Annotated in this window: 119 protein-coding genes and 4 tRNA genes (1 of these 123 only partly in view); 37 read left to right on the top strand and 86 right to left on the bottom strand. The window is 63.4% G+C overall.

Annotated features, from left to right (window positions below; all coding sequences use genetic code 11):
• The 10 genes from rplK to PCS43_RS21800 form a co-directional block, all read right to left on the bottom strand.
• On the bottom strand, window positions 1-348 hold the 5' portion of the coding sequence (rplK, locus tag PCS43_RS21845) for a 50S ribosomal protein L11 (RefSeq protein ID WP_003941896.1). 87 nt of this gene lie to the left of the window's left edge; the window shows 348 of its 435 coding nt (coding positions 1-348); it begins with the start codon at window positions 346-348; its stop codon lies beyond the left edge, outside the window.
• Between the two features lie 66 nt (window positions 349-414).
• Window positions 415-1,251 carry a transcription termination/antitermination protein NusG gene (nusG, locus tag PCS43_RS21840; protein ID WP_003942049.1) on the bottom strand — a complete coding sequence of 279 codons (837 nt, stop codon included), beginning with the start codon at window positions 1,249-1,251 and terminating at the stop codon, window positions 415-417.
• Between the two features lie 84 nt (window positions 1,252-1,335).
• Window positions 1,336-1,839: a preprotein translocase subunit SecE gene (gene secE, locus PCS43_RS21835; RefSeq protein ID WP_007728455.1), complete on the bottom strand. Its 504-nt coding sequence runs from the start codon at window positions 1,837-1,839 to the stop codon at window positions 1,336-1,338.
• Window positions 1,840-1,870: 31 nt separating this feature from the next.
• Window positions 1,871-1,943 (bottom strand) — tRNA-Trp (locus tag PCS43_RS21830).
• Between the two features lie 173 nt (window positions 1,944-2,116).
• Window positions 2,117-2,542, bottom strand: coding sequence for a (3R)-hydroxyacyl-ACP dehydratase subunit HadB (gene hadB, locus PCS43_RS21825; protein WP_003941909.1), 426 nt, complete (start codon window positions 2,540-2,542; stop codon window positions 2,117-2,119).
• Window positions 2,529-3,083 carry a (3R)-hydroxyacyl-ACP dehydratase subunit HadA gene (gene hadA / locus PCS43_RS21820; RefSeq protein ID WP_209908024.1) on the bottom strand — a complete coding sequence of 185 codons (555 nt, stop codon included), beginning with the start codon at window positions 3,081-3,083 and terminating at the stop codon, window positions 2,529-2,531. Before hadA ends, hadB begins: the two co-directional genes overlap by 14 nt.
• An 86-nt stretch (window positions 3,084-3,169) precedes the next feature.
• Complete coding sequence (gene rpmG / locus PCS43_RS21815; RefSeq protein WP_003941903.1) at window positions 3,170-3,337, bottom strand: 50S ribosomal protein L33; 168 nt, start codon at window positions 3,335-3,337, stop codon at window positions 3,170-3,172.
• A 61-nt stretch (window positions 3,338-3,398) separates the two neighbouring features.
• Window positions 3,399-3,471, bottom strand: a tRNA-Met gene (locus PCS43_RS21810).
• 45 nt (window positions 3,472-3,516) lie between these two features.
• Window positions 3,517-3,589: transfer RNA gene (locus PCS43_RS21805), tRNA-Thr, on the bottom strand.
• Window positions 3,590-3,919: 330 nt separating this feature from the next.
• Window positions 3,920-4,002 (bottom strand) — tRNA-Tyr (locus PCS43_RS21800).
• Between the two features lie 224 nt (window positions 4,003-4,226).
• Between PCS43_RS21800 and PCS43_RS21795 the strand changes: the two genes are divergently transcribed.
• Complete coding sequence (locus PCS43_RS21795) at window positions 4,227-4,718, top strand: YajQ family cyclic di-GMP-binding protein (protein WP_003941854.1); 492 nt, start codon at window positions 4,227-4,229, stop codon at window positions 4,716-4,718.
• 71 nt (window positions 4,719-4,789) lie between these two features.
• Here PCS43_RS21795 and htpX read toward each other — a convergent pair whose 3' ends face one another.
• Together htpX and PCS43_RS21785 are read right to left on the bottom strand one after the other, a co-directional pair.
• Window positions 4,790-5,653 (bottom strand): zinc metalloprotease HtpX, encoded by an 864-nt coding sequence (gene htpX, locus PCS43_RS21790; RefSeq protein WP_209911530.1) that lies wholly within the window; start codon window positions 5,651-5,653, stop codon window positions 4,790-4,792.
• Between the two features lie 153 nt (window positions 5,654-5,806).
• Window positions 5,807-6,856, bottom strand: coding sequence for a polyprenyl synthetase family protein (locus PCS43_RS21785; RefSeq protein ID WP_037129929.1), 1,050 nt, complete (start codon window positions 6,854-6,856; stop codon window positions 5,807-5,809).
• Window positions 6,857-6,960: 104 nt separating this feature from the next.
• Between PCS43_RS21785 and PCS43_RS21780 the strand changes: the two genes are divergently transcribed.
• Entirely contained in the window at window positions 6,961-8,223 is a 1,263-nt protein-coding gene (locus PCS43_RS21780; protein ID WP_374192581.1) for a geranylgeranyl reductase family protein, read from the top strand.
• Window positions 8,224-8,278: 55 nt separating this feature from the next.
• Here PCS43_RS21780 and PCS43_RS21775 read toward each other — a convergent pair whose 3' ends face one another.
• The 4 genes from PCS43_RS21775 to menD all read right to left on the bottom strand — a co-directional run bounded on the left by PCS43_RS21775 (window position 8,279) and on the right by menD (window position 12,282).
• A complete protein-coding gene (locus PCS43_RS21775; RefSeq protein WP_003941879.1) occupies window positions 8,279-8,977 on the bottom strand; it encodes a demethylmenaquinone methyltransferase in 699 nt (232 codons plus the stop codon).
• Between the two features lie 37 nt (window positions 8,978-9,014).
• On the bottom strand, window positions 9,015-10,160 hold the full coding sequence (locus PCS43_RS21770; protein ID WP_209908022.1) for a glycosyltransferase family 4 protein: 1,146 nt from the start codon (window positions 10,158-10,160) through the stop codon (window positions 9,015-9,017).
• 68 nt (window positions 10,161-10,228) lie between these two features.
• A complete protein-coding gene (locus tag PCS43_RS21765; RefSeq protein ID WP_007728471.1) occupies window positions 10,229-10,672 on the bottom strand; it encodes a DUF3592 domain-containing protein in 444 nt (147 codons plus the stop codon).
• Complete coding sequence (menD, locus tag PCS43_RS21760; RefSeq protein ID WP_003942063.1) at window positions 10,669-12,282, bottom strand: 2-succinyl-5-enolpyruvyl-6-hydroxy-3-cyclohexene-1-carboxylic-acid synthase; 1,614 nt, start codon at window positions 12,280-12,282, stop codon at window positions 10,669-10,671. The genes PCS43_RS21765 and menD overlap by 4 nt, the downstream gene beginning before the upstream one ends.
• Window positions 12,283-12,350: 68 nt before the next feature.
• On the opposite strand from menD, the gene PCS43_RS21755 reads away from it, so the two are divergent.
• Together PCS43_RS21755 and PCS43_RS21750 are read left to right on the top strand one after the other, a co-directional pair.
• On the top strand, window positions 12,351-12,953 hold the full coding sequence (locus PCS43_RS21755) for a flavin reductase family protein (protein ID WP_209908020.1): 603 nt from the start codon (window positions 12,351-12,353) through the stop codon (window positions 12,951-12,953).
• A gap of 58 nt (window positions 12,954-13,011) precedes the next feature.
• A complete protein-coding gene (locus PCS43_RS21750; RefSeq protein WP_042453072.1) occupies window positions 13,012-13,839 on the top strand; it encodes a siderophore-interacting protein in 828 nt (275 codons plus the stop codon).
• Between the two features lie 66 nt (window positions 13,840-13,905).
• Here the strand turns inward: PCS43_RS21750 and PCS43_RS21745 are convergent, their stop codons facing one another.
• Genes PCS43_RS21745 through PCS43_RS21735 form a run of 3 tightly spaced genes read right to left on the bottom strand, consistent with a single transcriptional unit; the run spans window position 13,906 to window position 16,042 of the window.
• Window positions 13,906-14,352 (bottom strand): DUF6918 family protein, encoded by a 447-nt coding sequence (locus tag PCS43_RS21745; protein WP_003941973.1) that lies wholly within the window; start codon window positions 14,350-14,352, stop codon window positions 13,906-13,908.
• 48 nt (window positions 14,353-14,400) lie between these two features.
• On the bottom strand, window positions 14,401-15,396 hold the full coding sequence (locus PCS43_RS21740; RefSeq protein WP_209908018.1) for an o-succinylbenzoate synthase: 996 nt from the start codon (window positions 15,394-15,396) through the stop codon (window positions 14,401-14,403).
• Between the two features lies 1 nt (window position 15,397).
• Window positions 15,398-16,042 (bottom strand): PaaI family thioesterase, encoded by a 645-nt coding sequence (locus PCS43_RS21735; protein ID WP_209908016.1) that lies wholly within the window; start codon window positions 16,040-16,042, stop codon window positions 15,398-15,400.
• An 83-nt stretch (window positions 16,043-16,125) separates the two neighbouring features.
• Between PCS43_RS21735 and PCS43_RS21730 the strand changes: the two genes are divergently transcribed.
• Window positions 16,126-17,019: a 1,4-dihydroxy-2-naphthoyl-CoA synthase gene (locus tag PCS43_RS21730; protein WP_024487301.1), complete on the top strand. Its 894-nt coding sequence runs from the start codon at window positions 16,126-16,128 to the stop codon at window positions 17,017-17,019.
• A gap of 28 nt (window positions 17,020-17,047) precedes the next feature.
• Window positions 17,048-17,437, top strand: coding sequence for a VOC family protein (locus PCS43_RS21725; RefSeq protein ID WP_003941917.1), 390 nt, complete (start codon window positions 17,048-17,050; stop codon window positions 17,435-17,437).
• A gap of 97 nt (window positions 17,438-17,534) precedes the next feature.
• On the opposite strand, the gene PCS43_RS21720 is transcribed toward PCS43_RS21725, so the two are convergent.
• From PCS43_RS21720 to PCS43_RS21700, 5 genes are read right to left on the bottom strand one after another with little or no spacing between them, the layout of a single operon-like run.
• The gene (locus tag PCS43_RS21720) at window positions 17,535-17,894 is read right to left on the bottom strand and encodes a hypothetical protein (RefSeq protein ID WP_003942018.1); all 360 of its coding nucleotides are present in this window, start codon (window positions 17,892-17,894) and stop codon (window positions 17,535-17,537) included.
• 2 nt (window positions 17,895-17,896) lie between these two features.
• Entirely contained in the window at window positions 17,897-18,655 is a 759-nt protein-coding gene (locus PCS43_RS21715; RefSeq protein WP_245361417.1) for an ABC transporter ATP-binding protein, read from the bottom strand.
• Window positions 18,652-19,395 carry an ABC transporter ATP-binding protein gene (locus PCS43_RS21710; protein WP_007728482.1) on the bottom strand — a complete coding sequence of 248 codons (744 nt, stop codon included), beginning with the start codon at window positions 19,393-19,395 and terminating at the stop codon, window positions 18,652-18,654. The genes PCS43_RS21715 and PCS43_RS21710 overlap by 4 nt, the downstream gene beginning before the upstream one ends.
• Window positions 19,388-21,646, bottom strand: a complete 2,259-nt coding sequence (locus tag PCS43_RS21705) for an ABC transporter permease (protein ID WP_070162610.1) — start codon at window positions 21,644-21,646, stop codon at window positions 19,388-19,390. The genes PCS43_RS21710 and PCS43_RS21705 overlap by 8 nt, the downstream gene beginning before the upstream one ends.
• 60 nt (window positions 21,647-21,706) lie before the next feature.
• Window positions 21,707-23,131 carry an ABC transporter substrate-binding protein gene (locus PCS43_RS21700; RefSeq protein WP_064443322.1) on the bottom strand — a complete coding sequence of 475 codons (1,425 nt, stop codon included), beginning with the start codon at window positions 23,129-23,131 and terminating at the stop codon, window positions 21,707-21,709.
• A 284-nt stretch (window positions 23,132-23,415) separates the two neighbouring features.
• On the opposite strand from PCS43_RS21700, the gene PCS43_RS21695 reads away from it, so the two are divergent.
• The 7 genes from PCS43_RS21695 to PCS43_RS21665 all read left to right on the top strand — a co-directional run bounded on the left by PCS43_RS21695 (window position 23,416) and on the right by PCS43_RS21665 (window position 28,647).
• Entirely contained in the window at window positions 23,416-24,615 is a 1,200-nt protein-coding gene (locus PCS43_RS21695; protein ID WP_007728486.1) for an inorganic phosphate transporter, read from the top strand.
• A gap of 15 nt (window positions 24,616-24,630) precedes the next feature.
• Window positions 24,631-24,894 carry a hypothetical protein gene (locus PCS43_RS21690; protein WP_003942079.1) on the top strand — a complete coding sequence of 88 codons (264 nt, stop codon included), beginning with the start codon at window positions 24,631-24,633 and terminating at the stop codon, window positions 24,892-24,894.
• 54 nt (window positions 24,895-24,948) lie between these two features.
• Entirely contained in the window at window positions 24,949-25,284 is a 336-nt protein-coding gene (locus PCS43_RS21685; RefSeq protein ID WP_003941853.1) for a DUF3349 domain-containing protein, read from the top strand.
• Between the two features lie 4 nt (window positions 25,285-25,288).
• The gene (locus PCS43_RS21680; protein ID WP_003941976.1) at window positions 25,289-25,591 is read left to right on the top strand and encodes a DUF3349 domain-containing protein; all 303 of its coding nucleotides are present in this window, start codon (window positions 25,289-25,291) and stop codon (window positions 25,589-25,591) included.
• A complete protein-coding gene (menE, locus tag PCS43_RS21675) occupies window positions 25,588-26,727 on the top strand; it encodes an o-succinylbenzoate--CoA ligase (protein WP_209908014.1) in 1,140 nt (379 codons plus the stop codon). The genes PCS43_RS21680 and menE overlap by 4 nt, the downstream gene beginning before the upstream one ends.
• Before the next feature lie 88 nt (window positions 26,728-26,815).
• Window positions 26,816-27,823 carry a daunorubicin resistance protein DrrA family ABC transporter ATP-binding protein gene (locus PCS43_RS21670; protein WP_003941960.1) on the top strand — a complete coding sequence of 336 codons (1,008 nt, stop codon included), beginning with the start codon at window positions 26,816-26,818 and terminating at the stop codon, window positions 27,821-27,823.
• A complete protein-coding gene (locus PCS43_RS21665; protein WP_003941848.1) occupies window positions 27,820-28,647 on the top strand; it encodes an ABC transporter permease in 828 nt (275 codons plus the stop codon). Before PCS43_RS21670 ends, PCS43_RS21665 begins: the two co-directional genes overlap by 4 nt.
• 21 nt (window positions 28,648-28,668) lie before the next feature.
• Here the strand turns inward: PCS43_RS21665 and PCS43_RS21660 are convergent, their stop codons facing one another.
• Window positions 28,669-31,917, bottom strand: a complete 3,249-nt coding sequence (locus PCS43_RS21660) for a BTAD domain-containing putative transcriptional regulator (protein ID WP_054187823.1) — start codon at window positions 31,915-31,917, stop codon at window positions 28,669-28,671.
• A 49-nt stretch (window positions 31,918-31,966) separates the two neighbouring features.
• Between PCS43_RS21660 and PCS43_RS21655 the strand changes: the two genes are divergently transcribed.
• The gene (locus PCS43_RS21655; protein ID WP_007728497.1) at window positions 31,967-32,836 is read left to right on the top strand and encodes a 1,4-dihydroxy-2-naphthoate polyprenyltransferase; all 870 of its coding nucleotides are present in this window, start codon (window positions 31,967-31,969) and stop codon (window positions 32,834-32,836) included.
• Between the two features lie 12 nt (window positions 32,837-32,848).
• Here PCS43_RS21655 and PCS43_RS21650 read toward each other — a convergent pair whose 3' ends face one another.
• Genes PCS43_RS21650 through PCS43_RS21635 form a run of 4 tightly spaced genes read right to left on the bottom strand, consistent with a single transcriptional unit; the run spans window position 32,849 to window position 34,894 of the window.
• A complete protein-coding gene (locus PCS43_RS21650; RefSeq protein ID WP_003941998.1) occupies window positions 32,849-33,229 on the bottom strand; it encodes a phage holin family protein in 381 nt (126 codons plus the stop codon).
• A gap of 49 nt (window positions 33,230-33,278) precedes the next feature.
• Window positions 33,279-33,845 carry a Clp protease N-terminal domain-containing protein gene (locus tag PCS43_RS21645; protein WP_003941949.1) on the bottom strand — a complete coding sequence of 189 codons (567 nt, stop codon included), beginning with the start codon at window positions 33,843-33,845 and terminating at the stop codon, window positions 33,279-33,281.
• Between the two features lie 5 nt (window positions 33,846-33,850).
• Window positions 33,851-34,102, bottom strand: coding sequence for an HTH domain-containing protein (locus PCS43_RS21640; protein ID WP_003941869.1), 252 nt, complete (start codon window positions 34,100-34,102; stop codon window positions 33,851-33,853).
• Between the two features lie 54 nt (window positions 34,103-34,156).
• Complete coding sequence (locus PCS43_RS21635; RefSeq protein WP_054828445.1) at window positions 34,157-34,894, bottom strand: lysophospholipid acyltransferase family protein; 738 nt, start codon at window positions 34,892-34,894, stop codon at window positions 34,157-34,159.
• Window positions 34,895-35,016: 122 nt separating this feature from the next.
• Here PCS43_RS21635 and PCS43_RS21630 point away from each other — a divergent pair, with 122 nt between their 5' ends.
• Window positions 35,017-35,640, top strand: coding sequence for a GNAT family N-acetyltransferase (locus PCS43_RS21630; RefSeq protein ID WP_063314764.1), 624 nt, complete (start codon window positions 35,017-35,019; stop codon window positions 35,638-35,640).
• Here the strand turns inward: PCS43_RS21630 and PCS43_RS21625 are convergent.
• Both PCS43_RS21625 and PCS43_RS21620 read right to left on the bottom strand, forming a co-directional pair.
• Window positions 35,538-36,641 carry a PLP-dependent cysteine synthase family protein gene (locus PCS43_RS21625; RefSeq protein WP_063314765.1) on the bottom strand — a complete coding sequence of 368 codons (1,104 nt, stop codon included), beginning with the start codon at window positions 36,639-36,641 and terminating at the stop codon, window positions 35,538-35,540. The two genes, PCS43_RS21630 and PCS43_RS21625, sit on opposite strands and share 103 nt — an antisense overlap.
• Window positions 36,638-37,024, bottom strand: coding sequence for a DUF4229 domain-containing protein (locus tag PCS43_RS21620; RefSeq protein WP_030535490.1), 387 nt, complete (start codon window positions 37,022-37,024; stop codon window positions 36,638-36,640). The genes PCS43_RS21625 and PCS43_RS21620 overlap by 4 nt, the downstream gene beginning before the upstream one ends.
• 291 nt (window positions 37,025-37,315) lie before the next feature.
• Between PCS43_RS21620 and PCS43_RS21615 the strand changes: the two genes are divergently transcribed.
• Window positions 37,316-37,528, top strand: a complete 213-nt coding sequence (locus PCS43_RS21615) for a BldC family transcriptional regulator (RefSeq protein WP_003942029.1) — start codon at window positions 37,316-37,318, stop codon at window positions 37,526-37,528.
• A gap of 165 nt (window positions 37,529-37,693) precedes the next feature.
• Window positions 37,694-37,900, top strand: coding sequence for a hypothetical protein (locus PCS43_RS21610; RefSeq protein ID WP_003941996.1), 207 nt, complete (start codon window positions 37,694-37,696; stop codon window positions 37,898-37,900).
• A gap of 25 nt (window positions 37,901-37,925) precedes the next feature.
• Here PCS43_RS21610 and PCS43_RS21605 read toward each other — a convergent pair whose 3' ends face one another.
• From PCS43_RS21605 to hemL, 7 genes are all read right to left on the bottom strand, one after another.
• Entirely contained in the window at window positions 37,926-39,587 is a 1,662-nt protein-coding gene (locus PCS43_RS21605) for a MinD/ParA family ATP-binding protein (protein WP_209908011.1), read from the bottom strand.
• Window positions 39,588-39,730: 143 nt separating this feature from the next.
• Window positions 39,731-40,693 carry a c-type cytochrome biogenesis protein CcsB gene (gene ccsB / locus PCS43_RS21600; protein WP_047268895.1) on the bottom strand — a complete coding sequence of 321 codons (963 nt, stop codon included), beginning with the start codon at window positions 40,691-40,693 and terminating at the stop codon, window positions 39,731-39,733.
• The gene (gene resB / locus PCS43_RS21595; protein ID WP_042453041.1) at window positions 40,690-42,354 is read right to left on the bottom strand and encodes a cytochrome c biogenesis protein ResB; all 1,665 of its coding nucleotides are present in this window, start codon (window positions 42,352-42,354) and stop codon (window positions 40,690-40,692) included. Before resB ends, ccsB begins: the two co-directional genes overlap by 4 nt.
• Entirely contained in the window at window positions 42,351-43,199 is an 849-nt protein-coding gene (locus PCS43_RS21590; RefSeq protein ID WP_007735278.1) for a cytochrome c biogenesis CcdA family protein, read from the bottom strand. Before PCS43_RS21590 ends, resB begins: the two co-directional genes overlap by 4 nt.
• A gap of 2 nt (window positions 43,200-43,201) precedes the next feature.
• The gene (locus PCS43_RS21585; RefSeq protein ID WP_007735280.1) at window positions 43,202-43,807 is read right to left on the bottom strand and encodes a TlpA disulfide reductase family protein; all 606 of its coding nucleotides are present in this window, start codon (window positions 43,805-43,807) and stop codon (window positions 43,202-43,204) included.
• Window positions 43,804-44,463 (bottom strand): histidine phosphatase family protein, encoded by a 660-nt coding sequence (locus PCS43_RS21580; RefSeq protein ID WP_003941868.1) that lies wholly within the window; start codon window positions 44,461-44,463, stop codon window positions 43,804-43,806. Before PCS43_RS21580 ends, PCS43_RS21585 begins: the two co-directional genes overlap by 4 nt.
• 66 nt (window positions 44,464-44,529) lie before the next feature.
• A complete protein-coding gene (hemL, locus tag PCS43_RS21575) occupies window positions 44,530-45,855 on the bottom strand; it encodes a glutamate-1-semialdehyde 2,1-aminomutase (RefSeq protein ID WP_037129903.1) in 1,326 nt (441 codons plus the stop codon).
• A gap of 110 nt (window positions 45,856-45,965) precedes the next feature.
• On the opposite strand from hemL, the gene PCS43_RS21570 reads away from it, so the two are divergent.
• Window positions 45,966-46,313 (top strand): hypothetical protein, encoded by a 348-nt coding sequence (locus PCS43_RS21570; protein WP_007735283.1) that lies wholly within the window; start codon window positions 45,966-45,968, stop codon window positions 46,311-46,313.
• Between the two features lie 59 nt (window positions 46,314-46,372).
• Entirely contained in the window at window positions 46,373-48,304 is a 1,932-nt protein-coding gene (locus tag PCS43_RS21565; protein ID WP_209908007.1) for an acyl-CoA dehydrogenase family protein, read from the top strand.
• 40 nt (window positions 48,305-48,344) lie between these two features.
• Here PCS43_RS21565 and PCS43_RS21560 read toward each other — a convergent pair whose 3' ends face one another.
• Window positions 48,345-49,361 (bottom strand): ABC transporter permease, encoded by a 1,017-nt coding sequence (locus PCS43_RS21560; protein ID WP_064113985.1) that lies wholly within the window; start codon window positions 49,359-49,361, stop codon window positions 48,345-48,347.
• Window positions 49,362-49,492: 131 nt separating this feature from the next.
• Here PCS43_RS21560 and PCS43_RS21555 point away from each other — a divergent pair, with 131 nt between their 5' ends.
• Window positions 49,493-50,053: a TetR/AcrR family transcriptional regulator gene (locus tag PCS43_RS21555; RefSeq protein ID WP_003941925.1), complete on the top strand. Its 561-nt coding sequence runs from the start codon at window positions 49,493-49,495 to the stop codon at window positions 50,051-50,053.
• Here PCS43_RS21555 and PCS43_RS21550 read toward each other — a convergent pair.
• The 9 genes from PCS43_RS21550 to PCS43_RS21510 all read right to left on the bottom strand — a co-directional run bounded on the left by PCS43_RS21550 (window position 50,044) and on the right by PCS43_RS21510 (window position 59,635).
• Window positions 50,044-50,919, bottom strand: coding sequence for a TIGR03619 family F420-dependent LLM class oxidoreductase (locus PCS43_RS21550; protein WP_270923119.1), 876 nt, complete (start codon window positions 50,917-50,919; stop codon window positions 50,044-50,046). The two genes, PCS43_RS21555 and PCS43_RS21550, sit on opposite strands and share 10 nt — an antisense overlap.
• Window positions 50,916-52,574, bottom strand: coding sequence for an ABC transporter substrate-binding protein (locus PCS43_RS21545; RefSeq protein WP_064113987.1), 1,659 nt, complete (start codon window positions 52,572-52,574; stop codon window positions 50,916-50,918). The genes PCS43_RS21550 and PCS43_RS21545 overlap by 4 nt, the downstream gene beginning before the upstream one ends.
• Before the next feature lie 24 nt (window positions 52,575-52,598).
• Window positions 52,599-53,660 (bottom strand): DUF1214 domain-containing protein, encoded by a 1,062-nt coding sequence (locus tag PCS43_RS21540; protein WP_007735293.1) that lies wholly within the window; start codon window positions 53,658-53,660, stop codon window positions 52,599-52,601.
• A gap of 88 nt (window positions 53,661-53,748) precedes the next feature.
• Complete coding sequence (locus PCS43_RS21535) at window positions 53,749-54,894, bottom strand: sulfotransferase family protein (protein WP_064443319.1); 1,146 nt, start codon at window positions 54,892-54,894, stop codon at window positions 53,749-53,751.
• Between the two features lie 22 nt (window positions 54,895-54,916).
• Entirely contained in the window at window positions 54,917-55,708 is a 792-nt protein-coding gene (locus PCS43_RS21530; RefSeq protein WP_064113990.1) for an SDR family oxidoreductase, read from the bottom strand.
• Window positions 55,702-56,061, bottom strand: a complete 360-nt coding sequence (locus PCS43_RS21525; protein ID WP_003942015.1) for a nuclear transport factor 2 family protein — start codon at window positions 56,059-56,061, stop codon at window positions 55,702-55,704. Before PCS43_RS21525 ends, PCS43_RS21530 begins: the two co-directional genes overlap by 7 nt.
• 24 nt (window positions 56,062-56,085) lie before the next feature.
• Complete coding sequence (gene cysN, locus PCS43_RS21520; protein ID WP_007735300.1) at window positions 56,086-57,987, bottom strand: sulfate adenylyltransferase subunit CysN; 1,902 nt, start codon at window positions 57,985-57,987, stop codon at window positions 56,086-56,088.
• A complete protein-coding gene (gene cysD, locus PCS43_RS21515; protein WP_019744365.1) occupies window positions 57,987-58,892 on the bottom strand; it encodes a sulfate adenylyltransferase subunit CysD in 906 nt (301 codons plus the stop codon). The genes cysN and cysD overlap by 1 nt, the downstream gene beginning before the upstream one ends.
• Window positions 58,889-59,635 carry a 3'(2'),5'-bisphosphate nucleotidase CysQ gene (locus tag PCS43_RS21510; protein ID WP_209908005.1) on the bottom strand — a complete coding sequence of 249 codons (747 nt, stop codon included), beginning with the start codon at window positions 59,633-59,635 and terminating at the stop codon, window positions 58,889-58,891. Before PCS43_RS21510 ends, cysD begins: the two co-directional genes overlap by 4 nt.
• Window positions 59,636-59,889: 254 nt before the next feature.
• Here PCS43_RS21510 and PCS43_RS21505 point away from each other — a divergent pair, with 254 nt between their 5' ends.
• Window positions 59,890-60,501: a TetR/AcrR family transcriptional regulator gene (locus tag PCS43_RS21505; protein WP_003942004.1), complete on the top strand. Its 612-nt coding sequence runs from the start codon at window positions 59,890-59,892 to the stop codon at window positions 60,499-60,501.
• Between the two features lie 12 nt (window positions 60,502-60,513).
• Here PCS43_RS21505 and PCS43_RS21500 read toward each other — a convergent pair whose 3' ends face one another.
• The 12 genes from PCS43_RS21500 to PCS43_RS21445 all read right to left on the bottom strand — a co-directional run bounded on the left by PCS43_RS21500 (window position 60,514) and on the right by PCS43_RS21445 (window position 69,268).
• On the bottom strand, window positions 60,514-60,795 hold the full coding sequence (locus tag PCS43_RS21500) for a metal-sensitive transcriptional regulator (protein ID WP_003942012.1): 282 nt from the start codon (window positions 60,793-60,795) through the stop codon (window positions 60,514-60,516).
• Window positions 60,796-60,826: 31 nt separating this feature from the next.
• Entirely contained in the window at window positions 60,827-61,099 is a 273-nt protein-coding gene (locus PCS43_RS21495) for a hypothetical protein (RefSeq protein ID WP_007735305.1), read from the bottom strand.
• Window positions 61,092-61,607 carry a hypothetical protein gene (locus PCS43_RS21490; RefSeq protein ID WP_003941872.1) on the bottom strand — a complete coding sequence of 172 codons (516 nt, stop codon included), beginning with the start codon at window positions 61,605-61,607 and terminating at the stop codon, window positions 61,092-61,094. The genes PCS43_RS21495 and PCS43_RS21490 overlap by 8 nt, the downstream gene beginning before the upstream one ends.
• A complete protein-coding gene (locus PCS43_RS21485; protein ID WP_003942066.1) occupies window positions 61,600-62,037 on the bottom strand; it encodes a hypothetical protein in 438 nt (145 codons plus the stop codon). The genes PCS43_RS21490 and PCS43_RS21485 overlap by 8 nt, the downstream gene beginning before the upstream one ends.
• Before the next feature lie 15 nt (window positions 62,038-62,052).
• Window positions 62,053-62,208, bottom strand: coding sequence for a hypothetical protein (locus tag PCS43_RS21480; protein WP_003941930.1), 156 nt, complete (start codon window positions 62,206-62,208; stop codon window positions 62,053-62,055).
• Window positions 62,209-62,265: 57 nt separating this feature from the next.
• Window positions 62,266-62,928: a hypothetical protein gene (locus PCS43_RS21475; protein ID WP_003942024.1), complete on the bottom strand. Its 663-nt coding sequence runs from the start codon at window positions 62,926-62,928 to the stop codon at window positions 62,266-62,268.
• Between the two features lie 49 nt (window positions 62,929-62,977).
• Window positions 62,978-63,952: a porphobilinogen synthase gene (hemB, locus tag PCS43_RS21470; RefSeq protein ID WP_209908003.1), complete on the bottom strand. Its 975-nt coding sequence runs from the start codon at window positions 63,950-63,952 to the stop codon at window positions 62,978-62,980.
• 75 nt (window positions 63,953-64,027) lie between these two features.
• On the bottom strand, window positions 64,028-65,590 hold the full coding sequence (locus tag PCS43_RS21465; RefSeq protein ID WP_003941969.1) for a uroporphyrinogen-III synthase: 1,563 nt from the start codon (window positions 65,588-65,590) through the stop codon (window positions 64,028-64,030).
• Between the two features lie 60 nt (window positions 65,591-65,650).
• Window positions 65,651-66,625: a hydroxymethylbilane synthase gene (hemC, locus tag PCS43_RS21460; RefSeq protein ID WP_007735311.1), complete on the bottom strand. Its 975-nt coding sequence runs from the start codon at window positions 66,623-66,625 to the stop codon at window positions 65,651-65,653.
• Entirely contained in the window at window positions 66,622-67,983 is a 1,362-nt protein-coding gene (locus PCS43_RS21455) for a glutamyl-tRNA reductase (RefSeq protein ID WP_003941867.1), read from the bottom strand. Before PCS43_RS21455 ends, hemC begins: the two co-directional genes overlap by 4 nt.
• Window positions 67,980-68,867 (bottom strand): redox-sensing transcriptional repressor Rex, encoded by an 888-nt coding sequence (locus PCS43_RS21450; protein WP_007735314.1) that lies wholly within the window; start codon window positions 68,865-68,867, stop codon window positions 67,980-67,982. Before PCS43_RS21450 ends, PCS43_RS21455 begins: the two co-directional genes overlap by 4 nt.
• A 140-nt stretch (window positions 68,868-69,007) precedes the next feature.
• Window positions 69,008-69,268, bottom strand: a complete 261-nt coding sequence (locus tag PCS43_RS21445) for a glutaredoxin family protein (RefSeq protein WP_003941953.1) — start codon at window positions 69,266-69,268, stop codon at window positions 69,008-69,010.
• Window positions 69,269-69,468: 200 nt separating this feature from the next.
• On the opposite strand from PCS43_RS21445, the gene PCS43_RS21440 reads away from it, so the two are divergent.
• Window positions 69,469-70,464 (top strand): HAD family hydrolase, encoded by a 996-nt coding sequence (locus PCS43_RS21440; protein ID WP_209908001.1) that lies wholly within the window; start codon window positions 69,469-69,471, stop codon window positions 70,462-70,464.
• A 39-nt stretch (window positions 70,465-70,503) separates the two neighbouring features.
• Here the strand turns inward: PCS43_RS21440 and PCS43_RS21435 are convergent, their stop codons facing one another.
• The 7 genes from PCS43_RS21435 to PCS43_RS21405 all read right to left on the bottom strand — a co-directional run bounded on the left by PCS43_RS21435 (window position 70,504) and on the right by PCS43_RS21405 (window position 75,928).
• Window positions 70,504-71,541, bottom strand: a complete 1,038-nt coding sequence (locus PCS43_RS21435; protein WP_208689745.1) for a lysophospholipid acyltransferase family protein — start codon at window positions 71,539-71,541, stop codon at window positions 70,504-70,506.
• Window positions 71,538-72,671, bottom strand: coding sequence for an NAD-dependent epimerase/dehydratase family protein (locus PCS43_RS21430; RefSeq protein ID WP_003941967.1), 1,134 nt, complete (start codon window positions 72,669-72,671; stop codon window positions 71,538-71,540). The genes PCS43_RS21435 and PCS43_RS21430 overlap by 4 nt, the downstream gene beginning before the upstream one ends.
• Before the next feature lie 217 nt (window positions 72,672-72,888).
• Entirely contained in the window at window positions 72,889-72,990 is a 102-nt protein-coding gene (locus tag PCS43_RS21425; protein WP_003402602.1) for a 30S ribosomal protein bS22, read from the bottom strand.
• Window positions 72,991-73,234: 244 nt separating this feature from the next.
• On the bottom strand, window positions 73,235-73,471 hold the full coding sequence (locus PCS43_RS21420) for a helix-turn-helix domain-containing protein (RefSeq protein WP_003941845.1): 237 nt from the start codon (window positions 73,469-73,471) through the stop codon (window positions 73,235-73,237).
• A gap of 126 nt (window positions 73,472-73,597) precedes the next feature.
• Window positions 73,598-74,413, bottom strand: a complete 816-nt coding sequence (gene proC / locus PCS43_RS21415) for a pyrroline-5-carboxylate reductase (protein ID WP_003941923.1) — start codon at window positions 74,411-74,413, stop codon at window positions 73,598-73,600.
• Window positions 74,414-74,447: 34 nt separating this feature from the next.
• The gene (locus PCS43_RS21410; protein WP_007735317.1) at window positions 74,448-75,293 is read right to left on the bottom strand and encodes a thioesterase family protein; all 846 of its coding nucleotides are present in this window, start codon (window positions 75,291-75,293) and stop codon (window positions 74,448-74,450) included.
• The gene (locus PCS43_RS21405) at window positions 75,290-75,928 is read right to left on the bottom strand and encodes a MerR family transcriptional regulator (RefSeq protein WP_063314776.1); all 639 of its coding nucleotides are present in this window, start codon (window positions 75,926-75,928) and stop codon (window positions 75,290-75,292) included. Before PCS43_RS21405 ends, PCS43_RS21410 begins: the two co-directional genes overlap by 4 nt.
• Before the next feature lie 150 nt (window positions 75,929-76,078).
• Here PCS43_RS21405 and PCS43_RS21400 point away from each other — a divergent pair, with 150 nt between their 5' ends.
• The 4 genes from PCS43_RS21400 (at window position 76,079) to PCS43_RS21385 (ending at window position 82,094) form a co-directional block, all read left to right on the top strand.
• Window positions 76,079-76,702, top strand: a complete 624-nt coding sequence (locus tag PCS43_RS21400) for a TetR/AcrR family transcriptional regulator (RefSeq protein ID WP_003942051.1) — start codon at window positions 76,079-76,081, stop codon at window positions 76,700-76,702.
• Window positions 76,703-76,857: 155 nt separating this feature from the next.
• The gene (locus PCS43_RS21395) at window positions 76,858-78,324 is read left to right on the top strand and encodes a wax ester/triacylglycerol synthase domain-containing protein (protein ID WP_003941881.1); all 1,467 of its coding nucleotides are present in this window, start codon (window positions 76,858-76,860) and stop codon (window positions 78,322-78,324) included.
• Between the two features lie 3 nt (window positions 78,325-78,327).
• A complete protein-coding gene (locus tag PCS43_RS21390) occupies window positions 78,328-80,664 on the top strand; it encodes a glycerol-3-phosphate 1-O-acyltransferase (protein ID WP_007735324.1) in 2,337 nt (778 codons plus the stop codon).
• Window positions 80,661-82,094, top strand: coding sequence for an HAD-IB family hydrolase (locus tag PCS43_RS21385; RefSeq protein WP_209907999.1), 1,434 nt, complete (start codon window positions 80,661-80,663; stop codon window positions 82,092-82,094). Before PCS43_RS21390 ends, PCS43_RS21385 begins: the two co-directional genes overlap by 4 nt.
• Here PCS43_RS21385 and PCS43_RS21380 read toward each other — a convergent pair.
• Genes PCS43_RS21380 through PCS43_RS21370 form a run of 3 tightly spaced genes read right to left on the bottom strand, consistent with a single transcriptional unit; the run spans window position 82,074 to window position 85,034 of the window.
• Window positions 82,074-82,958: a sugar phosphate isomerase/epimerase family protein gene (locus PCS43_RS21380; RefSeq protein ID WP_208689747.1), complete on the bottom strand. Its 885-nt coding sequence runs from the start codon at window positions 82,956-82,958 to the stop codon at window positions 82,074-82,076. The genes PCS43_RS21385 and PCS43_RS21380 overlap by 21 nt on opposite strands.
• A 7-nt stretch (window positions 82,959-82,965) precedes the next feature.
• On the bottom strand, window positions 82,966-84,084 hold the full coding sequence (locus PCS43_RS21375) for a hypothetical protein (RefSeq protein ID WP_208689748.1): 1,119 nt from the start codon (window positions 84,082-84,084) through the stop codon (window positions 82,966-82,968).
• Window positions 84,084-85,034: a Ppx/GppA phosphatase family protein gene (locus PCS43_RS21370; protein ID WP_003941975.1), complete on the bottom strand. Its 951-nt coding sequence runs from the start codon at window positions 85,032-85,034 to the stop codon at window positions 84,084-84,086. The genes PCS43_RS21375 and PCS43_RS21370 overlap by 1 nt, the downstream gene beginning before the upstream one ends.
• Window positions 85,035-85,100: 66 nt before the next feature.
• Between PCS43_RS21370 and PCS43_RS21365 the strand changes: the two genes are divergently transcribed.
• Entirely contained in the window at window positions 85,101-85,886 is a 786-nt protein-coding gene (locus PCS43_RS21365) for a hypothetical protein (RefSeq protein ID WP_003941928.1), read from the top strand.
• Window positions 85,887-85,973: 87 nt separating this feature from the next.
• On the opposite strand, the gene PCS43_RS21360 is transcribed toward PCS43_RS21365, so the two are convergent.
• From PCS43_RS21360 to PCS43_RS21325, 8 genes are all read right to left on the bottom strand, one after another.
• On the bottom strand, window positions 85,974-86,663 hold the full coding sequence (locus tag PCS43_RS21360; RefSeq protein ID WP_003942020.1) for a response regulator transcription factor: 690 nt from the start codon (window positions 86,661-86,663) through the stop codon (window positions 85,974-85,976).
• Complete coding sequence (locus PCS43_RS21355) at window positions 86,660-87,895, bottom strand: sensor histidine kinase (protein WP_003941938.1); 1,236 nt, start codon at window positions 87,893-87,895, stop codon at window positions 86,660-86,662. The genes PCS43_RS21360 and PCS43_RS21355 overlap by 4 nt, the downstream gene beginning before the upstream one ends.
• Window positions 87,896-88,057: 162 nt before the next feature.
• Window positions 88,058-88,813 (bottom strand): phosphoglyceromutase, encoded by a 756-nt coding sequence (locus PCS43_RS21350; RefSeq protein ID WP_209907997.1) that lies wholly within the window; start codon window positions 88,811-88,813, stop codon window positions 88,058-88,060.
• 46 nt (window positions 88,814-88,859) lie between these two features.
• On the bottom strand, window positions 88,860-90,461 hold the full coding sequence (locus PCS43_RS21345; protein ID WP_003941887.1) for an AMP-binding protein: 1,602 nt from the start codon (window positions 90,459-90,461) through the stop codon (window positions 88,860-88,862).
• Window positions 90,462-90,600: 139 nt separating this feature from the next.
• Window positions 90,601-91,098, bottom strand: coding sequence for a YbjN domain-containing protein (locus PCS43_RS21340; protein ID WP_003941943.1), 498 nt, complete (start codon window positions 91,096-91,098; stop codon window positions 90,601-90,603).
• A complete protein-coding gene (mshA, locus tag PCS43_RS21335; RefSeq protein WP_003941843.1) occupies window positions 91,095-92,423 on the bottom strand; it encodes a D-inositol-3-phosphate glycosyltransferase in 1,329 nt (442 codons plus the stop codon). Before mshA ends, PCS43_RS21340 begins: the two co-directional genes overlap by 4 nt.
• A 42-nt stretch (window positions 92,424-92,465) precedes the next feature.
• A complete protein-coding gene (locus PCS43_RS21330; protein ID WP_042452989.1) occupies window positions 92,466-93,293 on the bottom strand; it encodes an alpha/beta fold hydrolase in 828 nt (275 codons plus the stop codon).
• Complete coding sequence (locus PCS43_RS21325) at window positions 93,239-94,465, bottom strand: MFS transporter (protein ID WP_003942019.1); 1,227 nt, start codon at window positions 94,463-94,465, stop codon at window positions 93,239-93,241. Before PCS43_RS21325 ends, PCS43_RS21330 begins: the two co-directional genes overlap by 55 nt.
• A gap of 111 nt (window positions 94,466-94,576) precedes the next feature.
• Between PCS43_RS21325 and PCS43_RS21320 the strand changes: the two genes are divergently transcribed.
• The 3 genes from PCS43_RS21320 (at window position 94,577) to PCS43_RS21310 (ending at window position 96,808) form a co-directional block, all read left to right on the top strand.
• Window positions 94,577-95,350, top strand: coding sequence for a PIG-L family deacetylase (locus tag PCS43_RS21320; RefSeq protein WP_003942001.1), 774 nt, complete (start codon window positions 94,577-94,579; stop codon window positions 95,348-95,350).
• Between the two features lie 64 nt (window positions 95,351-95,414).
• The gene (locus PCS43_RS21315) at window positions 95,415-95,807 is read left to right on the top strand and encodes a PaaI family thioesterase (RefSeq protein WP_058227471.1); all 393 of its coding nucleotides are present in this window, start codon (window positions 95,415-95,417) and stop codon (window positions 95,805-95,807) included.
• A complete protein-coding gene (locus PCS43_RS21310) occupies window positions 95,804-96,808 on the top strand; it encodes a tocopherol cyclase family protein (RefSeq protein WP_058227470.1) in 1,005 nt (334 codons plus the stop codon). The genes PCS43_RS21315 and PCS43_RS21310 overlap by 4 nt, the downstream gene beginning before the upstream one ends.
• Here PCS43_RS21310 and PCS43_RS21305 read toward each other — a convergent pair.
• A complete protein-coding gene (locus tag PCS43_RS21305; protein WP_058227469.1) occupies window positions 96,774-97,643 on the bottom strand; it encodes a LysR family transcriptional regulator in 870 nt (289 codons plus the stop codon). The genes PCS43_RS21310 and PCS43_RS21305 overlap by 35 nt on opposite strands.
• A 70-nt stretch (window positions 97,644-97,713) precedes the next feature.
• Here PCS43_RS21305 and PCS43_RS21300 point away from each other — a divergent pair, with 70 nt between their 5' ends.
• A complete protein-coding gene (locus PCS43_RS21300) occupies window positions 97,714-98,073 on the top strand; it encodes a YybH family protein (protein ID WP_054187841.1) in 360 nt (119 codons plus the stop codon).
• Between the two features lie 15 nt (window positions 98,074-98,088).
• On the opposite strand, the gene PCS43_RS21295 is transcribed toward PCS43_RS21300, so the two are convergent.
• The gene (locus PCS43_RS21295; RefSeq protein ID WP_074447122.1) at window positions 98,089-99,360 is read right to left on the bottom strand and encodes an ROK family transcriptional regulator; all 1,272 of its coding nucleotides are present in this window, start codon (window positions 99,358-99,360) and stop codon (window positions 98,089-98,091) included.
• Window positions 99,361-99,702: 342 nt separating this feature from the next.
• Here PCS43_RS21295 and PCS43_RS21290 point away from each other — a divergent pair, with 342 nt between their 5' ends.
• From PCS43_RS21290 to PCS43_RS21280, 3 genes are read left to right on the top strand one after another with little or no spacing between them, the layout of a single operon-like run.
• Window positions 99,703-100,680, top strand: coding sequence for a TauD/TfdA dioxygenase family protein (locus PCS43_RS21290; RefSeq protein ID WP_042452972.1), 978 nt, complete (start codon window positions 99,703-99,705; stop codon window positions 100,678-100,680).
• Window positions 100,677-102,998, top strand: coding sequence for an arylsulfatase (locus tag PCS43_RS21285; RefSeq protein ID WP_054187842.1), 2,322 nt, complete (start codon window positions 100,677-100,679; stop codon window positions 102,996-102,998). Before PCS43_RS21290 ends, PCS43_RS21285 begins: the two co-directional genes overlap by 4 nt.
• Window positions 102,999-103,013: 15 nt before the next feature.
• Window positions 103,014-103,763: an SDR family NAD(P)-dependent oxidoreductase gene (locus PCS43_RS21280; protein ID WP_003942076.1), complete on the top strand. Its 750-nt coding sequence runs from the start codon at window positions 103,014-103,016 to the stop codon at window positions 103,761-103,763.
• Window positions 103,764-103,778: 15 nt separating this feature from the next.
• Here the strand turns inward: PCS43_RS21280 and PCS43_RS21275 are convergent, their stop codons facing one another.
• From PCS43_RS21275 to PCS43_RS21260, 4 genes are all read right to left on the bottom strand, one after another.
• Entirely contained in the window at window positions 103,779-104,537 is a 759-nt protein-coding gene (locus PCS43_RS21275; RefSeq protein ID WP_042452965.1) for an ESX secretion-associated protein EspG, read from the bottom strand.
• On the bottom strand, window positions 104,534-106,072 hold the full coding sequence (locus PCS43_RS21270; protein ID WP_209907995.1) for a hypothetical protein: 1,539 nt from the start codon (window positions 106,070-106,072) through the stop codon (window positions 104,534-104,536). The genes PCS43_RS21275 and PCS43_RS21270 overlap by 4 nt, the downstream gene beginning before the upstream one ends.
• A gap of 120 nt (window positions 106,073-106,192) precedes the next feature.
• On the bottom strand, window positions 106,193-107,389 hold the full coding sequence (locus PCS43_RS21265; protein ID WP_042452959.1) for a L,D-transpeptidase: 1,197 nt from the start codon (window positions 107,387-107,389) through the stop codon (window positions 106,193-106,195).
• Between the two features lie 32 nt (window positions 107,390-107,421).
• Window positions 107,422-108,465 carry a UDP-N-acetylmuramate dehydrogenase gene (locus PCS43_RS21260; protein WP_064443506.1) on the bottom strand — a complete coding sequence of 348 codons (1,044 nt, stop codon included), beginning with the start codon at window positions 108,463-108,465 and terminating at the stop codon, window positions 107,422-107,424.
• Between the two features lie 74 nt (window positions 108,466-108,539).
• Between PCS43_RS21260 and PCS43_RS21255 the strand changes: the two genes are divergently transcribed.
• The 3 genes from PCS43_RS21255 to PCS43_RS21245 all read left to right on the top strand — a co-directional run bounded on the left by PCS43_RS21255 (window position 108,540) and on the right by PCS43_RS21245 (window position 110,410).
• Entirely contained in the window at window positions 108,540-109,037 is a 498-nt protein-coding gene (locus PCS43_RS21255; protein WP_042452956.1) for a DUF2505 domain-containing protein, read from the top strand.
• Window positions 109,038-109,113: 76 nt separating this feature from the next.
• Window positions 109,114-109,614, top strand: a complete 501-nt coding sequence (locus PCS43_RS21250; protein WP_007735352.1) for a DUF2505 domain-containing protein — start codon at window positions 109,114-109,116, stop codon at window positions 109,612-109,614.
• Window positions 109,615-109,621: 7 nt separating this feature from the next.
• Window positions 109,622-110,410 carry a hypothetical protein gene (locus PCS43_RS21245; RefSeq protein ID WP_007735354.1) on the top strand — a complete coding sequence of 263 codons (789 nt, stop codon included), beginning with the start codon at window positions 109,622-109,624 and terminating at the stop codon, window positions 110,408-110,410.
• A 70-nt stretch (window positions 110,411-110,480) separates the two neighbouring features.
• On the opposite strand, the gene PCS43_RS21240 is transcribed toward PCS43_RS21245, so the two are convergent.
• Window positions 110,481-112,514, bottom strand: a complete 2,034-nt coding sequence (locus tag PCS43_RS21240) for an Ig-like domain-containing protein (protein ID WP_209907992.1) — start codon at window positions 112,512-112,514, stop codon at window positions 110,481-110,483.
• An 81-nt stretch (window positions 112,515-112,595) separates the two neighbouring features.
• On the bottom strand, window positions 112,596-114,026 hold the full coding sequence (locus tag PCS43_RS21235) for an Ig-like domain-containing protein (RefSeq protein ID WP_064443309.1): 1,431 nt from the start codon (window positions 114,024-114,026) through the stop codon (window positions 112,596-112,598).
• Window positions 114,027-114,185 lie beyond the last annotated feature (159 nt).

The raw sequence follows: 114,185 nt of genomic DNA, 5'->3' as shown, positions 1-114,185 counted from the left end.
AGCCTTGGTCTTCGCGATTTCGCGCACCTGATCCATGGTCACCGAGGCAACCTTGGTCTTGTGCGGTTCGCCGGAGCCCTTGGCGACGCCGGCTGCCTTGAGGAGCAGCTTGGCGGCGGGAGGGGTCTTCAGCTTGAAATCGAAGGTCCGGTCTTCGTAGACCGAGATCTCGACCGGCACAACGTTGCCGCGCTGGGACTCAGTCGCCGCGTTGTAGGCCTTGCAGAACTCCATGATGTTCACGCCGTGCTGACCGAGCGCGGGACCCACGGGAGGTGCAGGGTTAGCCTGACCTGCCTGGATCTGCAGCTTGATGAGCCCGGCGAGCTTCTTCTTCTTTGGGGGCATCTCTAGTTCCTAGTTTCTAGCTTGGGTGTGTGTCTTGCGTCGAACAAATTGCAAGTTTTGGGGTGGTCAGATCTTCGCGACCTGGTTGAAGTTGAGCTCAACCGGGGTTTCACGACCGAAGATCGACACGAGAACCTTGAGCTTCTGCTGCTCGCCGTTGACCTCGCTGATGCTGGCCGGAAGGGTTGCGAACGGGCCGTCCATGACGGTGACCGACTCGCCGACCTCGAAGTCGACCTCGATGAGGGGCTTGCCGAAGGACTCGGACGGTGCCTCGCCTGCTGCGACGGCGGCCGCTGCAGCCTGCTGCTTCTTCTGCTCCTGCTGCGGGAGCAGAAACTTGACGACCTCGTTGAGGGTCAGCGGCGAGGGACGCGACGTAGCACCGACAAAACCGGTGACACCAGGCGTGTTGCGCACGGCGCCCCACGACTCGTCGTTGAGCTCCATGCGAACGAGGATGTATCCGGGCAGAACCTTGCGGTTGACCTGCTTGCGCTGGCCGTTCTTGATCTCGGTGACCTCTTCGGTGGGAACTTCCACCTGGAAGATGTAGTCGCCGACATCGAGGTTCTGAACGCGAGTCTCGAGGTTGGTCTTGACCTTGTTCTCGTAACCGGCGTACGAGTGGATGACGTACCAGTCACCCGGGGCGCGGCGCAGCGCAGCCTTGAGTTCGGCAACGGGATCCTCGACCTCGAGCTCGGCGGCGGGAGCGGCCTCGTCGGAGTTCTCGGCATCGTCGGAGATGACGTCCTCGGTCGCTGCAGCGTCTGCATCAGTGCCTTCGGCAACGTCTGCATCGGTGCCTTCGGCAACCACGACGTCTACTTCGGCTGCCGCCTCGGCAGAAACACGCTCTTCGGCCAAAGCCTCATTCGTGTCGTTCTCGGGGGTGCTCACTGGGGCACTCGCTTCCTCTCGTTACTCGGACCCGGGTCGGGTCTTGTCGCGCTCGCAGGCAAAGACGCCCGACTGCTACGGCGATCAGCCGAACAGCCAGGTGACACCCTTGATCACAGCGATATCGACGCCGCTGATGAAAGCGACCATGAAGACCACGAACGTCAGCACGACGCTGGTGTAGGTGATCATCTGCTTGCGGTTCGGCCAGATGACCTTACGGAGTTCTGCGATGACCTCGCGGAAGAATTTGCGCAGGCGCTTGAAGATGTTGTCCTTCTTCGCCTTGGGCTTCTTGCCGGGGTTCGTTGCAGTCGGCTTGGCCGAAGATGTCCGGGATGCCGTCCGGGCCGGAGTCTTCACGGTGGACGCGCTGACCGAGGCGCCGCGTGCAGCGCGCTTGCCGGTCGGCTTGTTGGAAACCCCAGTGGATGCGGAGGGAGCCTTCTCGGCACCGTCCTTGTCCAACGAAAGATCGGAACGCGTAGTCGCGTCAGCTGCAGTGTCGTCGACACCGGTCGAATCGGCAGACGGTGAAGTCTCCGCATCCGAAGTGTCGGCGTCGCGCTTGGCGCGCTCCTCGCTCACGTCGTTCCTCTCAGTCGCTGGCATCCGGGGGCAGGGGCGACAGGACTTGAACCTGCAACCTGCGGTTTTGGAGACCGCTGCTCTGCCAGTTGAGCTACGCCCCTTTGGTTGACCTCGACAGGTAGACCCTGCCTGAATCAACCGTTCTGCGATCACACAACATACGCGCTACCCGAGGTGAATGTCTTGCAACATTCAGGGCAGCGCGCAGCGCTGAGGAATCCCAGAAATCTCAGTGTACTTCAAAGCCCCGGAACAAACACAATCCGCCCTGCGATCAGGCTAGACGGACCGTGGCAGTGGCACGACCGAAGATCTTCTTACCTTCGGACTTGGCCACAATTGCCAGTACTGCGGTCTTGCTTTCTTCGTCGATCGACTTCACCTTGGCGGTGAACTCGATCTCGGCAGCCTTGTCGGCTGCCACGATAACCGGGCTCGTGAACCGTACGTTGTACTCGGTCACTGCGCCCGGATCTCCCAGCCATTCGGTGACGTAGCCGGCACCGATGCCCATGGAGAGCATGCCGTGCGCGACGACGTCCGGCAAGCCGGCAAGTCGTGCGACCTCGTCACTGAAGTGAATCGGATTGGGATCTCCCGAAACACCCGCGTAGTTGGCGAGGTTTCCACGCGTCAGGGTGACGGACTTCTCGGGGAGAAGTTCGCCGACACTCACGTCGGAAAATTTACGAAGCGACATGCATCATCACGTCCTTGACTGCGTGGGCGATGTTCTCGTCCACTTCCCCACCCGTTCGAGCAACAAGCGTCGTCCACGTGGTGACGACGGCTTCGTCGTTCTGATCGGTGATGATGTTCTTGGTCACGATGATGTCGCTACCTGCGGCCTGCCTGAACGAATCCAGGAAGACGTCGCAGAAGAGTCGGTCACCGACCTGCATGGGCTTGTGCAGCACCAAGCGCTGATCGGTCTGAAGAATCTGACTCAGGTCGTAGCCTGTGACGATCTCTTCGAACAGACGTCGCTGAGCAATGGCACCCACGATGGCGACGAACGTGATGGGAGCGATCAGGCCGTCATATCCGAGGCCCTTGGCTGCCATCTCGTCGTAGTGCGCGGGATGGGCGTCCTGGACGGCGCGAGCGAACTCGCGTACCTTCTCGCGTCCGACCTCGTAGAAGTCTTCGACACGATAGTGGTGACCGACCATCTGGACGGCATGAGCGGCCGGGTCCGTAGGGACCTCGGCCGCTGCCTGGTTCTCTTGCAAATCTGTCACGCGGTGAGACTCTCTTCTAGCTAGGACCCGAAGACGCAGGCCCAGAGAGGGTCTTCCGCGAAAATCGTCGTCCTGTTAAGGACTTACTACTTCGACTCGCGATGCGACTGGTGGGTTCCGCAGTTGGGGCAGAACTTCTTGAGCTCCAGGCGATCGGGGTCGTTGCGCCGATTCTTCTTGGTGATGTAGTTGCGGTGCTTGCATACCTCGCAGGCCAAGGTGATCTTGGGCCGAACGTCGGTCGAGGAGGCCACGGGATGCCTTCTTTCGGGTGTATCTGATTACGAGCAATCAGGGTGGATCATGCATATTGTGTAGCGGTGACCGGACTTGAACCGGCGACGCAACGATTATGAGTCGTTTGCTCTACCAACTGAGCTACACCGCCTCGGTGTCGAGTGTCGCGCGGAAAGCACGGCACCACAATCCAGCGAGCCCCCTAACGGAATCGAACCGTTGACCTTTTCCTTACCATGGAAACGCTCTACCGACTGAGCTAAGGGGGCGTGGCTCAGGAGTGCGTTGCCGCTCTCTTGAAGCCTCCGAAAGATTACACACGAACGAGCGCCAGCACCAAATCCGCTGGTCATCGGGGCAAAAATGGTGCCGGAGCCCATTGTTGCACCGATCGGGGCCGCTGGCGAGGGCTTTGCGGGAACCAGCTCGACCCTGCACTCCCCCTGAAACCATCCCCCGGTGCCCATCCCGAGGCCCCTGAGCCCCCGACACCCCTGAGCCGAAGCCGGCGCCTGCGTCGCCAACGCGCGCTCGACCTCGGTACACGCACAAAAAAGTCAGCCCCGACTCTCGCGAAGAGAATCGGGGCTGACTTGGTGTGGCAGATGTAGGATTCGAACCTACGTAGGCATAAGCCGACGGATTTACAGTCCGCTCCCATTGGCCGCTCGGGCAATCTGCCGTGCTTGCACCAGGCTTCGATCCGGCGCATTCGCAAGTATATCGCGACGTGCGGCGGCCGAAAACGGCTTCCTCGGTGCGGTGAGAAGAATACAACGAACACACCCCCATTTTGCAAACCGGGTGGTAACGGGCGGTGCCGACCCGATAACGTCGAGGTGTCCACCGGTATGGAAGGTGGGCGGAACTCGATGTTCGTGAACTACCGGAAAGCGGGAGTGTGAAGTGGCTGATTCGTCCTTCGACGTGGTGAGCAAGGTTGACCGTCAAGAGGTGGACAACGCCCTGCATCAGGCTGCCAAGGAGTTGACCACGCGTTTCGACTTCCGAAACACGGGAGCGTCGATCGAGTGGTCTGGTGAAGAGACGATCACGTTGAACGCCGACACCGAGGAGCGACTGCTGGCCGCCCTCGACGTGTTCAAGGAGAAGTTGATCCGTCGCGACATCTCGCTGAAGGCATTCGATGCCGGCGAGCCGGCGCAGTCCGGAAAGATCTACAAGCTGTCCGGAACCTTGGTCCAGGGCATCAGCAGCGAGAACGCGAAGAAGATCACCAAGAAGATTCGCGACGAGGGCCCCAAGGGCGTCAAGGCGCAGATCCAGGGTGAGGAACTTCGTGTGAGCAGCAAGAAGCGCGACGACCTCCAGGGCGTCATCTCCCTGCTCAAGGGTGAGGACTTCGGGATCGCCCTGCAGTTCGTGAACTACCGGTAGTAGGGGCTGCGCCCCTGTGCGCCTTTTTGGTAGTTCCGACGACCAGAAAGGCGCACAGGGGCCGAAGGCCCCTACATCCCCGCCATCTTCTCCAAACGCTCGATCCGGTCCGCCATGGGCGGATGCGTCGAGAACAGCTTGCTGACCTTGTGGCCCGCTCTGAAGGGGTTGGCGATCATCAGGTGGGACTGCGCCGCGAGCTTGGGCTCAGGCGGCAACGGCGCGGCTGCGACGCCCGACTCGAGCTTGCGCAGCGCCGACGCCAACGCCAGCGGGTCACCGGTGAGCTCGGCTCCCGATTGATCAGCCTGATACTCGCGAGAGCGCGAAACGGCCAGCTTGACCACGGTTGCCGCGATCGGTCCCAGTAGGGAGACGAGCAGCAGCGCGATCGGATTGCTTCCCTGCCCGTTCCCTCGGCCGCCGAAGATGCTCGCGTACATCGCGAAGTTGGCCAGGCCAGAGATAACGCTGGCCATCGCGCCGGCCACGGACGAGATCAAAATGTCCCGGTTGTAGACGTGAGAGAGTTCGTGCCCGAGTACGGCGCGCAGTTCGCGTTCGTTCAGGATCTGCATGATGCCGCTGGTCACGCACACCGCGGCGTGCCGAGGGCTACGACCGGTGGCAAACGCGTTCGGGGCGTTCGTGGGGCTGATGTACAGCCTGGGCATCGGTTGGTGCGCCGTCGTGGCGAGTTCGCGCACGATCCGGTAGATCGCCGGTGCCTCGACCTCGGTGATGGGCTGGGCGCGCATCGATCGAAGCGCCAGCTTGTCGCTGTTGAAGTACACGTAGGCATTCATGCCGACGGCAAACAGAACGGATCCCCACAGAAGGAACGGGCTGTTGAACAGCGAGCCGATGAAGACGATCAGCGCCGACATCCCCACCAACAAGCCGAATGTCTTCGCACCGTTCGCGTAGCCGTGCAAACCGCTCACCTCTTGCCTCGCTGGAGCCGAAGGCTCACCCGAACTCCCCGGTGTATGCACCGGTTCTGTTCAGTCAACGAAGGACAGGGTCATCAGGGTTCCCACCCAGTGACTGTCGGGGTTTCCACCCGGTAGCCCCGATTCGCCGAGGTGTCAGCCGACTCGTTCTATCGTGTAATCGACGAGACGCACGAGCGCTTCGTTGGCCGGTCCCTGCGGGAGCTCAGCCAACTGAGCTTTCGCCGCGACGGCATACTCGCCCAGCTTTGCCTTCGCCTTGACCATGCCCGGCGAACGCTCGAGCAGTTCGAGAGCTTCTTCTACCAGGGCATCTTCGGTAACCGGGCCCGCGAGCAGCTCCCGCAGGCGATCTGCGTCGGCCCCTTCTTCGCGGAACGCGTACAGGACGGGCAGGGTGTGGACACCCTCGCGCAGGTCGGTGCCCGGAGTCTTGCCGGACTGCGCCGAGACGGACGAGATGTCGATGATGTCGTCGGAGATCTGGAACGCGGTGCCGACGGCGTCACCCAGGCGCTCGAGGCGCTCGATGTGAGCTGCGTCGGCGCCGGAGAAGGTGCCGCCGAAGCGTCCGGATGCAGCGATCAGCGAACCGGTCTTCTCCCACACGACCTTGAGGTAGTGCTCGACCGGATCCTGCTCCTTCTTGACACCGATCGTCTCGCGCATCTGGCCGGTGACCAGTTCGGCGAATGTTTCGGCGATGATCCGAACGGCTTCAGGTCCGAGCGTCGATACCAGGCGTGATGCGTGCGCGAACAGATAGTCGCCGGCCAGGATCGCCACGCTGTTTCCCCAGCGGGCATTGGCGCTGGGTGCTCCGCGCCGCATGGACGCCTCGTCCATGACGTCGTCGTGATAGAGCGTCGCAAGGTGAACGAGTTCGGTGACGGTCGCTGCGGTGATGATCGACGGATCGTTCGGCACCGGTCCGAGTTGCGCTGTCAGGATCGTGAACAACGGACGGAAGCGCTTTCCACCAGCTCGCGCGAGATGCAGCGCGGCCTCGGTGAGGAAGTCTTCTCCGTCGGACAGCTCGCTGACCAACAACTCCTCGACATCGGAGAGTCCACCACGCACTACTGCGGCGAGCTGTTCGTCGCCCAGGTCGATGCCTGCAACGACGGTGCTCGATGCGGTTGCGTCGGCAGCAGTCTTTTCGGTGCTCACGATGTCAGTACCCATTCCTGTCGTCAGTGACGGCTCGGTTCCCACGGTAGTGAACCTAGCGGTTCGCACTCGGGACGGCCTCGCCACGGTGGCGATCGCGAGCCTGGGAAGATGTGAGTGTGTCCGTAGAAGAGCAGTCCCCCGTCGTCGATACGCTTCCGACCGAAACCGACATTGTGGTCATCGGCGCAGGTCCCGCGGGTTCTTCGGCCGCGGCGTGGGCCGCCCGCAGCGGCCGAGACGTCGTGCTGGTGGACGCTGCCGTCTTCCCGCGAGACAAGACTTGTGGTGATGGACTCACTCCGCGCGCCGTGGCCGAACTGGATCTCCTCGGCCTCGGCGAGTGGGTTCGGTCACACACGACGAACAAGGGACTACGGTTGTCCGGCTTCGGACAAGAACTCGAACTCGAGTGGCCGGGGACGTCGTTCCCGCCGATCGGCAGTGCAATCCCCCGGACCGAACTCGACGACGCCATTCGCCGGTGCGCCGTCGAATCGGGCGCGGTCATGGTCGAGGGCACCAAGGCCGTCGACGTCGAACTCGACGGTGATCGAGTAGCCGCCGTCGTACTCGCCGGCCCCTCGGGACGAAGCACCCTTCGTTGTCGGACGCTGATCATCGCCGACGGCGTTCGCTCGACGCTCGGCAAGAAGCTGGGACGGCAGTGGCACCGGGACACCGCGTACGGCGTCGCGGCACGCGCGTACGTCGCTACGCCGCGCAGCGCCGACCCGTGGATCACCTCGCATCTGGAACTGCGGGACGCGGAGGGCACGTTGCAGGCGGGGTACGGCTGGATCTTCCCGCTCGGCACCGGCGAGGTGAACATCGGCGTCGGGACACTGGCGACGTCCAAGCGCCCGGCTCCAGGTGCCCTGCGACCCTTGCTCGACCTCTACACCGATCAGCGCCGAAGCGAGTGGCAGTGGAGCAGCGAAATACATTCCGTCGCTTCGGCTTTGCTACCCATGGGTGGAGCAGTTTCCAACATCGCCGGACGCAACTGGGCCGTGATCGGCGACGCCGCAGCGTGTGTGAACCCGCTCAACGGTGAGGGCATCGACTACGGCCTCGAAGGCGGACGTCTGGTGGTCGAACAGCTCGGCGCCGACGATCTGACGGAGCTGTGGCCGACCGTGCTTCGGGAGCACTACGGGCAGGCGTTCTCGGTCGCGCGCCGGCTCGCAGGCCTGCTGACGGTTCCGCAGTTCCTGCCCGCGTCGGGTCCGATCGCGATGCGCTCACGGGCACTGATGACGGTCGCCGTTCGGGTGATGGGGAACCTCGTCACCGACGCCGACGTCGATCTGACGGCGAAGGCATGGCGTGCGTCGGGGGCCGCGTCGAGAAAGATCGACTCCCGACCGCTGTTCGGTTGAGCAAGTGCTGTGCGCCTTTATTAACCGCCGGGGGTTGATAAAGGCGCACAGCAGTTCAGGCAGTGGCGTAATGCAGCGCCACGATGCCGCCGGTGAGGTTGCGCCACTTGACGTTCTTCCACCCGGCAGCCTCGATCTTGCGGGCCAACTCTTCCTGGGTCGGCCAGGCACGGATCGATTCGGCGAGGTACACGTAGGCGTCGGGGTTGCTGCTGACGGTGCGTGCGACCTGCGGGAGCGCCTTCATCAGGTACTCCATGTAGACCGTGCGGAAGGGCCCGAAGACGGGCGTCGAGAACTCGCTGACGACGAGACGTCCGCCCGGCTTGGTGACGCGGGCAATCTCACGCAGTCCGGCTTCGAAGTCGGAGACGTTGCGCAGGCCGAAGGAAATCGTCGCGGCGTCGAACACGTTGTCGGCATAGGGCAGGTACATCGCGTCACCTGCGACCATCGGAACTTTGCGCGAGATTCCGGCCTTGAGCATTCCCTTGGAGAAATCGGTGGCGACGCACCAGGCACCGGAGCGCCCCAGTTCGACGGTCGAGACTCCGGTGCCGGCGGCGAGGTCGAGTACCTTCTCGCCCGGCTTGAGGTCGAGGGCTTCGCGGGTGGCCTTGCGCCAACCCTTGTCCTGGCCGAAGGACAGCACGGTGTTGGTGAGGTCGTATCGCTCCGCGACGTCGTCGAACATCGACGCGACTTCGTGCGGTTGCTTCTCGAGAGTTGCTCGGGTTCCGTGTGTAGTGGCCACACCCGAAACGCTACCAACCCTCGGGCAGCGAGGGCGTTCAGGCTGCTCTGGCACCCGTTCGCCGCCCGAGGCCCTGCACGTCCTCGTAGTGACGGAGCAACTCTTCGCAGATTGCCGGCCAGGTCCGGTGCAGCACCGAGCGCCTCGCCGCGGAGCCGAACTGCACCCGCAGATCACGCTGACGAAGTGCGTCCACGGCGCTTGGCAGGAGTTCGGTGAACCTGTGCGTCGGCAGGAGGTAGCCGTTGCGGCAATGCGAGATCAGGTCACGCGGTCCGCCGGCGTCCGGTCCGACGACAGGCACACCACTCGCGAGGGCTTCCTGAACCGCCTGGCAGAAGGTCTCGTGCTCGCCGGGGTGAACGAATACGTCCAGGCTCGCATAGGCGTCGGCCAGCGCGGTACCGCCCAGTTGTCCGGTGAAGATCGCGTCCGGCATCAGTCGTCGTAGGTTCTCGCGGTCCGGGCCGTCTCCGACGACGACGATCTGCACACTGGGATCGCCGGCCAGGGCCGCCAATCGTTCGACGTGCTTTTCGGGCGCGAGGCGACCGACGAAGCCGACCACCAACCGGTCGCTGTCGCCGATCCAGGACTGCCGCAACACCGAGCTACGACGCGAAGGCGCGAATCGTTGTGCGTCGACGCCGCGGGCCCATCGGTGCACGCGCGGAATGCCGTGCTCTTCGAGGGCGTCGACTGCCGACGTGGAGGGCGCGAGGGTCCTGTTGCAGCTCTTGTGGATTCGACGGGTCCACGCCCACGCGGCGCGGCTGGTGACGCCGAGCCCGTAGCTTTCGGCAAATCCGGCGACGTCGGTCTGGTAGACCGCGACGGTGGGGATTCCGAGGCGTTTGGCTACGGCCACTCCTCCGGCGCCGAGCAGGAACGGTGACGCCAGATGGACGACGTCGGGCGCGAAGGTCCGCACGGCCGTGGTCAATCGTGGTTGCGGCAGGCCGACGGGAAGTGAACTGACTTTGGGCACCATGACGGCTGGCGCCCGAACCACCTGAACGCCTTCGTGTTCGGTGGCGGCAGAGGTGTCGGATCCGACGGTGTCCGGCGCAATGACCATGGCGTCGTGGCCAGTGCGATCGAGGTGTTCGAGCACGCGTAGTACCGAGTTGGTGACGCCGTTCATGTTGGGCAGGAATGACTCCGCAACGATGGCTACTCTCACACCGAGAACGGTGACAGGGCCAGGAAAAGTCCACGTCATGTTCGTGTGAAGTTCGGGCGAAGCGCGAACTAACTCGAGGCGACCGGCGCCGAACTTGCCGCCTGCGCTTCCCGCTTGCGCAGGTACCAGATCGACGGTCCAGCCAGGAGCCACGTCACGACGATCACCGATCCTGCCGGGATCAGCGCCACCGTCGCGTTGCGTCCCGCTACCCGGACCAAATCAGGGTCGGCTTTGGAGTACTCCACCTCGATGCGTTGTCCCACAGTCAGATTGGTGGGGTAGAGCACGCCGAGTTCAGGGTTGTGGTTGGCGCCGTCCGGTGTCACGAAGCTGATCGCCGAACGTAGCGAGCCTGCCGAGAGCACCTCGGCAGTTGCGGTCCCCATGTTCGATTCGATGGTCCGATCGTTGCGCCAGGCACCGAGAACCAGAATCACCGCGAGCACGGAAATGCCGACCGCAACCACCAGCACACCGATGCGGAGGCGACGCAGAACCGTTTGCGTCACAGCTGTGCCCGCACGGAAGCGTGGAGTTCGCGCAGCCCACTGCGATCCGTCGCGACCTCGAGCACACGAATGCCGTTGGCCGGTTGCGCCAGCGTCGTTGCCAGGGCGTCGACGGTGACCGCTGCGTGCGGCACGCGGTAGGCCGCGCACAGCGCAGCGAGGTCCATGCCGTGTGGTGTTCCGAACACTCGCTCGAAGACGCCGGCGTACTGCGGGTCGCCTTGTTCGAGGAGTTCGAAGATACCGCCGCCGTCGTCGTTGGCGACGACGATGGTGAGGTCGCTCGGCCTCGGCTCACCGGTCCCGATCAGCAGCCCGGACGCGTCGTGCAGGAAGGTCAGGTCGCCCATGAGAGCGACGGTCCGGCCGCCCTCGTACGCCAACGCGGCGCCCACCGCCGCCGAGACGGTGCCGTCGATACCTGCGACGCCGCGATTCGACAGCACCCGCACGGCGGGCTTGGGATAGCTCACGAGTGCCGCGTCGCGAACAGGGTTGGATGCGCCGAGCAGAAGCTGGTCGCCGTCCGCGAGAGCATCCATCACAGCAGCTGCCACGTGCAGGCCGGTGGCCTTGGGGTGGGCGTCGAGTTGCTTGCGGACGGCAGTTTCGGCGTGTTCGGTCAGCGCGGCGCATCGAGCGATCCAGGCGGGATCGGGAGTCCCGGTGACCACTGCCCTGGTTCCGGTGGCGAGTACGTTGCCGGATACGTCCGGCCAGCGCGGCCCGGTAGTCAGCGCGTAGACGTCGACGCCCGGGTCGGCCAGCACCTTCGAGACCTGACGATGCAACGTCGGGCGGCCGGTGATGATCGCCTGCTTGGGCTTGAGTTGCGAGAGCGCGAGTGGATGCAGTGCGATCCCGTGCATCGGAGCCGTCGGCTCGGCCACGGTCGGCAGGCCCGCCAGCTCAGGCCGAAGCGCACTACCGTGTCCGGAAATGACCACCGTATCTGCGGTGAGATCCAGATCGACGGGAACGTCGAGCGTCGCATTCTGGGTGGTGGTCCAGGCCGCACCGCCGGGACGGCCCTCCGGGACCGGTCCCTGCACGTGCACGTCCGGCACCAGCGGCTCACGAAGTGGAATGTCGAAATGCACCGGACCCGCGTTTCCGGATCGGGTTCCGCGGGCAGCGGCGAGGACCCGGCAGACCGCCGAGCGCCACTGGCTGTTCTGCGTCGAATCGTCCTCCGCCAGGCCCAGGCTGATGGTTGCGCGGACTTGACTGCCGAAGAGCCCGAGTTGCTCGACGGTCTGGTTGGCGCCGGTGCCGAGCATCTCGTACGGCCGGTTGGCGCTCAGGACCACCAGCGGCACTCGCGCGTAGTTGGCCTCGAGGACAGCGGGTCCAAGATTCGCGACGGCGGTCCCGGAAGTCATCACGATGGGGACCGGTCGTTTCCCGGCGATTGCCAGTCCGAGTGCCAGAAAGCCTGCTGTCCGCTCGTCGATCCGCATGTGCAGACGCAACCGGCCGTCGAGATCGGCGGCCTGGAGGGCAAATGCGAGGGGCGCGTTGCGAGAGCCTGGACACAGCACGACTTCACGCACGCCACCACGAACCAGTTCGTCGACGACGGCTGTGGCTTGTGCAGTGGACGGATTCACGCCTTCAAGAGTGTCAGATGTTCGGGCGCAAGCATGCCCAGGGGCGGGGACAGCGGCATTATGTGTGGGTGCGCACACTCTTCGATCCAGCCGAGCTCGAACCCCGTCGGTTCTATCAGTTACTCACCGCTTCGGTGGTCCCCCGGCCGATTGCCTGGGTGTCCACCCTGTCGGCGGACGGCGTCGGCAATCTGGCTCCGTACAGCTTTTTCACCGTGGCAAGTTCGGCGCCGCCGATCGTGCAGTTCACGTCGGTCGGACGCAAGGACAGTCTGCGCAACATCGAAGCGACCGGCGAATTCGTGATCAACCTGGCGACTGCCAGGCTTGCCGACGTGGTGAACCAGAGTTCCGCCTTCTACGACGCCGAGGCCGACGAGTTTCTCGAGTTGAACATCCGTAGCGAGCCGAGCGAGCGGGTTCGCCCCGTCCGGGTCGCCGACTCCCCGATCGCCATCGAATGCACGCTCCACCAGGTCGTCGAGGTCGGTAATTCATTTGTCGTGATGGGAAATGTGGTCGCGGTCGCAGTACGTCCCGAGGCTGTCGCCGACGACGGCCTACCGGACTTCGCGTCAATCGCACCGATGAGCCGACTTGGCCGAGCGCAGTGGGGTCTTCCTCCCGAAGTCGTCGAAAAGGACAGACCCACCACTCCACAGCGACCATAAATCAGGTTAGGGTTACCTGATTAGGTACGAGTAACAGATAATCAGGGAGCAACCAGTCATGGCCAAGCGCGCCAAGTTCGTGAAACCGGCCTCACGCAGCATCGTGTCGGCGCAGGTCGTGGCGAACAAACGAATCAGCCCCAGCTTCATCCGGGTGACCATTGCCGGCGAAGAGCTGTCCACCATCGCTCCGATGGGTGCCGATCAGTGGTTCCGCATGTTCATCCCGCAGGTCGGCCAGAGTGAACTCCGGTTGCCGAGCGCGGCCAGCAATCTCTGGTATGCGCAGTACCTGTTGATGTCCAAGGACACGCGACCCGTCGTGCGCAACTACACGATTCGCGCCTACCGTGCTGCCGGATCCGGTCTCTTCGGCGAGACCACGGAGATCGACATCGACTTCGCTTATCACGGCGACATCGGCCCGGCATCCGCGTGGGCGGACACCGCGTCGGCCGGCGACGAGGTCGCCCTCTTGGACGAAGGCTGCATCTACAACCCCACACCCGAGGCCAAGTGGCAACTGCTCGTCGGCGACGAGAGTGCACTTCCCGCGATCATCGGCATTCTGGAATCCGCGCCCGCAGACCTGCGTGCCGAGGTCTTCGTCGAGATTCCGAACATCGAAGACAAGCAAGACATTCCGGAGTTGGCGAACGTCAACGTGCATTGGCTCGTTCGCGAGGACGAACACGCGACGCCGGGTGTTCTGACCCTCGAGACCGTCCGCGCCGCCGAACTGCCCGAGGGGCCGTCGTACACCTTTGTCGCCGGCGAACAGGCACTCACCACCGGGCTGCGTCGGCACCTCGTGAACGACCGGAAGTTCGCCAAAACCGACATCACCTTCACCGGCTTCTGGCGCCACGGACATTCGGCTCACTGACAAACGCACCGAAAACGACGAGTGGCCCGAGAGAAACTCCCGGGCCACTCGTCGTTTTACGTTCGCTTATGCAGCGTGCTTCTGGATCACATCGCCCAGACGCGGCAGAGCTGCAGTCACATGCTTCTTCGCCGAACCGCGCAGCTTCGAGTACATCGACTTGACGACGGCCTTGTCGCTGCCCTCGATACGCTCGTCCGTCACCTCGAGGAGGGAATCGGCAACCGCGTCACCGCGGGCGCTGATGAAATCGGCGAAGCTGCCTTCACCGGAAGCCGAGAATTCCTGCCAGTACGGCTCGAGCTTTGCCACGAAAGCCGGCAGAAGCGCGGTGACGGCGTCCGGTACGATGGACGGGCTCACCTTCTTGACCGCGCCGTAGCCACCCTTGAGAGCCAGCCCTGAGGCCCCCGACTTATCCGAAACCTCTGCGTCGATCAAGGTCTGCACGTCCGCGACGACCGCGGGAACCCGTGATTCCTCGAGCAGGGTTTCGTTCAGAGCTGCAACCACTTTCGATCCCTTCATTCTTCACTGATGTTCATCAGGTCGCGCCCGAGACTATACGAAATTCGGCTGGCCCCTACTGCCGAGTATCCGATGGCAGCGCCGAGCCCGCTCCAGCCACCAGTCGCGCCGGTCCGCGGGCGCGGCCAGCGTCTCGAGCAGAACCGGATCAGGCTCGACGGCACCCACCGACAAAGCACCGTCGACAGCTGCCCCGGTGACCGCGACATCCCGGACGAACAGGCCGCCGGTACCGAGTCCGCAGGCAAACGGAAGGGTGGGCAAGGCTGCCGCGGCCGCCAGTCCCGCGGACATCCCCACAGCCGTGTCCAGAGCGCTCGAGACCACCACCGGCACCCCGTAGTCCGCCAGCTGCGCCGACAGCGCCACCACAGCACGCATTCCGCCCAGCGGCGGCACCTTCACGACGGCGACGTCCGCTCCCCCCGCTCGTACGACGCGCAGCGGGTCCTCGGCACGGCGAATGCTCTCGTCGGCAGCGATCCGCACACCGGTCCCCGCGGCGCGGACCCTGACCAGTTCCTCGACGCTTGCACACGGCTGCTCGGCGTATTCGAGTTCACCGTCATCGGTGATCGCTCGCAAGGCCGTGATCGCCTCGTCCACGCTCCACCCGCCGTTGGCGTCGACGCGCACGTTCGGGATGTGCCGACGCACCTCGTTCACCCGGGCGACGTCCTGCGCCAGCGACTGTCCCTTCTCGGCGACCTTGACCTTGGCGGTCCGGGCCCCGGGGAAGCGCTCCAGCAATTCCGGAACGGCAGACGCGTCGATCGCCGGCACGGTCGCGTTGACGGGAACTGCGTCACGAAGCGCAGGCGGCGGACCCAGCCACGCCGCTTCGATACCCGCGAGCAGCCACTGCGACGCCTCGTCGTCGTCGTACTCGACGAACGGGGCGAATTCTCCCCACCCGGCCGGGCCGCGAACGAGCAGGGCCTCACGAGTCGTGATGCCGCGAAAGCGAACTCGCATCGGCAGCGCGAGCACCACGGCGTCCGCGATCAGATCGTCGAACGAGGGGAACATGTCAGGGCTGTCCCGGAAGCAGTTCGATCATGAGCGCCTCACCGTCGGCGAGGAGCTTGCCGTCGAGATCGGTCAGGCGCGCGCTGACAAAAGTCTTGCGACCCTCGACCCGATCCACCTGCCCCTCGATCACCAGTTGTTGATTGAGCGGAGTGATCGCGCGGTAATTGATGTGGAGGTAGCCGGTGCGGGAGATCGGACGGCCACCCGCGTGGACCGTCATCCCGAAGACGTCGTCGAACAGCAAGGGCAGGACACCGCCGTGAGCGGCGCCGTTGCCGCCCAGGTGGTAGCGACGGAAGACGCCGGTACTGCGGACTCCTTCGGTGTCGAACTTCTCGACCATCCACGGGAGCATGAGGAGGCTGCCGCGTCCGGGCAGTTGGATGTTCGAGCCTGCGGGCGACTTGCCTTCCGGGACCTCGTACGGAGTCAACCGACCGGCAAGCTCCTCGGCTTGCGTAGCGATGTCTGCGAGTACGTCGTCGGGAACATTGGTCGAGACGGCAAGGTCCTGCAACCTGCGCATCGCTTCGACGAAGCGGCCGAAGTCCGGACCTGCGGGAGTGTGCCGGAACCGTGGAAATCCGCCCCGCTTCTCACCGTCTGTGACGATCTCCGTGCCGTCTGCGGTTTGTTCGCTCATGACCTGCACGTTAGCGCGCCCGGGAACGTGTTCTACCTCAGGTATCCGTTAGACGCGCGAGCCGTGCCTCTATCGTGGCTGAGGTGACCTTCAACCCGCAGCTCTGGCGCCCTGTCCCCGGATTCGAGAACCTCACCGACATCACGTACCACCGGCACGTCAGTCAAGGCACCGTTCGCGTCGCCTTCGACCGACCGGAAGTGCGTAATGCGTTCCGCCCGCACACCGTCGACGAGTTGTACCGCGCGCTCGATCACGCCCGGATGACCTCCGACGTGGGAGCGGTGCTCCTGACCGGCAACGGACCGAGCGAGAAGGACGGCGGTTGGGCGTTCTGCTCCGGCGGAGACCAGCGCATCCGTGGTCGCAGCGGCTACCAGTACGCCGAAGGTGAAACGGCGGACACCGTCGACAAAGCACGCGCCGGGCGCCTGCACATCCTCGAGGTCCAGCGCTTGATCCGCTTCATGCCGAAGGTCGTGATCTGCCTGGTCAACGGCTGGGCTGCGGGCGGCGGCCACAGCCTGCACGTGGTGTGCGACCTGACGCTCGCCAGCCGCGAGCACGCACGGTTCAAGCAGACCGACGCCGACGTCGGAAGCTTCGACGGCGGCTACGGCAGCGCCTATCTGGCAAAGATGGTGGGCCAGAAGTTCGCTCGCGAGATCTTCTTCCTGGGTGAGACGTACACCGCCGAGGAAATGCATCAGATGGGCGCGGTCAACAAGGTTGTCGACCACGCTGAACTCGAAAACGTCGCGATCGACTGGGCCGGCAAGATCAACGGCAAGTCGCCGCAGGCACAGCGGATGCTCAAGTACGCGTTCAACCTGCAGGACGACGGGTTGGTCGGCCAGCAGCTGTTCGCCGGTGAGGCAACACGTTTGGCGTACATGACCGACGAGGCCGTCGAGGGTCGTGACTCGTTCCTCGAAAAGCGTGATCCCGACTGGTCACCATATCCCTGGTATTTCTGACACAGTAGGTGCGAGAGGGAGGTCGGACGTGGAGATTCTGAGCAGTCGGACGATATTGCGCCCGAGCGAGTACGAACGAACGCTGAGCTTCTACCGAGACACCCTCGGTCTGGCGATCGCTCGTGAATATCCCGGCGGCACAGTCTTCTTCGCCGGCCAAGGGCTGATCGAAGTCGCTGCGCACGGCGGCACCGGCGAGGGCGGCTTTCGCGGCGCGATCTGGCTGCAGGTCCGGGACCTCACTGCCGTTCAGACCGAACTGGTTCTCGCCGGGGTCAAGATCGCGCGCGAGGCAAGACAGGAACCGTGGGGTCTACACGAGATGTGGATCGCCGACCCGGACGGGACACCGATCGTGATGGTGCAGATCCCGGAGGACCATCCCATCCGACGCGATTCCCGGCCACCGTCCGCGTAGTCGAGACACCGCTGTAGCCGAGACACCGCTGTAGCCGAGCAATGACAGATGCCCGCCACGACTTTCGTGGCGGGCATCTTTCGGTTCTTCACAAAGATCAGTTGCGCGTGCTCAGCGCCTGAGAGATCTGATCTGTCTGTGCCTGGCCCTCGAGCAGTTGGCGAACCAACCACAGCCGCAGCACCTTTGCCACCGATGCGGCCAGGAAGAGTGCGGCACCGACCACTGTCAGGGCGAGGAAAACCACGGTGAGGATCTGGTACGACACCAGATCCCGCAGGTCCGAGAGCGTCAGCGAAGAGATGTAGACGACGAAGGCGCCGACCACTCCGACGACCATGAGCACCAGGCCCGCGATGCGCGTCGCCGCGTCGCCGCCTGCCTGCTTCTTGTCCAGCTTCAACTCTGCGATGTTCTTCTTGAATTCCTCACGGCGATCTTCGGCGAGAGTAGTCATCGTCATCCTCCTAGATAACTGGTAGAAAGTTCGTTTTCGATGTCGTGTGGATCGCCGGTCTTGACGACGCGTCCCTGCAACATCAGTGCGGCCGAGGTCGCGATGGGCAGCACCGCTCGTGCGAACTGCTCGGCGACGAGAATGGAAATGCCTTCGGCTGCAAGCGAGCCGACGACGTCGTACATCTGCGAGACGATTCGAGGTGCGAGACCCATCGACAGCTCGTCGAGCAGGAGCACCGTCGGGTGAGTGCCGAGTGCCCGTGACAGCGCCAGCATCTGCTGCTCACCACCGGACATCGATCCGGCCAACTGTCCGCGCCGCTCCCCCAGGATCGGGAACCTGCCGTACGCAACCTCTTCGAGTTCGGCCAGCCCGACGCCCGTTCCGGTGGCGATCCACAGGTTTTCCCGCACAGTGAGGTTGGCGAAGATCCCGCGTCCTTCGGGGATGGAGCAGACCCCCAGCCGAGCCAACTCCGAAGGCTCGACTCCGTTCACGACCTGGCCCGCGAGCCGGAACTCGCCGCGGGTGACCGGAAGGACGCCCGAGCAGATCTTGAGCGTCGACGTCTTGCCGCCACCGTTGGGTCCGAGTAGCGCCACCACGGCGCCCGGTTCCAGAATCAGGTCCACCCCGTGCAGAACTTCGATGGATCCGTAACCGGCGCGGACACCGGACAGTTCGAGCAACGGTTCGGCGCGGTCGGGGCTGCGTATACCCTCGTCGATTTTCGCCTCGCCAATTTTCGGTGACGTCATACCGCCTCCTCCTCGGTCCCGATGTAGGCCGCGATCACTTCCGGATCCGTCCGGATCTTCTCCGGATCACCCGAGGCGAGGACTGCGCCGTAGTCGAGCACGTGGATGGTCGAGCACACTTTCATCACCAGCGGAATGTCGTGCTCCACCAGACAGATTCCGAGTCCACCCGCAGCAAGTTCGGTGAGCATCTCGGCAAAGACCTCGGTTTCCTGCTCGGTCTGACCCGAGGCCGGTTCGTCGAGCAGCAGCACTCGCGGGTCGGTCATGAGCGCCCGTGCAACTTCGACGACGCGGGCGCGTCCGGTGGGGATGTCCGCGACGTCCTTGTCCGCGACATCCGTCAGCCCGGTCAGCTCCAGCAGACGATCCGTCTCGCTGTCCACGTCGATCTTGTTGCGGCCGTTCGCCTTGTGGATGTCTCCGGCGACGCGCAGGTTGTCACGCACCGAGAGCGAGACGAACAGTTCGAGCCGCTGGAAGGTACGTGCAAGCCCGCGACCTGCCCGCTTGTGCGGCGGTAGCTTCGTCACGTCGACGCCGCCGAGGAACACCTGACCGGACGTGGGTTTCTGCAGCCCGGTGATGGTGTTGAAGAGCGTCGTCTTGCCCGCACCATTCGGTCCGATGAGTCCCGTCACCGTTCCGGGTTGCACGGTGAGCGAAACGTCCTTGACCGCGACGTGTCCACCGAAACGAACGCTCACACCGCGCGTTTCGAGAAGTGGTGTATCAGACATGGACGGTCAACTCCTTCGGCGAGCCACCCTGGTACTGAGGAATCCCCAGTTCGCGGTCGATCTCGTCACGGATCTCGGGGCTGTAAGGGACATCGATCCCGATGTCCTCGGGAACGACTGTCGCTTTGGCGGCCAGTTCCTCCGGAGTGAGAACCGCGCTGGGCATGACCATCTCACCGATCACCGGCAGCATGAACACCACCGCGATCGTGATGGACGCGAACCACCAGTTGCCGAGTACACCGGTCAGCGCAAGGACGTAGGTCAGCAGAACGACTGCGGCGCCGCCGATCAGAACAGGCTTGGCACCGGCGAGCCGTCGGTAGCCCTCGATCACGCTGTGGACCGTTCCGCTGGGGTTCGCGCCGACGCCGATGCCGATCAGTGCCGGGCTGACTGCCGCGATGTTGCCGAAGAGCAGCCACATTCCCTCCAACTCCGGTTGCGCCGAAGCCAGATTGGTGAACGAGACCATGATGACCGCAAACCCGATTCCGGCCATCAGTCCACCGAACAGGGCGCCGGTGACGTATCCGATACCCGCGACGACGGTCAGCATGAGCAGCGAGAGGCTGACCATGATGGCAAAGCTCTCGCCCGAGACGGACCCCATGGCGCTCGACATCAGAATGCCGCCGAGACCGGCGATCCCCGAAGAGATCATGAAGACGCTCAGCTTGAGCCGAACCAGGCTCTGTCCGAGCATGGCCGAACCGGCCGGGCTGTCCTTCATCGCCGCGAGTCGGCGCCCGTAGCCGCTGTTACGCAACGCGATGACGCCGACGCCGAGTATCGAGAACAGCGCGGTCACGGTCATCAGGAACACCGTCTCGTTGCTCAGATCGAGCGGACCGATCTTCAGCGGAGGGAGGGCGATGTTCCCGTCCTTGAACAGCGAGTACTTCATGCCGAACATCTCGTGTTCGGTGGTGTCACGAAGAACCATGTTGGAGAGGAACACTCCGAAGGCCATGGTTGCCAGCGCGAGATACAGCCCCCTCAGCCGCAGCGCCGGTAGGGCGACGAGGCCACCGATCACGGCGGTGACGAGGACTCCGACGACGATGCCCCACAGGTTGAGGTGCGCAGCCAACCCGGAACCGGAGATCCCGAAGTGGAAGGCCACGATGGTAGCGATAGCGCCGAAAGACACCGGCGCCAAGTTCAATTCACCCGCGTAACCGGTGAGGAGTGTGAGCGAGAGCGCGATGATCGCGAAAGTCATTCCGATGGTCAGTGTGGTGACGGCGGACGTCACCATCAGCAGACGGATCAGGTAGACGATGACGATCAGTGCCAAGCCCCAGACGACGGCCTTGCGCACGCTCGGCACGTGGTAACGCTCGCGAGTACGGGTGACCGCTCCACGCAACCGGTCCTGTGGGAGCACGATCAGCACCACGAACAGCGCGATCATCGGCAGGGAGACACGGAAATTCGACGTCCAACTCCAACTCGTCGGGAAGTACGCCAATACGTACGTACCGGCAAGCCCGAGGACCACGGCGCCGACGAACGTGCGCGGAATGCTGCGCAACCGGCCGAACATGGCCGCGGCAAACGCGTCGATCACCAAGAGTGTCAACATGTTCGCCTCGAGTGTGCCGCCACTGATCGGGGTGATCAGGATGCCGGCCAGGACTGCGAGCGTCGAACCCATCGCCCAGGACAGGGCCGCAAGACGCTCCGGATTGTGGCCGTTGAGGCGCAACAGTTCCGGATCGTCGACGACGCCGCGCATCGCGACACCGGCGCGGGTGCGCGTGAACAGGATGCGCAGGCCGACGGCGATGGCGATCGCAACGAGGATGCAGATCAACTCGTGGTAGCGGATGCTCGCGCCGAACACCGTGATCTTGGACTGGTCGCCGAAGAACATCTGCATCGTCCGAGCGGTCTCGGGGTGCCAGAACCAGTGCGAGATCGAGAGCATTCCGAGCAGGATCGAGACCGTCACAACGATTTTGGTGACCTCGGCGGTATCGCGCAGACCCTTCATGATCAGGACGTAGAGGCCGAGGCCCATCAGTGGCCCGACCAGGACGAGTGAAACCAGCAAGGCGACGAAAGTGGGAAGTTCCCAGCCGTAGCGCAACTGCCAGTAGATGAACGCACCGAGCATTGCCTGTGCACCGTGCGCGAAGTTGAAGATGCCTGACGTGTTGTACGTGAGTACCAGCCCGGAGGCGGCGATCGCGTACACGGACCCCAGGACCAGGCCCAGGATCGTGAAAGTGACAAAAGTGTTCATGGCTGAACCCTCGTTAGGGACTCGGGCGGCGGTTGGCGCTCGCCGCCCGAGTCGGAAGAATCAGGACTGCGGCTTGATGACGTTGGCGTTCTGGTACTTCGTCGACACGCGGTCAGCGCCGAGTTCGGTTCCCCAGGTGCTCTTGTCGGTCGCGACGAGGTACTTGGGGTCACACTTGAATTCGCCCGCGGTGGACGGGAACGCCTGCGAGTAGGTACTGCCCTTCAGCGAGGTCATGAGTCCGCAGGTGGCCGGCATGTTCTTGCCGGGATCGGTGACGGCATGCAATCCGCCGCCGTCCCACTCGTGAATGTTCGAGAGTTCGTTCACCATGCACTGACGCGTCAGATCGCTACCGCACTCGTCCGCGGCGGCCGCCCACAGTAGGAACGACGACGCCGCCTGCATACCGAGGAGCGCGGTCTTGCCACCCTGCTCGGAGACCAGATCCACGTACTTCTTCACTGCGGGCACCTTGTCCGCGTTCTCGAGCATCTGGAAGGTCATGCCCGCGTTGAGGTTGTCGAGCAGTCCGGTGTCCTTGTTCCAATCGGAGACGGTCGCGCCGTACCAGGTGGCTTCACCGAAGAAGACGGGATCGATCCCGACCTGGTCGAGGGCCTTCACGAAGTTCAGCTCCGACGGGCTTGCCGATCGTGACGTCCAGATCCCCTTCGCGCCGCACTCCTTGTACTTCTCGGCGAACGGCACATAGCTCGATTCCCCCTCGTAGTTGAGTGTGACGCCGCAATCCTTGAGCTTGAAGCCCGCAGCCTCGGCGATCGAGCGAATCTTCGTGGTGGAGCTGATGATCGTGGGCATCGTGCTGTTGACGACGTCGAAGTCGTTCACCAGATCGGGGTGCATCTCGGCCATCTGGAACCACTGCGAACCGTTCGCGTAGTCGACCGGGAACGGGACACCCTGGAATGTCATCGGTCCGTTGGCTGCGTCGGGTGACACGGTGAAGCCTGGCACGGACACCAGGTTGCACGCGACACGCGTCTGCTCGGCGGTCTGATCCATCGCGAAGCCGTAGCCGACCATCATGAACTGGCTCGCGCACGCTTCCTGCATGACCGAGTTGGCCTGCGTCATCGCGGCGTCGTAGTCGGTACCGACAACCTTGCGGCCGTTGATGCCGCCCTGATCGTTGCACCAAGAGATGAGCGCGTTCACCGCATCGCTCATTTCCTTGTTCAGCCCAGGAGACTTCACATAACCGCGGTCGTCACCGAACCCGATCTTGATCTCGGTGTCGCTGACGCCTTGATCGGTTGCGCCGGTGGCGTCGCCTTCACCACAGGGCGAATCGAGGGTGCCGAACTTCGCGTCGGATGTGCTCGACGCAAGGTCTGCGCTGACGCCGGGTCCGCCGACAGCGACGGCGTAGGGATCGTCACCACGATTCGATGCGCAGGCTGACGCCAGAACGGCGGTCGCGGCGAGTGCCACGATCAGCTTCGTGGACTTGTTGGGCTTCACGGTCGGAGCTCTCCTTCTCACTGACAGACACCGAGAAACAGGGGTGAAACCCCTGTTCCGGTGCGCTCGGTGCCCGTAGGTAATCAGCGTTTAAAACGGTCCGAATGTGCCTTCCCGGTGAGTGAGACCAAAAAGTGAGGTCCCACACAGGGTTCCGATTTCGTGGCGCTGAACACATCGCGAACGGCAGCGCCGCAGCCCACGCGCGGGGACGTACTCCGCGGAGCCCCTGTTCGCATCCCGTTCGCTGTACTTTTACGCGTTCGATACGCACAATTCACGTTGTGACCGCAGAGCTCGTAATCCTCCTGGTGGTAGTTGTCACCGCCCTCGCGTTCGATTTCACGAATGGTTTTCACGACACCGGTAACGCAATGGCCACCTCCATCGCGACCGGAGCACTCAAGCCCAAAGTTGCGGTCACACTTTCCGCGATCCTGAACCTGGTCGGTGCGTTCCTGTCCGTCGAGGTCGCTGCGACCGTGGCCAAAGGCGTCGTCAACCTCGGCGCGGTCAGTGGGCAGGATCTGCTGCTGATCGTCTTCGCCGGTCTCGTCGGCGGAATCATCTGGAATCTGGCGACCTGGCTGCTCGGATTGCCGTCGAGCTCCTCACACGCACTGTTCGGCGGATTGATCGGCGCCGCAATCGCCTCCATCGGTATGGGCGGCGTCGAGTGGGGTGGAGTTCTGACCAAGGTCGTCGTCCCCGCGATCCTCGCGCCGGTCGTCGCGGCCCTGGTCGCAGGCGTCGGTACCAAGCTCGTGTACCGAATCACCGCATCCGTCAAGGAAGACGAGCGTGAGCGCGGTTTCCGTTTCGGCCAGATCGGCACCGCCTCATTGATCTCACTTGCGCACGGCACCAATGACGCCCAGAAGACTATGGGCGTCATCTTTTTGGCCCTGGTCGCTCACGGCACCATCACCGCCGAGACCGAGATGCCGTTCTGGGTGAAGTTCACCTGTGCCGTCGCGATCGCTCTCGGCACCTACCTGGGCGGTTGGCGCATCATCCGCACCCTGGGCAAGGGCCTTGTCGAGATCGCCGCGCCGCAGGGTCTGGCAGCCGAAGCGTCGTCCGCCGCCATCATTCTCACGTCGAGCCACCTCGGACTCCCCCTCTCGACCACCCACGTCGCCACCGGATCGATCCTCGGTACCGGCATCGGGCGCAAGGGCGCCGAGGTCCGCTGGGGCGTCGCAGGCCGGATGGCCGCCGCCTGGTTGATCACCTTGCCGTCGGCCGCAGTGGTCGGCGCCATCTGCTGGGCACTCGCGCATCTGATCGGCGGCCTGGCCGGCGTGCTCGTCGTCTTCGCTGCCCTCATCGCGTTCGCGATCTTCATGTACCTGCGTTCGCGTAAGGAACCCGTAGACGCCGCCAACGTGACCGCCGAATGGGACGAGAATCCGGATGCGACGGCTCGCGAGATTCCGACTGCTGATCCCACTCCGTCCACCGAACCCACTCGCAACTCCTGAAAGGGGCGCAAGAGAATGCATCTACTCACCGATACCCTCGATTCGCTCTGGCAGGTAGTGGCAGTCGGACTGCTCTTCGGAGCCGGACTGCCGGCGATCTTCGCCTTCGGCCTCAAGTCGCTGAGTCTGCCGAACGCCGACGGCACCGAAGGACCGTCCACCCTGGGTAAAATGGGTGCGTACCTCTGTTTTGCGGTCGTGCTCGTCACGATCTTCGCCGGAATTCTGTTGTTGATGAAGAACTTCTTGGCCAGCACGTTCGGAATCCACGTCTTCTGAGTGGTCGTCGCGGCGCACCACTGAAACCACCGAAACGAAAATGAGGCCGAGGATTTGAGCAAGTATTCATTGCGCAGCGTGCTCGACTGGCTGCGTGCCGGGTATCCCGAGGGCATCCCGGACAAGGATCATTTTGCGCTGCTCGCCGTTCTCCGTCGTCGTCTGACCGACGAGGAGATCGAGCAGGTCGTTTCGATGTCCATCGAGTCGGCACACGAAGTGCCGGACCGCCACGTCGACTACGACACCATCCGCGCCATCATCGAGGGAATCCTCAACGAGGAGCCGTCCGAGGACGACGTCGATCGTGTCACCGAAAGGCTGCGCGCAGGTGGGTGGCCGGTCATCGAAGACGTGGACACCGACAACGAAGTTCGAGACGTGAGCTGACGTCATGGCCCTTCCGCCCTTCCTCACGTCGATAGTCGGCTGGTTGCGGGCCGGCTATCCCAATGGCGTCCCCGAGCAGGACTACATCCCACTTTTCGCGCTCCTCACTCGCAGACTCTCCGAAACCGAGGTCGACGCCGTCGCCGACGCGTTGATCGAGGACGGCGATCTACCCATCGAGAAGACCGACATCCAGGTCCTCATCACGAAGATCACCAACGAGATGCCACTCGAAACCGACGTCGACCGCGTACGAAGCCATCTGGCTGCCGGTGGTTGGCCGCTGGCTGGACCGGACGTCCGGTGAACGTTCTTCGCACACTGGCTGTTCCACAGGGTGAGGCGGTCTTCGAGGTACTGCCTGCCATCGCGCAGATCCTGGACGGCGTGCACGACGCCGTGCTTCCCGTCCCTGCGGCCGACGCACGCGAGACGGCCCGACTGAGCGACGCTCTGCACCCCGATCAGCCCATCGACGACGGCATCTCGCTGGTGGTCGCCACGTCGGGGACCACCGGAACCCCGAAGGGCGCGATGCTCACCGCGAGCGCACTGCGAGCCAGCGGCGACGCGACCCATGAACGCCTCGGCGGCACCGGATCCTGGTTGCTGGTTCTCCCCCCGCACCACATCGCCGGGATGCAAGTTCTGTTGCGCAGTGTCCTCGCCGAAACACGACCGGTGATCGTCGACGTCAGTGCGGGTTTCGACCCTGCCGCATTGCCGGGCGCTGTCGCCGCGATGAGCGGACCGCGCCGCTACACCTCGTTGGTGCCGACGCAGTTGGTCAAGGCACTCGGTGATCGCTCCGCGGTCGAGGCTCTGGCTTCGCTCGACGCGGTTCTGCTCGGCGGCGCTGCTACTCCCGCACCGGTACTCGCGCAGGCCACCGAAGCGGGCATCACCGTCGTCCGCACCTACGGGATGAGCGAAACGTCCGGCGGTTGCGTCTACGACGGAATCCCGTTGTCCGGAGCACAGATTCGTATCGACGACGGGCGAGTACTGCTGGGCGGTCCGATGCTCGCGTCCGGGTACCGCGGGCTTCCCGACCACCCCGCTTTCGCCGAACCCGGATGGTTCCGGACCGACGACGCCGGATCAGTGGTCGACGGGGTCCTTCGCATCAGCGGCCGGTTGGACGAGGCAATCTCCACCGGCGGGCTGACCGTCGTACCGCAGGTGGTCGAGGCCGCGCTGGCCGATCACCCCGCCGTTCGCGAGTGCGCGGTGATCGGCATCGAGGACCCGCGGCTGGGGCAGCGGGTGGTGGCCGTCGTCGTACCCGAGGGCGAAGCTCCGACGCTCGACGAACTACGCGCACATGCTCAGCGGACACTCGACGTCACCGCAGCGCCGCGGGAACTCTTCGTCCTGGACGCGCTCCCCCTGCGCGGACCGGGCAAGCTCGACCGCGCCGCCCTGGTGGCTCGGTTCAGCTAGCAGCCGCAGCACCGACCTCGCGCGCTGTGCAAGTAACCGCAAGTTCCACGCAAGGTCCATGCAAGATCGGTCTGCCAAGCTTCATCCCATGAACCACACAGCTTCGCCTCTTGCCATCGAGGCCGACGGACTCGTCAAGAAGTTCGGCGAGCACCGCGCGGTCGACGGCGTCAGCCTCACCGTCCCCACCGGCTCGGTGTTCGGCGTCCTCGGGCCGAACGGCGCCGGCAAGACCACCACCGTCCGCATGCTCGCCACTCTCCTGCGCCCCGACGGCGGTGAGGCGCGCATCTTCGGCCACGACGTCAGCCGTGAACCCACCGCGGTCCGATCCCTGATCGGCGTCACCGGTCAGTACGCCTCCGTCGACGAGGATCTGACGGCGACCGAGAACCTCGTGATCTTCTCGCGGCTGCTCGGCCTGAGCCGCCGCGATGCGCGCACCAAGTCCCTGGAACTCCTCGAGGAGTTCGATCTGGTCGAGGCCGCGACCAAACCGCTGAAGAACTTCTCCGGTGGCATGCGTCGACGCCTGGATCTGGCGGCAAGCCTGATCGCGCGCCCGCCGCTGCTGTTTCTCGACGAGCCCACCACCGGCCTCGATCCGCGCACCCGCGCCCAGATGTGGGTGACCATCCGGCGACTCGTCGCCGAGGGTTCGACGGTGTTGCTCACCACGCAGTACCTCGACGAAGCCGATCAACTGGCCGATCGCATCGCGGTGATCGACCGCGGCCGCGTGATCGCCAACGGCACCGCCGACGAACTCAAGGCTTCGGTCGGGATCTCCTCGCTCCAACTCAAGCTGGTCGATCGTGATCGCACCGAGGAGGCTCGCTCGCTCATCGCCGCTGCGCTGAGCGTCGAGGTGGGTGTCACTCCCGAGGTCGGGCGGATCACCGCCCCGCTGAGCGACCCGTCGATCACGGCGGACCTGTTGATCCGTCTGCGTGAGCAAGGTATCGCCGTCGACGAAATCAACGTACAGAAACCCAGCCTGGACGAAGTGTTCCTGACCATCACCGGGCACCAGCCCGAAGACGGTGGTCGCAACGACGCCCAGTCCGACAACGACTCCGATCGGAGCGTCGCATGACAACCACTCTCACCAAACCCCGGTCGCCGATAGCCCAGCCGGATGCCGCACCCCGCCGCATCAGCCTGCAGCAGAGCTTCGCGAACACGTTCACGATGGCGTACCGCGGAATTCTCAAGATCAAGCACAACCCCGAGCAACTGTTCGACGTCGTCATCCAGCCGATCATCTTCACGTTGATGTTCACCTACATCTTCGGCGGCGCGATCGCCGGTGACGTGACGGCATATCTGCCGACGATCATCCCCGGCATCCTCGTCCAGACCGTCATCACCGGTTCCATCGTCACGGGCACTCAGCTTCGTGAGGACATGGACAAGGGCGTGTTCGACCGCTTCAAGTCCCTTCCCATCGCTCGTATCGCCCCGCTGTCCGGTGCATTGCTCGCCGACGTCGTGCGCTACGGCATCGCCACGACCATCACGTTCATCGTCGGTTTCGCGATGGGTTACCGCCCCGCAGGCGGCGTGGTCGGCATTCTGTCTGCCGCGATCCTGGTCATGGTGTGCGCGTTCTCCATCAGCTGGATCTTCGCTCTCATGGGCGTGCTGATGAACAAAGCGTCCACGGTGCAGGGTGTTTCGATGCTCGTGCTGTTCCCGCTGACGTTCCTGTCGAATGCGTTCGTCGATCCTGCCACCATGCCGAGTTGGCTTCAGAAGTTCGTGAACGTCAATCCGGTCTCACACCTGGTGACCGCGGTTCGCGAGCTGGCCAACGACGGCCACTTCGGTATCCACGTCGTGTGGTCGCTGGTGGGCGCCGCGGTGATCGTTGCCGTCATGGCACCTTTGACCGTGCGGATGTACATGCGCAAGACATAAGTCCCGCACCATCGTCCAGACCTAGTCCAGCACCGGTCCGCGAAGCGCAGCCAACACTGCTTCGCGGACCGCTCTGCGTGAGTAACCCGATACCTTCTCGGTTTCCACAGACCACCTGTCGGCTCCGACCAGACCAACCGCGAAGTCGGAGAGGCGCGCGTGATGGAGCGAGACGAAGTCTTGTCTCCCCGGCATTTTCAACGACAAAGCCATCAGTTCGACTCCGCGTTCGATGTTGCCCGTGACAAGATCGAACGACCCGATCGCCGACGCCAACGAACCCGCGAGCGGCAGGTCCGCGTAACCGTTGGGATCGAGCTTGAGAGCACTCGACTCCTTCATCTGCAGAACGCGGCCCGCCACCAGTTCGTGCCGGCCGTGAACTGCGTGAGCGCACACAGCCGCGGCACCGAGCAGAACGACGAAGGGATCACCGAAGATGTTCTCGATCGCAGAACCCAACAGCTCCAGCGCTTCTCGATACCGAGCCAAGCCCTCGTCGATACGGCCGTCCGCGAGATCCGCCTCGGCGATACTCGCTATGAGCGCCGCGCGCCGTTGATCGGTTTCGATGGCCCCGGTCCCACCCGAATGCGCCAATGCCGGACGTGCACGATCGAGAAGCACCCGACCACCAGCGGTGTCACCGGCCGCGATCATTGCTCCGGCTTGAAAGCAGATGAGCTGCATCGCCTCGTCACGCGCACCGAGGCGTTCCATCGACGCCGCCGCGATCGCGTAGAACTCGATGGCCTCGCCATAGCGGGCGGATTGGCTGTGAACCGACCCGACATGTTGGGCCGCCATCGCCAGACCCCACTCGTCACCGATGCTGGTGGCGTAGTCGAACAGAGTCTCCCCGTCCAGCAACGCACCGCGCAGATCTCCGATGTTCTCCCGCATGTTCGAACGCGCGGACAGCGCCGCCATTCGGGTCTCGGGATCGGAACTGCGAACGCCTTCGGCCACCAACCGCGCAAGTTTGTGGTTTGCGATCCCACTCGTGGTCAGCTTGATCAGAAATGCGAACAACGGACCGAGATCATCGCGCTCACGCAACAGCTTTCGAAGTCGGATCCGCGCACGGGCATGGTTTCGATCGGCCTCTCCGAAGAAGAGATGCATCGCCACCAGGATGAACGTAGCGCCCACCAGTTCTGCATTCACGTCGCGCAGATCGTTGTCCGCGGTCGCCCCGACGATCTTCGACGCCCAGTTCGAAATTTCCGAGTTCGATCCTCGTACGGCCCACAGAATCGCAAGGACGGGGAAGACGTTGGCTACGGTCACCGCGTCGCCGCGTTCCACGGCCCAGCGAAGTACAGCCAGAAGGTTGTCGTGCTCGGCGTCGAGGTCGGCAATCAGACGGAGCTGATCCGTCCGTGCACGCACGACGGCATCCTCGGCGATCGCAATCGCCCAGTCGTCGAGGCGCCGAATCACTTCCGGTCCCTCCCCGGACGCGGCGAGTTGCTCCTCGCCGTATTCACGGACAGTCTCGAGCATGTAGTACCGAAGATCTCCCTGCCCGTCGCTGACGGAAAGAAGTGACTGATTCACCAGCGCTTCGACGGCACTTGCCACATCGGTCAACTCGCCCCACCCGGCAACGGCCTGCGCCGAAGAAAGGGTGAAGCCGGCCGGGAATCGGCACAATCGACGCAACGCAATCTGATCCCCGCTGCCCAACAGATTCCAGCTCCAGTCGATCACCGCGTGCAGGGTGCGATGCCGATCCGGAGACGTCGGATCATCGGAGCGCAACAACGCGAACCTGTCTCGCAGTCTCGAACCGATTTCGTCGACGCTCATGGTACGGACCCGAGCGGCAGCGAGCTCGATCGCCAGCGGGAGTCCGTCGAGCGTCGTACACAGCTTGACTACCGCGTCGACGTCCAGATGAACGGAGGGCCGCACCGCACGGGCTCTCGCCGAGAAGAGTTCGACTGCCGAGCCGCTTCCGTCGTCGATCGCCAACGGCGGCAACGGGTACACCGCCTCGGCACTGATCATGAGCGGAGAACGACTGGTGGTCAGAACCGTCAGCTGACGACCGGCCGCGATCATCTCGGCCACGATCTCCGAACACGCGCCGATCACGTGCTCACAATTGTCGAGGATGAGCAACATCGGACCGGCGGACAGCGCCTCTTTGAGTCGCTCTCTCGCCGAATGCGTTCGGCCGACGGTCAATTTGCCTGGCGCCAGATCGGATTCGCTGATTCCGAGGGTGCCTCCGATGGCCGCGATGACATCTTCGCTGCTGCGCAACGACGCCAACTCCACGAGGACCACCGAGACGCCCGGCTGGTTCACGGATCCGCGCAGGCCCAATTCGTGTGCGAGACGGGTCTTTCCGGCGCCACCAGGTCCGAGAATGGTGACGACGCGGGAGCGGGCGAGCAAGGATTCGATCTGGTCGATGTCGTTGTCGCGACCGAGCAAGGTGTTGGGGGCAGCGCGCAGACCGATCGCACGGGCGGCCCGCGGTGTAGCCGCAGGTGCCCCGAGAAGTTCCGCGTTGAGAGTCACCAGTGCGGGTGACGGATCAGCGCCCAGGCGATTGGCGAGGTGGTTGCGGAACTCCGCGAACACTTCGAGTGCCTCGTTGACTCGGCCTGCTCCGGCGAGCGCACGCATCAACGCCTCGGCCGCTGTGTCGTCGAATGGGCTCGCCAGATGGCGTCCGCGCACCAGGGGAATGGCTGCCGCGTACTCCCCCAATGTGAGCAACGCGTCGATCTGCGCCGTCTCCAGTTCGTCGTACACCCGGCCTGCGTCGAGCGCCAGACGATCTGCAACGTCGCCGACGACGTCACTCCCGGGGGTACCGCGCCACAGGCGCAATGACGCGGTCGTGACTGCGAGCGCTTCGGACGCGTCGGCGCCGACGGTGCGCAGACCACGGGCGGCGTCCGCTGCCCTGGCCAGGTCGACACGCTCCCGAGCGAGAGTGAGCCGGTATCCGGCCGCCGTGACTTCGAGGGCCCCGTCCGGGAGTGCAGATCGCAGGCGCGAGACCTGAGTGTGGAGGGCGTTCATCGGTGAGCGCGGCGGCTCCAGCCCCCAGACGTCGTCGATCAGGCTCTGCGCGGTACGTGGCTCACCCGGATTGCGAGCCAGCGCAACCAGCAGAGTTCGAGCTCGCGGACCCGGCAACGGAACCAGACGATCGCCCACTTTGGTCGAAACGGGTCCGAGCAAGGCAATGTCTGCCAGGTCTTCGCCCGACTGCGCGTACCTGGCGCGCTCACTCACGTCTCGAGTCATGTGCTGATCCACCGCGTTCGATCGTATTGCACAGTGCAAAGATCGTTGTATGGCAACAGCTGCTCAATGGATCGAAGGCGCGAGGCCGCGCACACTCCCGAACGCGATTGCGCCCGTGCTGGTCGGCACCGGAGCCGCGGCGTCCCTGGACCTCGCAGTGTGGTGGAAGGCGCTCCTGGCACTGATCGTCTCCTTGGCCTTGATCGTCGGGGTGAATTTCGCGAACGACTACTCCGACGGAATCCGCGGAACGGACGACGACCGCGTCGGGCCACTGCGCTTGGTCGGATCGAAGTTGGTCAGTCCCGGAGCTGTGAAGGCCGCGGCGATCAGCTGCTTCACCGTTGCCGCGGTAGCCGGGTTCGTTCTGGCGGCGACCACAGCCTGGTGGCTGGTTGCGGTCGGCGTGTTCTGCATCATCGGTGCCTGGTTCTACACCGGCGGCAAGAAGCCTTACGGATACAGCGGGTTCGGCGAGATCGCCGTGTTCATCTTCTTCGGACTGATTGCAGTGCTGGGAACTCAGTTCGTACAGGCCGAGCGGGTGGATCTGGCCGGGCTGGCCGGCGCGATTGCCATCGGTTCGTTCTCGAGCGCGGTGCTCGTTGCCAACAATCTTCGAGACATCCCGACCGACACCGAGTCCGGAAAGATCACTCTCGCAGTCCGGCTCGGCGACGCCAGGACCCGCACGCTGCACGTGATCCTGCTGGCCGTCCCGTTCGTCGCGACCCTGCTGCTGATCCTGCGTACTCCGTGGGCATTGCTCGGATTGCTGGCGTTGCCACTGGCAATCCGAGCCAACGCCCCACTGCGTTCGGGCGGGCAGGGTATGGCCCTGATCCCCGCGTTGCGCGACACCGGACTCGCCATGCTCGTCTGGGGTGCCGCGACCGCAGTTGCGCTCAGTCTCGCCTGAAAGTCGACGGACTCAACGGTTGTCCGGGACGAACGCGCTGAGCAGGAAGTTCACGATCGAGATGATCAGCGCGCCCCAGACTGCCGTCCAGAAGCCGTCGACCGTCAAGCCGTAGGACGTTCCGGACGAGATCCACGCCGTCAGCATCAGCATAAGGGCGTTGATCACGAGCGTGAACAATCCGAGAGTCAGGATGAGCAGCGGTAGCGAGAGAAGCTGCACTACCGGCTTGATGAACGCGTTGACCACCGTGAAGATCAAAGCGATCACCGCGATCACGAGAACCGTGCCCCAGGTGCCGTTGTCGTGGTTGGCGATCGTGATGCCGGTGACCCACGCCGACGCCAGCCAGATGGCTATGCCGTTGATGATGAGACGTGCCAGAAATGTCATGTCTGAATGCTGGCACATCCCGCCCCGTGCATGCGGAGCCGTGCCGAATCTAGGCGGCGCGATTCATCTTCGCTTCCAAGCGCTCACGGATCACCGACATCGTGACCTGCGTTTCGAGGGCCTGACGGGTAGGCCCGTCGGCGACACGCAGGATGCCGAGCAGGATGTGTTCGGCACCGATTCGATTGTCCTTGTGCGCGAGCGCTTCACGGAGCGAGAGTTCCAACACCTTCTTGGAGTCCTTCTCGAATCGTGAACGAGGGAACCCGAATCGGCTCTTGCGAGAAGTGTCGACGCCGTCCGGCACAGGAGTCTCGTCCAGCACACCTTCGCCGAAGGACTGCTCGAGACTCTCCCGAACCGCATCGAGATCGATGCCGATCGACTTGAGTATCTCGGCGTCGTCGTCGAAATTGTTGGAGCTACCTTCGTTCGATCCGGCGCCGGCGTGGCGGATCACGTCGAGCGTGACACCAGACTCGGTGAGCACCTCGGTGGCGATGCCCCGATCAGAGGTGAGCAGCGCGGTCAGAAGTTCCATCGGCGTGACAGGACCGGAGCCGGCGACAGCATCGACAACGACGCCTCGAGCCTGTGCGGAGAACCTTTCGAACATGGCAATTACCTGCCCTTCTCGCGCAGTGAACGCAGCATCGATTCCGACTGCGCGGACGCGTATTTCTTGTGGACGGCTTGACGGCTGACCTCGAGAGCTTCCGCGATCGCCTGCCAGGACCATCCGTGACGGCGCGCATTGGCGACCTGAATGGCCTCGAGTTTTTCGAGAAGACGACGCAGCGCTCGAACAGCACGCAATCCCTCGGTGGGATCCGGGCTACCGGCGGCAGCAGCGAGAGAGGTTGCTTCGGTCATGATGTCAATTTAGGTTGACAACCGGAATCTGTCAACCAAAATTGACAGGCGCGCCTAGTATCCGGCGACGGCCCCGTTCACTGCCACCTGCAAATCCGCCTGCACAGTTCGGGCGATATCCATCGGCTTGTCCGGAAGTTCGGTCACCGGCATTCCGACAAAGACACTCGCAGCCTTGACGTCGCCGGCCACCGGACCGTAGTTGATGCCGATCGACACCAGAGCCGGTGAGCATCCCAATTTCTCGGCGCGCGCGATGATGTGGCCGATTCCACTGTTGACGTGCTGCAACCGCGTCGGATCTTCGGTGTTGCACGTCCCTTCCGGGAAAATCGCCAGACAATCCCCGTTGCCCAGACGCTCGGCCGCGACGTCCATCATCACTCGGCCGGCATCCGAAACAGCCCGGAGGCCGTAGTTCTTGCTGCGAAAAACCGGGATGCTGCCCATCATGTCGACCTTCTTGCGCTGTGAAGGATCAACGAAGAGTTCGTCTTTGGCGAGGACCCGGGTCCGTCCGATCACTCGACGCAACGGAGTACGCCACGCGGTCGCGGCGAGCGTGAACTGGTCGCTCTCGGTCAGATGATTGACCGCCACGACCAACTGCGTCTTACGTTCCAGCAGAGTCTTCAGCGCAGCTTCCGCACCCGGCGCGTACCTCACTCGCGGGCGGTACTTCAGCGCCAATGCGGCATAAGCGAGCTTCGCCACGAATCGGTTCTGCTGATGACTGCGGTAGTACTCGTACACAGCCTCGTAATTGTCGAGTGAAACTTCAGGATTGCCCATGGTCCGCCCTCGCTGGAGAAGTGCCCCTTGACCAAACGATACACAACCTACGGTTGCGTAGGTTTGCGTTACAGAAGGCGTAGCGCTGGGAGAAACTCCACTCTCGAGGTAAAACGGTTTCTGTGATCCGCTCGGCCATATCCACCGACCTACCCGCACTGCAACAGATCGAGATCGCCGCGGGCGAACCGTTCCGAGACATCGGGATGGACGCCATCGCAGACGATCCACCGCCGACGCTCGACGAGTTGAACGATTTTCTCGCAGCCGAGCACATCTGGGTTCAGACCGACGCAAACGACGTACCCGTTGCGTACGCGCTCGTCGAGATCGTGGACGGCGGTGCGCATATCGAACAGGTCTCCGTTCACCCCGATCATGCCCGCAAAGGCCTCGGAGCTCAGCTGATCGACGCCGTCACCGAATGGGCGGCGGACCATCACCACGATCTCGTGACTCTGACGACGTTCGTCGACGTTCCGTGGAACGCGCCGTACTACGAGCGACTCGGGTTCGTGCGTCTGGCCGAGAACACGCTCTCTCCCGGCCTGATACGCATCAGAACGGACGAGCAGTCGTCCGGGCTGGACGCCTGGCCGCGGGTGACGATGAGCCGCCCGTCACACGGTCCGGCGCCGGCGATTCAGGAACTGGCCGTCCACGCACCCGAACGGACGAACTCGTCCAGCACTGCCGTCGGACCGAGCAGGTCGATCCCTTCCGACGCCACCCATTCGTCGTTGTAGTACGTCCCCGAGTAACGCTCTCCGCCGTCGCACAGGAGGGTGACGACGCTGCCGCTGCGCCCGGCCGCCATCATTTCGGCAATCAACGCAAAAGCTCCCCACAGGTTCGTCCCCGTCGAGCCGCCCACTTTGCGCCCCAGGGCCGCGCTGGCGTGCCGTGCGGCCGCGATCGAGCCTGCGTCCGGCACCTTGATCATTCGGTCGACCACCTGACCGACAAACGACGGTTCGACGCGCGGACGGCCGATGCCCTCGATCCGGGAACCTCGAGTACCGACGATCGACGGATCGCTCGCTCGCCACGCGTCGAAAAACACGGAGTGCTCCGGGTCCACCACGCACAGCCCCGTGTCGAATTTCCGGTAACGAAGAAAGCGGCCGATCGTGGCACCGGTTCCGCCCGTCCCGGCTCCGACGACCACCCAGTCGGGAATCGGATGTTCCTCGTGTTCGAGCTGAGTGAAGATCGATTCGGCGATGTTGTTGTTTCCGCGCCAATCCGTCGCGCGCTCGGCGTGGGTGAACTGGTCCATGTAGTGACCGTTCAACTCACTCGCGAGCCGATGCGATTCCGAGTAGATCGACGACGGATCGCTCACGAAATGACAACGTCCCCCCTGCGCCTCGATCAACGCGATCTTGGCGGGACTCGTGCTCGCGGGCATCACCGCGACAAAATCCAGGCCCAGCAACTTCGCGAAATACGCCTCGCTGACAGCCGTCGATCCGGACGACGCTTCGATGACAGTGGTCTCTTCGGTAACCCAGCCGTTGCAGATCGCGTAGAGGAAAAGCGACCGTGCGAGTCGATGCTTGAGACTCCCCGTGATGTGGGTCGACTCGTCCTTCAGATAAAGCTGGACGGTCCAGTTACTCGGCAGCGGATAGCGCAGCAGGTGAGTGTCCGCGCTGCGTTGCGCGTCGGCTTCGATCAACCGCACCGCGTTGTCGACCCACTGGCGTGAGGTCCGACGGTCGACGTCGAGCGACCCCGTGGTCACCGCCCGTCTCCGCGCAGCTTGGAGCGAAGATCGTCACGATCGGACCGACGCTGGGCGTCGACCGCCGCAATGCCCGCATTAACACGCTTGCGCAGTTTCGCGAAGAGCAGCAACGACAGCGGCAGCGCGATCAGAACTGCGAACAGCGCCGCGACGATCAAGGGAACGTCCGTGCCGGCGAGCTTTCCGCCACCGATGATGACGGCACCGATCACGACGACAAGCAGCAGCCGAGCGACCGAGTACAGCACCACGTCGCGGGCTAGTTGACCCTTGGTCACCGGCCCGGAAGCCGACTTTGCTTGCCCAGAGTTTGCGGAAGGTTTACTGGCCTTGACCGGCTCAGAAGGAACATTTTCGGGGTTTTCAGACAACTGACTCACCCTCTCAGGTTACCCATTCCGAATACGGGTGGGACCGAGCCCGCTATATCCATTTTGTCCTTTACTTAAACATTACATTTTCTTGAAAGATCGACTACCCGGCTATATCTGTGCAAACATTGCGCTACCACTCAGAAAACGGTCGAATGTGAGCGAAGGACTTCGAAACAAACTCGACGCAGGTTTTTGGCAACTGGTCGACACACCGGTTCGGAACCAAAGTTCGGAATCACTGCTCGGTTCGGAATCACTGTTCGTCAAACGTTCGACATCAACATGGAGGACCTCACAATGAGCGCACCAACCTTCAATACCGCCGCAGACGCACTCATGACGCCCGGACAGGTAGCGGCATTGTTTCATGTCGATCCCAAGACCGTGACCCGCTGGGCACACGCAGGACGACTGGGCTCGCTTCGCACGCCAGGAGGACATCGTCGATTCCGTGAGACCGAGGTCATGCAGCTTCTGCGCTCGCTGACCACCGAAGCAGACAACAACTGAGCAAACTCGGCTCACTTCGAAGCACTTTGCAGTACCCGACAGATCTTGCAGTACCCGACAGATACAGCACTAGCGCACTGAGCCGAAACGCTTGTCCGCACCACTTCTGGTGAAGCGGGGCGGAGACTGAGTAGGCTCGACTTCAGTTCCCTGAGGAGGTGCGCCGTGTTGTATCTGTTGGCGTTGGTGGGTTTGGTGACATTGATCGTTCTGATGTGGAAGGCATTCGGGCCCGATCCGTCGACGCGCACCCCGGTGAGCGGTGTACGCGGGCCGGATGACGATCCCGAATTCCTGTGGAATGTGAACCAGCAAACACGACGCAAGCGCACGGAAGGTCCGGACGTACCGCCGACTGACGCGTCGACGTAGCGTCCGGGCTCGCCCGGCTATCCGATTACCGCCCCGTCAACGCGAACGGGGAGGCCGGAAAGTCCTGCGCAACCACCGCAGCCAACTCCAGCACCGCTTCCCGAGTACCTGGACGCAGCCGGTCCAGATCGATTTCGGCGCCCTCTTCCAAATGCGGATCGAACGGAATCAGTTTCACCGCTCGACAGCGCTGCTCGAAGTGCTCGACGACCCGCGGCAGATCAACCTTGCCCGAGCGAGGCCGTACCGCGTTGATGACAGCTACGGACGTGGCGACCAGCCTGCTGTAACCGTGAGCGTCGAGCCAGTCAAGTGTTGCGGAGGCGCTACGTGCACCGTCGACGGAACCGGAACTGACGACGATCAACGAATCTGCACCTTCGAGAATGGCCTGCATCGCCGAGTGCATCAATCCGGTGCCGCAATCGGTCAGAACTATGCTGTAGAACTTCTCGAGCATGTCGACCGTGCGCGTGTAGTCCCCACCGCTGAAGGCCTCTGAAACTGCTGGATCGCTGTCGGAGGCAAGCACTTCGAGCCGGTGTCGATTTTGCGATGTGTAGCCACGGACGTCGCTGTACTTCTCGATGCTGTTCTCGTCGCGCAGCAGGTTTCGCACTGTTGCCGGAGTTTCGAGCGGGATCTTCTGGCTCAGCGTTCCCCGGTCGGGGTTTGCATCGACAGCGACGACGCGATCGCCGCGGATCGAGCCGAACATCGACCCCAGTGTCGCTGTGGTCGTGGTCTTTCCGACGCCGCCTTTGAGACTGAGCACCGCAACCTTGTAGCAGCCCTGCAGCGGCTGGTTGATCTGGCGCGTCAACTCGACGAGGTGCTGCTCCTTTGCACCGTTTCCGAGGTTCACCGATCGGCCGGACAACGTGTACAGCGCCTTGCGCCAGCCGCCCACCGGCGCAGGCCGGACAGGCCGCTTGACGAGGAGCGCAGCCGAGAGATCTTGCGCAGTCATCGGGAGAGCGGACTCGAAGCGACTGTCCGGAGCCGAGGTGAGTCCGGTCTGCGGCATCGGAGCGCGAGTAGGTGGCACTGTCGGCGGGGCCATCGGCACGGCCTGACCATTCTGGAGGGTGTGGCCGTTCGGCACCGGCGCAGCGCCGGGATGACCGAACTGCCGAATCGCGGGATTGGGCGGATGGACGCCGGGCGAAAAAGGTGCCTGCGGTTGCTGGAGCGGTCTCGCGGATGAATGCGCCGTCGGGCCGGGCTGCGAATTCTGAACAGGATGCAGGTTCTGAACAGGCTGCGAGTTCCGAACAGGCTGCGAATTCTGAACAGGCTGCGGAACGCCAGTTCGTGAATCCGGAAGCGACCCTCCACGATTCGTAGGTTCGTAGGTCTGCATCGGCATCGCAGGCGAGGTCGAGAACTGGCCGTTGATCGGGCCTGGCTGCGCTGCCGGATACTGGATGACCGGAGTCTTGGGACCTGGTACCGGAGCCGCTGGGGTCGTCGTCGGCGGCGGAGCGGCGGGTGCACTGGGCGCCTGGCCGGCGACTTGCTGGAGCGGCCCGGAGTCGACCGGGGCCACGAAGAGACTACGAACGTCGCTGGGAACCGAGTCCGATGACGGCTCGGGCGCGGATGCGCGCGGCTCGCGCCGCGTCGGCTCGGCAGGGCGCACCGGCTCCCACAATCCTGCTCCGGCGTCTTCAATCTTGTCGGCCATCTCGCCGCTCCCCCTCGTCGATCCCACAGCTACCAGACAGCTAGTAATTCGCCAAGCTGCATCGTAACTGTTGCCCGCCCCTGACGTACCTACCGGTAATACCTACAGACCGGTCGGCAGCCACCCACGGTACCTCGAGAGGATCAGGTGAGTCCCGCGTAGGAGTGCAAGCCGGAGACGACCATGTTGATGATGAAGAGATTGAACAGCATCGCAACAAAACCGGCGATGTTGATCCAGGCGGCCTTCGTCTCCCGCCACCCGGAGGTTGCCCTCGCATGCAGGTAGGCCGCGTAGATCACCCAGGCGATGAAGGACATCGTCTCCTTCGGATCCCAACCCCAGAAGCGTCCCCACGCAGCTTCCGCCCAGATGGCACCGAGGATGACGCCGGCGCCGAACAGCGGAAACGCGATGATCGTGCTCTTGTACGCCAAGCGGTCGAGAGTCTGGGCATCCGGCAGTCGCTCTGCGATCCGGCCACCGATGCTCGTGCCTTCCTCACCGGGCGGGAACTTCAGTCGCAGCAGGAACAGAAGGCTCGCGATACCGCCGATCATGAAGATTCCGGAGCCGACGCTGACGATCGTCACGTGAATCGGAAGCCAGTACGAGCGTAGCGCCGGCACCACGGGAGCCGCGTCGGCGTAGAGGACCGTGCCGGCGAGGAACATCAAGATCAGAACCGGCACCAGCAAGAAGACCCACATCGGACGGTACGCCGGCTTGATCAACAGGACGTGCCCGACCAGCAACGACGCCGCACACGCCATCGCCACGAATTCGTACATGTTGCCGAGCGGGAATCGTTCCGTCGCAAATCCGCGGAGCACGATCGACGCGATGATCAGCACCGTTCCGACGACCAGGACAGCTCGGCCCATTCCGCCGAATCGTTCCGAGAGCGACTTGCTCGGAGTCTCCGCGACCCTGCCAGGCACGGATGCGTCGACACCGCCGGCGGAGACCAGTTCCTTGTCCTGAACCGCCTTTGCTCTGGCCGACGCGTACTGCACGATGAGCAGCACAAACGCCAGCACGAGCACGGTGAAGGCGGACTTGAAGGCCCAGTCGCTGTACTGCGCGAGTGTCTCGTTCGTTGTCATCGGGCGTTCTCCTGCGCGTGCGGTTGGTTCACCGCGGTGGTCGGATTGCTTTTCAGCAAGCGGTCGGCGAGGCGGTCGAACTCGTCGCCCCAGCCTGCGTGGTCGGTGCGGGCAAGCCCACCAAGTTCTACTACAGTACGTCGTTCGTCATCTGGATAGATACGTGCCCAGACGCGGCGACGCTTGATCACGAGCGAGACGAGTAGGCCCGCCATCATGGTCAACGCCGAAACCAACACCCACACCTGAGCGGGATCGTGGGAGACCTGCAGGTTCACGAAGTCGACGGCACCATCGAATCGCACCTGGGTTCCATCGGCAAGCGTCGCGCTCTCCCCCGGAAACAGATTGACTCGATCCTGCTTGACCAGTCGGCCCTGATTGATCAGTTCGGTGTTGAGTTCGAACAGCGATTGCGGGTTACCGGTATCGAGTCCGGTGTCGCCCTTGTAGATGTCGATGGCGACTGCCGGATCGTTCATCGCCGGGTAACTCGACGACAGCAGGTTGCCGTGGAACAGCGCGGTGGGCGCGAACAATCCTTCGATGGCAATCTGATTCTTCCGACGCTCGTCCGCATCGGGATACATGCCGCCCGGCGGGTCGAAGCGCATCGCGCCACTGCTCAGGAACGTCGTGGCGTCGTCCGGACGCCACTGGAGCGTCTCGGTGCGGGTCTCACCGTTCGGGAACGTGACGGTGAATGTCGGCGCATATCCGTGTCCCTGCAGGTACACACGATCGCCGGCGATCCGCAGTGGGTGGTTCACCTGGATGGTCGTGTCCCGCCAGGTATCGGACTCGAGGTCGTCGCCTGCCTGGTACGAGATGTCCGAGGTGAACATCTCGGCCTGACCGGTCTCGAGGTAGTCGGCCTGGAAATTCTTCACACGTACACACAGCGGGGTCATGCCGGTGCCGTCGAGGCTCAGACCGGCGACGAAGGAGTCGAACACTGCCGGCGAGGTCGTGCAGAACCCGGGGCCGTCGTTGGCGATGACGATGCGATTGCCCTCGTAGCCGAACAACTTGCCCGCGGCGATCGCGATCAACAATCCGACCAGCGAGAGGTGGAACACGAGGTTGCCGAACTCGCGGAGGTATCCCTTCTCCGCCGAGATGGTGATCTCGCCTTCGCGTCGTGATTTCGAATCGCCGCGACGCGTTTCGACGCGCCACCCGCGCAGTTCTTTCGACACCCGGGCAGCAAGTTCGTCGGGAGTCTCGCCGTCCACGACGCTCGTGGTGTGGTGCGGCAGGCGAGCAAGATTGCGCGGCGCATTCACCGGACGGGTGCGCAGCGCCTTCGCGTGCTCCACGCAACGCGGCAGGATGCAGCCGACCAGCGAGATGAAGAGCAATGCGTAGATCGCGGTGAACCAGAAACTGCTGAACACGTCGAACAATTCGAGGCGGTCCATCCACGGACCGAGCGTCGGACGCGCGGCGATGTAGTCGGTGACCTTGCCCTCGTTGAGGGTTCGCTGTGGCAGCAGGGCGCCGGGGATCGCAGCGAGCGCGAGGAGGAACAGCAGTACCAGCGCGGTCCGCATCGAGGTGAGCCCGCGCCAGGTGTTGCGCCCGAGTGCAACGACTCGACCGATCACCGACTGCTTCGGCAGCACGGGTTTCGGGTGGTCGTTATTGTCGTCAGCTGTCATATCGGCAGCGTCACCTCCGAGATAAATGCGTCGCGAACCCAGCCGACGAACTGGTCCCACGCGCCGGTGACGAGGGCGATCCCCACTGCCACCAACATGATTCCGCCGAAAATTTGAATGGTGCGTGCATTACGACGCAACCAGCCGACGCCGGTCAGCGCGCGCGCGGATCCCAGCGCCAAGATGATGAACGGCAGGCCGAGTCCGATGCAGTACGCGACGATCAACGTGACACCACGCGCGGCCGTCATCCCGTCGGTTCCCGCCGCTACGGACATCACGCCTGCCAATGTCGGACCGAGGCACGGCGTCCAGCCCAGAGCGAACACTCCCCCGAGCAGCGGCGCACCCACCAGTGACGACACGCGACGCGGTTCGAAACGAACGTCCTTCTGCAGCGCCGGAATCAGCCCGATGAAGACGAGACCCATTGCGATGGTGACGACACCGCCCACTCGCATCAGGACCTCGCGGTTGACGAGCAGCGTGGAGATCACGCCGAATACCGACGCGGTCGCGAGGACGAACACAACGGTGAAGCCCGCGACGAACAGTCCGGCCGCACCGGCCACCCTCAGTCGACTGCTCCGGGTGATCGTCCGCGTCTTCGCTTCTTCGGCGGTGATCGCGGGAGCGTCGGCACCGACGACGCCGGCCAGGTAGGACAGGTAGCCGGGAACGAGCGGCACGACGCACGGTGAAGCGAACGACACCAGACCGGCGAGCACACAGGCGCCGAGGGCGAGCAGAAGCGGACCGGACGACGCCGCGTTCTGAAACGCTTCGCCCACACCGGCACTCAGTGTGTCGCTGCCGGCCAGCAGCGTAGTGGTCGTGGTTGTCATCTTTACTGCGCGTCTTCCTGAGCTACTCGCTGGACGACGGGCAGCAAATCCTCGGCGAGAAGTTCTTGGAGGAACACCGCGGCGACGCGATGCTGGCGGTCCAGGACGATCGTCGTCGGAATGACCGACGTGGGGTAGCCGTCACCGAGGGCGATCAGCGAACGCATCGACGGGTCGTAGATCGACGGGTACGAGACCTTGTTGTCGACCACGAAGTCCTGCGCTTTGTTCTTGGTGTCGTCGCGGACGTTGATGCCGAGGAACTGCACGCCCGAATCCTTGGTCTGCTCGTAGACCTGTTCCAGGTCGTCGGCTTCGGCGCGGCACGGTCCGCACCACTGACCCCAGACGTTGAGAACGACGACCTTGCCCTCGAAGTCCTCGACACCGACCTTCTGACCTTCGTTCATCAGATCGGGCCCGGAGAGCTTGCCGATGGTGCCTCGGTCGGACGGCGGATCGTAGAAGATCTTGGTTTGTCCGCCCGGTGAGACGAAGTCGAAAGTTCCGCCCTGTGCGACGGCGTCGTCGCCGGTCGCGCAGGACGAGAGAAGAAGCATCGCCGACGCAGCGGCTGCGAATGCTGCGGCGATGCGGCGCGAAATCATGCTCCTGTCACTCTCGGGTCGGAGGCGCCGGCAGGTTCGGAGTAGACGATGTCGACCAGGGTGTCGCCTTCGTAGACCAGTGAAGTCAACGAGGCCAGTCCACACTGACGGTGACGGGGGTCGTGCCAGAGACGCTCGCCCTGCAGGAATCGACGCAGTGTCCAGACCGGGAGCTGATGGCTGACGACGACGGCTTCGTGTCCGACTGCCGCGACGCGTGCGGCATTGACGGCTGCGAGCATGCGATGCGCGATCTGCAGGTAGGGCTCGCCCCAGGACGGGGTGAACGGGTCACGCAGTTTCCACCAGTGACGCGGACGCGAGAGCGCACCGTCCCCGACGGCAACCTTGAGACCCTCGAACTCGTTGCCTGCCTCGATCAGGTTTTCGTCCGTGACGATGTCGAGCTTGTGTGCCTCGGCGATCGGAGTCGCGGTCTCTTGCGCCCGCTGCAGCGGCGACGCGACCACGTGGGTGATGTCGTGATCGGCGAGCACCGACGCGACCGCACGAGCCTGAGCTTCGCCCGCCACCGACAACCGGAAGCCCGGGAGCCGTCCGTAGAGGATCCCGCGCGGGTTGTGTACTTCGCCGTGGCGCAGGACGTGGACGATGGTGCGGGTGGACGTGTGGTCGGGGTGATCGGCGTCGGTCACAGTCGAGGGTCCTCGCTGAAGATGATGGATGTCGGAAGCGTGCGGGTGTTCTGGAATGGGAACTGGTCAGGGCTTGACGGCAGCAGCTGCGGCCTTGGCTGCGTGCGGCATGGCGTCGGCGATGATCGAGAAGGCTCGATCGTCGAGTGCTGCGGAGACGAACCACGCTTCGAACGCGCTCGGCGGCGGGTACACGCCGCGGGAGAGCAGTGCGTGGAAGAAGGCGGGGAATCGCCAGGTCTGCGCGGCTTTGGCTTCGTCGTAGTTGGTCACCGTGTTCTCGGTGAAGAACACGCTCACCAAGGTGCCTGCGTACTGCACTCGGTGTTCGACGCCTTCGGCGGTGAGTGCTTGGGTCATGAGGTCGCCGAGGGCGGTCGCGTTCCGGCCGAGCTTGGCGTACACCTCGGCGTCGGCGGCGCGCAGGCTCGCGAGTCCGGCGGCGACGGCTACGGGGTTACCCGAGAGGGTGCCTGCCTGGTAGACGGGACCGTCCGGTGCGAGGTGGCCCATGATGTCGGCGCGGCCGCCGAATGCTGCGGCGGGCAGTCCGCCGCTCATGACCTTGCCGAAGGTGTAGAGGTCGCCTGCGACGTTGTCGATGCCGTACCAACCCGAGGCACTGACGCGGAATCCGGTCATCACCTCGTCCATGATCAGGAGTGCGCCGTGCTCACGGGTGAGACGACGCAGTCCCTCGTTGAAACCGGGAAGCGGTGCGACGGCGCCCATGTTTCCGGCGGCAGCTTCGGTGATGACACACGCGATGGCGCCGGGATTGGCCGCGAAGGCCGCGGCCACCGCGTCGAGATCGTTGTAGCGCACGACGATGGTGTCTTCTGCTTGAGCGCCGGTCACGCCGGGAGAGGTCGGCAGCCCGAACGTCGCGAGGCCGGATCCGGCGTCGGCGAGAAGGGCGTCGACGTGGCCGTGGTAGCAACCGGAGAACTTGACGATCTTGGTCCGCCCGGTGAATCCGCGGGCGAGGCGGACTGCGCTCATCGTGGCTTCGGTTCCGGAGTTGACCAGGCGAACCTTTTCCACGGGCGCGACGCGGGCGACGATTTCCTCGGCGAGAGCGACTTCGCCTTCGGTCGGCGCACCGAAGGAGAGACCTCCGAGCGCGGCTTCGCGAACGGCTTCGACGACTGCCGGGTGAGCGTGCCCGAGAATCATCGGACCCCAGGACGACACCAGGTCGACGTAGTTGTTTCCGTCGACGTCGGTGAGGGTGTAGCCGGATGCTTCGCGAATGAATCGCGGTGTTCCGCCGACCGAACCGAACGCGCGGACGGGCGAGTTGACGCCACCCGGAATCACGTTGCCGGCACGTTCGAAGAGCCGAGCGGAGTTCGTTGCATGCACGTCGGGATCACCGGAAGACACAGTCACGGCTTCCAGTGTCCCAGTTCTGTCGAATCTGACAACGACAGGGTGTAGGACTTCGGTGCTCGAGGCGAGTTTTCCGGTCGAACCGGGCCCCGCGTGAGACGATTCCGGGCATGAAGCGACTGTTGACGACGCTGATGGTCTCGGCTGCGATTCTTCTCACATCGTGTGGTTCGGACGCTTCGAACGACGACAAGGCGACAGTTTCGTCGCCGCCGAGCGCCACCGACTCGGCTCGAACCACCGCGGCGACGAGCACCGACCCCGCGTTTCTCGGCGGGTGTTCGGCGGTGTCCGTCTACGTTCAGCAGCGTGTTCAGAGCGGCGACACGTCGACCCAGACGGCGGGCGCCGACTTCCTGAAGATCGTCGAGAACGACCCTTCGTACCAGGCTATGTCCGAGAGCGAGAAGGAACTCTTCCGCCAAGGAATCGAAGCGGGTGCCGCGGGCTCCTGCTGAATGTGAGGTTGGGATCGAACCGGGTTGCCCGCGGTGCGCTACGCGCTATCGTCGGTTCCATGGCCACCACAGCGGACCACCTCAGGACAACACTCGACGGACGCTGGCGGGAGGTGCGTGAGCGCGTTCGCGGCGAATTGAACGACGAACGTTTTGCTCCGCACTACACACCCAACACCGCCATTGCGCGCTCCAAGGCTCTCGAACAGATGCGGGTCCTCGCCGATCTCGGGTACGCCGCAAACGGTTTCGCCGTCTCTCACGGCGGAACGGGCGACGCGGGTGGCGCCGTCACCAGCATCGAGATGCTCGCGATGTCCGACCTCTCACTGATGGTCAAGGCCGGCGTCCAGTGGGGTCTGTTCGGCGGCGCCATCGAAAACCTCGGCACCGAGCGTCACCACCAGGCGTACGTCAAGCCGCTGATCGATCTGGACCTGCTCGGTTGCTTTGCGATGACCGAGACCGGTCACGGCAGCGACGTCCAGGAACTCGAAACCACGGCGACCTACGACGTCGAGACGGGCGAGTTCGTCGTCAACTCCCCCACTCCGTCCTCTCGCAAGGACTACATCGGCGGCGCTGCCCAGCACGCCACCGTCGCAGCGGTGTTCGCACAGCTGATCACCGGAGGCGAAAGTCAGGGCGTCCACTGCTTTGTCGTGCCGATTCGTGACGACGCCGGCAACGACCTCCCCGGCGTCACGACGTCCGACTGCGGGCTCAAGGGTGGACTGCCCGGAGTCGACAACGGCCGCATCGTCTTCGACCAGGTCCGCATCCCGCGTGAGAATCTACTCAACCGTTACGCCGACGTCGCCGAGGACGGCACGTACAGCTCGGCGATCGAGAACCCGAACCGTCGTTTCTTCACGATGGTCGGCACACTGGTTCGTGGACGTGTCACCGTCGGTGGTTCCGCGGCAGCGGCCGCCCGCGTCGGATTGGCCATCGCCGGTCGATACGCCCTGCAGCGCAGGCAGTTCAGTGCTCCGAAGAGTGACGACGAAGTCCTGATCATGGACTACCTCGTCCACCAGAAGCGTCTGCTGCCGTTGATCGCCCGCTCGTACGCTCTGCAGTTCGCACAGAACGAACTCGTCGCCGCGATGCACGACATCCAGAGCAGCGACGACCCGGATCCGCAGGAGCAGCGCGAACTCGAAGGTCGCGCCGCCGGACTCAAGGCCGCCAACACCTGGCATGCCACTCGGGCCATCCAGGAGGCACGCGAAGCCTGCGGCGGCGCAGGCTATCTCGCCGAGAACCGCCTCACCGCACTCAAGGCGGACACCGACGTCTTCACCACGTTCGAGGGTGACAACCACGTTCTGACGCAGTTGGTCGCAAAAGAACTCCTCACCTCCTACGCCGACGAAGTCCGCGGCATGAGCCCGGTCGACTGGATGCGCTTCGCCGCTACGACGGTCTCCGACGTGGTCAAGAAACGCACGGCAGCGCAGCAGATCCTGCAGACGATCGTCGACACTCGCCAGGACAACGAAGAGGACGGCAGCCTCTTCAATCGCGGCACCCAGATGAAGATGTTCGAAGACCGCGAAGAGTACCTACTCGCCACTGCGGCAAGGCGATTGCAGGCAGCGCAGAAGCGCGAGGAGAACCCGTTCGACGCGTTCAACTTCGTGCAGGACCACGTGCTCAAAGCCGCTCAGGCGCACATCGAGCGCGTCATCCTGGAAGCATTCGTCGCCGGCATCGACTCGTGTGAGGACGAGACCGCGAAGGAACTCTTCGGCGAGGTGTGCGATCTCTACGCACTGTCCGTGATCGAAGAGGACAAGGCCTGGTTCATGGAGCACCGGCATCTGTCGGTGGAGCGTTCGAAGGCCGTGACGCGCGGAATCAACGAGCGTTGCCGCACCCTGCGCCCCCACGTCGAGACACTGATCGACGGGTTCGGCATTCCGGACATCCTGCTGGGGTCCGCGATGCTCGACGGACCGGGCACCGACGCGGTACGGCTGAATTAAAGGGTTCGGGTGGGGTCGGCAATCGCCGGCCCCACCACGCTCAGTGCGCTGCTGCCTTTTTCGACTGGCGAGAGGCGAGCAGTCCGGTCAGGCCGAGTGCCGCGACCAGCCAGATCCCCAGAACGAGCAGGTGCGGTCCGGCGCCGTTGCCACTGAAGTAGATGACGGAGCGGATGGGCTCCATGGCTGCCGATCCGAGCCAGAACGAATGGATGTGCTGCCAGAATCCCGGCAGGAACGACACCGGAATGGCACCACCCGAACTCGGGAAGTTGATGAAAACGAGCACCGTCAGCACCGCGAAGATCGCGGCTTGGCCGAGCAGTCGATTGAGCAGGATGCTCACCGCACCGACGGTGAACGTGTAAACGATCGAGATTCCCAGCAGTTGCAGGATCTGGCCGAACGACGCCCCGAAGGCGTGCATGAAGATGCTGGTGATGCCGAAGGCTATGAGCGGGGTGAGTATCGCCGCACCGGCCAGGATCGAATACTGCTCTCGCAACCGCATTCTCGGCGCAACCTGACTGAGCACCGTGATGGTCAGGTAGCCACCGAGGGTGCAGACGATCAGGAAGTAGAAGAGTCCGACAGTCGAGGAGTCGCGCGCCGTGACAGGCGCCGAGTCGATCACCGTGACCTGCTGCCCCGTCTGCTCCGCAACCGAATGCGCCAAGCTGCTCACCACGGAAACCGTCGAGGCGCCCGCGCCGGTGGCGATATGTGCGGTCACGGTGTCACCGATCTCGATGGCGCCGATCGCATCGCGGTTGTCGATCCGAGAGAGTGCGTCGGCGGCGTTGGCTGTGGCAACGATGTCGAACTTGTCACCCGACGAAGCCTGGATTCCGTCGATCAGCGGGGCCGTGACGGACGGCGACCCGACCACCACGATCGGCGCCTGATTCGGCGTCGGCGAATGGAAGGCGCTGACGTAGCACAGGCAGAACATGATGACGAAGAACAACGGAAATGCGAGTCCACTGCCCACCATCTTCCAATTGGTCGGCGGATCGACAACTTCTTCGCTGGGTACTCGGACGTCGGTATCTGTCATATTCCACGCTCTCTTCACTAACCGCATCTAGCTGTCAACACCGTTGACAGACTCAACAGTCAACACCGTTGACACGTTATAGTCAACGCCGTTGACAACGCGGTCGGCGAGCGAGCACAGAGGTCGATGTCGTGACACCCACGAGGCACACGCCAGAGCAGGAGCAACCCTCGACATCCGAGGCGATTCGCGCGGCGGCGTTCCAACTGTTCGGCGAGCACGGGTTCGGCGGCACGTCAGTTCGCGCCATCGCCAAAGTTGCCGGAATCGATCCGGCCCTGGTCATCCGGCATTTCGGGTCCAAAGAAGCACTGTTCCTGGAAACCACGCCGGTTGCGGACTACTTCGAAGGCCAGTTCGACGGCCCACTCGACACCCTCGGTGAGCGAATCGCCGCCTTCGTCCTGGGCAAGGCCGACGCCCGGATGCTGTCGGTGTACACAGCGCTCATGCGAGCATCGGACAGTCCACGCATCCGGGAGCGACTCCGAGACATGACCGGAGTATTCGCCACCAATCTCGCCGCTCGTCTAGACGGCGAAGACGCGTACACCCGCGCACTCCTGGTCTCCGCCCAGGTGTCCGGGCTGTTGAGCGTCCTCAGCGACGAAAGTATCCCCCAGTCCGCAGATCGCGACGAGTTGGCAAAACTCTACGGCCGGGCGATGCAGACGCTGATCGATCAGTACTGAGCGATGACCTCCTCGGCAAACCGCCGAACGGAGTCGAGTCGTCCCTGACGATCACCGGCGTCAACTCCGTAGTGATACCAGGGCAAAACTCTGATTTCCGTGACTCCGAGAGTCTCGAGTTCGCGATATCCGTCCAGATCACGAACATCCGTCGGCGAGACGTTGACGCCGAAAGGAACATCGGCACGACCGTACTCGACCCGCAATTCCGTGAGACGATCGATGGCGCAGGCTAATTCGGCTTTGGTCGTGTTCACCGACATCCAACCGTCAGCCAGCCTGGCTGCACGACGCAACCCCGGTTCGCTGTGCCCACCGATGTAGATCGGAACCGGAATCTCCGGAGCAGGACTGATCATCAGAGCGTCGAAATCGTAGTGCTTGCCGTGGTATTCGACCCATTCCGGCCCACGTCCCGCACACACCGCCTTGATGATCTCGATGGCTTCGTCGGTACGCGCGCCGCGGGTGCGCATCTCGGTACCGGTGAAGGTGAATTCCTCGGGAATCCAGGACAAACCGACGCCGAGAGCGACGCGGTTCCTCGACATCACGGCCATGGTCGCGACCTGCTTGGCAGTCAACAGCGGATCGCGCAGTGGAAGTTTGAACACGTTGGTGTAGAACTGAATTCGCGATGTGACGGCCGCCATCGCCGCCATGGCAATGAACGGATCAGGCATCGGCGTCTCGGGCGCCCACATCCGCTTCCCGTCAGCAGTGTACGGGTACGGCGCCGACACCTGCTCCGGATAGAACACGGAATCCGGCATCGCGATTCCGTCGAACCCCACCTCTTCGGCGACCTGCGCCAACTCGCACAGTTCCAGGGCGTCGATCATCGCACCGACCAAGGACCACTTCATCGTTCCACCGTTTCGCCGTTGGGCGAGATCCAAGCGCCGCCCAAGAACATGATGTCGGTGATGTTGCGTACGACGCCGTGAACATTGCCGTCCCATGCGGTCAACACCGACGCCGGCCCCCAGATCACGTAAGGCACAGTCGCGTTGGCGTACTCCTGCACCTTGCTGATCGCCTCACGGACAGCATCGTCCGTCGATGCCGTCTGCACAGCTGTGATCATCGCGTCCATCTCCGGGTCCGCGAAGCCGGACGGGTTGTTCTTCGAATCACTGGCCATACTGTTGTACAAATTGAGGTACGGCGCTTCTTCTCCGACCGGAGCGCCACCTCTGGTCATGTCGAAATCGTGGTCCTTGTATACCCGTCGAACCAGATCGGTCACATCGGTCGCGTAGTCGATGGTGACGTCGAAACCGATCGCGTTCAGCGACGCCTGAACCGTCAGTGCCGTCGCCTGTTGGCTCGGCTCCGAGGTGGTGAGGTAGCGGAGTTTCCCGTCGTACCCGTCGGACTTCGCTTGATCGAGCAGCGCCTTTGCCTTCACCTGATCGAACGGAATGCCTGCTGTGTTGTTGTACCAACGTGACGTCTGGGGGACCAGTTCGGAACTGGCGGTGCCCAATCCGTTGTTCGCCCGGGTATTGACCGCCGCCGGATCCACCCCGTAGGCGATCGCCTGACGGACGCGAACATCGGCCCCGGGCTTGCCCTCACGGTTGTTGATCGTGCCGATCCCGTTCTGTCCGGTCGGACTGAGGTAACCCGAGTATCCGTCGTCGAGAGCTTGTTCGATCACGGCCTCGTCGCGGAGGATGTACGTCATGTCGATCTGGCCGCTCTTCAACGATTCGTACTGAGACTGCGCACCCGACGTGGGAACAAACCGCACTGTGTCCAGTGGAGGTTTACCGCCCTGATAATCCGTGCGTGCGGCGAGTACCAGTTCTTCGTGCGGGGCGAACTTGGCCAAGGTGAACGGACCCGCCCCGATCGGTGTGAACGCTCCCTCCCCGGTTCCTGGAACCGACCCTGCCTCTCCCCCTGAACTTCGCGCAACGATCATTCCGGGCCCGAGCGACAACAGCGCCAGGAATTGACGCCAGGGCCGCTCGAGCACGAATTCGACTGTGGTGGCGTCGGGCGTCTCGATCCGATCCACGATGTTGAGCCAGGTCTGCGATACATCACCCTTGCCTGCCACGAATCGATCGATACTCCACTTCACCGCTTCCGCGTCGAGCGGACTTCCGTCGCTGAAGGTGAGGCCATCAGCCAAAGTGACGGTGTACGAGGTGAAGTCGCTGTTGTTCGACAGTGTCTTCGCGAGTTGTGGCACGAAGCTCCCGTTTGTGGAGTCGCTGCGTACCAGCGTGTCGTAAATCGCGGCCATTTCGGTTCCGCCGGTCGAACCGGCGGCTTGCGTTCTCGTGGGGTCCAACGAGGAAGGGAACGAATAGGACCCGAAGGTGAGAACACCGCCGTCGATCCGCTCCCCCACATCTGGGGCGCCCACAAAACCAGCTGCGCCACTACTGCTCGGTGAAGCCGATCCCGAGTTGTCCCCACTGCTCGACGCGCAACCGGCCAACATCAATGCACCGGCAAGCCCGAGCGCGACAAAGCGAGGGCCGAACCTAATCTTCCTGGTGTACATACGTTCCCAATCTCCGTCAGCGTGTCAGATCTTGACTACCTTCGACGTCGGGATCGGGTGCGAGTCCGCCTTGATCCAGCGCAGCGCCCATGTCCCCTCGGCATGCGAATCGGTGTCGATCCAGTTGCCATAACCCGGATCCTTCGCCGCCACGACGATTGTCATGGTGCCGTCGTCGTTGAGCTTCGCGGTGTGATTGTTGATGTAGATGTTCGTGCGGTTGTAGTCGAGGGACTCGACCCAGAAGTTCTGCAGCACGAAGTTGAAGTACTCGCAGTTCGGAACCTCGGTCTCGATGACCCACGCCTCGTCCTCGGCGAGCTTCCAGTAACCGTGGAAGTAGAAGATCGTCGGATCGCCGCCGGCATCCTGGAAGTAGTCCTGTCCCCAGTCGAAGATCTCGTTGGTGTGCGGCTGGAATTTGCGCGACCATTCCAGGAAGGTCTCCGCCATCCCCTTCACGATCCCGACGGACTTGGTGAGGCGCTCGCCGATCTCTTCCGGAGTCAACGGGACGAACTCCCCGTCCGGGTTCAGGCATTCGATGGTCAGATCACCGACAACCTCGTTGCGTCGATCCTGGTGAGTTTGCCGAACGGAGATGAGGTTGCTGTCGGGCGCCAAAGGCAGCCAAGCGCCCTCATCGGGCTTGTCGACGCTCGCGATGAACTCGAAACGGCCGTTCTCGTCGACCTCGAGGTCGTGGATATGCAGATCGCCGGTCTGCAGCATGGTGCCGTCGATGTGGTACCGATTTACGCGCGAGCCGAAGGTGATCAGGGGGACGGTGCCTCGGGTGCCGATGATCCGGTAGTTGTACTTACCGGAAATGTTGGCGCGCATGTAGACGTTGTCCGGGTTGTCGGCACCGATCTTCGTCATCATGTTCGGGTTCGGAGCCGACGAGAACTGCGGCCACCGCGGATCGGTGTACTCGACACAGTTGATCGTGCCGTACCGAAGCAACCGACTCAGGTAGCGGACGCCCTCGGCTTGAGTCAGCGGATCCTGAGGGACGATCTCGTCTTCCAGGACCTTTCCGACCTCGAGCAGATCTGCGCAGAACTTTTCCCAAACAGCATTCATGTGAATCTCCTTGTTTCGGTTGGGGCTTCGCCCTGTGCGCCTTTTTGGTAGTCGGCACTACCAAAAAGGCGCACAGGGCCGGAGGCCTTCAGGATGTGGTGGCGAACTTCGCTTCGACGTCGGCAGCGCTCACGCCGAAATCCTCGAGCGAATAGCGATGCGACGGACGACGGTGCTCGGCAAGGCTGGCCTGATGCGACGCCTCCACCGCGGCGCGGGCGTCGTCTGTGAAGGGCAGGGCGAACTGTGCATAGATCTTCTCGACGGTGCCGACCGCATCGGCGATGAAGTCCTTGTAGTCGACGTCGATGAACTGATCGGGGTTGTAACGGCTACGGGCATTGTTGAAGTTCGCATTCCCTCGCGCCCACAACTCCAGTTGCGTGCGCCCGATGGCCGGACGATCGAAGGCCCTCGACATGTCGTGTCCGCCCTGCTCTACGAGGCTGAAGGTGGACGCCATCGATGTCAACGGGTCCCGGAAGGTCCGAACGAACAGTGCATCCGGATAGACCGACATGATCTCGTCGATCGCGAAGACATGGCTCGGGCTTTTGAGCACCCACCGTCTGTCCTGGTCGTGCAGCCCGATCAACTGCAGGTTCTTCTTGTGCCGCGCATATGTTTCGGTCCAGTCCTGCTCCGCCAGCCACCGGGTGTAACTCGGCACGTACGCCACCGTCTCGAACGCGGTCGAGAGCATCGTCTGCTGCAGCAGCCGCCAGCATTCCTCGACCTCCTCCGCCCCCATGAAATGAACCTTCATCAGGTCTGCCTCATTACGCTGGCGAGCACGGTAGAAGGCGTCGGAGCGAACGTAATCTTCGTTCTCCGACCACGTGTCGCGCTCGGGGCGCGGCTGCGGCGTCTCGGCGAGCCACATCTCGGCGCCCTGATGCGCTGGGTCGGCACCGAGCAAGCGGTGCAGCGCGGTGCTGCCGGTGCGGGTCAACCCGACCACGAAGATCGGGCGTTCGATCGGAACATCTACGTGCTCTGGATATTTCGCGAATCCGGCCTCGCTGGTCAGGCGACCCGCGAGCGCTCCGACGATCATCTTGCGAGCGATCACCCTGCCGTGAGGAGTGAGGTCGGCCTCGTTCTGGAACGACTCGAGGAGAACTCGAAGTCCTTCGAGATAGCTTTCGCTGCCGAAGTTTTCGTACCCGGCCGCCTCGCGCGCAGCCTGGTGCAGGTCATCGATGGAACCGATGCCGTCGTAATCCTGTGTCATGGCTAGTCCTTGTATGAGTTGATCAGTGGTGCGTGTGACCGCAGTTGACGTCGAGACATTGCCCTGTGATGGCCCTGGCTGAATCGGACAGGAGGAAGACGACAGCGTTTGCGATGTCATCTGGCTCCGGCAATCGGCGCAGATCGGCGCCCGCTGCGATCTCGTCGTAGATCACCTTGGGGTCGACTCCTGCCTCCGCCGCCTTCTTCTCGAACATGTTCTTGACCGAGTCCGCCCAGATATAGCCGGGAGCAACCGAATTGACTCGAACGCCCTTGGGACCGAGATCGATCGACAAACTGCGTGCCATTGCCAGGAGCCCGGATTTCATGATGCGGTAGGCCCCGAACCCGGGAAGCTGGTTGCGCAACACCATGGACGTGACCATCACGACGGACCCGTGCGACTCGATCAATGCCGGAGCAAATTCTCTGGTGACGTTCAACGCCGCGAGCAAGTTGATGTCGATGCCCGACTGGATGGACGCCACGTCGGCGTCCAGGAGCGGGACCTGCGCGGGTTGAACAAATGCGTTGTTCACCAAGCAATGCGCCGCACCGAACTCAGCGACAGTTGTCTCCGCCAACGAAGCGATCGAATCGACGTCGGTGAGGTTCGTCGGTACGGCCAACGCGATTCCGCCGCGGTCTCGAATCTCCCTTGCCACCGATTCCAAGCGCTCGGGTGTGCGGGCAGCCAGAACAACCTTCGCTCCGGCCGCCGCGCTCTGCAGCGCAATCGAACGACCCAGCGCCGGGCCCACTCCCGAGACGACGACGACCTTGCCTGCCAGCAGGCCCTGATGGGTCAGCACAGCGCCTGCGGATCGAGAACAACACTCAGGGAGATGATCTTGCCGTTCTCGTCGAACTCGAACACATCGGTGGCAGCGAAGTCGGGGATACCGGCGCGCTGCACCCGAAGCTGCATGGCTGCGTACTTTCCCGTCACCGAAATCGGACCGAGCAGGCTGACTGTGAAATCGACCTGCGCGTTCGCGGTATCGAATTCGCGAATCTCGTCGATGCCGCGGTAGGTCTGGACCCCCAGCGGTTCGTGTTGAACTGCGTCGGGCGCAAACAGCGCAACCAGTCCGTCGACGTCGTGACTTCCGAGACACTTGACGTAATCTTCTACGGCAGAAACTATTTCAGCCCTGTCAGGCATGGATGCTCCTCGTGTTCAGGCGGATCAAGAAATGGTTCCGCGAGCGCGGAGATGGTCGACGATCGCGATCGCAGCGTCCTCGGTCGTCGTGACACTGGTGTCGATGTGAATGTCAGGGTTCTGCGGCGGTTCGTACGGCGAATCGATTCCGGTGAAGTTCACCAACTCGCCCCGTCGAGCCTTCTTGTACAGACCCTTGGGATCTCGCTCCTCTGCGACGGCAAGAGCGGTGTCGACGAAGATTTCGACGAACTGTTCGTCGCCGATCAATTCACGGGCGGCATGACGCTCGGCCTCGAACGGTGAAATAAAGGACGCGAGCACGATCAGACCGGCGTCCGCCATCAGTCGGGTGACCTCGGTGACGCGACGGATGTTCTCGACGCGGTCGGCTTCGGTGAATCCGAGGTCTCGATTCAGCCCGTGACGGACGTTGTCTCCGTCGAGGAGGTAGGTGTGCGCGCCGAGTGCGTGCAGTTGACGCTCGACATCGTTCGCGATGGTCGACTTTCCCGAACCGGAGAGACCGGTGAACCACAGAACTGCGGGTTGGTGTCCCTTGAGCCTGGTGTGCGCGGCCTCGTCGACGTCGACGGATTGCCAGTGAATGTTGTCCGATCGACGCAGCGAGTGCGTGATCATGCCCGCACCGACAGTGCCGTTGGTAAGGCGGTCGATGAGGATGAAGCTACCGGTGTCACGGTTGCCGACGTACGGGTCGAACGGGACCGGTCGATCGAAACTGAGGTTGCAGACACCGATTTCGTTGAGCGCGAGAGTAGTCGTTGCGGTCTTCTCGAGAGTGTTGACGTTGATCTTGTGTTTCGGTTTGGTGATGCGCGCAGTGACTGTGACGGTACCGATCTGGCACAGGAACGGCCGTTCGGGCAGCATGGGAGCCTCACCCATCCAGACGATGCAGGCCTCGAACTGATCGGCTACGGCCGGCGGATTGTCGCCGATGGACAGCACATCACCGCGACTGATGTCGATCTCGTCGGCGAGCGTGATGGTGACCGAGCGGCCCGCACCGGCAACGTCGAGGTCGCCACCCATGGTCACGATGCGCTCGACTGTGGACGTCTTTCCACTGGGGAGCACGCGGATGGGATCTCCGGGAGATACGGTGCCGGAAACGATCTGGCCGGAGAATCCGCGGAAGTCGAGGTCCGGCCGGTTGACCCACTGCACCGGCATCCGGAACGGAGCCGCGGCGGCAGCATCGTCGATGTCCACGCTTTCGAGATGCTCGATCAGGCTTGGTCCGGAGTACCACGGGGTATTCGCACTGCGCTCGGTGAGATTGTCACCCATGTATGCCGACATCGGGATGGCGACGAACCCGTCCAGACCGATCTCGTGAGCGAACTCTGCATAATCCGCGGTAATGGCATCGAAGACCTCTTGCGAGTAGTCGACGAGGTCGAGTTTGTTCACGGCAAGCACCACGTGCTTGATCCCCAGCAACGACACCAGATACGAGTGCCGGCGGGTCTGGGTCAGTATCCCCTTGCGGGAATCGACAAGGATCACAGCAAGATCGGCGGTCGACGCGCCCGTCACCATGTTTCGGGTGTACTGCTCGTGCCCCGGAGTATCGGCGACGACGAACTTGCGTCGCTCGGTCGTGAAGTAGCGATAGGCGACGTCGATCGTGATGCCCTGCTCACGTTCGGCGGCGAGACCGTCGACCAGGAGCGCGAAATCGAGCCCCTCCCCCTGGGTTCCGCTCTTGCGCGAATCGGCTTCGAGCGCCGTCAACTGGTCGTCGAAGACGAGTTTCGATTCGTAGAGCAGACGGCCGATCAAGGTGCTCTTGCCGTCGTCGACGCTGCCGCACGTGATGAATCGCAGCATGCTCTTGTTCGCATGACGTTCGAGGTACGCCTCGATGTCGTCAGCGATCAGATCCGAGGAAACAGTCATCAGAAGTACCCCTCTTGCTTCTTCTTTTCCATCGACGCGCTGGAGTCGTGGTCGATGACCCGTCCCTGGCGTTCGGAAGTGGTGGTGAGCAACATTTCCGAGATGATCTCGGTCAGGCTCGTTGCGGTCGATTCGACGGCTCCGGTCAGCGGGTAGCAGCCGAGGGTGCGGAAACGAACGCTCTTGAGTTCCGGGGTCTCTCCCGGCAGTAACGGCATCCGGTCGTCGTCGACCATGATCAGCGCACCGTCCCGCTCGACGACGGGCCGCTTGTCGGCAAAATACAGCGGAACGATCGGAATCTCCTCCTGGCGTATGTATTCCCACACATCCAGCTCGGTCCAGTTCGAGAGAGGGAAGACGCGCAGGCTCTCGCCCGGCGCTTTGCGGACGTTGTACATCCGCCACAGTTCCGGTCGCTGCTGCTTGGGATCCCAACGGTGCGCAGCTGATCGGATCGAGAAGATGCGTTCCTTGGCGCGGGATTTTTCTTCGTCACGGCGGGCGCCGCCGAATGCAGCGTCGAACTTGTAGTGATCGAGGGCTTGTTTGAGGCCTTCGGTTTTCCACATGTCGGTATGGACAGCGCTGCCGTGAGTGAACGGGTTGATCCCCTGCTTCACGCAGTCCGGGTTGGTGTGGACGATCAGATCGAGATCGCCTGCAGCAGCGGTACTGTCACGAAGTTTGTACATTTCACGGAACTTCCACGTGGTATCGACGTGCAGAAGCGGAAACGGCAGCTTCGACGGATAGAAGGCCTTGCGCGCCAGATGCAGCATCACGGCGGAGTCCTTGCCCACCGAGTACAACATCACCGGGTTCTCGCTCTGGGCAACAGCTTCACGCATGATGTGAATGCTCTCGGCTTCGAGTCGTTCGAGGTGCGTCAGTGTCGCGGTCATCGGCCCAGTTCCTCCAGTGCTTTCGGGGCGAGTTCGGGTCGGCAGATCAGCAGATCCGGCAACCACGGGCTTTCCTGGTTGTAGCGCAGTTCGCTGCCATCGATACGCGAAACATGCAGTCCCGCAGCACGTGCGACAGCAGCGGGCGCCGCCGAATCCCATTCGTACTGTCCGCCCGCATGTGCGTAGATGTCTGCCTCACCCGAGACGACCGCCATTGCTTTGGCTCCGGCGGATCCCATTTCGATCAACTCCGCGCCCATCGAGTCGGCCATGCGCATGACCGGTTCCGGACGACGCGTCCGCGATACGACGACTCGAACCGGCGTTGCGGCATCCCGTTCGGTCCGATCATCGCTGCTCGAATAGGTGACGCCAAGGGCAGGCATTGCGACCGCACCGGTTGTGAGGACACCGTTTTCGGTCAGCGCAACATGAACGGCCCAGTCCGATCGTCCGGCCTCGCCGTACTCACGGGTGCCGTCGAGAGGGTCGACGATCCACACCCGATCCGCAGCCAGCCTCGCGAGTTCGTCAGCCCCTTCCTCCGACAGCACTGCATCCGCAGGAAAGCGTCGGGCAAGTTCGGCGACGATGAATTCATGACTGAGCCGATCGGCCGCGTTCTTGAAAGTCGCGACATCACCGTCGTTTTCGCCGAGGGATTTCCGATGGTCGAGCAGAAGTTCTCCAGCCGCAGCGGCGATGTCGATCGCCGCGCGTTCATCGTTAGTGCGTGTCATAGGTACTCCACAACTGTGTAGACCTCCCGATCGATACGGGAAGAAAGGTCAGGCAGACCGCAGAGTGTCCAGCGCTTTGCACTGGCCTCGATGTGGTCTGCGCCATACCGTAACACCAGAATGAACGATGTTCATTCTATTTCGAACAATGTTCATTCTGTGATCTGAGTCATATCGAATTCTGGGCGGCGTTCGACAACGAACAGTGTTCGATGTGAATTGAGGATGCCGACCACCGCGACTACGGTGATCAAATGAGCAGTACCAGCAGCAAGTCGATCTACGGCGACGCCGAAGTGCGTCGACGCCGAACTCTCGACGCGGCGATCTCGCTTCTGGACGAAGGAGGCTACTCCGCGCTCACGATCCGCGCTGTCGCCAAACGAGCCGGCACCAGTACTGGCCTGATCTACCAGTACTTCGTCGACAAGCAGGACATCTTCGCCGCCCTCCTCAGCGAAAGTCAGCTGGAAATGGCGGACTTCGTGAACTCGCTCCCCCGCGAGCAGGGACTGAGCGCCTTACTCGAGTCCATGATTTCCGAGTTTGCTCGGCACTGGGCACGGGTGGGTCGACTCACCACCACTTGGCGCGACATCGAAGGCATGGCCGGGTCCGACCGAGAAAGCATGCGGGAACTTCACGCATCCGTAGCGGTCTACAACTCGGCATTGATTCGCGCGCTCACCGAATCTGCTGCAGCCGAAGGGAGCCGGTTGATCGACGACCCCGCGTTGATCCATCTCGTGCTCTCCGGACTCAAAGGCCTGTCGGACACCATCGTCATCAACATCGCCAAAGAAGTCACACCCGAGTACTTCGTGAGCTTCTCCGCCCGGGCGCTCGCGCGGTCCATCACGGAGTGACGGACCGACACCTTACGAACGAACGAGGCGAGCGATGGCCGCCTGAGCTTCCTTGATCTTGACGTCCGCTTCCGGACCACCCTGCTTGGCAGCTTCAACGACGCAACCCGCAAGGTGGGCGTCGAGAAGCTTCAGGGACACGGACTGCAACGCGCTCGTCGCGGCGGATACCTGGGTGAGCACGTCGATGCAGTACCGGTCGTCTGCGACCATGCGTGAAATTCCGGCTACCTGACCTTCGATACGACGAAGGCGCTTGAGCAGATCGTCCTGCTCGGGGCTGTAACTACTCATACCGCAACTATACCCCCTACCCGTATGAGGGCTACTGCGATGCGACGAAGCCCACCCGGACGCGGCGCACGACATCGATGGCCATCAGCCCCGCAACCAGAATCGACAACCCGGCGCCCGAGATCCAGAGACCGTCGTAGTGCGTGCTCTCGAACGGTGGAGCGCCCTCCAGTATCGGTCCGAAGTCGGACGTCGTCGTACCCGCTCGCCAGCACACGACCGCCAGAATCGTTGCGGCGACGATACCGAGTACACCGATCCACGTCTTCACGTCGACACGCGGGGATGGCTGTGGCTCAGTCATCGGCAGACCCGTCCGGTTCGACACCAACCACAACGACCTGACTCAACGCCTCGCGCAGTGCCTGATCGTCCTTTGCCCACGCCCGCACCAATCCCCCGGTGGTCAAACGTAAGCCGATACCGTGCCGACGCCTGGGCACTCCGGACAGCTCACCGAGCGCGCGTGCCGTTTCCCACGGTTCCATTTCGTCCTCGTAGGCAGCGTCGTCGGACTCCGGGAACACCTCGGCGATCTCGGTGATCGGCACCTCTTCGGTTCCCTGACGCAACGTGGTCGCGGTCAGAAGTACGCTCGCGTGCCGCCGTGCTGCGATCACCTGCACGTAGACCAATCCGGTGAGGATCACGGCGAACATCGCCAGACCGAACCAATGCACCACCGGGCCCGTGAACAGTTCGATGACCAAGGCGATCAGGCAGAAGATCGGACCGAACGCGATGGCCCACCACCGAGAACCCGGTTCGTAGTACAGAACGTCCGGGCCGATTTCCGGCGCGCGATCAGCCACGGGCAAACCAACTTCGGGTGGTGTCGCGGTAGATCGCGACGCAGGCACAGATCAGCATGACGGGAACAACCAGCGCGAGCACGGTACTGATCCCGGCGACGACCAGCGCGATCTGCAGCACCGCGAACACTCCGGACACGATCACCAGGATCCGTCGGCACAACGCCCGTCCGGCGCGAGTGGGACCGGCGAGGCCGCCGATCGCGAGGCCGGTCAACAGCAGAACCAGCCCGGACACCCGCACGAAGGTGACGTAGATGTCGATGTTTCCGGCCGAAACGCCTTGATCGGTGAACTGCTCACGCAACGAATACGAAGCGCTGGTGACATTGATCAGGCCGAAGAGTATGAGCAGGAACGCGCTGGCGATCCACAGCCAGAATGCTGCCTCGACAGCCGTCGGGCGCCTGACCTTCGTAGAGATACTCACGGGTTCAAGTGTGCGCTATCCGCTGACGATGCCCGGAATCATGAGCATCAGGAGTGTCACCAGAACAGAGGCTCCGAGGATCGCGAACAAGATCACTTCGGTGCGTGAACCACGTTGGCGCAGTGGCGCGTCGTGGGTGCTTTCCGTACGCAGGGCTTCCTGAGAACTCATCGCGTCCGACCTCTCCCCTACTACTTCAGTGACCCGTTTCACAGTACCCCGAGCTACCTACCGGTTCCCCGCCGGGGGGAAACGAAGAAAGTACGGATTGGACTCTTTTCGGTGCATCATCACGATCGCCCCGACAGCAGCAACTGCCTGCAGGATTTCCGCTCCGCCGAACAGCAGAGTGGCCGCGCCGCCGTCGCCGCCGAGCCCGAAGATCACCGGGATCGCGGAGACCAGCATGAAGACGCCACAGAACGTCAGCAACATTCGAGCCCAGTTCTTGCCGCGACTCATCGCGCGCACGAACAGAAGGAACACCGCGGTGACGATCACGACCAAAACCGCAGAGAACACGATGACCAGTGGGAACATGCCCTCCACGTCGGAACGCGTCAGACCGGCGTCGACAGCTGCCTGATTTCTGAGCATCTCGTCGACGAACATCGACTTCTGCCCGAGCAGCATCCAGATCATCGCGCCGCCCTGGACCAACCCCAGCGCCGTCACAGCCCACCACAACTGAATCGCAGTCACGACGTCCGTCGGCGGCTCGGGTTTCGGCGCAGGTCCCGGGTATCCGTTGTAACCGGGGCCGTATCCCGGGATCTGACCCGTCGGCATCGGTCCGAGTTCGCGGTACGGCTGATTCTCGAACGGCTGGTTCTCGTAGGGAGGTTCCCGGCGGGGCGGTTCCTGGCGCGACGGCGGCCACTGCTCGGTCATGACACCAGCGTATCGGTCGATACCGGCGCAGCCACCATGCGTGACTCCGTCACAGCCATCCGGCAACTTCCGACGCCCAGTACGTGAGGACCACGTCGGCACCGGCGCGGCGAATGCTGATGAGCGATTCGATAATCGCCGCGTCCCGATCGATCCACCCGTTCTGCGCGGCCGCAGTGATCATCGAGTACTCCCCCGAGATCTGGTACGCAGCGACCGGAACCGGGGACCGGTCGGCGGTCTCACGCAGAATGTCCAGGTAGGACATTGCAGGCTTGACCATCACCATGTCGGCGCCCTCGGCGACGTCGAGGTCTACCTCGCGCATCGACTCGCGGCGATTGGCGCCGTCCTGCTGATACGTACGACGGTCGCCTTGCAGTGAGGATCCGACGGCTTCACGGAACGGCCCGTAGAACGCTGACGCATATTTCGCGGCATAGGCGAGCTGGCCGACATCGACATACCCCGAAGCATCGAGTGCACCACGGATCGCAGCCACCTGACCGTCCATCATGCCGCTGGGGCCGAGCAGGTGCGCACCCGATTCAGCTTGCGCGAGAGCCATTTCTACGTATCGGATCAAGGTCGCGTCGTTGTCGACAGCGCCGCCGGCAGTCAACACGCCGCAGTGGCCGTGATCGGTGAACTCGTCGAGGCAGGTATCGGCCATGATGACCGTCGAATCGCCGAGTTCGTCTGCCAGAGCGCGCAATCCGACGTTGAGGATGCCGTCGGGATCGGAGGCACCGGACCCCTGGGGATCCTTGTCCTCCGCCTTCGGGACACCGAACAGCATCAGGCCACCGACGCCGGCTTCCACCGCTTCCACCGCTGCGGACCGCAGCGAATCGAGGGTGTGCTGGAAAACGCCTGGCATGGAACTGATCTCACGCGGTGCGTCGATGCCGTCGGCGACGAACATCGGCAAAACGAGGTGCCGGGGTTCGAGCGAGGTCTCTGCCACGAGTCGCCGGAGCGCAGGAGTGCGCCGGAGCCGGCGAGGGCGATGAGTAGGAAACACGAGAAGTAGCCCTCCTTCGTCGGAACCTGTGAGCGGTTGAGGAGTCCACAGACTCCTCAACCCCTCACGGGTGCGCTAGCGCCTTCGAGACTTCTTGCGCGGGGGCGGCAAAGCACCTTCGGCGCGCAGACGAGCAGCATGCTCGGCGAGAGCCTCCACCAGCGGTCCCACCTGCGAGGTCTCGGGCTGCACGTCGACGCGCAGACCGAACTCGATAGCGGTTTCGGCCGTCTTCGGGCCGATGCACGCGACCAACGTGCGGGCGTGCGGCTTGCCGGCGATGCCGACGAGGTTGCGCACGGTCGAGGACGAGGTGAAGCAGACGGCGTCGAATCCACCGGTCTTGATCATCTCGCGGGTCTCGGCCGGCGGCGGCGCTGCCCGGACGGTGCGGTAGGCGGTGACGTCGTCGATCTCCCAACCGCGTTCGCGCAGGCCCTCTGCGAGGGTTTCGGTCGCAATGTCCGCCCGCGGCAACAGAACCCGGTTGACCGGATCGAAAACGTCGTCGTACGGGGCGAATTCGGCCAACAGGCCTTCGCTGGACTGCTCACCGGTCGGGATCAGCTCGGGGTTGATGCCGAACGAGCGCACCTTGGCTGCGGTTGCTTCACCGATGCAGGCGATCTTCACACCGGAGAAGGCGCGAGCGTCGAGGCCGAACTCTTCGAACTTCTCCCACACTGCGCGAACAGCATTGGTGGAAGTGAAGACGACCCACTGGTAGCGACCGTCGACGAGTCCCTTGACCGAACGCTCCATCTGAGCCGGGCTGCGAGGCGGCTCGACGGCGATGGTCGGAACCTCGATCGGGATCGCTCCGTGAGTGACCAGACGGTCGCTCATCTCGCCGGCCTGATCCTTGGTGCGCGGCACGAGGACGGTCCAGCCGTACAGAGCGCGCGATTCCCACCACGACATCTTGTTGCGCTGCGCGACAACCTTGCCGACGGTGACGATGAGCGAGCCCACCAGTTCGGATCCGGCTTCGTTGAGCGTCGCGAGAGTTGCCTCGACGGTTCGCTGCTGACGAGTGGTACCGCGGACGGTGATCGCAGCAGGCGTCTGCGGGGCCAAGCCGTTCTCGACCAGCGCGCTGGCGGTCTCGGCGAGATGTCCGGACGTCGCGTGCAGGACAAGCGGTCCCGGTGCAGCGGCCAGAGCAGCCCAGTCGACTTCACCGCGAACGTCGGCCTCGGTGTGACCCGAGCCGAGCGCCATGCCGGCGTAGCTCGGCACAGCCGAACCGGAAGGCAGACCCGGGAGAACCTCGAACTGAACCTGCGTACGGGCGACTGCGGTGACCTCTGCGATCACGGAATCCGTGGTCAGCGGGTCGCCGGAGACCAGACGCACGACGTCGTGGCCGTTCTTGGCCTCGTGCACCAATGTCTTTGCAACCTCGGCAGGCTCGCCGAGTGCCGGACGCACGTCCGCGATCAGCTCGCCGGTCTCCTCGTCGCGGCCCATGTCGATGCCGACGAGTGCGACGACGCCCTTGTCGACATCCGGATCGGTGAATGCCATTGCGGCGCCGGTGAGGACGTCACGTGCGCGAACGGTGAGCAGGGCGGGGTCGCCCGGTCCCGATCCCACGAACAGGATCCGTCCGGGAGTGTTCTTTCGGACTCGGGTCATCGGTGATTCTCCAGTGCGCTGTATCGAAATGGGAACTTGGTGCAAGTGCAAAGTGGGGCGTCAAACATCGGCTGCCTCGCCTGTAGTCACGTTCATCAACTCTCGGGCGCCGAGTTCGAGTAACTCGCGCGCTACCGCTCGGCCGAGTTCCTCGGCCTTGTCCGGCGCACCCACTGCGCCGGTACGGATGACGTCCGAACCGTCGATGGCGGCTGCGCAGCCGCGTACCGACAGTTCGTCGAAGATTCTGCCGTCGTCGTCGAGGGATTCGACGATCTCCGCGATCGCTCCCACCGGAGCGGTGCAGCCGGCTTCCAACTCGGCGAGCAGGGCGCGCTCGGCAGTAACTGCCGCCCGGGTACCCGCGTCGTCGTGCTCGGCTAGGATCGCCGCCAATTCCACATTGGCAGAAAGGCATTCGACGGCCAGAGCACCCTGCGCCGGAGCGGGGAGCATCTGCACGGGCTCGATGTTCTCGGTGATGAGATCGAGCAGACCGATACGAGACAGGCCGGCGCGAGCGAGGATCACGGCGTCGAGTTCACCGGATTCGACCTTGCCGAGACGGCGCTGCAGGTTGCCCCGCAACGGCACGATGTCGAGGCCGAGACCGAGTGCCTTCAGCTGCGAAACACGGCGCGGCGCCGAGGTTCCCACCTTGGAACCGGCCGGAAGCTCCCCGAGGACCAGACCGTCACGGGCGACCAGCGCGTCACGCGGATCTTCGCGTGGCGGAATCGCCGCGATGACGAAACGCGGGTCCTGCGCGGTCGGTAAGTCCTTGTAGGAATGCACCGCAACGTCGACGCGGTTGTCCAGCAAGGCTTCTCGAAGCTCTGCCGTGAACACTCCGACGCCGATCTTCTGGACGGGATCGGTGGACTGGTCGCCCTTGGTCTTGATGATGACCAACTCGGCGGGATGTCCGGCCGCAATGAGGGCATCGCGCACGGTACCGGCTTGCGTGGTCGCGAGAAGACTTCCGCGAGTGCCGATCCGCAGCGGGCTCCCCGATCGAGGGGTGGTGACGCTCATGCCTGCAGGTCCCTTCCAGTGCGGTCGCCGTCCACCAGATCGGTGGGTGTGGCCACGGCCGCGGGAGATCCGGGGCTGAGTTCGAAGAGTTCGCGCAGCGCTGCTGCGTAGGAGTCGCCGCCGGGGGCCGACGCCAGTTGCTTGACGCGCACGGTCGGGGCGTGGAGCAGCTTGTCCACGACGCGTCGCACGGTGCGTGCAACCTCGTCGCGCTGCGGATCGTCCAGGCCGGGCAGACGCGAATCGAGTCGCATCAGTTCGGCTTCGACGACGTCGGCGGCGCGCTGACGCAAAGCCGTCACGGTCGGAGTGACCTCCGCGAGGCGCTGTCCGGCAAGGTAGGTCGCAAGCTCGCCGGCGACGATGGTGCGTGCGGCATCTGCGTCAGAGGCGGCGGCGCCTGCCGCTGGATCACGCTGCAGCGTCTCCATGTCGAGAACGGTCACACCCGGCAGGCCGGCGACGGCGGGATCGATGTCGCGCGGCAGCCCGAGGTCGCAGATGACGAGGTGCTTGGTGTTGTCGCGATCGGGCTCGGCGAGTGCGCGGTGCACATCCGCCAGGGTGACCACTGCCCCGACCGCGCCGGTACAGGTGACCATGACATCTGCCTGCGCCATCGCGGCCGAAAGCTGATCGAAGGCAACACCGTCGGCGTCGACGCCGTTGGAGCGTGCCGTCTCTGCCAGGTGCTCGGCGCGTTCCTGTGTCCGGTTGACGACGACGATGCGTGCGATTCCGGCGCGGGTGAGATGCGCAACCGACAGACCGCCCATCGAGCCTGCACCGACAACCACGGCAGTGCGGCCGACCAGGCCGCCCTCACCGATGATGCCCGCTGCACGATCGAGAGCCACGGACACGACTGATGCTCCGGCGGAGTCGATTCCGGTTTCGGAATGCACTCGCTTGCCGACGCGCAGTGCCTGCTGAGCCAGTTCGTGGACGACGCGTCCGGCGGCCTGCTGCGCATCCGAAGATGCGTAGGCCGAACGGATCTGGCCGAGGATCTGCTGTTCGCCGATCACCATGGAATCGAGGCCGCTGGCCACCGCGAAGAGGTGCTCGACGGCTGCTTCGCTGTAGCGGACGTACGCGTGAGCGTGCAGCGCTGTCAGGTCGAGACCCGAATGGTCGGCCAGGATTTCACCGACCTCGGTGAGTGCACCGTGGAACGCGTCCACCACCGCGTAGACCTCCACCCGGTTACAGGTGGAGACGATCATCGCTTCGGAGATGTGCGAAGACGCCAGAAGCTTGTCGATCAGCTTCGGACGATCGGTGTCGGTGACAGCTACTCGCTCGAGCACCGGGACGGGCGCGGTTCGATGCGAGACCCCGACAAGCAGAACACTCACGGCGCGATCACTGATCCGTTTCTTGTCGAACCTGCTCCGACCGGAGCGGGTGAACTGGTGGATGGGACTGACGAAGCGGATGCGGCGTGAGCCACTCGTACTCGCGGCGCGCTGGATGCCTGATCGGCATTGCGCGCACTGTTGAAGGAGAGAACCTGCATCTCGACGGCTAGATCTACACGTCGCAGTTCCACGTGATCGGGAACGTCGAGGGCGATCGGCGAAAAACTCATGATGCAGCGCAGCCCGGCGCTGACGAACTGGTCGCACACGCCCTGAGCTGCCTCGTCCGGTGTGGAGATGACGCCGATGGTCGCATTCAGTTCACGGCAGGCGACGGTCAGTTCCTCGGTGCTGCGCACGACGAGATCCCCGACTCTGCTTCCGATTCGATCTGCATCACTGTCGAAGAGTCCGACCATCTCGAAACCGCGGCGGCTGAATCCGCCGTAGCCGACCAGCGCCTTGCCGAGGTTTCCGACTCCGACGAGAACGACCTTGTGCCCACGATCGAGTCCGAGTGCACGCTCGATGCGGATGCGGAGCCTGTTGACGTCGTACCCGACGCCACGGACACCGTTGGGTCCGAGGAACGACAGATCCTTACGCAACTTCGCTGATCCGACACCTGACGCCTGCGCGAGTTCCTCGCTCGAGACGATGGAGGTACCCCGGTCGGACATCACTCCGAGGACCCGCAGGTATGCGGCCAAGCGCGTCACCGTAGCCTGGGGGATGACGCGATCCTGAGCGATCGGGTCGGTAACCGAGGCGCTGGAAGCGTCGGTGACGGAAGAGCCCGCAGCGCCGGTGACGCGCTGAGCCACAGGCTCATGCGTCTGGTGCGGTTCGGTCACGTCGCTGGCTCCTCGTCCGGTCGACACGACTGTCGACCTCCACGATGCTCCGGGGGAATGTTCACACCACGGTAACCGCTTGTGAACCCATGCACAAAGTTGCTCGAGACGGGTTCGATGTGCCGTTCACCTGCAAAGCGGCTCCGCGGACAACTTTGAGGGTTGCCTTACTTGCGTAAATCGTCACGAAGGCGCTCCTCGTCGACTTCCCAGTAACCGTGCTCGCGTCCGTCGAGAAGAATGACGGGCAATCTGTCTCCGTACTCCGCTCTCAGCTCTGGATCCGTCGCGGCAGCTTCGTCCACGTCGATGCACGTCAATTCCAGCTCGAACTCGGAACAGACCCGTCGCAGGACCTCCGCCGCGCCGACGCAGGACGCGCATCCTGCGCGTGTCAACAGGGTCACTTCATGCGTAGCTGCAGTCATCGACGCATACCTTTCTTCTACGGGGACGCCATCTACTTGATCGGTCGAGTGTGCCTCCGGAGCCCCACTCGGTGCCAAATCGGCGGAGAGGAACGTCACACACCACAGGGAAGGTCACCATCCAACCCATCGGGCCTCATCGCGGAGGATAGGCTGACTCGAAGAGTTCTCTGCTCGAGAATGCAACACGGGAGGTGCGGGTGCCTGCGCGATCACTACCGAACGGCTCCGGATTCGGATCAGGGCTTGCCGGGGTCATTCTCCCCGGACGTCGCCATGTGAAGAATCCGCTGGGCCCGAGTGAGTCGGAAGTTCGAGCCAATCTCGCCGGCGAGGCGAGCGCTGACGCAGCTCTGGCATTGCACGAAGCTGCCAACCCCACAGAACCGGAAACCGGCGAAGAGCCCGCGGCCGTTCCGCGCGACCTCACGGCCGCCGCATTCTTCGACGTCGACAACACCATGGTGCAGGGTGCGTCGATCATCCACTTCGCCCGTGGTCTCGCTGCACGAAAGTATCTCAAGACCTCGGATCTGGTGGATTTCGCGTGGAAGCAGATCAAGTTCCGAGTCACCGGCCGAGAAAGTAGCGACGACGTCGCCGAAGGCCGCGAGAAAGCACTGTCCTTCGTGGCCGGTCGATCCACCGCCGAACTCGCCCGCCTCGGCGAGGAGATCTACGACGAGGTCATCGCCGACAAGATCTGGCCAGGCACGAGGGCGTTGGCCCAGATGCACCTCGACGCCGGACAACAGGTGTGGTTGGTGACGGCAACTCCGGTCGAACTGGCTCAGGTCATCGCCGAGAAACTGGGATTGACCGGCGCCTTGGGCACTGTCGCCGAGAGTGAGGACGGCGTCTTCACCGGCCGACTCGTCGGCGACATCCTGCACGGCATGGGCAAGGCGCACGCCGTACGGACGTTGGCGGTGCGTGAAGGCCTCAATCTCAAGCGCTGTTCCGCCTACTCCGACAGCCACAACGACGTTCCGATGCTCTCGTTGGTGGGGACACCGGTGGCGATCAATCCCGACGCAGATCTTCGTGAACTCGCGAAGAACCGCGGGTGGGAAGTTCGCGATTTCCGCACCGGACGAAAGGCCGCCAAGATCGGCGTACCGACGGCGCTGGTGCTCGGAGCGGTCGGCGGGGCGCTCGCGGCAATTCTCGCCAGGCGCAAAGAACAGAACGCCTGAGCGGGTTCGGTCCGGATCGAGCAGCGATCCGGACCGAACTCAGCCGAGAAAGACGTTGCGGCGCTTGGCCAACAGTCGATACAGCGTCTGCTGAATCGTTTCTCGGACGTGGTCCGTGACCTCGAACAGGACCATCGGATCGTCGGCGGCAACGCTCTCGAAGGTGTCGGTGACGATGGGCTTTCCGAACTCGATGTACCACTTCGACGGCAACGGAACCAGGCCGAGCGGCCCGAAGTGCGGAAACAGCGGTGTCACCGGGAAATACGGAAGACCGAGAACGCGTGCGAGTGTGGTGAGATCACCGATTTTGGGATAGATCTCCTCCGAACCCACGATCGAGCACGGAATGATCGGAACACCGGTTCGCATTGCGGCCGACACGAAGCCACCGCGCCCGAACCGCTGCAACTTGTACCGCTCACTGAACGGTTTCCCGATGCCCTTGAATCCTTCCGGGAACACGGCCGCGACTTCACCGTCGTTGAGCAGACGCTCGGCGTCGGGGTTGCAGGCCAACGTATGGCCGGCTTTGCGCGCCAGTCCACCCACCACCGGCATCTCGAATGCCATGTCCGCAGCCAACATTCGCAGTGGACGATGCGCTGGATGGTGATCGTGCACGGCAACCGACGTCATCAGTCCGTCGATCGGGATCACACCGGCGTGGTTGGCGACCACAAGCGCTCCCCCGGTGAGGGGAATGTTCTCGATCCCACTGACCTCGACGCGAAACCACTTCTCGAACAACGGGCGCAACATCGGCATGACGACGTTGTCCGCGAAATGCGGGTCGAACCCGAACTCGTCGACCTCGTAGTCGCCGGACACCCGACGTCGGAGGAATTCTGCTGCCGAGGCGATCTGGTCGACGATCGCCGACCTGGCCGAATCGACGAACGTGCTCTCACCGCCGTGGTCGGCCGCCGAGGACACTCCGGACGGATGCCGACGTTCACTTTGTTCACGGATGTCACGCTCCGCACCGGTGACGGACTCACGCGAACGGGAAGTTGCCGACTTTCCGGTGTGAGTTGCGCTGGGCCGCAGGGGAATTACCTTCGCCACGTCAGTCACCCCTTCACCGCACTTCGTCCCGACAGCGGCATGTGCATCACGTCTGCACTTGTTGCCGCCGCGGCGGTGTCACCGCCGAGGATGGTGGTCAACGCATTCTCCGCCCGATCGATCCACTCGGACTTGATGATCCGGCGCGTCTGCATCGCACGCATGAAATCGTCGAGTGCTTGCATGGTGGTCCATCGCGGCTCGAACCCCAGCTCGCTGCGCATGCGAGTGGTGTCGAGTCCGCAGCCGAACCGGAAATACTCGAGTTGCTCGTCGGTGTACAGCCTCATGGACGACCCCACCAACGCGCTGCCGACACTACGGAACAGAGCGAGCGGCATCGGAACTTCCACCCTGCCTGCCCGGCGGATCGCCTGCGACATCATGACCACTCCGTCGCCGGCGATGTTGTACGTACCCGAAGCGTGTCCGATGGTCGCCTTCTCCAGCGCCGCGAGGGCATCCTCGACGTGGAGCAATTGCAGGCGCGCGTTGCGCCCGACGATGGTGGGCACGAGTGGGGCGGTGACGTAGTGCCCGACGGTTGCAGTCAGCTGAGGTCCGATCAACGGCGCCAACCGCAGAATCCCGACCGAGATGTCCGGGCGCCGACGCCCCATTCCGCGGAGGTATCCCTCGATCTCGAGGCTGTCGCGGGCATATCCGCCCGGCGGCCGGCGGCGCGCACTCATTTCTTCGGTGAACTGAGCGGGATCCTTGGCACTGCACCCGTAGACGACCGAAGCCGAGCGCAGGACCACCTTGCGAACCGTCGGAGCTTTCTGACAGACCGCGAACAGTTGCATGGCGCCGATGACGTTCATGTCCTTCATCGCGGCGCGGCTGCCGGCTTTGGGGGCTTTCTGAAGCGTCGACGCGTGCACGACGGTGTCGACCTCGGCGTTTCGGATCACTTTGCCGATCAGCGGATTGCGGATGTCTGCTCGCACGAATTCCGCGCGGCCCATTCTGCGCATCATGTCCTTGCTCGGACTGACGGCGTCGACGGCGATGACACGCTCGATCGACGGATTCTGCGCAAGCCTGGTCACCAGGTAGCCGCCGAGAAATCTGCTCGCCCCGGTCACCAGTACGACGCGAGGCGTCGTGCCCCCTGAAGTGTTGTCACCTTCAACCACCAAGTACCCCCATATCCAGTAGAAACGCGCTCTGCCGAAGCGTCCCTCCCGCGATTTTCCCCCACTTTACGGGCAGAGGGGGTCCCGCGCTGACTACCCAAATTTCGGCCATTCAAGACAAATCGCCCAGCCAATGAGACGTGGCACACATCGCTTCCCCCCGAATATGCTGATGCCCGCCACCCCGGAAGGGGTGGCGGGCATCAACAGGTACTGCTTATTTACCGAGTTTCCTGCGCTGTACTCGGGTACGACGAAGCAGCTTGCGGTGCTTCTTCTTCGACATGCGCTTGCGACGCTTCTTGATCACTGAACCCATAGCGGGTGTCCCTCACGTTCTTCTCTAGCGTTCCTGCGCACGCCGGTCACGTACGCCTGCGCCAAGCAATTGGCGCCTGGCCCTCGTTTTAACTAGCTCAGCGCCTTACGACACCAGCTTGCTGGTACGACAGTGACTCATCGTACCGGTGTGGAGTCACTCGGCATAAACCGAGCCTCCGGCACAGCAACCGCTGTGCCCGCGACTCGGCTCACGCCGAGGTCATCCTCTTCGAACCGGCTGGTCAGCCGGCATCGAAGTACGAGGTTTCGAGGTAATCGTGTACTGCCTTCGCATGTACACGGAACGAACGGCCCACTCGTACAGCAGGCAATTCGCCACTGTGTACCAACCGGTACACAGTCATTTTCGACACCCTCATCAAAGTTGCTACCTCAGCAACAGTGAGGAATTGCGTGCCGGCCACTGCCGGCTTTCCGTCGTGGGACGAACCCATGGACGGCTTGTTTGCAGACACCATTAATCCACATACCTCCAGCACGACTCGCGCCGCCGGCTTCCCCTCCGGCGGAACAGACACGTACGTACTAAGTCGAGCTTAGCTGTACTGGTGGGGTTAAAGCGACGGGTGTGGCTAAACGGACGACTAATCCGCAGCTGCACCCATCGCGGCCGAGCGCGACTTGGCGGCATCCAAGGCATCGAAGAACGCCGTCCGCAGGCCGCCCGCTTCGAGCTGACGCAGTGCCGCAGCCGTCGTTCCGCCCGGTGACGTCACCGCGGCGCGAAGATCCGTCGCGCTGTCGCCGGTGCGATCGAGCATCGCTGCGGAACCGACCATCGTCTGCACCACCAATTCGGTAGCGACCGGGCGCGTCAGGCCGAGACCGACTCCCGCGTCGATCATCGCTTCGGCGACCAGAAAGAAGTAGGCCGGGCCGGAACCGGAGACAGCAGTGACCGCGTCGATCTGCGATTCGGGAACCGTGACCACCTTGCCGACGCTGCCGAGGATGCCGCGTACGAGCTCGAGATGCTCGGCCTTGACGTGCCGTCCGGGCGAGAGCACGCTCACGCCCTCCCCGACCAACATGGGGGTGTTCGGCATGACGCGGATGACCGGGAACCCTGCGGGCAGACGCGTTTCGAAGAATCCCGTGGGGATTCCCGCCGCAAGGGAAACGATCAATTGTTCGAGGTCGCCGTCCAGATCGACCTTCGTCAACGCCGTGAGCGCTGACTCGACGTCGTTCGGCTTCACCGCGATGACGATGACGTCCGCACCCTCGGCGGCATCGGCGACCGTGCTGACGCGGATGGAGTATTCGGCGATCAATTCGTCTGCGCGAGGCTGATATTGCTCGGCGACGACCAGATCCTTGATGGCGTGGCCGGCCTGCAACAGCCCGGAGATCAGCGCCTCGCCGATCTTGCCGCCACCGATAATCGCAATTCTTGTCATGGCGAACAGCCTGCCACGACCGCAGCGATCGACCCTAGCGGGGCATCATCGCCAATTGACGACTCTGGACGACGACTGCGCCCGTCGAATCGAGAACAGCATGATCCTCTTCGAACCACGTGCTGCCCAGAACATCCGAGCTCGCCCGCACGCGAAGCCATCCCGGCGTCGGCAGTCGGCGCAGGTACGTCGTCAACTGCACGGTCGGCGCCCACCCGAACAGGCCGCGGTTCATCGTCACCGGCGCGCTGATGTCACCCGCCATGATCGCGAACAGCACAGCGGTGTCGAGGTCGTTTTCGTCCTCGGGTCGAGGACGGACCCACATCCTGACCTCGGCCTCGCCTTGGCTGCCAGTCAGGAAGTGCGCCGAGGTGGTGTCGATTCGCATGTCGCAACCCTGACCGACATGCACGACCTGCGCCATCGGGTGATCGCCGATGACTGCCACCGCACTCTCCGGCGGTTCCGGTGACATGTCGTCGATCGACGAGGCCGTGACGAAGGTGGGGTCGCCGTCATCGGGGAATCCGAGCGTGACCGCCGCGCGAACAGCGCTGCGGCCCGCCTGGCTCAACTCGACGTCTAATAACGCGACCTGGCGTCCCTGCTTTCGGACGATCACCTCCAGTTCGACTTCACCCGGATCTGGGGCCGACAGATAGTTGGCGCTCACCGCGAGTGGCTGCATCTTCAGAAGCGAGTCGTTCTCACCTGCGCCGTCTCGCAGACATTGACGCGCTGCAGCGGCGCACACAGCCATCATGGAGCCGCCGTGCACTTTCGGCCCGATGGTCCAGATCGAATCGATCGTTGCGGTGTATCGCCCGTCGCCGAGCGAGGTGAGGCGATTGAGATCTTGAAAGGGACTGGTGCTCATCGATTTTCCTGTTCGGTGCTTTCTCGGTGTTGCGGGAAATGTCGTGCGGCCAAATCTTGGTGCGCCAGGCGTCGCAAAGCTGTCAGGACGGGTTCGTACATGGCGGTTCCGAGGACCGCATAGCGAATGCCGTCCTCGGTCGAACTGGTAGGCATCAGCTCGATTTCCACTTCGGCAATCCCTCGGATGTGGTCGCCGTAGGCGCGCAGGCGCGCGTCCGAGAGACTCAGTCCGGCATCCTCGAGGCCGATCAGTGCCCGCTCGAGGTGCGCGACCGCCACGTACCTCGGCTCGAAAACCTGACCGAGAAACTCCAGAACCTTGCGAGCTCTGGGGAACTCTGGATCCGGTTCAGGTTCGACGTACGGGGGTAGTTGCGCGATTGCGCGGCCGAAAGTCTCGAATTCGGATCGTTCGTCAGTGTCCACCAGTTCGAGCACCGCGCGAATCCGTGGAATCGCGAGTCCCGCCCCGGCCAGGGCCCTGATCAACGCGAGTCGCCGGACGTGCTGTTCGCCGTACCTCGCTCCCGTTGCGCTGGTCGGCTCACCCGGCATCAGCAGACCTTCACGGAGGTAGTACTTGATAGTGGCCAGTGCAACGCCGGACTGTGCGGCCAGTTCGGAAACCTTCACCGCTCCTCCGTCCAACTCGCTCGACCCATTACTGGATAGTGATGCTATCCAATGGGGGCCGAGCATCGGTAAGGAGGACACGCCTTGCGCTAGGGTTGAACCTTCTTTGCGCACACCACCAGAAATTTCCGAACGGAGCGAACAGGCGGAATGACGGATTTGCAGTCGGAGGCTCAGCCCGACGAACAGTGGCGCATCGTGGAACCACTGACGCTGACTCCCCTGCTCACCGCCGCACTCGAGGTGTTCCACGAACTCGGTTACCACGGAGCGTCGGTTCGTGACATCGCAAAACGTGCCGGCGTCACCGTGCCGACGCTGTATTACCACCACGGCAACAAACAGGGCATCCTCGTCGCGCTGATGGAACCGGGCATCGAGAACGTCACCGCACGCGCGAGCGCTGCGGTCGACGCTGCCGGACCGTCGCCGACGGCACAGTTCGGCAATCTCGTCGAGGCGTGTGTTCTGCACATGACCAGTCGCTCCGACATAGCCTTCCTCGATTCCGAACTGCGGTACCTCGAGGACGCGGAACGAAAGAGCTACGCCGCCAAGCGAAAGAAGCTCGAGAACCTACTCGTCGACGTACTGACGGCAGGCGTCGAGAGCGGTGAGTTCACGGTCCCGGACATCACCGGAACGGGCCGTGCACTACTGGGAATGTGTCAGTCCGTCGTCCTCTGGTATCGACTCGACGGACCGCAGACTCCGCGCGAAGTCAGTGTTCTCTACCGCGAGATAGCCCTGAAAGCCGTCGGCGTCACTTCTTGAGCACTGAACTTCCCGGCATGTCCGATTAGCCCTTAACTGACGAACGTCACACCTGTCGGCTGACACCGAAACCGGGACGCGCCCACGGTCGCGGGTCCACACTTAGAAGCAGAGATGCGCGGGGTGGATCCGCAGACCGAGGGAGTTCTTGACGTATGGCCAACAGCAATCCATTTGTTCCTCCTAGCGCGGTCGACGTCGACCTTTCCGCGGTCGCCTGGGGGGCGAACCGCACGATGTCCGACTTCGAGACTGGAATGTGGCGGATGGAAGAGGCGCAGCCGCAACTGCGCTCACCGATCGTTGCGGTAGAGGTACTCGATCGTGCCCCGGACTGGGATCGACTTCTCGACGCAGTCGAGTGGGCATCGCACGTGGTTCCGCGTATTCGTATGCGAGCAGTGGAACCGGCAATGCAGCTGGGCAATCCGGTGTGGTCCGTCGATCCCGAGTTCGACATCGGCTACCACCTACGACGCGTCCGCTTACCTGCACCGGCGGACTTCGATCACGCACTGCGCATGTGTCGTCACCTTGCGACGGAACCTTTCGACAAGGCTCGACCGCCGTGGAGCGCGCTGCTCATCGAAGGTCTCGACGACGGTCGCGCCGTGTTCGTGGTCAAGACTCACCACTCCATCACCGACGGCATGGGCGGCATCCAGATGATGACGCTCCTGCACAGCAGACGCCCGGACCCCACTCCGAACAAGCCCGACCGCACACCGCCTGCTCCTGAGCATCTGTCGTCGGTGGGCGCCTTCGGCGAAGAGGTGGTCAGCGAGATCCGGCGTGCGCCCTCGCGTATCGCCAAGCTGGTCCGTGGTGCCACCAATGTTGCGACCACGGCGATCTCGAGTCCGATCACGACAGCTTCCGAGGTCCTCGGTTACGCCAATTCACTCCGCAAGATCGTCACTCCCCCAGCTCGTTCCGGTTCCCCTCTGCTCCACGATCGTGGTCTCGGACGATGGTTCGGAACTCTCGAAGTGGGTGTTCCCGAGCTCAAGGCCGGAGCAAAAGCTGCCGGCGGCTCACTCAACGACGCGTACGTCGCCGCTTTGCTCGGCGGCTTCCATCGCTACCACGAAGCCTTCGGACAATCCGTCGAGAGCATCCCGATGGGTATGCCGATCAGCATGCGCACGGGCGCGGATGCCAACGGCGGCAACCGGTTTGCAGCCGTTCGCTTCAACGGCCCGGTCGCCGAAACGGATCCGGCCAAACGCATCAGGCAGGTGCGAGAGATCGTTCTGAGTCTGCGTGAGGAACCGGCGTTGGACGCTATCGACGTCGCCGCCCCGATCCTCGCTCGCCTGCCGAACTATCTACTCGCGAACTGGTATCTGTCCCAGTCGACAGGACTGGACCTGCAGGCGAGCAACGTCGCCGGCGTACCGGTACCGGTCTATCTCGCCGGAGCGAAGATCGAGCGGATGTTCCCGTTCGGCCCGGCGCCCGGTTGCGCGGCGATGGCGACACTGGTCTCCCACGTCGGGGTGTGCTGTATCGGAATCAATCTCGACACCGCCGCGATCACGAAGCCCGCGCTGCTGATGCAGTGCTTGCAGGAGAGCCTGGACGAGATCGTCGCTCTCGGAGTCACAACGGAAGGTGCGTGAGTCATGAGCGAGAACACGACTAACCCGCGCGTGTACCTCACCGAAACCATGACAGAGGCCGAAGCCGGCGTGCTGCGAAAGTGGCTTGCCGACAAGGCAAGCTCATCCGAAACTCGGCCGGTCACCGTCAACATCACCGACAAGACCCTGGCAGAACTGGCGGCACGGACCGACGACCCGATGCTCGCACCGCTTCGCGTGGTGTGGATTCCGGACACCCATACCAAGCACAACGTCGCGGTGCGACTACGTGATGCGCTGGCACCACGCGATCCTCTCCACCCCGGACGCGGTGCACAACGCAGAACCCTGCGCACCGACCCCTCTCGGTGCCAGGTCATCGAAGGTGAACCCGCACCACTGAGCGATCTCGAGCGTCGCCTCGAAAAGAGCGGTGGCGGTTCGCTACCGGAGTTCATCCGACGGCAGGCCGCTCTGGCACTCGAACGCGCCGAATTGGGCCTACTGGGTGGCCAGTACAAGGTGTCACGGTTCGTCGTCGACGAGATCACCGACACCCGCCGATTCGCCACCGAGGTCATGGCTTTGGCCGACCGGTTGAACATCGCCGTCGCCGAAGTCGATCGCCGCGCACGTGAAGCTCTCGAAGAAATGGTTGCCACCCAGAGTCGCCAAGCCATCGCGGTGTGGGATCGCCTGGGCCGCTACTTCGCTCGCGCCTACAAGCTGGACGTGGACACGAGCCGCTTCGAGGAACTCCGTGAGCTGAACAAGGAACACTCACTGGTCTTCCTCCCCAGTCACCGTTCGTACCTCGATCCCCTCGTCCTGCGTCCGGCGTTGATCGCGAACGGCTTGCCGCTCAATCACGTCATGGGCGGCCTCAACATCAGTTTCTGGCCCATGGGCTCGATCCTCAAGCGCAGCGGCACCGTCTTCATTCGTCGAAGCATCGGCAACGACGAGGTCTACAAGTGGTCGATGCACGAGTACATGCGCTATCTGCTGACCAAGCGCTTCAATCTGGAGTGGTACATCGAAGGTGGACGCGGACGTACCGGGAAACTACGCCCGCCGCGCTTCGGTCTCCTGACCTACCTGACCAAGGCATTTCAGGTCAGCGGAGCGTCCGACGTGTACCTCGTCCCGGTTGCGCTGAGCTACGACCAACTCTACGAGGTCGGGGCCATGGCTGCCGAGGCGCTCGGCGCCGAGAAGACACCGGAAGGCCTGCGCTGGATGGTGGGTTACGTACGCGCCCAGGGAAAACGCAACGGTGTCGCGCACGTGACCATCGGCCGGCCGCTCTCACTCGCGGACGCACTCAGCCAGGAAACCGATCAGCGCCTCGCCATTCAGAAGGCCGGCATCGAGGTGTGTCACCGCATCAACGAGGTCACCCCGGTGACCGTGTCTTCACTGGCGATGTTGGCGTTCCTCGGAATCGAAGACCGGGCGTTGACAGTTCGTGAACTCACCGCGATTCTCACGCCGCTGTTCGGCTACATCACCGCGCGAAATCTTCCGATCGCCGGCGACGTCGAACTGTCCGATCCGCGTGTCATCGAGAAGGCATTGCAGACACACGTCGATTCCGGGGTGCTCGAGCGCTTCGATCGGGGCGGCGAGCAGGTCTTCTACCTCGGCAAGGACCAGCATCTTGTCGCTGCCTTCTACCGCAACAACACGATTCACTTTCTTGTCGTGCGTGCCATCACCGAACTCGTACTTCAGGCAGCCGTCGAAGAGCGGTTCGAGGACCCCATCGGGGACGGGTGGGCAGAGGCCAAGCGCATCCGAGATTTGTTGAAATTCGAGTTCTTCTTCAGTGACCGGGACACGTTCGAGCAGGAGATGCGGACCGAGCTGACGCTGATCGACCCCGAGTGGGAAACCGTCATGGCCGACGACAAACGAACCGAGCACATGATCGAGACGGTTCGCCCGTACCTCGCGCACCGCGTGCTCCAACCGTTCCTCGAGGCGTACCAGGTTGTCGCCGATCAGCTTGTGCTCGCGCCGATTTCGACATCGTTCGACGAAAAGTCGTTCATCAGCAACTGCATCGACGTCGCACATCAGCGTCGACTGCGGCAGCAGATCGCCAGCAACGAATCCGTCTCCGGTGAGTTGTTCGCCACCGCACTGAATTTGGCGCGCAACCGTAACTTGATCGAAGTCGACGACGACGGAGTCCGGGCCCGGCGCCTGGCATTCGCTGCCGAGATCAAGGTTCAGGTCGAGCGCCTGCGTCACCTTCGCGCACTCGCGCATGCACGACTCGATCAGGTGGCGATGCCGGTACCGGACGCCGCTGCGGTAGTGACCATTCCAGAAGCAAACCGAGCGCCCGCCGCGAACGAGGAAGTAGGACTGTGACCGGACTCGAGCGTCTGCACTCCGCCATCGAAGTCGCCCCGCCCGGGCCCGGAACGATCGCCGCCTTCGACCTCGACGGCACCTTGATCAGCGGGTACTCGGCCAGCGTTGTGTACCGAGACCGCCTGCGACGCTTGGATATCAGCGTCGGCGAACTCTTGCGCACCACCGGTGCCGCGATCGACACCCAATTCCGCGGTGCTGACGTCGGAGCACTGATGGACATCGGCGTTCGAGCCCTGGGCGGCCGTACCGTCGAGGAACTGAACGACTGGGGCCGACGGCTGTTCAAGCAGGAAATCGCCGCGATGATCTACCCGGAAGCCCGCGGACTACTGGCGGCACACCGGCGAGCCGGCCACACGATCGTGATGGCTACGTCGGCGACTCCGTTCCAGGCCAAGTACGTCGCCGAAGATCTCGACATCGAAGACGTGCTGTGCACCGAGCCCGAAGTCGTCGACGGCATGCTCACCGGCGAACTGTCTTCGCCCGCACTGTGGGGGCCGGCCAAGGCCAATGCCCTTGCAGGCTATGCCGAGAAGATGGGCGCCGATCTGAAGAACGCGTTTGCGTACTCCAACGGTGTCGAAGACGTCTTCATGCTCGAGGCCGTCGGGCGACCTGTCGCGTTGAATCCCGATCGTGGTCTGGCCAAGATCGCGTTGCGCAATCACTGGCCTTCGGTCAGCCTGCGTAAACCGCAACGAGGCGCAACACCGATCTCCACGATCCGAACGGCGACGGCCATGGGCGCGCTTGCTGCCACCGCCGCCCTCGGTGCGTCGGCAGGCATTGTCACCGGGAACCGTCAACTGGGTGCGAACCTGGTCGGCACGTACGGCCCCGACATCTCGCTCTCACTGCTGGGCATCGACGTCGAGATCGACGGCGAGCACAACGTGTGGGATCACCGCCCGGCGGTGTTCATGTTCAACCATCAGAGTTCCCTGGACATGTTGGTCCTGGGCACCGTGATCAAGCGTGACGTGACCGGCGTCGCGAAGAAGGAGGCGGCAAGCGATCCGCGGTTCATGCCCGTCGGTGCACTGCTCGACGTCGCCTACATCGACCGCACCGACACCACGAAGGCGAAGGCTGCACTGCAACCGGCAGTAGACAAGCTGAAGAATGGTGTCTCGATAGTCATAGCTCCGGAGGGCACCCGTTCTCCGACGCCACGTCTGGGCCCTTTCAAGAAGGGTGGATTCCACTTGGCGATCCAAGCCGGTGTGCCGATCGTGCCCGTGGTGATTCACAACGCGGGTGAACGGATGTGGCGCAATTCGCTTGTCGCCCATCCAGGCCCGGTCTATGTCTCGGTGCTCGATCCCATCTCGACCGAAGGCTGGGAGACCAAAGACCTCGACGCACACGTCGAGAAGGTGCGCGCGCAGTTCGAAGCTGCGCTACTTGCCGGCCACCGCTGAGCGTGCCAGGTGCTCGCGTGCAAACGCGAGCGCCTGCGCCAGCATCGACGCCCGCTCCCGCCGGGTGCGCGCGTTCTGCGTGTTGATCTCGATGACTGCCTGGCCGCTGAATTCGCTCGCAGCCAATTGCTGACACAACTCCGCGCACGGCTGTGAGCCATGCCCCGGAATCAGGTGCTCGTCCATCGACGCCCCGCGACCGTCGGCCAGGTGCAGGTGCTCGAGCCCCTTGCCCATACGGGAGGCCAACTCCAGGGCATCCATGCCCGCCGTCGCGGTGTGCGACAGGTCGAGTGTGTAGTGAGCGTGATCGGAATCGGTCGGGTCGTACGACGGACTGAACGCGGACAACGCTGCCCCTGGACCGCCACGTTTACGCAGACGCTCCGCGGACTTGTCCTTGCCGCCGAAGAAGCTGTCGGCGCGCATGGGGAACATGTTCTCCACCGCCACCACGACGCTGCTCTTCGATTCGAGATCGACAACCTGTTCCGCGAAGCCTTCGGCGTACTTGCGCTGCCACCGGAACGGCGGGTGGACGACCACCGTCGTCGCTCCCAAGGTTTCGGCGGTGCGCACCGAACGCTCGAGCTTCTCGACCGGATCGGAACCCCACACGCGCTGCGAAATCAGCAGACACGGCGCATGCACGGCCTGCACCGGAATCGCATACTTGCGAACGAGGGCAGCGACAGCACCGACGTCCTGACTCACGGATTCGGCCCACACCATCAGTTCGACACCGTCGTATCCGAGATCAGCGGCGTAGCGAAATGCTGCTTCCGTGTTCTCCGGATATACCGAAGCCGTCGACAGGCCGACGGCTATCGGCCGACGAACCATGCGCTGCGATCCCCCGATCATCGTCCGATCAACCCGAGGTCAACAAGAACGCCAGTGGACCGAGCGTCACGATCATGCCGACGACCACCGCGATCACGAAACTCGTGATGTCGTCTGTCTTGCGCAGAACCCGCACGACGGCAACCAAGCCGACGATCACGATCAGCGCGAGCACCAACGCCACCCATGGCAGCATGTCCCACAGCTTCTCGAAGCCCTTGAACATCGCGCCGCCGACGATCAGTGCAACAACCACCTGACCGGCAAGCACTGCCCATTCACGGATCGAGTTACGCTCGCCTGCCTCTTCCGCTGCCGATTCGGCTTCGACATCGGACTCCGCGACGGCACTGGAGTCTTTTGCACTGTCAGCGACTGCCGGTGCCTTGACCAGATCGACCACGGCGGTGGATTCGGCCTCGCCGGCATCCGCGTCTGCGATTTTGTCGATCAGTTCGGTGCTCTCTTCCGGCGCGGCCGGAGCAGGAGCGGTCTGTGCAGGTGTCTTGGCGACGGGAGTGGGGACACGCGGCGGCAGGATCGGCGGACGCAACGACGGCGACTGCGTTGCGGCGCGCTCCTGACGCATCAGGTCGCCCGCCAGGGTCTGACCCGACAGCAGGGCCGGTTCCTGCGTTACCTGCGTCGGTGACGAGGAGTTGAGCGGTGCTCGGCTCACCCACTGTCCGGGCGAGGACTTCGAGGTCTGTCCCGGCGAAGGCGTGGAAGTCGGCTTCGGAGTGGTGACCGGCGGCGCAGCAACCGGCTTCGACTCACCCTTGGGTGCCTGCGGCTCGTCATCGTCATCGTCGTCGTCGAACGAGACGGCGAAGGCTGCGGTGCGATCAGCGGGAACCTTCGGTGCCGGTTCGGCTGACTTGGCGGTTTCCGCGACAGCCTCGGCCGGCGCTGAAGGTGCAGAGTTTTCCGGCGCAGCGGCTTCGGGCCGGGCTGCTGGTTCGTCGGACTCGGGCTCGGCGGCCGCGCGCGATCCCGACTGGCGAACGATCGGGATCTCACCCGTCAGTTCGGCGACGGAGATGCCACCGGCTACGCCGCGCCGGCGTCGTCCACCTCGGGATTCGACGCTCTGACCGTTCCGCTTGAGCAGTTCCGCTACGGAAATCTGCTGACTGTCCTCGGTCATCAAGCACTCACCACCAATTCACCGCCCATTTCTGTGTCGAGCTTTCGCAGAATCAGACCCTCACGCAGTGCCCAGGGACAAATTTCCAGTTCGTCCACTCCGAGCGCCCGCATGGTTGCCTCTGCGATGAGCGCGCCGGCCACAATCTGCTGTGACCGATCCGAGCTCACTCCTTCCAATTCTGCACGGTCCGCCGCCGTCATCCTGGATATGAAGGCTATGAGTTGCCTGAGTCCGCTGGAAGTCAGGGTCCGTTTTGCCCGGGGGCCTGCGGCAGAAGGGGCCGCGCCGGTGAGCCGAGCCAACGATCGGAAGGTCTTCGAAGTCCCGACCGTGCGGTCCCAGTCGCCGGCGGCGCGCAGTTCCTTGGCTGGTCCGACCAACTCCGCGTCCAGCCAGTCGCGCAATACAGCGACCCGGCGCTTGCCCGGCGGATCGGCCTGTAGCCAGTCGCGCGTCAACCGTCCGGCACCGAGTTGCAGTGAGAAGGCGACGTCCGGATCCTCGTCACCACCTGCTGTGAGTTCGAGCGAGCCGCCGCCGATGTCCAGGTTCAGGATGCGTCCGGCGCTCCAGCCGTACCAGCGGCGCACGGCCAGAAAGGTCAAGCGGGCTTCGTCGACCCCGGACAGAACCTCGAGGTTGACTCCGGTCTCGGCGCGGACGCGGGCGAGTACGGCTTCGGAATTGTTGGCGTCACGGACCGCGGAAGTGGCAAAAGCCATCATTTCCTCGCACCCGGACGTCTTGGCGATACCGGCGAATTCGGAAACCGTCGACACCAACCGATCGGCTCCTGACGTGGTGATATCGCCGCGGTCGTCAGTGTTTTCTGCCAGCCTCAACGTGGACTTGGTCGAGCTCATGGGTGTTGGGTGGCCGCCCCGATGGGCGTCCACAACCAATAGATGGACGGTATTGCTTCCGACGTCGAGTACCCCTAGTCGCACATCGCCACGTTACTGGGTCTACGGTCGGCCCTTGTGACAGCAGGTAACCCAGACCGGTCCCACAAGATGACTCCGAGCCCCGAGGTCGATCTCGATTTCCCGCGCGAATGGGTCGAATTTGTCGATCCGGATAACTCCGAACACCTCATTTCCGCTGATATGACGTGGTTGCTCTCGCATTGGACCTGCGTGTTCGGCACGCCGGCGTGTCAGGGCATCATCGGAGACCGCCCGGACGACGGTTGCTGCTCGCACGGCGCTTTCCTCTCCGATCAGGAAGATCAGGACAAGCTCGATGCGTCAGTGAAAATGCTCACAGCCGAAGACTGGCAGTTCATGGAAAAGGGTCTCGGCAAGAAGGGCTACGTCGAAGAAGACGACCTCGAGGACGAGCCCGCGCTGCGCACCCGCCGCTACAAAGGAGCGTGCATCTTCCTCAACCGGCCGGGTTTTGCCGGAGGCGAGGGCTGCGCTCTGCATTCCATGGCGCTCAAGAAGGGCATCGAGCCGCTCGAGGTGAAACCGGACGTGTGCTGGCAGCTACCGATCCGCCGCACCCAGGACTGGGTCGACCGGCCGGACGGCGTCCAGATCCTCAAGACCACGATCACCGAGTACGACCGCCGCGGCTGGGGTGAGGGCGGCGACGACCTCGCCTGGTACTGCTCCGGCTCCCCCGACGCTCATGTCGGGGAGCGGCAGGTCTGGCAGTCCTACGGGCCCGAGTTGACGGAACTTCTCGGAAAGCGCGCGTACGACGAGCTGGCTCGCCTCTGCAGGCGTCGCGCGGGCCTCGGCCTCATCGCAGTCCATCCGGCGACCACGATCGCTCAGAACAAAGCTCAGGGCTGACTCCGCCTGAACAAAAAGAATTCAGCCGCTCACACGATCGTGTGAGCGGCTGAATTCTTCTCGACATTTCTTCTCGACGAGGTTCGATCACGCTTCGAGCTTGTAACCCAATCCACGGACCGTGACCAGATGTTCCGGCTTGGCCGGATCCGATTCGATCTTCGAACGCAACCGCTTCACGTGTACGTCAAGGGTTTTGGTGTCACCGACGTAGTCGGCGCCCCAGACGCGGTCGATCAACTGTCCGCGGGTCAGCACCCGACCGGAGTTGCGGAGCAGGTACTCGAGGAGATCGAACTCCTTGAGCGGCAACGTCACCGGGTTACCCGCGACCTGCACGACGTGGCGCTCGACGTCCATCCGTACCGGTCCGGCCTCGAGCACCCCGTTGTCGGAGGCGAGGTCCGCCTCGTTCTCCACCCCGCGGCGCAGCACCGCACGGATGCGAGCGATCAGCTCACGCGCCGAATACGGTTTGGTCACATAGTCGTCCGCACCGAGTTCCAGTCCGACGACCTTGTCGATCTCACTGTCACGCGCCGTCACCATGATGACGGGGACGCCGGAGCGCGACCGCAGCGCCTTGCAGACGTCCGTGCCACTCATGCCGGGCAGCATGAGGTCGAGCAGGACGATGTCCGCTCCGGAGCGATCGAATTCCGCCAACGCCGACGGTCCGTCGTTGACGATGGTGGTCTCGAAGCCTTCCTTGCGGAGCAGGAACGCCAGCGGGTCCGCCAAGGACTCCTCGTCCTCCACGATCAGCACACTCGTCATCGTTTGGCCTCCATGCCGTTTTCTCTACTGCCTTGTTCTCGTCTGCCGATCCGCGTGGAACCGGCGGTTCCCGCGTCGTCAGAGTCGATGTCGTCGTCCGACTCCACGTGTGCCGGTATCTGCAACGTGAAGGTAGACCCTGTACCCGGTTTGCTCCACAGTTCGATGGAGCCGTTGTGATTGGCCGCGACGTGTTTGACGATCGCCAGCCCCAGACCGGTTCCACCGGTCTGCCGTGACCGCGCCTTGTCCACGCGGAAGAATCTCTCGAACACTCGCTCCTGGTCCGCTTTCGCGATGCCTTCTCCTCGGTCGGTGACTGCGATCGCGACATTGTCGCCGCGTACCGACCGACTGACGGAAACCGGAGAACCCTTGGGCGAGTACGCAATAGCGTTCTCGATGAGGTTGGACAATGCCGTGACGAGGAGAGTCTGATCCCCGAGTACTTCCAGCCCACTCGGATGGTCGGTGGTGACCGTGATCCCGGCGGCCTCGGCCGACAGATTCGACCTCGACAGTGCTTCGGACACCACGGTGTCGACGTCGACCACGTCGAGATCCGGCAGCTTCTCGGCACCTTGCAGACGCGAGAGTGCGATCAACTCGGTGACCATCTTGCCCAGACGAATCGACTCACCGAGCACCCGTTCGCCGAAGTGGCGCACCGATTCCGGGTCGTCAGCGGACTCGAGCAGTGCCTCGGCAAGCAAACTCATCGCACCGACCGGCGTCTTGAGTTCGTGGCTGACGTTCGCGACGAAATCGCGTCGGGTCGCCTCCATGCGGACCTGCTCGGAATCGTCGTCGGCGAACAGGACCACGAAGTTGCGATCGTCCTTGCTGAGCAACCGGGCCGTGCCACGTACCGCGATCTTGTCGCGGCCCCGCTGAGCGGTCTGCGCCGTCAGATCGACCTCGACAGGTTGACCCGTCCGCAGAACTTCCTGAGCAGCCCGCCAAGCTCGCTCGTCGACCAGACGATTCTTGACGAGACCGAGTTCCTCGGCGCGAGGATTGAAGAGCACGACGTCGTGAAAACCGTCGACGACGGCGATACCGCTTTCCGAAGCCAACACGATGAGGTCGAGAACCTGGGACATCGTGAGCCCGGTCTGTTCGTCCGAGCGCTGACTCTGGCGCGACGACAGCCTGGGTACCAGCACCCCGCCGACGAGGTAGCCGACCAAGCCGGCGACCACGACCAGCAGCACTGCAATCACGACACTCACGGCGCAATCGTACGTTCGCGCGAAGAGTCGGTTACGGCGGGTTCGGACGTTCCCACCCGCGTAATCCGCCAGGTGGACGGCGTTGGTTCGTCGTTCATCTGTTGTTGGCCGAGGCCCCCCGAAATCACTGTTCGGGGGGCCTCGACGCACATCATCGGGTTGCTACTTTCCGCCCTGATTCGCCACCGCGGCGGCGCCGGCAGCTGCGGCCTCCGGATCCAGGTAGGTGCCGCCGGGATTGAGCGGCTTCAGGTTCTCGTCGAGGTCGTAACGCAGCGGGATTCCGGTCGGGATGTTCAGGCCCGCGATGTCCTCGTCCGAGATGCCGTCGAGGTGCTTGACCAACGCACGCAGCGAGTTGCCGTGCGCGGTGACCAGCACGTTCCGACCGGCGAGCAGCTCCTGGGAGATGGTGTCCTCCCAGTACGGGATCAGACGCTTGACGACGTCGAGCAGGCACTCGGTCAAGGGAACCTCGTCGAGGTTCGCGTACCGGGGATCGGTGTCCTGGCTGTACTCGCTGCCGGCTTCGATGGCGGGCGGCGGGGTGTCGTAGCTACGACGCCAGAGCATGAACTGCTCGTTTCCGTACTCTTCCTTGGTCTGAGCCTTGTTCTTGCCCTGCAGAGCGCCGTAGTGACGCTCGTTGAGGCGCCAGTCGCGGACCACGGGGATCCAGTGGCGATCGGCGGCGTCGAGCGCGAGGTTTGCGGTGCTGATCGCGCGGCGCAGCAGAGACGTGTAGAGAAGGTCGGGCAACAGGTTGTGCTCGGCGAGCAGTTCGCCGGCGCGCTTGCCCTCGGCCATGCCCTTGTCTGTCAGGTGTACGTCCACCCAGCCGGTGAACAGATTGAGTGCATTCCATTCGCTCTCGCCGTGGCGGAGCAGGACCAGGGTTCCGATACTCATGGCGTTCATCCTGGCACGAGTACCGGAACCCTTCTTGATCAACCCTGTCCGGAAATCAGCTCGGGGCAACTTCCGCAGTTCGCAGATCCTTGCGGAGGATCTTTCCGGCCGCGGATTTCGGCACGGTACTGATGAACGAAACCTGGCGAACCTTCTTGTGCGGCGAGACTCGCTCGGCGACGAACGAGATCACGTCGGCTTCGGTCAACTCGGCGCCGTCCTGGAGCACCACGAATGCCTTCGGGACCTCTTCGCCCTCGGCGTCGAGCACGCCGATCACGGCGGCGTCGGCGATCTGCGGGTGGGTCAGCAGCAAGGCCTCGAGTTCCGCCGGGGGAACCTGGTAGCCCTTGTACTTGATCAGTTCCTTGAGGCGGTCGACGATCTTGACGACGCCGTCGCCGTCGACGGTCGCGATGTCACCGGTGTGCAGGTAACCGTCGTCGTCGAGGGTGTCCTTGGTGGCCTGGTCGTTGCCGAGGTAGCCGAGCATGATGTTCGGGCCCTTGCACCACAGTTCGCCGGGCTCGCTGACGCCGTCCGAGCCGAGAGGCGGGTACGCGACCTCTTCGCCCGTTCCGGGGTCGACGAGCTTGCATTCCATGTTGGCGATGGTCGGACCGCACGTGTCGAGGGCGATGTCGTCACGATCGAACGGGATCGCGTGCGAGACCGGGCTCATCTCGGACATGCCGTAGCCCTGGCGGACGTGGCAGTTCAACCGGTCGGCGACGGCCTTGCCGAGCGCCGCGTCGAGCGGGGCCGCACCGGAGAAGATGGTGTGCACGCTCGAGAGGTCGTACTGATCGACGAGCGGATGCTTGGCCAGCGCGACGGCAACGGGCGGTGCGACGAAGATGTACGTCGACTTCTGCTCGGCGACGATCCGCAGGAACTCGACGAGATCGAACTTCGGCATCGTGATGAGGCTCGCGCGGCGATAGAGCGCAGCGTTGAGCAGGACCGTCATGCCGTAGATGTGGAAGAACGGCAGGACCGCGAGAATCTTGTCGTCGGTCTCGATACCCATCCGCGGAATGATCTGGCAGACGTTGGCCACGAGGTTGCGATGAGTGAGCATGACCCCCTTGGGTCGGCCGGTGGTGCCCGAGGAGTACGGCAGCACCGCGAGTTGGGTGGCCGGATCGAAGGAGACCTCGGGCGCCGCTGCACCCTCGCCGAGCAGATCACGCAGCGAGAGGTGGCCTTCGGCCCCGTCGAGCACGAACACGTTCTCGGCCGGGATACCGACCAGGTCAGCAGCGGCCTTTGCCTGCGGCAGGAGCGGCGAGACGGTGAAGAGGAACTTGGCCTTGGAATCGGTGAGCTGCTTGGCGATGTCCTCGGCGGTGTAGAGCGCGTTGATCGTGGTCGCGACGCCACCGGCACGAAGGATGCCGTGGAAGACGGAACCGAAGGCCGGGACGTTGGGCGAATGCAGTCCGACCACGTCGCCGACGGCGAGTCCGCGCGCTGCGAGAGCGCCTGCAACGCCGTTGATCTGTGCGATCAGCGAAGCGTATGAGGTGACTGCGCCCGAACTGCCCTCGACGAATGCCGTCTTGTCGAGGTCTGCGGGGTCGGTATTTCCGAACAGGAAGTCATAGACGCTGAGGTTGGGGATTTCAACGTCGGGGAACGGACTCTTGAAGCTCACTGTGCTCCTCGAAAAGTTGCGCGGCGGGGTGGTGTGACCAACTTACTGTGACTCACGGGAACAGTATTATTCCGTGACGACAGTCACAAGTAAAGGCCACTTTACGTGACACATCCGCGATGTGTCTCACCCCGCTCGATCAGCTCTGCGCGGGCTCCTCCTCGATGAGGTGCTTGAACGGTTCGAGATTCGCCAGCGACTCGCCTCGCGACACCCGCCACGCCCACTCACGCTTGATGGACGAGGAGAAGCCGAGTTCGAGGATGACGTTGAAATCGCCGTCGGCGGCTTCGAGAACCTGACCGAGCACTCGGTCGAGTTCATCGCCGGTCACGGCATGCTCCGCGATCTTGCCGACCAGGTAGATGTCCCCGACCTTGTCGAGTGTGTACGCCACCCCGTACAGACGGCGGTTGCGCTTGAGCAGGAACTTGTAGACGCCTTCGAAGTTCTCGTCCACCTTGCGGCACACGAAGGCCTCGACCCGCACACCGTGATTGCCGACGGTGAGCAGAGTCGACGTCTTGAGTTTGTGTTCACCGGGAAGTTCGACGATGAAATGCGCGTCGTCTTTTCTGGTGAATTCGAGTTCGCGCTCGGTGAGAGCCTGCTCGATGGTGTCCGAAATGCTGCTCATGTACGCACTCCCCCGGTCCGGCGCAGACGCCACAGACCCCGCGCACGGCGGGGCGAGAAGTCGCTTGGACCGGTTCCGTTGTTGTAGTTGACTGCGGCTTTGCGATAGCTCTCGAGCAAACCGTCCGCGGTGTGTTCCCACGAGAAATTCTCGGCGTGACGCGGTGCCTGCGCGGCGAGTTCGGCCAAGCGCGTCGGTGCTGTCACCAAAGATTCGAGGGCGCCGGCCCAGTCTTCGGTGCGGTGTCCTTGAACCAGCAGGCCTGTCTCCCCGTTGCGTACGGCTACTCCCAGTCCGCCGACGTCGGCGGCGATCACGGGAGTTCCGCAGGCTTGAGCTTCGATGGCGACCAATCCGAAGGACTCCGAATAGCTCGGCACCGCAACCAGATCCGAGGCACGGTAGACATCGGCGAGACGCTCAGGAGCCTGCGGCGGCAAGAACGTCACCTGCGCGGTGATGCCGAGTGAGCGTGCAAGTTCGATCAGCACGTCCGGCCGCGCGAGGCCAGTTCCGGACGGCCCGCCGACGACGAGGATGCGCAACGGCAACTCGGGGCGACGGCTGATCACTTCGGCGGCAGCACGCAGCAGAACGTCCGGTGCTTTCAGAGGTTGGATCCGGCCGACGAAAGTCACGACGACCTCGCCCGGGTCCAACCCCAACGACGCGCGGGCGGAATCGCGATCGCCCGGTCGGTAGCGGGTGAGATCGGCGCCGGGAGCCACGACGTCGATACGCGTGGGGTCTGCGCCGTACAACTCGTGCAGCGCCTTGGCTTCGTCGGTGGTGTTGGCGACCAGGCGATCGGACTCGGCGACTACTTGCTGCTCGCCGATCTGACGTGCTGCCGGCTCCGGGGTGTCTCCCTCGGCAAGCGAAAGATTCTTCACCGCCGCCAGGGTGTGGGCGGTGTGTACGAGGGGCACGCCCCAGCGGTCGCGGGCCAGCCAGCCGACCTGACCGGACAACCAGTAGTGCGAGTGAATCAGGCTGTAGTACCCGGGCTCGTGGCGCGCTTCCTCCCGCAGAACTCCTGCGACGAAGGCACACAGTTGAGTCGGCAGATCCGCCTTGTCCAGCCCTTCGAAGGGACCAGCAGCAATGTTCCGAACCCGCACTCCGGGAGCGGCGTCCACCACGGGTGCGTCGGCCGAGGACGTCGCGCGGGTGAATATCTCCACCTCGACGCCACGTTTGGCGAGCTGAATGGCGGATTGCAGAACGTAGACGTTCATCCCACCCGCGTCACCGGTGCCGGGTTGCGCCAATGGCGAGGTGTGGACCGAGAGAACGGCCACCCGGCGAGGGCGCGAAATGTGCATGGGCGTCACGACTCCATACTGCCCCCTCACCGGGCGCGAACTCTAACCGAGGCTCGAGATGAACGTTCGCACTTCGGACACGAATCGTGTCGGATCCTCCACGAACGGGCCGTGATTGCAGCCTTCCCAGTACGACGCCTGGGACTTGGGAATCAGTTCCTCGGCGTGCTTACCTGCGCTCACGTCGACGACGGAGTCGTCGGTTCCGTGCAGAACGAGAACGGGGATATCCAGGTTGCGAAGCAACTCGTCGTGACCGACAGCACGGTTGAACAGTGCTGCGCGCACCCGCGGACGCGTCGAGAGGCTGTACCCGAACAAGGCCTGCGAGGCTGCACCCTTGCCCTCGGGTGGGCCGGTGAGAGCATTGCCGAAGGCGCCGAGTGCACGGATCGCCTCGCGGGGATCTTCGGACATCGCGCCGGGAACTGCGCTACGCATCGCGGAGCCGACCTTGCCACCTTTTTCGCCGCGCCCGATGCTGGTGATCGCCCCGACCAGAACCGCACCCGCCACCGCGCCGGTGCCGTGCGCTGCCAGGTAATCGCAGATCACCAGACCGCCGTACGACCAGCCGAGCAGGATCGCGTTCTCGGTGACGCCTTCGGCCGCAAGAACAGCCGCGACGTCGCCGGCCCAGTTCGCGGAGTCGTCGTATCCGGATTCGGGCGCATCGGAGTAACCGTGGCCGCGCAGATCGACGGCGATCAGCCGATAGTCCGCGGCCAGGTCCGCGAGGACCTGCTCGCCCCAGCACTGCGAGGACTGAGCCCAGCCGTGCAGCAACACCAGCGGGGTCCCCGCCGAATTTCCGGTTACTCGATAGACGATGGACGTGCCGTCGACGCTGACGGCTTCACGAATAGACATGCCGTCACGATAGAGGCTGCGACTGCGGCGCCGACGGCGAGCATGTAGGCCGACGGGACGCCGTAGCGATCGATCAGCTGTCCGGCCAGCGCAGACCCGAGCGCCACGCCGACGCCGAGGCCGGTAACCGTCAGGGTCATTCCCTCGGTGAGCTTTTCCGGCGGGACGATCTGTTCGACCAGGGCTGTCGCGATGATGAGCGTCGGTGCGATGGTCGCGCCCGCCAGCACGTAGGCACCCGCAAGTGCGGCCACGTTTCCGACCAACAGAAGCGGGACGCTGAGAACGGCGACCGCCGAGGACGCGATCATCAACTGCCCGCGCAGCGATCGCGCCGGGTGCATCGACCCGAAGATCAGTCCCGCGATTCCCGAACCGCCGGCGAACAGCGCGAGGACCAGCGTCGCCGACCCCGGCGAATTCTGTTCCTTGGTGAACGCGATGGCGCCGACGTCGATGACGCCGAAGATCGTTCCGAGCATCACCATGATCACGATGACGATCCACATCACGTGGTTACCGAGAACCGATCGTCCGCGGCCGGGTCGACGCGGATGCACCTTCGGTTCGGTTCCGCGCTGTATGACCAGCAGCAGGGTTCCGGTGACCAGCAGGATCAACCCTGCCAGTGGTCCAGCCTCGGGGAAGAGCCCGATGCTCAGACCTACCGATATGACCGGGCCCGCCACGAAGCAGAGCTCGTCCACCACCGATTCGAAGGCGAAGGCGGTGCGCAGCTGAGGTTTTCCGACATAGATCGCCACCCACCTGGCGCGAATCATCGCGCCGATCGTCGGAGTGGCGCCGCCGGGGACGACCAGAACGAACAGCAGCCAGTCGGGAGCTTCCATCCGGACTGCGAGCAGGAGCGCCCCGATCGCGGTGACGCTCACGGCTGCGGCAATCGGCAGGACCGCTCGCTGTCCGAAGCGGTCGACCGCACGCGAGACCGCGGGCGCGATGATCGCCGACGAGAGCGCAAAAACCGCGGCGAGCGCGCCGGCGAGCGCGTAGTCACCACGAAGTTGCGAGATCATCGTCACGATTCCGATACCGATCATGGCGATCGGCAGCCTTGCGACAAATCCGGCGGCCGAGAAGGCGACCGATCCGGGGGCGGCAAAGATCTCGCGGTAGGCGCTCAGCAGGCCTTTGTTGGTGGATTCGCTCATGTCAGCTTCTCGTGCACTGAACAAGGTTCACAGAGCCGAGGCCGACTCGACAAATCGTTTTCACTGTGCGCTCGGGTTGACCTGTCGGTAACTTGCCTTACGATTGCGCGAATGAGTGTCCTGGTGTGTTTCCACGCCCATCCCGATGACGAAGTTTTCACTACGGGCGGCGTGATGAGAATGGCCGCCGACGCAGGTCACCGCGTCGTAGTCGTCACCGCTACCGACGGTGCTCTCGGTGAATTCCCCGACGGACTGTTGGACGAATACGAGACGTTGGCTCAGCGCCGCAGCCGTGAGCTCGAGGCGTCCACCGACGCGTTGGGTGCCAGTCGCGTCGTGTCCCTGCACTACCCGGATTCGGGGATGGTGGGTACGCCCGAGAACGAGAATCCGGAAGCGTTCTGCAACGTCGACGTCGAGAAGGCCGCCGAGCGTCTGGCCGAGGTTCTTCGTGAAGAGAACGCCGATGTCCTGACCATCTACGACCCCAACGGCGGATACGGCCACCCGGATCACATCCAGGTCCACCACGTCGGCGTTCGTGCTGCAGAACTCGCGGGCACGCCGTTCGTCTACGAGGCGTCCACCAACCGCGATCACATGAAGATGCTGATGCAGGCCAACCCCGAGTGGACCGAGGAGGCGCAGCCGCCGGACATCGAATCGTTCGGGCTTCCGGCTGACCAACTCACCACCGCGGTCGACGTCAGTTCGGTGATCTCGTCCAAGCGCGCGGCCATGTACGCGCACGCAACGCAGGTCGGCGATTTCGGCCCGTTCCTCGAAATGCCGACGGAGCAGCTCGCCGCGGCATTCGGCACCGAGTGGTTCCGTCGTCGCAACGCGCCGGAAGGGCTGTCGGAAACCGCCCTGCCCCTGTGAGTCACCGCCCTCGATAAACCGAAGTCCCGACGGAGGTTTCGGCGGCTCGTTAACATCGGTAGGCATGGACCTCGAACAACTTGTCGCGAGCATGCCTTTTGCAGTTCACACCGGAATTCAGTTGGACAGCGCGGCACCCGAACAGGTTGTCGGCCATCTGGATTGGGACAGCCACCGCACCACCGCCGGCAACGGAATGCACGGCGGCGCCTTGATGACGCTGGCAGACAGCGTCGGCGCCGTCTGTGCATTCCTCAATCTGCCGCCCGGCGCAAGTACGTCCACCACCAGTTCGTCGACCGTCTTCACTCGCGGCGTGCGCAAGGGCACGGTCACCGCCACCGCCCGGCCACTGCACGCGGGGCGCAGCACCGTCGCGGTGGTGACCGAGATCCGCGACGACGAGGGCCGCCTCGTCGCTCAGGTCACCGCATCACAGGCAGTACTGGGATCGTGAAGCTTCCCGCGTACCGCGCCTCGGGTGCCACCCTGCCGTACGGCAATCTGCTTGCCTCCCATGACGTTGCGATGGAGGGTTACTTCTGGCGATTCACGATGCCAGACAGCGGACGGGTGGTGATCGCGCTCGCCGGAATCAACGAGGCCGACGGCGGCAGCTGGTCGACGCTCGGTCTCGCGGCACACCCAGGCGGATTCCTCCGCACTGCTGAGCATCCGAATGGATCGGCCGATCCCCGTATCCTGGGGGCCTACGCCGACAACGCTTTCCGCGGCAATGCCGATCGACTCCAGGTCGATTTCGGCGACAGTCATCTCGACGTACGCATCAGCAATCAGCGATTCTGGCCGCACCGCCGCTTCGGGGGGTCGAGTTACTTCCAATCAGTTCCCGCACTCAATCAGTACTGGCATCCGTGGCTGCTCGGCGGCCGGGTCGAGGGAAGCGCCGTCATCGACGGACAGAGCTGGGATCTCACCGGAGCGCAGGTGTACGGCGAGAAGAACTGGGGAAAGGGAGGATTCCCGGAATCCTGGTGGTGGGGACAGGCACAGGGGTTCACCGATCCTCGAGCCTGCGTGGCGTTTGCCGGCGGACAGGTCAGCGCCGGACCTCTGCGCACCGAAGTCACCGCCGTCGTTGCCGCGCTACCGGACGGAACGGTGTTGCGGCTGGGTAATCCTCTGACGTCACAGGTGGAGACGACGGTGTCCGACGATCGCTGGACGCTTCGGGGTTACAGCCGGAAGTGGAGCGTCGACATCGACGGGACCGCACCCATCGCCGACGCACACATACTTCCTGTTCCGATACCTGCCGAGCGTCGAAACGTGCCAGGAGCGCTCGAGCATCTCGGTGGAACGATGTCGGTCATCGTCCGGCGACGCGGCACCATCGTCTGGAAGGACAGGTCGAGGTTGGCTGCTCTCGAGCACGGCGGATTGGATCGGGCGCAGGCCGAACTCACTCGGCGGGAACAGCTCTCGCAAGATCGATGAGAGCAGAGGCCGCCGGATTCTTGCCGCCCGACGAACGCCAGACCAATTCCAGCCGAGATCGTGCTTCCGGTTCGAGATCGATCCGATGCAACTCCCCCACTGTCGACTCCGGAAGCACGGCCATTCCCAGCCCCTGCGCTGCCAATGAAACGATGATGCCGAGGTTGCTTGCCTCGAGCGCAACCGTCGGCTTGGTGCCGACTGCGGCGCACGCGAAGTCCAGACACGTTCTGATGCCGGTTCCCTCCGGCAGACAGATGACCGATTGCGTCGCGAGTTCGGCAAACGGCAGAGACGACACCTCGGCCAGCGGATGATCCGCCGCCACTCCGGCCACCAGTCGTTCGTCGGTGATCACCCTCGATTCGAGCCCTTCCGGCAGCTTGCCCGCCACCCCGATGACGGCTATGTCGAAGGTTCCGTCCGACACTCCGGCAAGCAGACTGCGCGAATCGTCCTCGGCCAGCGAAATGTCCAGTCCGGGGTGTTTGTTGTGCAACCGACTGAGCAGATCTGTGAGGTCGGCGGAAGCGCAGGCGGTAACCATCCCGACCGAAACGGAACCCCGAACCAGTCCGTTCAAGGCATCGACAGCGTCGCGGGTGCTCTGAACGGAAGCGAGTGCAGCGTAGGCGTGCGGGAGGACAGCTCGCCCGGCGTCGGTCAGACAAACGGTTCGACCACTACGATCGAGCAATTCCTGCCCCAACTCACGTTCCAGCCGTTTGACCTGCGCACTCACACCCGGTTGGGCTACGTGAAGCCGCTCGGCGGCGCGAGTGAAGTTGGCTTCCTCCACTACCGTGACAAAGTATTCGAGCTGCCGAAGTTCCATAACTGCTGATTCTAGCTGCGAGACAAACTAGATCTTGGACTTATCGCCGGAGTACTAGAACGATGGAAGCATGACAACAACAGATGACGTTCAGAAGGCCGGAACCCCGGAAGACATCGCGAAGCTTTTCGTGCAGTTCGCCAACGCTGGTGACGCAGACGCCGTCGCCGCACTTTACGAGGAGGATGCGGTGATGGCCTTCCCTCCCGGATCCCTCACCGTGGGCCGCCAAGCCATCCGCGAGGTGATCTCTCAGATGCTGGCAGCTGCACCGAGATTCACCGTCGAGGAATCTCTACCGACGGTGATCAGCGGCGACCTGGCCATGACCTCGACCAAACCTTCCGACGGAACCGGCGGGCGCACGCAGGTCGCGCGCCGCCAGCCCGACGGATCATGGTTGCGAGTCTTGGATCGACCGGAACTCTGACTGCCCTCTTCGCAGTCAGACGGCCGACGCGCGGCGCATAGCCGCAGCGGGATCAGCAAACAGTGAGCTCAGTGACACGACCGTGGAAGCGTATTCCTGAACCCGATTGCCGAAACCGGTAATTCGAATGTCCTTACGCTCCAAGGAGGATGCCGTCGAGAAAGCCTCGGCGACATGGGGCACCCCGGCCGGATAGTCGGTGAATGCCTGACCACCCAGAATCACACGATCCGGGTTGAACAGGTCACGCAGCATCGCCACTGTCCGGCCGAGGACGCGTGCTCGATCAACCAGAAGCTCGTGTGCCGGAATGGAACCCGACGACGCGGCCCGGTAGACGTCCGCGATCGTGACACGCTCGCTGCCCTGGATCACGGCGCCCGAAGACAAAGCCTGCGCGACTACGGCGCGGTCACTGATCGTCGCTTCAAGGCAACCCACGGCTCCGCAGGTGCACCGTGCGGACGAACCGGTGGGGAGGTGCGCGATCGAACCGGGTCCGCTGGACGGCGTGTGCACTCGCCCTTCGAAAGTGATTGCGATGCCGGCAGTTTCACGAGCGTAGAAGTACAGGCCGGTAGTGCCCGGCGTCGGGGCTTCGGCACGGTCGGTGCTGAGCAGTAGTTCCGACGCGGCCATCGCCTCGACGTGGGCGGCTACCGATACAGGGAGATCCAAGCCGGCTCCGATGATGGACCCGACCTTGGCGCCCTTCCATCCCAGACGCGGGTGATCGACGACTCCGGTCGCTGAATCGACGCGACCGCCGATGGCCACGCCGACGGCGAGCGGACGACGCTTGTGCCACCGCGAGGCAAAGGATTTGGCCGAGCGCGCAATGGTGGCAAGCGCGACAGCAGAATTGGTGGCAGGCGTCGGAATCTCGACGGCGCCGAGCACCTTTCCACGAATGTCGCTGGCGATGATGCTGGTGACGACGGCACCGATGTGGATGCCGACTGTCAGATAAGGCTCGTGGTTGACCTCGAACGGAACTCGCGGACGCCCGATTGCTCCGGAGGCCGTCAGGTCCGCGCGTTCGCGCAGGATCCCGAGGTCCAGCAGGCTCGTGACCTGCCGGTTCACGGTGGCGATGCTCAGCCCTGATGCCTTTGCCGCAGTGTCACGTGAGAGCGGCCCACGGGATCGAGCAATGCGCAACACAGTCGCGGACGGACCGTCGGCGATGCGTAGTTCGGGCGCAACTATCTGGGTACGGGTCCGGGTTCCCGAGAGCGCGGTTCGCGATCGGATGTTCGGAATGGCGGAGATTGTGGGTGTCGACATGGCTGTCCCTTGCAGAAGGAGGAGAAGGCGCATATCTCTGTCGACCGAGAAATCAGCGTTTCCACTGGTCACACGAAGAAATAGACAGAAAAGGCGCAGAAATTAGCTGCAGAAAGAACGGCGGCGACAACACAGCTCTCGCGCCAGAGGCAGACGCGAACCAAGCGCAGCGGTCACATAGGTGACCCGCAAAGCGGCAGGCTGGTCGGTCGACATGGCTCCAAAAGTAGCAGCTTCACCGAGATTCACAAATCAGGTGCGGTAACGATCACACTGAACGCAACCCTGTCGGGGCGAAATCTCGCGTGTTTGGGTGGGCACACTCCCCACGAAAGGTGCACCATGTCTACAGCTTTCGCCAAGCCGACCCTCACGAATTCGGCATCAACGAACGGAGCGGCCGTTGACGCCGCTCGCGGCACTGTCACCACCCTCGGCGCGCATATCGGCGCCCGAATCGACGGAATCACTCTCGGCGGGCATCTCGACCCGGCGACGATTTCCCTCATCCGGCAAGCACTTCTCGAACACAAGGTGATCTTCTTTCGCGGGCAAGACCACCTCGACAACGATTCGCAGTACGAGTTCGCCCAGCTGCTGGGTACCCCGACCACTGCCCACCCCACCGTGAAGTCGCACGGCGCAAAAGTTCTGCCCATCGACTCGGACCTGGGCAAGGCCAACAGCTGGCACACCGACGTCACCTTCGTCGACCGCATCCCCAAGGCTTCGATCCTGCGCGCGGTGCAGCTACCCGAATACGGCGGTTCCACGACGTGGGCGTCGGGGGTAGCCGCCTACAACGGACTGCCGGATCCGCTCAAGGCGCTCGCGGAGAACCTCTGGGCTCGCCACACGAACGTCTACGACTATGCGGCAACCAGCGCCGAGCGGCTCACCGAAGATCGCACGGCCGCCTACCGCGAGGAGTTCCAGTCCACGTACTTCGAGACGGAACACCCGGTGGTGCGGGTCCACCCCGAAACCGGAGAACGCACGCTCGTCCTCGGACATTTTGTCAAGAACTTCGTCGGGTTGAGCACCGAACAGTCGAACGGTGTATTCAAGCTCTTACAGGATCACGCCATCAAGCTCGAGTACACGACGCGGTGGAACTGGGAAGCGGGTGACGTCGCGATCTGGGACAACCGCGCCACCCAGCACTACGCGATCGCCGACTACGACGATCAGTACCGGCGTCTGGAGCGCATCACCCTTGCCGGCGACATCCCGGTCAACATCCACGGGGAACGAAGCCGCAGCATCGCCGGCGACGCTTCCGAATACTCGATCATCGAAGGCGCCTCGACTCTCCCATGACTTCACCGGATTCCGCCCCTCCTCCGCACGCCCGCGGATACGAAGGCTTCGAGGGTCGAATCGGCCGCACCGCAGCCGATTCGACCCCGTCGTGGCCCACCTCCACGACCCCGATTCCCGGATCACCCAACATCGTCGTGGTTCTGATCGACGACATGGGGTACAGCGACATCGGGCCGTTCGGCTCCGAGATCGAGACTCCCACCCTCGACCGCCTTGCCGCGCAGGGCATTCGGATGACCAACTACCACACGACGCCCCTCTGCTCGCCGTCGCGCGCAGCTCTTCTCACCGGCCTGAATCCGCACCGCGCCGGGTACGGTTTTGTCGCCAACGCCGATCCGGGCTACCCCGGACTGCGTCTGGAATTGGCCGACGACGTCCAGACACTCCCCGAAATCCTCCGCGGCGCGGGCTATGCGACCTATGCCGTCGGCAAGTGGCACCTCGTACGCGACGCCAACCTGGCCCCGGGACGAAGTCGTGACTCCTGGCCGACGCAGCGCGGTTTCGATCGCTACTACGGCTCACTCGAAGGCCTCAACTCCTTCTACTATCCCAATCAACTGATCTCCGACAATTCTGTGGTCGACGTGGACGAGTACCCCGAGGGGTACTACCTCACCGACGATCTGACCGACAAAGCGGTCGGGTACATCAAGGACCTCCGCGCCCACGATCAGGACAAGCCGTTCTTCCTCTACTTCGCACACGTCGCCATGCACGGACCGTTGCAGGCCAAGCCTGCCGACCAGGAAAAGTACCGCGGCCGCTACGACGAAGGGTGGGATCGAATCCGCGAGTCGCGGTTCGCCTCTCAGCTCGTGCAAGGCCTCTTTCCGGAAGGTACGCAACAAGCACCGCGAAACTCCGAACCCGGCTTCGACGTCCCCGAATGGGAATCACTCACGCCGGAAGTGCAGTCCAGGTTCGCCCGCTACATGGAGGTGTACGCGGCGATGGTCGACTCGATCGATCAGAGCGTCGGACGCATCGTCGACACCCTGGACGAACTCGGCGAGCTCGACAACACGATCATCGTCTTCACCTCCGACAACGGCGGCACCGCCGAGGGCGGTTCGGACGGGACCCGAAGCTACTTCGCACAGTTCGCGCATATTCAGGATCCGGACTGGGTGGGCGATGTCCCCCACGACGAATCCCTCATCGGCGGACCTGAATTGGGCGTCCACTATCCACGTGGATGGGGACAGACGTCCAACACCCCGTTCCGGTTCTACAAAGGGCAATCCTTTGCCGGCGGGATCCGTGTTCCTTTTCTCCTGTCCTGGCCCGCTGGATTGAAACCCGGAGCAGACGACAACGGGATTCGCGACCAGTTCGCGTACGTCACCGACCTGACCCCCACGCTGCTCGAACTGGCCGGAATCGACGCACCCAGTGTGCGAAACGGGCTCCCGGTGAAAGAGTTCGACGGGGTGTCTTCCGCGTCCGTTCTGCGTTCGTCTGCCGCTCCGAGCACTCACACCGAGCAGTACACCGAGATGACCGGCAACCGTGGCTACTACAAGGACGGCTGGAAACTGCTGGCTCTCACCCCGGCGGACATCGACAAACCGCACTGGCAGTTGTTCGACGTCCGCACCGACCCGACCGAGCTCGACGACCTGGCATCACGGTTTCCCGACAAGGTTCGCGAACTCGCCGAGGCCTGGGACCACTCGGCGTGGGCGAACACCGTGTTTCCTCTACTCGGCAATACCGTCGGCGCGGTTCGCCGTCCGGAGGAAGGAGCACTCTCACGCCCGGTGCGACTACTTGCCGGAACGCCCCCGCTGGAGCGCTACCGCTCATCCAAGCTGATCGGGTTCCGCGACTTCGACATCACGGTCGAACTCGACGGTTACCGCGAAGGTGACGCCGGTGTCCTTGTCGCCCATGGCGATCCGCAGGGTGGGTACCTTCTCTACGTCGAGGACGGGCACCTGCATCTCGGGTACAACGCGTTCGGTTCCTACTCCGTTGTCGACGCCGGACCGCTGGCGCTCGGCACCGAACGCATCGAGCTGTCGGTGACGGTGGTACCGCGGTTGCGTTGGGATCTCCACGTCAGCGTCGACGGCATTCACGCGGGCCAGCTGCTCGGGCAAGTACAACTGGTGGGAATGGCGCCGTGGACCGGTATCTCGGTCGGTGTCGACGCCAGGGGACCTGTGTCGTGGGAGGTACGACGACGCCATGGTCCCTTCCGGTACAGCGGCGCGCTGCGCGCCGTCACCTACACACCCGGCCGGATACAAGTACCGCGTCGTCACATCGAATCCATCGAACGGGAAGCAGAGTATGCCGCCGACTAGCCCTACGATTGCATCATGACCATTTCTTCCGATGCCCGCATCGCCGTAGTCACCGGAGCCAGCTCCGGAATCGGTGAGGCCACCGCCCGCACCCTGGCAGCTCAGGGATTCCACGTCGTGATCGGTGCTCGCCGCGTCGATCGTCTCGAGAAGATCGCCGAGGAAATCGGTGGTACCGCTCTCGAACTCGACGTCACCGACGAGGATTCCGTCGACGCGTTCGCGGCCGTGGTCCCCCGTGTCGACGTGTTGGTCAACAACGCGGGTGGTGCAAAGGGTCTGGCAACAGTCCTGGACGCCGATCTGGACGACTGGCGGTGGATGTGGGAGACCAATGTTCTGGGCACGTTGCGTGTGACGAAGGCACTGCTGCCCAAGCTGATCGATTCGGGTGACGGTCTGGTCGTGACCATCACCTCGGTGGCCGCGCTGGAGGCATACGACAACGGCTCGGGCTACACCACCGCCAAGCACGCTCAAGCCGTCCTTCATCGGACATTGCGTGGTGAACTGTTGGGCAAGCCCGTTCGACTGACCGAAATCGCGCCGGGAGCCGTCGAGACGGAGTTCTCACTCGTCCGGTTCGAGGGTGATCAGGACAAGGCCGACAAGGTGTACGAGGGAATCACACCGTTGGTGGCGCAGGACATCGCCGAGATCATCGGTTTTGTCGCGTCGCGGCCGTCACATGTGAACCTCGATCAGATCATCGTCAAGCCGAGGGATCAGGCAAGCCCCGGTCGGTTCCACCGCACCACCAGCTAGTTCGAATCGTTCTGACTAACCAGTGCGAATCACCCGGTGCAGGACGAGGCCGAGATTGCGCGCAATCTCGGCCTCCGTCATTTCCGTGGAAGCGCTACGGGCACTTACGGTTTCACCAGCGGTGATGATGTACCGACCATCTCCGGCATAGTCGTACCAGTGGAACGTTATGCCGTCGTCTGTCGGTCTGCTGTCCACCGCTCCTCCCGGGTATGTGGTGACTTCACCGATCGAGGTCCGCTCTCGGTCGAAGAATCTGCTCACTTCCTCGCTCCCGCGCGCACCGGCAGCACTGCTCAGAAAGCTCGCTCTACCGGAAGTTTTCGGCCTTTCGATGCTCACACCACGCTCCGATCCAGCGGGGCAGGTCGGCAGGTGATCGACGAGCATCCGTGGAATTGCCGATGGGCGTACCACGGTGAAAACCACGTCGGAGCCACAGTCGACAGTCCTGCCGGGCAGTTGAGTCAGGAGCACCCCCAGGTCGCCGGCAACAACGCCGTGCAATCGCGTCACCGTACTCATGTTCTGCCCGTGAAAACCGGAAACCTCCACGCGAGCATCAGGATTCGCAAGAGCACCGAGAACGTGATGCAGCCGATCGTCGAGCAACCAAGCCAGGTGTGCTCCCGCTCGACGTCGCTCTTCTGTCAGCTCGTTCATGGTTTCGGCCGTCGGACGAAACCGCAGCGGGTACGGGAGTCGGTCACGTCCGACCGCTTCCCAGAGAATCTGGAATTCGAGGCCGGTGAACTGCCACTGCATGGTGGTCATTCGCCCAGCACCGCCGGGGAGACCATCGGTAGGTCGCCGACCAGGGCGTTGCCGTTCTCGACTGTGACGAGGTAGCCGGGGGTGTCGTGAACGTTGTCTTCGTCTTGCCCTTGCCCTCGTCCCGGTGCCATGCCGCCGACGCCACCCATCGCGCCCCGACCGCTCTGCGCGCCCGTCGCCGAGGTACCGCCAGCTCCGTTGACGCCCCCACGTCCGCCACCGGCGAGGCCGCCCACGCCGCCAGGGCCGAGGGCTCCGACTCCGGTTCCGCCTGGCCCGAAGCCTCCGGTACCGATTCCATCAGCAGGACCACCACCCGAACCGCTACCTACCAGGCCTGACGGCGTTCCGGAACCAAGCTGAGCGCCATTCGGAGTTGCACCTGCCAGGCCACCTGGCGCTGCACCGGCCGGCAGTGGGCCGGCATGTGCCGCCGTGGTCCCGGCCGGGTCGGAATCGGTTCCGGATCGAACTGCATCGACGTTCGGATTCCCTTGGGCATCAACGCCGCTACGGTTGTCACCATTTCCGGAATCGGTGCCGGATGGATTCTGACCGGAACCGTCTCCGGCCGGGTTTGCACCGCCGGAGTTTCCACCGTCCGCTCCCCCACCGACTCCCCCACCCGATGTAGATGGCGTGCCGAGCCCGTTTCCTGGACCCGAAAAGTTCCCGCCGTCGGCACCACCACCACCGAATGCACCGCCACTTCCAGCCCCGCCACTTCCAGCCCCTCCACCGCCGGTGACCGGATTGAATGCGGCCGGGAGGATCGGCACCTGATCGTCCGCACGCTTCATGGACGGCAGATACACGTCCTTCATCACCTGGCGCGCTTGACGTTCGGCTTCTTCCGCTTCGTATTGGGCCTGCTTCCATGTAGCCCCGGGAACCATGCTGAGAAACCTCTCGACCGTCGAGGCGCCGTCGGGTGCCGGAATCGAGCGTTTTGCCTCGTCGAGTGCGATCTTCGCCTCCTCGATCTTGTTCGAGATCAGATCGACCCGCACCTTCAGCTCACCCGCATCAGCCGAGTAGGCCAGCACTGCTTCCAGCGCAGCCGAGCCGCCGCGCCCCTGCCAGCCTTCGGTGATCGCACCGTTCACGTCGTTCTGGAACTTCCCGATGCCGGCTTCGACCCGGCCTGCAATGGCCTTCCAAGCCTCACCGATCGCACTCAGGGTTGCCGGATTCATCTCGTTGACGTGGTCGAAGATTTCGGAGTGCGACATCGCATCGAACGGATCGTCGTCCACGATTGCGTGTTCGCTGTACTCGAGCGACGACGTCTGAGCGGTGAGGGCATCGCGCTCACCCCAGGCTCGTGCGCGCTCCACATCGGCGTCGACGGTCGCAGCAGCCATCTCGTCGTCGAACGCGCCGCGGTCGTCGGTTATGGATTGCACCAGAGCAGATGTAGCGATTGCGCTCGCGATGGGAGTGCCGACAACTGGCAATGCCGCCACGCCGGGAGGCACGGCCTGCGTCGCATCGGAGATTCTTCCCAGCACGTCTTCCAGAAATGGAATGCCCACCGCTGTCCCCCTGAAGTCGAAAACCCCCGTCGGACTCCCCCGAGCCGACAGCACTTACCTGTACAGACGCAAGCAGAGCCCGGACGGTTCCCTCATCCACGGATTTACCGCAGTACAGAGTTACGGCAGTGCCGACATCGACTTCCAGGTCGGCAGATCGATTGCCCAGTCGTAGATGTCGCCGTCCGCAGGAGACAGGTCGATCGACGTGCCGGTCACCTCTACGGGGTCACCGTAGAGGGCGGTTCCGAAGTATTCCTGCGCGTCGGATGTCGACAGGTTGATGCAACCGTTCGTGACGTTCGACGAGCCCTGCACCCCGGTGGTCTCAGGATTGGCGTGGATGAATTCGCCGTTGTTGGAGATGCGCACCGCCCAACGCTCACGCACGTTCTCGTAGAACGGCGGATTGGACATCATGAAGTCTTCGTACTTCTCCGTCACCATGTGAATGCCGCTGCGCGTGACGTTTCGAGGTTCGTTTCCCTCGCCGTAGCTGACGGGAATGTCCATGATCGTCTGACCGTCGCGCACCACCTGCATGCGGTGGCTGGGCGCATTCGCCTTCACGATCTGGCTACGACCGATCGTGAAGTCGAGCGTGAGATCCTGGTCGCCGAAGGCGCCACCGCCGTAGTTCAAGCCGTAGAGCTTGGCGTCCAGATGGACAGTCGTGCCCGGCACCCAGTAATCGGCCGGACGCCAATGGGCCCGCGATCCGCCGTTGTCGTCGGCCAGCCAAGCCCACGATCCGGCGGTGGGCGGCACGGTGGTCACGACAAGCGCCTTCTCGACGGCCGCCTTGTCGACGACGGAGTTGTCGAACTGCAACGTGATCGGTGCCGCGATACCAACTTCTTGGCCGTCGGCGATGTTGAGGGTGGCGCCGGTGGTCGACTCCGGGGCAACCGTCGTAAAGCTCCCTTGGACTGGCACGGATTTACCGTCGGTCCCGGTTGCCGAGCCCGACCACGAATACGTGGTGCCGTAGCCGAGTGCCTCACTGACGGTGAACGATGTCTTGTCAGGCGACAATTGTCCTGCAACGGCTTTACCGGCTGCGTTGCTGAGGCTGACGTCGGACAGCGTTCCCTGGGTCACCGCCACCGAGACGGGAGCGACCGGGCTGACATCTTTGGTGCCGGGCGCCGGCGTCGACACCACAGTCGCCACCGGTGCTGGTTCGGCGGCCGCCGCGCCGCCCTGTCCGTCCTTGCCGCCGATCGTGCAGCCGACGACGGCCACCATCACAGCGAGCAATACAGCTACCAACGCAACAAGACGCGAACGACTTCTCCTACCACCCAGCTCATGCACTTCAACAGGCTACCTGCGGGCTCTGTCAGGAATCAGACGGTGCAGCCCACAGTTACCGGTTCCGGTTCCAGGCGGACGCCGAACGCGGCCTCGACTCCGTCGCGCACTGCCCGCGCGAGCGAGACCACATCCGCACTCGTTGCGGACCCTCTGTTGGTCAACGCCAAGGTGTGTTTGGTCGACAGCCTGGCCGGTGCATCTTCGCCGGGATAACCCTTCGAGAATCCGGCCCGTTCGATCAACCATCCGGCCGAGAGCTTGGTTCCACCACTGCCGGGGAACTGCGGCACGGTGACGTCGCCGAGCTGTTCGGCGATGGCTGCGAGCACGGCAGGCAGCTTGTCGTCGGGCACCACGGGGTTGGTGAAGAAGGAACCCGCGCTCCAGGTGTCGTGGTCGTACGGATCGAGCACCATCGCCTTACCCGTCCGAAGTCCCAGAACTGCCTCGCGGACCTGCGACGCAGGTAACCGCTCGCCTTCTTCTGCCCCCAGTGCGGTGAACAGTTCGCGGTACGCGAGCGGGGCGCTCAATCCGTCGGTCGACGCGTCGAATTCGACGGCGAGAACCAGTGCTGCGTCCGAATGCTTGAGGACGCTCGACCGGTAACCCAAGTCGAGTTTCGACGGTTCGACCCACGACACTTCGCTACTGCGTCGGTCGAGCAATTGAACCCGCCGGAGCCGCGAGCCCACCTCGACGCCGTACGCGCCGACGTTCTGCACCGGCGTCGCACCGGTCGAGCCCGGAATCCCGGACAGGCACTCGAGGCCACCCAGTTCCGCGGCGACCGATTGACCGACTACTTCGTCCCACACGGCACCCGCTTCGGCAACGACGCGGTCCGTGTCGAGGCTCACGGTGGTGTTGGCCACACGAACGACAACTCCGTCGAATCCCGAGTCGGAGATCACGAGATTGGATCCGCCGGCGAGAATCAGCGTCGGGATCTGCTCGCGATCGAGCAGCGTCACGACGTCGATCAACGACTGCGTCGTCGGACATTCGGCGAGCAGCCGCGCCGGTCCCCCGATTCGGAGCGTCGTCAATCCCGACAAGTCAACGTTCTCGGACACGAAAGCGCCTGATTCCACGACGCGTCTGCCAATGGTTACGTCCCACACATCGATAAACGGTAGCCTCCACAATCGTGAGCCGTCGCATCGAGCATTCGTCGAAGTACACAGTCCCCGCCGAGAAGGTCCATGAGGCGGTGACCTCCGAGCAGTACTGGCGCGACCGAATCGTCGCTGTCGGTGGTCCCGGCGCAACGATCGAAGAGCTGACCGTTCGCGACGAGACCGTCGCGGTCACGATGTCGCAGATCATTGCCGCAGAGCATCTCCCCAGCATGGTGTCGAAAGTCGTCAACGGCGACATCGTCATCAAGCGCAGTGAAACGATGGCGCCTTTCAAGGACGGCAAGGCCACCGGCACCTTCTCCGCCCACGTCGACGGCGTTCCCGCCCGTGTCGAGGGCACGCAGGTGCTGACAGGTGACGAGAACTCCGCCACTCTCGAGATCGACGGTGAGGTCGAGGTCAAGATCCCGTTCCTCGGCGGAAAGATCGAAAGTGCGATTGTCGACGAGGTTGTCCGGCTCATCCAAGCCGAACAGGATTTCACCCGGGAGTGGATCACGAAGTAAAACCCTGCGGGCGGCGGCAGTTGTGGATACAGCCGATTTGGCTTGTCACAGCGTGTAACCGGTATTCTTTCCGATCATGGCTCGCCGCATCGACTACTCCGCCCGCTATCAGCACTCCCCCGAGCAGGTCTATGCGGCGCTGGCGGACCGCTCGTACTGGGAGGCCCGTGTCGAGGAGATGCGCAAGCATTCCGAGAACCATGTGGAACATTTCGAGGTCACCGATTCCGGAATCGATCTCGTGCTCCACCACATTCTTCCGCGCACGGATTTGCCTGACATCGCTCAGACAGTGATGAAGAAGGATCTTGTCATCACTCGTAAGGAGTCGTACGGCGCCTTCGGTGACACCGTGACCGGAACGTACGAAGCGTCCATCCCGGCCGGGCCGGGGAGTTTGTCCGGCACCATGGAGTTGTTCGCGACCGATACCGGGTCCACGCTGCGAACCACGTCCGAGGCCAAGGTCTTCATACCGTTCATCGGCGCGAAGTTGGAGCAACTGATGCTCATCAACCTCGTAGATCTGTTCCGCACCGAAGCCCAGGTCACCGCGACCTGGCTCGCTGCACGCTGAACCCGGCGTGAAGAAAGCTCCACCCCCGAAGATCGAGGGGGTCATCACCCGTGGCACGACGGGAATCAACAGACTGCGACGTAGTGACCGGTGGATCGTGCACAACCGCACTATCGCGCACGCCCTGAACAACGCGACCGATCCGTTGATCGTCGACCTCGGGTACGGGGCGAGGCCGGACACCACCTTCGAGATGGCAAGCCGCCTCACCGCTGTCCGGCGGGATCGACGCGTCATCGGGCTCGAGATCGACCCCGCCCGCGTGGTCGAGAGTCGTGACGGTGTCAGCTTCGCCCGTGGTGGATTCGAACTTGCCGGTCTCACACCCGTCTTCGTACGCGCCTTCAACGTGCTCCGGCAGTACCCGGAGGAGGCTGTGGACTCTGCGTGGGCACACATTCAGTCCGGTCTCGCACCGGGCGGGCTGCTACTCGACGGAACCTGCGACGAACTCGGGAGACGTTGCGCCTGGGTGCTTCTCGACGCCGATCGTCCATTGACCCTGACACTGGCCTGGGACCCCTTCGACATCGAGCGTCCTTCCGACATCGCGGAACGTCTCCCGAAGGCTCTCATCCACCGCAACGTTCCCGGTGAGCCGATCCACGCGTTGCTCAGCGCGGCCGATCGAGCCTGGGCCACCGCCGCGCCGCACGCCTCGTTCGGACCTCGCCATCGTTGGGCCGCCGCATTGGAAATACTTCGGGCGCAAGGAATTCCCGTGCAACCCGCGCGGCGACGTCTTCGTGACTGCATCCTGACCGTGCCCTGGCACGTCGTAGCGCCGAATCCCTGAACTCACAGACGGGAAACGCCCCGCCGCGGAGGTGTTCTCCGCAGCGAGGCGTCCGTGTGCAGGCGTCGGGCTAGGACCCGAAGATGTTTTCCAGGCTTCCCAGTGAACCGGTCGAACTGCCGCCGTTGCCCGGATCGCCGCCGTCGGACGCTGCCGTCACCTTGACGGTGACTGCTGCCTGGGTCTCGGAACCGAGATAGCCGTCAGTTCCACTGAACACCGCGGTGATTCGGCGATCTCCGAGTTCAGTGAAGGTGTGCGAGAGCGTGGCCTTACCGTTCACCACCGCAACTGGTCCACCGATCGGGGTGGTTCCGTCCATGAACTGAACCGTTCCTGCGCTGAGCGTAGGTACCACTGCCGCAACAAGATCGACCTTCGCGCCCTTGACCGCTGACGCCGGAGCGCTCACGGTGATGGACGTTTCCTGATCCTCCGCGGCCGGAGCCGTGACCGAAACCGACTGAGCAGCCGAGGTAGAGGTGAGGAATCCCGCGGCACCCGAGTACACGGCCGTGATGTCATGCGTGCCGACGCTCGCGAACTCGTGCATGATCGACGCCTTGCCCTCGACGACCGGCACCGGCGAGCCGAGATTGCCCGAGCCGTCCTTGAACTGCACTGTGCCGCCCACCGGCGTCGGCGTGACGGTTACCGACAGACCAACTGCCGTACCGGTTTTTGCATCCGCCGGAACGGTCAAGACCGTCTGGGTCTGCTGGTCGGTGGGAGCCGGCGCCTTGACGTTCACGGTCTGGGCGTTCGATGTCGAGCCCAGGTAGTTACCCGAACCCGAGAACACTGCGGTGATGCTGTACTCACCCGCCACGTTGAAGGTCGGCGTGGTTGTTGCCTTACCCGAGGCGTCCACGGGAACCGGGGATCCCAGATCCCTGCCACCTTCCTTGAACTGCACGGTTCCGCCTGCAGCACCGGTCGAGACGGAGGCAGTGAACGACAAGGCCTCCCCTGTCGAACCTGTCGACGGGCCGACGAGGGTAGTCGTTGTGTTCTCCTCGACCACCACCGGAGCGACTGTCAACGCATGTGGCGCCGACGTCGAAGTCTGGTAGACACCGGAACCGGAGTACACCGCCACGATCGAATGCGCTCCGACTGCATAGGAATTCGTCAGCGAAGCCTTGCCGTTGGCATCGACGGGAACGGCGCCGCCGAGGTCGGTTGCACCGTCCTTGAACTGCACCGTGCCACCCGCCGGAGTGGGCGACACCGTAGCCTCGACGGTCACGGACTCACCTGCAACTGCACTTGCGGGACCGGTGATCGCGGTTGCAGTGCTCTTGTCCGCTTCGGACACTACGACGTCGACAGCCGACGACGTGGAGGTCGCCACCTTTGCATTACCGAGATACTTGGCCGTCACGCTGTGGGTTCGGACGTCAGCCGGTGTCCAGGCAAGCGTTGCAACACCATTGGCGAGCGCGCCCGCACCGACCTTGGTGGCACCGTCGAAGAACTCCACCGAATCACCGTCGGCACCACCGGTCACCGTCGCGCTCAACGGAACAGGTTGTCCCAACTTCACGCCACTGGTCGGTGACAGCGTCGTCGTCGAGACGTTCTTCTGAACGTTGATCGACGGACCACGACCATTCGTCGTGTCGTCAACGAACACCGTGCCGTCGAAATGCACCGTCGTCGACAAATCAGTACCACGAGCACAATCCGCACCGACGCGATACTGGAATTCGAACGTCTTGACGTCACCACCCCACATCGGCCATTCCGTAGCACCCGCACTCAAACGAACAGAATCAGTAGCCACCTCGTTGACACGGAACGCACTACCGTTCACCGTCGCCGAACCATCGACATACGTCATACACGCCGGATGAAAATCGCGCACCGCATACAGATTGTGAACCGCGGCAGTTCGCTTGAACACCGTCTTCGACGTGATCACATCACCCTCGGACGGCGTCCCGTTACTGATCGTCCGAGTCACCTTGTACCCGTCGGAATTGAACTCCGCCGTCACCGGAGCCGCACCAGCAACCCCGACACCCGCAACCACCGCGAAACCCGCAGCAACAGCAAACACACTCAAACCTGCAACTGCACGGCGTGCAGAACCTACAGACATAGCTTTTCCTTCTCGAGAAGTGAGCGAAATGGGTGATGCCCCACCGCCGAACGCGGGCGGGGCACCACCAGGTGTCGGCGGCTAGGAGCCGAAGATGTTGCCGAGGCTGCCGAGCGAACCGGTGCCGTTGCCTGGTTCTTCACCGTCGACGGGTGCGGCGATCTGGACGGAGACCTGATCGGAGGATGCCGTCACCGTGCCGGCACCCGAGTACTCCGCCGCGACAACTCGCTGTCCCTGAGTTGCGGGCTTCCACGAAAGGCTGGCCTTTCCGGATGAATCGACCGTAGCCGTGCCGATGACGGTCTCGCCGTCCTTGAAGGTGACTGTGCCACCCGCATTGGCGGGGCTGATTTGAGCGGAGATCGTCTGGGCAACGCCGACCTGGCCCGCCACTACGCTGAGATCTGTTGTGGAGCTTGTTGTTCCGGCGGGCTGTTCGGCGACTGTCACATTCGCGGTAGTACTCGACCCAGTGACGCCGGATCTGCCGGAGAACACAGCCTCGACGGTCTGCGCACCGGCAACCGTCGGAACCCAGGCGTAGGTCGCTTCACCGTTGCCTGCCACCGGCACCGAAGCGAGCACCGTTCCGCCGACCTTGAACGTGACCGTTCCACCGGTGCCCGACGCGGACACAGTCGCTTTGAGATTGGTCGACTTGCCGACCTGCGCGCCCGAGATCGGCGCCAGCGTCGTACTGGACTGAGCATCGGCCTGCGAAACGTTCACGATCAGCGCTGCCGAAGCGGAACCGACGGCACGCGCCGTGTCGGCGAACTTCGCTGTGATCGAGTGGTCTCCACGGGTCGTCGGTGTCCAGGCAAGTATTGCAACACCATTGGCGAGCGCGCCCGCACCGATCTTGGAACCGGCGTCGAAGAACTCCACCGAATCACCGTCGGCACCACCGGTCACCGTCGCGCTCAGCGTCACCGGCTGCCCCACCTGAGCGCCACTGACCGGTGACACGGCGGTCGTCGACACGTTCTTCTGAACGTTGATCGACGGACCACGACCATTTGTCGTGTCGTCAACGAACACCGTGCCGTCGAAATGCACCGTCGTCGACAAATCAGTACCACGAGCACAATCCGCACCGACGCGATACTGGAATTCGAACGTCTTGACGTCACCACCCCACATCGGCCATTCCGTAGCACCCGCACTCAAACGAACAGAATCAGTAGCCACCTCGTTGACACGGAACGCACTACCGTTCACCGTCGCCGAACCATCGACATACGTCATACACGCCGGATGAAAATCGCGCACCGCATACAGATTGTGAACCGCGGCAGTTCGCTTGAACACCGTCTTCGACGTGATCACATCACCCTCGGACGGCGTCCCGTTACTGATCGTCCGAGTCACCTTGTACCCGTCGGAATTGAACTCCGCCGTCACCGGAGCCGCACCAGCAACCCCGACGCCCGCAACCACCGCGAAGCCCGCAGAAACAGCAAAAACACTCAACCCACCGACAACACGACGAACACCACTCACGGACATCCAGATCCCTCTCGACAACGGGGCAGACAGGCGTCCAGGACAAGCGTCCGTCTGCTTTCGATGCCGTGACGTTATCCCATTGACTGTAAAGTAACTACGCTTTTCGCAGATTTAGTTCATCGGCGACATCGCCGAACTGCAATAACAGTGGGCTGAACG

The organism is Rhodococcus sp. C-2 (genome assembly GCF_027854095.1).
GTDB classification, from domain to species: Bacteria; Actinomycetota; Actinomycetes; order Mycobacteriales; family Mycobacteriaceae; genus Rhodococcus_F; species Rhodococcus_F qingshengii.
This window is presented reverse-complemented; position numbering and strand designations above follow the sequence as displayed.

Coding starts and splice junctions, on each gene's coding strand:
- PCS43_RS21785 (WP_037129929.1), bottom strand. CDS start 6,856: ATGGGTACTGACATCGTGAGCACCGAAAAGACTGCTGCCGACGCAACC.
- PCS43_RS21285 (WP_054187842.1), top strand. CDS start 100,677: ATGACTTCACCGGATTCCGCCCCTCCTCCGCACGCCCGCGGATACGAA.
- PCS43_RS21735 (WP_209908016.1), bottom strand. CDS start 16,042: ATGAGCGAACAAACCGCAGACGGCACGGAGATCGTCACAGACGGTGAG.
- PCS43_RS21670 (WP_003941960.1), top strand. CDS start 26,816: ATGAACCACACAGCTTCGCCTCTTGCCATCGAGGCCGACGGACTCGTC.
- PCS43_RS21540 (WP_007735293.1), bottom strand. CDS start 53,660: ATGAATGCTGTTTGGGAAAAGTTCTGCGCAGATCTGCTCGAGGTCGGA.
- PCS43_RS21395 (WP_003941881.1), top strand. CDS start 76,858: ATGGCCAACAGCAATCCATTTGTTCCTCCTAGCGCGGTCGACGTCGAC.
- PCS43_RS21590 (WP_007735278.1), bottom strand. CDS start 43,199: ATGACAACCACGACCACTACGCTGCTGGCCGGCAGCGACACACTGAGT.
- PCS43_RS21340 (WP_003941943.1), bottom strand. CDS start 91,098: ATGAGCAGCATTTCGGACACCATCGAGCAGGCTCTCACCGAGCGCGAA.
- PCS43_RS21330 (WP_042452989.1), bottom strand. CDS start 93,293: ATGTCTATTCGTGAAGCCGTCAGCGTCGACGGCACGTCCATCGTCTAT.
- PCS43_RS21720 (WP_003942018.1), bottom strand. CDS start 17,894: ATGACTACTCTCGCCGAAGATCGCCGTGAGGAATTCAAGAAGAACATC.
- PCS43_RS21445 (WP_003941953.1), bottom strand. CDS start 69,268: ATGACTGCAGCTACGCATGAAGTGACCCTGTTGACACGCGCAGGATGC.
- PCS43_RS21495 (WP_007735305.1), bottom strand. CDS start 61,099: ATGACTGAGCCACAGCCATCCCCGCGTGTCGACGTGAAGACGTGGATC.
- resB (WP_042453041.1), bottom strand. CDS start 42,354: ATGACAGCTGACGACAATAACGACCACCCGAAACCCGTGCTGCCGAAG.
- PCS43_RS21295 (WP_074447122.1), bottom strand. CDS start 99,360: ATGTCGACACCCACAATCTCCGCCATTCCGAACATCCGATCGCGAACC.
- PCS43_RS21740 (WP_209908018.1), bottom strand. CDS start 15,396: ATGTTCCCCTCGTTCGACGATCTGATCGCGGACGCCGTGGTGCTCGCG.
- PCS43_RS21665 (WP_003941848.1), top strand. CDS start 27,820: ATGACAACCACTCTCACCAAACCCCGGTCGCCGATAGCCCAGCCGGAT.
- PCS43_RS21390 (WP_007735324.1), top strand. CDS start 78,328: ATGAGCGAGAACACGACTAACCCGCGCGTGTACCTCACCGAAACCATG.
- PCS43_RS21510 (WP_209908005.1), bottom strand. CDS start 59,635: ATGACACGCACTAACGATGAACGCGCGGCGATCGACATCGCCGCTGCG.
- PCS43_RS21420 (WP_003941845.1), bottom strand. CDS start 73,471: ATGGTGTCTGCAAACAAGCCGTCCATGGGTTCGTCCCACGACGGAAAG.
- PCS43_RS21660 (WP_054187823.1), bottom strand. CDS start 31,917: ATGACTCGAGACGTGAGTGAGCGCGCCAGGTACGCGCAGTCGGGCGAA.
- PCS43_RS21525 (WP_003942015.1), bottom strand. CDS start 56,061: ATGCCTGACAGGGCTGAAATAGTTTCTGCCGTAGAAGATTACGTCAAG.
- PCS43_RS21650 (WP_003941998.1), bottom strand. CDS start 33,229: ATGACATTTCTGGCACGTCTCATCATCAACGGCATAGCCATCTGGCTG.
- PCS43_RS21475 (WP_003942024.1), bottom strand. CDS start 62,928: ATGACCGAGCAGTGGCCGCCGTCGCGCCAGGAACCGCCCCGCCGGGAA.
- PCS43_RS21410 (WP_007735317.1), bottom strand. CDS start 75,293: ATGAGCACCAGTCCCTTTCAAGATCTCAATCGCCTCACCTCGCTCGGC.
- PCS43_RS21645 (WP_003941949.1), bottom strand. CDS start 33,845: ATGTTCGAAAGGTTCTCCGCACAGGCTCGAGGCGTCGTTGTCGATGCT.
- PCS43_RS21375 (WP_208689748.1), bottom strand. CDS start 84,084: ATGACCGAGGACAGTCAGCAGATTTCCGTAGCGGAACTGCTCAAGCGG.
- PCS43_RS21715 (WP_245361417.1), bottom strand. CDS start 18,655: ATGACGTCACCGAAAATTGGCGAGGCGAAAATCGACGAGGGTATACGC.
- PCS43_RS21545 (WP_064113987.1), bottom strand. CDS start 52,574: ATGTACACCAGGAAGATTAGGTTCGGCCCTCGCTTTGTCGCGCTCGGG.
- hemC (WP_007735311.1), bottom strand. CDS start 66,625: ATGAGCGTCACCACCCCTCGATCGGGGAGCCCGCTGCGGATCGGCACT.
- PCS43_RS21655 (WP_007728497.1), top strand. CDS start 31,967: ATGGCAACAGCTGCTCAATGGATCGAAGGCGCGAGGCCGCGCACACTC.
- PCS43_RS21480 (WP_003941930.1), bottom strand. CDS start 62,208: ATGAGTTCTCAGGAAGCCCTGCGTACGGAAAGCACCCACGACGCGCCA.
- PCS43_RS21680 (WP_003941976.1), top strand. CDS start 25,289: ATGGCCCTTCCGCCCTTCCTCACGTCGATAGTCGGCTGGTTGCGGGCC.
- PCS43_RS21325 (WP_003942019.1), bottom strand. CDS start 94,465: ATGAGCGAATCCACCAACAAAGGCCTGCTGAGCGCCTACCGCGAGATC.
- cysD (WP_019744365.1), bottom strand. CDS start 58,892: ATGACCGCGACACTGACGCACCTCGAACGACTCGAAGCCGAGAGCATT.
- PCS43_RS21250 (WP_007735352.1), top strand. CDS start 109,114: ATGGCTCGCCGCATCGACTACTCCGCCCGCTATCAGCACTCCCCCGAG.
- PCS43_RS21365 (WP_003941928.1), top strand. CDS start 85,101: ATGACTCCGAGCCCCGAGGTCGATCTCGATTTCCCGCGCGAATGGGTC.
- PCS43_RS21565 (WP_209908007.1), top strand. CDS start 46,373: ATGGCCACCACAGCGGACCACCTCAGGACAACACTCGACGGACGCTGG.
- PCS43_RS21705 (WP_070162610.1), bottom strand. CDS start 21,646: ATGAACACTTTTGTCACTTTCACGATCCTGGGCCTGGTCCTGGGGTCC.
- cysN (WP_007735300.1), bottom strand. CDS start 57,987: ATGACTGTTTCCTCGGATCTGATCGCTGACGACATCGAGGCGTACCTC.
- PCS43_RS21425 (WP_003402602.1), bottom strand. CDS start 72,990: ATGGGTTCAGTGATCAAGAAGCGTCGCAAGCGCATGTCGAAGAAGAAG.
- PCS43_RS21400 (WP_003942051.1), top strand. CDS start 76,079: ATGACGGATTTGCAGTCGGAGGCTCAGCCCGACGAACAGTGGCGCATC.
- PCS43_RS21750 (WP_042453072.1), top strand. CDS start 13,012: ATGGCCAAGCGCGCCAAGTTCGTGAAACCGGCCTCACGCAGCATCGTG.
- PCS43_RS21560 (WP_064113985.1), bottom strand. CDS start 49,361: ATGACAGATACCGACGTCCGAGTACCCAGCGAAGAAGTTGTCGATCCG.
- PCS43_RS21235 (WP_064443309.1), bottom strand. CDS start 114,026: ATGTCCGTGAGTGGTGTTCGTCGTGTTGTCGGTGGGTTGAGTGTTTTT.
- PCS43_RS21465 (WP_003941969.1), bottom strand. CDS start 65,590: ATGACCCGAGTCCGAAAGAACACTCCCGGACGGATCCTGTTCGTGGGA.
- hadB (WP_003941909.1), bottom strand. CDS start 2,542: ATGTCGCTTCGTAAATTTTCCGACGTGAGTGTCGGCGAACTTCTCCCC.
- PCS43_RS21635 (WP_054828445.1), bottom strand. CDS start 34,894: ATGGGCAATCCTGAAGTTTCACTCGACAATTACGAGGCTGTGTACGAG.
- PCS43_RS21690 (WP_003942079.1), top strand. CDS start 24,631: ATGCATCTACTCACCGATACCCTCGATTCGCTCTGGCAGGTAGTGGCA.
- PCS43_RS21280 (WP_003942076.1), top strand. CDS start 103,014: ATGACCATTTCTTCCGATGCCCGCATCGCCGTAGTCACCGGAGCCAGC.
- ccsB (WP_047268895.1), bottom strand. CDS start 40,693: ATGACAACGAACGAGACACTCGCGCAGTACAGCGACTGGGCCTTCAAG.
- PCS43_RS21360 (WP_003942020.1), bottom strand. CDS start 86,663: ATGACGAGTGTGCTGATCGTGGAGGACGAGGAGTCCTTGGCGGACCCG.
- PCS43_RS21240 (WP_209907992.1), bottom strand. CDS start 112,514: ATGTCTGTAGGTTCTGCACGCCGTGCAGTTGCAGGTTTGAGTGTGTTT.
- PCS43_RS21710 (WP_007728482.1), bottom strand. CDS start 19,395: ATGTCTGATACACCACTTCTCGAAACGCGCGGTGTGAGCGTTCGTTTC.
- mshA (WP_003941843.1), bottom strand. CDS start 92,423: ATGCACATTTCGCGCCCTCGCCGGGTGGCCGTTCTCTCGGTCCACACC.
- PCS43_RS21615 (WP_003942029.1), top strand. CDS start 37,316: ATGAGCGCACCAACCTTCAATACCGCCGCAGACGCACTCATGACGCCC.
- PCS43_RS21570 (WP_007735283.1), top strand. CDS start 45,966: ATGAAGCGACTGTTGACGACGCTGATGGTCTCGGCTGCGATTCTTCTC.
- PCS43_RS21350 (WP_209907997.1), bottom strand. CDS start 88,813: ATGAACGCCATGAGTATCGGAACCCTGGTCCTGCTCCGCCACGGCGAG.
- PCS43_RS21535 (WP_064443319.1), bottom strand. CDS start 54,894: ATGACACAGGATTACGACGGCATCGGTTCCATCGATGACCTGCACCAG.
- PCS43_RS21585 (WP_007735280.1), bottom strand. CDS start 43,807: ATGATTTCGCGCCGCATCGCCGCAGCATTCGCAGCCGCTGCGTCGGCG.
- PCS43_RS21640 (WP_003941869.1), bottom strand. CDS start 34,102: ATGACCGAAGCAACCTCTCTCGCTGCTGCCGCCGGTAGCCCGGATCCC.
- PCS43_RS21380 (WP_208689747.1), bottom strand. CDS start 82,958: ATGATCGGGGGATCGCAGCGCATGGTTCGTCGGCCGATAGCCGTCGGC.
- PCS43_RS21275 (WP_042452965.1), bottom strand. CDS start 104,537: ATGACCACCATGCAGTGGCAGTTCACCGGCCTCGAATTCCAGATTCTC.
- proC (WP_003941923.1), bottom strand. CDS start 74,413: ATGACAAGAATTGCGATTATCGGTGGCGGCAAGATCGGCGAGGCGCTG.
- PCS43_RS21320 (WP_003942001.1), top strand. CDS start 94,577: ATGAGTGTCCTGGTGTGTTTCCACGCCCATCCCGATGACGAAGTTTTC.
- PCS43_RS21605 (WP_209908011.1), bottom strand. CDS start 39,587: ATGGCCGACAAGATTGAAGACGCCGGAGCAGGATTGTGGGAGCCGGTG.
- PCS43_RS21505 (WP_003942004.1), top strand. CDS start 59,890: ATGAGCAGTACCAGCAGCAAGTCGATCTACGGCGACGCCGAAGTGCGT.
- PCS43_RS21300 (WP_054187841.1), top strand. CDS start 97,714: ATGACAACAACAGATGACGTTCAGAAGGCCGGAACCCCGGAAGACATC.
- PCS43_RS21315 (WP_058227471.1), top strand. CDS start 95,415: ATGGACCTCGAACAACTTGTCGCGAGCATGCCTTTTGCAGTTCACACC.
- PCS43_RS21305 (WP_058227469.1), bottom strand. CDS start 97,643: ATGGAACTTCGGCAGCTCGAATACTTTGTCACGGTAGTGGAGGAAGCC.
- PCS43_RS21290 (WP_042452972.1), top strand. CDS start 99,703: ATGTCTACAGCTTTCGCCAAGCCGACCCTCACGAATTCGGCATCAACG.
- PCS43_RS21500 (WP_003942012.1), bottom strand. CDS start 60,795: ATGAGTAGTTACAGCCCCGAGCAGGACGATCTGCTCAAGCGCCTTCGT.
- PCS43_RS21550 (WP_270923119.1), bottom strand. CDS start 50,919: ATGAAGTGGTCCTTGGTCGGTGCGATGATCGACGCCCTGGAACTGTGC.